Origin of the sequence: Actinocorallia populi, from assembly GCF_002995495.1 — a bacterium.
GTDB classification, from domain to species: domain Bacteria; phylum Actinomycetota; class Actinomycetes; order Streptosporangiales; family Streptosporangiaceae; genus Actinocorallia; species Actinocorallia populi.
In genome coordinates this window covers 57,672-171,883 of sequence record NZ_PVZV01000008.1, presented here as the reverse complement: position 1 = coordinate 171,883, position 114,212 = coordinate 57,672, and the positions used below count along the sequence as shown (strand labels likewise).

104 protein-coding genes and 1 tRNA gene (2 of these 105 cut by a window edge) are annotated in these 114,212 nt (G+C 71.7%); 46 read left to right on the top strand and 59 right to left on the bottom strand.

The window, feature by feature from the left end; translation table 11 throughout:
* The 4 genes in view from C2865_RS30180 to C2865_RS30165 are tightly spaced (at most 14 nt apart) and all read left to right on the top strand, a layout consistent with a single transcriptional unit that may run on beyond the window.
* Positions 1-817, top strand: the 3' portion of a protein-coding gene (locus C2865_RS30180) for an ABC transporter ATP-binding protein (RefSeq protein ID WP_106402012.1). Its footprint begins 89 nt before the window's first position; only the last 817 of its 906 coding nucleotides appear in the window; the start codon falls outside the window, past its left edge; it ends in the stop codon at positions 815-817.
* Between the two features lies 1 nt (position 818).
* Positions 819-1,559 (top strand): ABC transporter permease, encoded by a 741-nt coding sequence (locus C2865_RS30175; RefSeq protein ID WP_106402011.1) that lies wholly within the window; start codon positions 819-821, stop codon positions 1,557-1,559.
* A 14-nt stretch (positions 1,560-1,573) separates the two neighbouring features.
* Positions 1,574-2,743 (top strand): sensor histidine kinase, encoded by a 1,170-nt coding sequence (locus C2865_RS30170; protein ID WP_106402010.1) that lies wholly within the window; start codon positions 1,574-1,576, stop codon positions 2,741-2,743.
* Positions 2,736-3,362 (top strand): response regulator, encoded by a 627-nt coding sequence (locus C2865_RS30165; RefSeq protein WP_106402009.1) that lies wholly within the window; start codon positions 2,736-2,738, stop codon positions 3,360-3,362. The genes C2865_RS30170 and C2865_RS30165 overlap by 8 nt, the downstream gene beginning before the upstream one ends.
* Positions 3,363-3,533: 171 nt before the next feature.
* Here C2865_RS30165 and C2865_RS30160 read toward each other — a convergent pair whose 3' ends face one another.
* From C2865_RS30160 to C2865_RS30150, 3 genes are all read right to left on the bottom strand, one after another.
* Positions 3,534-5,327 carry a hypothetical protein gene (locus tag C2865_RS30160; protein WP_157963957.1) on the bottom strand — a complete coding sequence of 598 codons (1,794 nt, stop codon included), beginning with the start codon at positions 5,325-5,327 and terminating at the stop codon, positions 3,534-3,536.
* Between the two features lie 160 nt (positions 5,328-5,487).
* Entirely contained in the window at positions 5,488-6,108 is a 621-nt protein-coding gene (locus C2865_RS30155) for a TetR/AcrR family transcriptional regulator (protein ID WP_106402007.1), read from the bottom strand.
* A 37-nt stretch (positions 6,109-6,145) separates the two neighbouring features.
* Positions 6,146-6,745 carry a DUF998 domain-containing protein gene (locus C2865_RS30150; protein WP_106402006.1) on the bottom strand — a complete coding sequence of 200 codons (600 nt, stop codon included), beginning with the start codon at positions 6,743-6,745 and terminating at the stop codon, positions 6,146-6,148.
* 224 nt (positions 6,746-6,969) lie between these two features.
* Between C2865_RS30150 and C2865_RS30145 the strand changes: the two genes are divergently transcribed.
* Positions 6,970-7,602: an AAA family ATPase gene (locus tag C2865_RS30145; protein ID WP_106402005.1), complete on the top strand. Its 633-nt coding sequence runs from the start codon at positions 6,970-6,972 to the stop codon at positions 7,600-7,602.
* A 21-nt stretch (positions 7,603-7,623) separates the two neighbouring features.
* Here the strand turns inward: C2865_RS30145 and C2865_RS30140 are convergent, their stop codons facing one another.
* The 6 genes from C2865_RS30140 to C2865_RS30120 all read right to left on the bottom strand — a co-directional run bounded on the left by C2865_RS30140 (position 7,624) and on the right by C2865_RS30120 (position 12,052).
* Positions 7,624-8,613, bottom strand: coding sequence for an NAD(P)-dependent alcohol dehydrogenase (locus tag C2865_RS30140; RefSeq protein ID WP_198653716.1), 990 nt, complete (start codon positions 8,611-8,613; stop codon positions 7,624-7,626).
* A gap of 15 nt (positions 8,614-8,628) precedes the next feature.
* A complete protein-coding gene (locus C2865_RS30135; RefSeq protein WP_106402004.1) occupies positions 8,629-8,853 on the bottom strand; it encodes a helix-turn-helix transcriptional regulator in 225 nt (74 codons plus the stop codon).
* A gap of 2 nt (positions 8,854-8,855) precedes the next feature.
* On the bottom strand, positions 8,856-9,260 hold the full coding sequence (locus C2865_RS30130; RefSeq protein WP_106402003.1) for a hypothetical protein: 405 nt from the start codon (positions 9,258-9,260) through the stop codon (positions 8,856-8,858).
* 124 nt (positions 9,261-9,384) lie between these two features.
* Positions 9,385-10,512, bottom strand: coding sequence for a bifunctional RNase H/acid phosphatase (locus tag C2865_RS41060; RefSeq protein ID WP_232835879.1), 1,128 nt, complete (start codon positions 10,510-10,512; stop codon positions 9,385-9,387).
* On the bottom strand, positions 10,509-11,252 hold the full coding sequence (locus C2865_RS41055; RefSeq protein ID WP_232835878.1) for a zinc ribbon domain-containing protein: 744 nt from the start codon (positions 11,250-11,252) through the stop codon (positions 10,509-10,511). Before C2865_RS41055 ends, C2865_RS41060 begins: the two co-directional genes overlap by 4 nt.
* The gene (locus C2865_RS30120) at positions 11,249-12,052 is read right to left on the bottom strand and encodes a Nif3-like dinuclear metal center hexameric protein (protein WP_106402002.1); all 804 of its coding nucleotides are present in this window, start codon (positions 12,050-12,052) and stop codon (positions 11,249-11,251) included. The genes C2865_RS41055 and C2865_RS30120 overlap by 4 nt, the downstream gene beginning before the upstream one ends.
* Positions 12,053-12,195: 143 nt before the next feature.
* Between C2865_RS30120 and C2865_RS30115 the strand changes: the two genes are divergently transcribed.
* On the top strand, positions 12,196-12,597 hold the full coding sequence (locus C2865_RS30115; protein ID WP_106402001.1) for a DUF6191 domain-containing protein: 402 nt from the start codon (positions 12,196-12,198) through the stop codon (positions 12,595-12,597).
* A 9-nt stretch (positions 12,598-12,606) separates the two neighbouring features.
* On the opposite strand, the gene C2865_RS30110 is transcribed toward C2865_RS30115, so the two are convergent.
* The 7 genes from C2865_RS30110 to hrpA form a co-directional block, all read right to left on the bottom strand.
* On the bottom strand, positions 12,607-13,668 hold the full coding sequence (locus C2865_RS30110; protein ID WP_232835877.1) for an alpha/beta fold hydrolase: 1,062 nt from the start codon (positions 13,666-13,668) through the stop codon (positions 12,607-12,609).
* A 225-nt stretch (positions 13,669-13,893) separates the two neighbouring features.
* A complete protein-coding gene (locus C2865_RS30105) occupies positions 13,894-16,215 on the bottom strand; it encodes a GMC oxidoreductase (protein WP_198653735.1) in 2,322 nt (773 codons plus the stop codon).
* A gap of 14 nt (positions 16,216-16,229) precedes the next feature.
* A complete protein-coding gene (locus tag C2865_RS30100; protein WP_157963956.1) occupies positions 16,230-17,144 on the bottom strand; it encodes an alpha/beta hydrolase in 915 nt (304 codons plus the stop codon).
* Between the two features lie 112 nt (positions 17,145-17,256).
* The gene (locus C2865_RS30095) at positions 17,257-18,345 is read right to left on the bottom strand and encodes an alpha/beta hydrolase family protein (RefSeq protein ID WP_106401998.1); all 1,089 of its coding nucleotides are present in this window, start codon (positions 18,343-18,345) and stop codon (positions 17,257-17,259) included.
* A gap of 96 nt (positions 18,346-18,441) precedes the next feature.
* Entirely contained in the window at positions 18,442-21,363 is a 2,922-nt protein-coding gene (locus tag C2865_RS30090) for a helix-turn-helix transcriptional regulator (protein WP_232835876.1), read from the bottom strand.
* 132 nt (positions 21,364-21,495) lie between these two features.
* A complete protein-coding gene (locus C2865_RS30085; protein WP_106401996.1) occupies positions 21,496-23,085 on the bottom strand; it encodes an ankyrin repeat domain-containing protein in 1,590 nt (529 codons plus the stop codon).
* 7 nt (positions 23,086-23,092) lie between these two features.
* Complete coding sequence (gene hrpA / locus C2865_RS30080) at positions 23,093-27,004, bottom strand: ATP-dependent RNA helicase HrpA (RefSeq protein ID WP_232835875.1); 3,912 nt, start codon at positions 27,002-27,004, stop codon at positions 23,093-23,095.
* A 127-nt stretch (positions 27,005-27,131) separates the two neighbouring features.
* Here hrpA and C2865_RS30075 point away from each other — a divergent pair, with 127 nt between their 5' ends.
* Positions 27,132-27,602, top strand: a complete 471-nt coding sequence (locus tag C2865_RS30075) for a CAP domain-containing protein (protein WP_106401994.1) — start codon at positions 27,132-27,134, stop codon at positions 27,600-27,602.
* A gap of 194 nt (positions 27,603-27,796) precedes the next feature.
* Complete coding sequence (locus C2865_RS30070) at positions 27,797-29,464, top strand: carbohydrate-binding protein (RefSeq protein ID WP_106401993.1); 1,668 nt, start codon at positions 27,797-27,799, stop codon at positions 29,462-29,464.
* Between the two features lie 809 nt (positions 29,465-30,273).
* On the opposite strand, the gene C2865_RS30065 is transcribed toward C2865_RS30070, so the two are convergent.
* The 4 genes from C2865_RS30065 to C2865_RS30050 form a co-directional block, all read right to left on the bottom strand.
* Positions 30,274-31,224 (bottom strand): DUF2637 domain-containing protein, encoded by a 951-nt coding sequence (locus tag C2865_RS30065; protein WP_198653715.1) that lies wholly within the window; start codon positions 31,222-31,224, stop codon positions 30,274-30,276.
* A 650-nt stretch (positions 31,225-31,874) separates the two neighbouring features.
* Positions 31,875-32,276, bottom strand: coding sequence for a VOC family protein (locus C2865_RS30060; protein ID WP_106401991.1), 402 nt, complete (start codon positions 32,274-32,276; stop codon positions 31,875-31,877).
* Positions 32,277-32,280: 4 nt separating this feature from the next.
* Positions 32,281-33,117, bottom strand: coding sequence for a helix-turn-helix domain-containing protein (locus tag C2865_RS30055; RefSeq protein WP_106401990.1), 837 nt, complete (start codon positions 33,115-33,117; stop codon positions 32,281-32,283).
* Positions 33,118-33,205: 88 nt separating this feature from the next.
* Positions 33,206-33,946, bottom strand: a complete 741-nt coding sequence (locus C2865_RS30050; RefSeq protein ID WP_157963955.1) for a hypothetical protein — start codon at positions 33,944-33,946, stop codon at positions 33,206-33,208.
* 215 nt (positions 33,947-34,161) lie between these two features.
* On the opposite strand from C2865_RS30050, the gene C2865_RS30045 reads away from it, so the two are divergent.
* Positions 34,162-34,650, top strand: coding sequence for a hypothetical protein (locus C2865_RS30045; RefSeq protein WP_106401988.1), 489 nt, complete (start codon positions 34,162-34,164; stop codon positions 34,648-34,650).
* 49 nt (positions 34,651-34,699) lie between these two features.
* On the opposite strand, the gene C2865_RS30040 is transcribed toward C2865_RS30045, so the two are convergent.
* Positions 34,700-35,797 (bottom strand): mechanosensitive ion channel family protein, encoded by a 1,098-nt coding sequence (locus tag C2865_RS30040; RefSeq protein ID WP_157963954.1) that lies wholly within the window; start codon positions 35,795-35,797, stop codon positions 34,700-34,702.
* A gap of 351 nt (positions 35,798-36,148) precedes the next feature.
* Complete coding sequence (locus C2865_RS30035) at positions 36,149-36,655, bottom strand: hypothetical protein (protein ID WP_157963953.1); 507 nt, start codon at positions 36,653-36,655, stop codon at positions 36,149-36,151.
* A 310-nt stretch (positions 36,656-36,965) separates the two neighbouring features.
* Here C2865_RS30035 and C2865_RS30030 point away from each other — a divergent pair, with 310 nt between their 5' ends.
* Both C2865_RS30030 and C2865_RS30025 read left to right on the top strand, forming a co-directional pair.
* Positions 36,966-37,352 carry a DUF6193 family natural product biosynthesis protein gene (locus C2865_RS30030; RefSeq protein ID WP_198653714.1) on the top strand — a complete coding sequence of 129 codons (387 nt, stop codon included), beginning with the start codon at positions 36,966-36,968 and terminating at the stop codon, positions 37,350-37,352.
* 253 nt (positions 37,353-37,605) lie between these two features.
* Positions 37,606-38,115: an SMI1/KNR4 family protein gene (locus tag C2865_RS30025; protein ID WP_106401985.1), complete on the top strand. Its 510-nt coding sequence runs from the start codon at positions 37,606-37,608 to the stop codon at positions 38,113-38,115.
* Positions 38,116-39,054: 939 nt separating this feature from the next.
* On the opposite strand, the gene C2865_RS30020 is transcribed toward C2865_RS30025, so the two are convergent.
* Positions 39,055-39,432, bottom strand: coding sequence for a hypothetical protein (locus tag C2865_RS30020; protein WP_106401984.1), 378 nt, complete (start codon positions 39,430-39,432; stop codon positions 39,055-39,057).
* Between the two features lie 45 nt (positions 39,433-39,477).
* The gene (locus C2865_RS39620; protein WP_157963952.1) at positions 39,478-39,804 is read right to left on the bottom strand and encodes a GntR family transcriptional regulator; all 327 of its coding nucleotides are present in this window, start codon (positions 39,802-39,804) and stop codon (positions 39,478-39,480) included.
* Positions 39,805-39,954: 150 nt separating this feature from the next.
* Here C2865_RS39620 and C2865_RS30015 point away from each other — a divergent pair, with 150 nt between their 5' ends.
* A complete protein-coding gene (locus C2865_RS30015; protein ID WP_198653713.1) occupies positions 39,955-40,128 on the top strand; it encodes a hypothetical protein in 174 nt (57 codons plus the stop codon).
* A 57-nt stretch (positions 40,129-40,185) separates the two neighbouring features.
* Here the strand turns inward: C2865_RS30015 and C2865_RS30010 are convergent.
* Positions 40,186-40,257, bottom strand: a tRNA-Val gene (locus tag C2865_RS30010).
* A gap of 123 nt (positions 40,258-40,380) precedes the next feature.
* Here C2865_RS30010 and C2865_RS30005 point away from each other — a divergent pair.
* On the top strand, positions 40,381-40,599 hold the full coding sequence (locus tag C2865_RS30005; RefSeq protein WP_106401983.1) for a hypothetical protein: 219 nt from the start codon (positions 40,381-40,383) through the stop codon (positions 40,597-40,599).
* 50 nt (positions 40,600-40,649) lie between these two features.
* On the opposite strand, the gene C2865_RS30000 is transcribed toward C2865_RS30005, so the two are convergent.
* Complete coding sequence (locus C2865_RS30000) at positions 40,650-41,471, bottom strand: alpha/beta fold hydrolase (RefSeq protein WP_106401982.1); 822 nt, start codon at positions 41,469-41,471, stop codon at positions 40,650-40,652.
* Between the two features lie 124 nt (positions 41,472-41,595).
* On the opposite strand from C2865_RS30000, the gene C2865_RS40275 reads away from it, so the two are divergent.
* Positions 41,596-42,021, top strand: coding sequence for a hypothetical protein (locus C2865_RS40275; protein ID WP_106401981.1), 426 nt, complete (start codon positions 41,596-41,598; stop codon positions 42,019-42,021).
* A gap of 37 nt (positions 42,022-42,058) precedes the next feature.
* Here the strand turns inward: C2865_RS40275 and C2865_RS29990 are convergent, their stop codons facing one another.
* Both C2865_RS29990 and C2865_RS29985 read right to left on the bottom strand, forming a co-directional pair.
* The gene (locus tag C2865_RS29990) at positions 42,059-42,934 is read right to left on the bottom strand and encodes a proteasome assembly chaperone family protein (RefSeq protein ID WP_232835874.1); all 876 of its coding nucleotides are present in this window, start codon (positions 42,932-42,934) and stop codon (positions 42,059-42,061) included.
* A 165-nt stretch (positions 42,935-43,099) separates the two neighbouring features.
* A complete protein-coding gene (locus C2865_RS29985; protein WP_232835873.1) occupies positions 43,100-44,047 on the bottom strand; it encodes a phosphoribulokinase in 948 nt (315 codons plus the stop codon).
* A gap of 139 nt (positions 44,048-44,186) precedes the next feature.
* On the opposite strand from C2865_RS29985, the gene C2865_RS29980 reads away from it, so the two are divergent.
* A complete protein-coding gene (locus C2865_RS29980) occupies positions 44,187-44,843 on the top strand; it encodes a response regulator (RefSeq protein WP_106401979.1) in 657 nt (218 codons plus the stop codon).
* Positions 44,840-45,979: a GAF domain-containing sensor histidine kinase gene (locus C2865_RS29975; RefSeq protein WP_106401978.1), complete on the top strand. Its 1,140-nt coding sequence runs from the start codon at positions 44,840-44,842 to the stop codon at positions 45,977-45,979. The genes C2865_RS29980 and C2865_RS29975 overlap by 4 nt, the downstream gene beginning before the upstream one ends.
* Here C2865_RS29975 and C2865_RS29970 read toward each other — a convergent pair.
* Positions 45,976-46,833 (bottom strand): LysR family transcriptional regulator, encoded by an 858-nt coding sequence (locus C2865_RS29970; RefSeq protein ID WP_106401977.1) that lies wholly within the window; start codon positions 46,831-46,833, stop codon positions 45,976-45,978. The genes C2865_RS29975 and C2865_RS29970 overlap by 4 nt on opposite strands.
* A gap of 95 nt (positions 46,834-46,928) precedes the next feature.
* On the opposite strand from C2865_RS29970, the gene C2865_RS29965 reads away from it, so the two are divergent.
* From C2865_RS29965 to C2865_RS29945, 5 genes are read left to right on the top strand one after another with little or no spacing between them, the layout of a single operon-like run.
* The gene (locus C2865_RS29965) at positions 46,929-48,356 is read left to right on the top strand and encodes a form I ribulose bisphosphate carboxylase large subunit (RefSeq protein ID WP_106401976.1); all 1,428 of its coding nucleotides are present in this window, start codon (positions 46,929-46,931) and stop codon (positions 48,354-48,356) included.
* A complete protein-coding gene (locus C2865_RS29960) occupies positions 48,356-48,772 on the top strand; it encodes a ribulose bisphosphate carboxylase small subunit (protein WP_106401975.1) in 417 nt (138 codons plus the stop codon). The genes C2865_RS29965 and C2865_RS29960 overlap by 1 nt, the downstream gene beginning before the upstream one ends.
* A gap of 18 nt (positions 48,773-48,790) precedes the next feature.
* Complete coding sequence (gene cbbX, locus C2865_RS29955) at positions 48,791-49,723, top strand: CbbX protein (RefSeq protein WP_232835872.1); 933 nt, start codon at positions 48,791-48,793, stop codon at positions 49,721-49,723.
* A gap of 53 nt (positions 49,724-49,776) precedes the next feature.
* A complete protein-coding gene (locus tag C2865_RS29950) occupies positions 49,777-51,084 on the top strand; it encodes an HD-GYP domain-containing protein (protein ID WP_106401973.1) in 1,308 nt (435 codons plus the stop codon).
* 40 nt (positions 51,085-51,124) lie between these two features.
* Positions 51,125-51,730: a TenA family protein gene (locus C2865_RS29945; RefSeq protein WP_106401972.1), complete on the top strand. Its 606-nt coding sequence runs from the start codon at positions 51,125-51,127 to the stop codon at positions 51,728-51,730.
* Between the two features lie 47 nt (positions 51,731-51,777).
* Here the strand turns inward: C2865_RS29945 and C2865_RS29940 are convergent, their stop codons facing one another.
* The 7 genes from C2865_RS29940 to C2865_RS29910 all read right to left on the bottom strand — a co-directional run bounded on the left by C2865_RS29940 (position 51,778) and on the right by C2865_RS29910 (position 58,732).
* Positions 51,778-52,332, bottom strand: a complete 555-nt coding sequence (locus C2865_RS29940) for a hypothetical protein (RefSeq protein ID WP_106401971.1) — start codon at positions 52,330-52,332, stop codon at positions 51,778-51,780.
* Positions 52,333-52,446: 114 nt separating this feature from the next.
* Entirely contained in the window at positions 52,447-53,871 is a 1,425-nt protein-coding gene (locus C2865_RS29935; protein WP_106401970.1) for an acyl-CoA carboxylase subunit beta, read from the bottom strand.
* Positions 53,872-53,888: 17 nt separating this feature from the next.
* Positions 53,889-55,154 (bottom strand): beta-ketoacyl-[acyl-carrier-protein] synthase family protein, encoded by a 1,266-nt coding sequence (locus C2865_RS29930; protein WP_106401969.1) that lies wholly within the window; start codon positions 55,152-55,154, stop codon positions 53,889-53,891.
* A 112-nt stretch (positions 55,155-55,266) separates the two neighbouring features.
* Positions 55,267-55,524 carry an acyl carrier protein gene (locus C2865_RS29925; RefSeq protein WP_106401968.1) on the bottom strand — a complete coding sequence of 86 codons (258 nt, stop codon included), beginning with the start codon at positions 55,522-55,524 and terminating at the stop codon, positions 55,267-55,269.
* Positions 55,525-55,567: 43 nt separating this feature from the next.
* Entirely contained in the window at positions 55,568-56,533 is a 966-nt protein-coding gene (locus C2865_RS29920) for a beta-ketoacyl-ACP synthase III (protein WP_106401967.1), read from the bottom strand.
* Positions 56,530-57,423 carry an ACP S-malonyltransferase gene (locus C2865_RS29915; protein WP_106401966.1) on the bottom strand — a complete coding sequence of 298 codons (894 nt, stop codon included), beginning with the start codon at positions 57,421-57,423 and terminating at the stop codon, positions 56,530-56,532. The genes C2865_RS29920 and C2865_RS29915 overlap by 4 nt, the downstream gene beginning before the upstream one ends.
* A gap of 121 nt (positions 57,424-57,544) precedes the next feature.
* Positions 57,545-58,732 carry a PucR family transcriptional regulator gene (locus tag C2865_RS29910; protein ID WP_232835871.1) on the bottom strand — a complete coding sequence of 396 codons (1,188 nt, stop codon included), beginning with the start codon at positions 58,730-58,732 and terminating at the stop codon, positions 57,545-57,547.
* Between the two features lie 199 nt (positions 58,733-58,931).
* Between C2865_RS29910 and C2865_RS29905 the strand changes: the two genes are divergently transcribed.
* Positions 58,932-59,933: a sulfotransferase family protein gene (locus C2865_RS29905; RefSeq protein WP_106401964.1), complete on the top strand. Its 1,002-nt coding sequence runs from the start codon at positions 58,932-58,934 to the stop codon at positions 59,931-59,933.
* Positions 59,934-60,008: 75 nt separating this feature from the next.
* Here C2865_RS29905 and aceE read toward each other — a convergent pair whose 3' ends face one another.
* Positions 60,009-62,765 (bottom strand): pyruvate dehydrogenase (acetyl-transferring), homodimeric type, encoded by a 2,757-nt coding sequence (gene aceE, locus C2865_RS29900; RefSeq protein WP_106401963.1) that lies wholly within the window; start codon positions 62,763-62,765, stop codon positions 60,009-60,011.
* Between the two features lie 240 nt (positions 62,766-63,005).
* Between aceE and C2865_RS29895 the strand changes: the two genes are divergently transcribed.
* The 5 genes from C2865_RS29895 (at position 63,006) to C2865_RS29875 (ending at position 67,226) form a co-directional block, all read left to right on the top strand.
* The gene (locus C2865_RS29895; RefSeq protein ID WP_106401962.1) at positions 63,006-63,413 is read left to right on the top strand and encodes a YjbQ family protein; all 408 of its coding nucleotides are present in this window, start codon (positions 63,006-63,008) and stop codon (positions 63,411-63,413) included.
* Between the two features lie 152 nt (positions 63,414-63,565).
* Positions 63,566-63,994: a DUF3052 domain-containing protein gene (locus C2865_RS29890; RefSeq protein WP_106401961.1), complete on the top strand. Its 429-nt coding sequence runs from the start codon at positions 63,566-63,568 to the stop codon at positions 63,992-63,994.
* Positions 63,995-64,081: 87 nt separating this feature from the next.
* Entirely contained in the window at positions 64,082-64,543 is a 462-nt protein-coding gene (locus tag C2865_RS29885) for a peroxiredoxin (RefSeq protein WP_106401960.1), read from the top strand.
* Between the two features lie 150 nt (positions 64,544-64,693).
* Positions 64,694-66,244, top strand: coding sequence for a VWA domain-containing protein (locus tag C2865_RS29880; RefSeq protein ID WP_106401959.1), 1,551 nt, complete (start codon positions 64,694-64,696; stop codon positions 66,242-66,244).
* Positions 66,245-66,302: 58 nt separating this feature from the next.
* Complete coding sequence (locus C2865_RS29875; protein ID WP_232835903.1) at positions 66,303-67,226, top strand: NAD-dependent epimerase/dehydratase family protein; 924 nt, start codon at positions 66,303-66,305, stop codon at positions 67,224-67,226.
* Between the two features lie 284 nt (positions 67,227-67,510).
* Here the strand turns inward: C2865_RS29875 and C2865_RS29870 are convergent, their stop codons facing one another.
* Both C2865_RS29870 and C2865_RS29865 read right to left on the bottom strand, forming a co-directional pair.
* On the bottom strand, positions 67,511-68,005 hold the full coding sequence (locus C2865_RS29870) for a DUF3145 domain-containing protein (protein WP_106401957.1): 495 nt from the start codon (positions 68,003-68,005) through the stop codon (positions 67,511-67,513).
* Between the two features lie 187 nt (positions 68,006-68,192).
* A complete protein-coding gene (locus C2865_RS29865) occupies positions 68,193-69,221 on the bottom strand; it encodes an adenosine deaminase (RefSeq protein ID WP_106401956.1) in 1,029 nt (342 codons plus the stop codon).
* Between the two features lie 87 nt (positions 69,222-69,308).
* On the opposite strand from C2865_RS29865, the gene C2865_RS29860 reads away from it, so the two are divergent.
* The 4 genes from C2865_RS29860 (at position 69,309) to C2865_RS29845 (ending at position 73,660) form a co-directional block, all read left to right on the top strand.
* Positions 69,309-70,397, top strand: a complete 1,089-nt coding sequence (locus tag C2865_RS29860) for a S8 family peptidase (protein ID WP_157963951.1) — start codon at positions 69,309-69,311, stop codon at positions 70,395-70,397.
* 83 nt (positions 70,398-70,480) lie between these two features.
* Positions 70,481-71,017 carry an RNA polymerase sigma factor gene (locus tag C2865_RS29855; protein WP_198653712.1) on the top strand — a complete coding sequence of 179 codons (537 nt, stop codon included), beginning with the start codon at positions 70,481-70,483 and terminating at the stop codon, positions 71,015-71,017.
* Positions 71,018-71,027: 10 nt separating this feature from the next.
* Positions 71,028-71,456 carry a hypothetical protein gene (locus C2865_RS29850; RefSeq protein ID WP_106401953.1) on the top strand — a complete coding sequence of 143 codons (429 nt, stop codon included), beginning with the start codon at positions 71,028-71,030 and terminating at the stop codon, positions 71,454-71,456.
* Complete coding sequence (locus C2865_RS29845) at positions 71,453-73,660, top strand: CHAT domain-containing protein (protein WP_106401952.1); 2,208 nt, start codon at positions 71,453-71,455, stop codon at positions 73,658-73,660. The genes C2865_RS29850 and C2865_RS29845 overlap by 4 nt, the downstream gene beginning before the upstream one ends.
* 7 nt (positions 73,661-73,667) lie before the next feature.
* Here the strand turns inward: C2865_RS29845 and C2865_RS29840 are convergent, their stop codons facing one another.
* From C2865_RS29840 to C2865_RS29825, 4 genes are all read right to left on the bottom strand, one after another.
* Complete coding sequence (locus C2865_RS29840) at positions 73,668-74,495, bottom strand: sulfurtransferase (RefSeq protein WP_106401951.1); 828 nt, start codon at positions 74,493-74,495, stop codon at positions 73,668-73,670.
* 53 nt (positions 74,496-74,548) lie between these two features.
* Positions 74,549-75,655 (bottom strand): alkaline phosphatase family protein, encoded by a 1,107-nt coding sequence (locus C2865_RS29835; RefSeq protein WP_106401950.1) that lies wholly within the window; start codon positions 75,653-75,655, stop codon positions 74,549-74,551.
* Positions 75,656-75,717: 62 nt separating this feature from the next.
* On the bottom strand, positions 75,718-76,302 hold the full coding sequence (locus tag C2865_RS29830) for a DUF5998 family protein (protein WP_106401949.1): 585 nt from the start codon (positions 76,300-76,302) through the stop codon (positions 75,718-75,720).
* Between the two features lie 202 nt (positions 76,303-76,504).
* Positions 76,505-78,955, bottom strand: a complete 2,451-nt coding sequence (locus C2865_RS29825) for a bifunctional acetate--CoA ligase family protein/GNAT family N-acetyltransferase (RefSeq protein WP_106401948.1) — start codon at positions 78,953-78,955, stop codon at positions 76,505-76,507.
* Between the two features lie 183 nt (positions 78,956-79,138).
* Here C2865_RS29825 and C2865_RS29820 point away from each other — a divergent pair, with 183 nt between their 5' ends.
* The 6 genes from C2865_RS29820 (at position 79,139) to C2865_RS40270 (ending at position 84,573) form a co-directional block, all read left to right on the top strand.
* The gene (locus C2865_RS29820) at positions 79,139-80,032 is read left to right on the top strand and encodes a carbohydrate kinase family protein (RefSeq protein WP_106401947.1); all 894 of its coding nucleotides are present in this window, start codon (positions 79,139-79,141) and stop codon (positions 80,030-80,032) included.
* Positions 80,033-80,342: 310 nt separating this feature from the next.
* Entirely contained in the window at positions 80,343-81,335 is a 993-nt protein-coding gene (locus C2865_RS29815; RefSeq protein WP_106401946.1) for a methionine ABC transporter ATP-binding protein, read from the top strand.
* On the top strand, positions 81,332-81,988 hold the full coding sequence (locus tag C2865_RS29810) for a methionine ABC transporter permease (protein ID WP_269802754.1): 657 nt from the start codon (positions 81,332-81,334) through the stop codon (positions 81,986-81,988). Before C2865_RS29815 ends, C2865_RS29810 begins: the two co-directional genes overlap by 4 nt.
* A gap of 11 nt (positions 81,989-81,999) precedes the next feature.
* Positions 82,000-82,803, top strand: coding sequence for a MetQ/NlpA family ABC transporter substrate-binding protein (locus C2865_RS29805; RefSeq protein WP_106401945.1), 804 nt, complete (start codon positions 82,000-82,002; stop codon positions 82,801-82,803).
* Positions 82,804-82,948: 145 nt separating this feature from the next.
* The gene (locus tag C2865_RS29800) at positions 82,949-83,275 is read left to right on the top strand and encodes a hypothetical protein (RefSeq protein ID WP_106401944.1); all 327 of its coding nucleotides are present in this window, start codon (positions 82,949-82,951) and stop codon (positions 83,273-83,275) included.
* Positions 83,275-84,573 carry a DUF6745 domain-containing protein gene (locus C2865_RS40270; RefSeq protein WP_198653711.1) on the top strand — a complete coding sequence of 433 codons (1,299 nt, stop codon included), beginning with the start codon at positions 83,275-83,277 and terminating at the stop codon, positions 84,571-84,573. Before C2865_RS29800 ends, C2865_RS40270 begins: the two co-directional genes overlap by 1 nt.
* A 455-nt stretch (positions 84,574-85,028) precedes the next feature.
* Here C2865_RS40270 and C2865_RS29790 read toward each other — a convergent pair whose 3' ends face one another.
* The 5 genes from C2865_RS29790 to C2865_RS29765 form a co-directional block, all read right to left on the bottom strand.
* Complete coding sequence (locus C2865_RS29790) at positions 85,029-85,868, bottom strand: STM4011 family radical SAM protein (RefSeq protein ID WP_106401943.1); 840 nt, start codon at positions 85,866-85,868, stop codon at positions 85,029-85,031.
* A 154-nt stretch (positions 85,869-86,022) separates the two neighbouring features.
* The gene (locus C2865_RS29785; protein WP_232835870.1) at positions 86,023-87,675 is read right to left on the bottom strand and encodes an STM4012 family radical SAM protein; all 1,653 of its coding nucleotides are present in this window, start codon (positions 87,673-87,675) and stop codon (positions 86,023-86,025) included.
* Positions 87,672-88,439, bottom strand: a complete 768-nt coding sequence (locus C2865_RS29775) for an STM4013/SEN3800 family hydrolase (RefSeq protein ID WP_106402193.1) — start codon at positions 88,437-88,439, stop codon at positions 87,672-87,674. The genes C2865_RS29785 and C2865_RS29775 overlap by 4 nt, the downstream gene beginning before the upstream one ends.
* The gene (locus C2865_RS29770) at positions 88,436-89,659 is read right to left on the bottom strand and encodes an STM4014 family protein (protein ID WP_198653710.1); all 1,224 of its coding nucleotides are present in this window, start codon (positions 89,657-89,659) and stop codon (positions 88,436-88,438) included. The genes C2865_RS29775 and C2865_RS29770 overlap by 4 nt, the downstream gene beginning before the upstream one ends.
* A gap of 3 nt (positions 89,660-89,662) precedes the next feature.
* Complete coding sequence (locus C2865_RS29765; protein WP_106401942.1) at positions 89,663-90,601, bottom strand: STM4015 family protein; 939 nt, start codon at positions 90,599-90,601, stop codon at positions 89,663-89,665.
* Positions 90,602-90,790: 189 nt separating this feature from the next.
* On the opposite strand from C2865_RS29765, the gene C2865_RS29760 reads away from it, so the two are divergent.
* Complete coding sequence (locus C2865_RS29760; protein ID WP_106401941.1) at positions 90,791-92,851, top strand: RecQ family ATP-dependent DNA helicase; 2,061 nt, start codon at positions 90,791-90,793, stop codon at positions 92,849-92,851.
* A 289-nt stretch (positions 92,852-93,140) separates the two neighbouring features.
* On the opposite strand, the gene C2865_RS29755 is transcribed toward C2865_RS29760, so the two are convergent.
* The 5 genes from C2865_RS29755 to C2865_RS29735 all read right to left on the bottom strand — a co-directional run bounded on the left by C2865_RS29755 (position 93,141) and on the right by C2865_RS29735 (position 97,849).
* Positions 93,141-93,734, bottom strand: coding sequence for a DUF2238 domain-containing protein (locus tag C2865_RS29755; protein ID WP_106401940.1), 594 nt, complete (start codon positions 93,732-93,734; stop codon positions 93,141-93,143).
* Positions 93,735-94,135: 401 nt separating this feature from the next.
* Positions 94,136-94,747, bottom strand: a complete 612-nt coding sequence (locus C2865_RS29750; protein ID WP_106401939.1) for a response regulator transcription factor — start codon at positions 94,745-94,747, stop codon at positions 94,136-94,138.
* Positions 94,744-95,874 (bottom strand): sensor histidine kinase, encoded by a 1,131-nt coding sequence (locus C2865_RS29745; RefSeq protein WP_106401938.1) that lies wholly within the window; start codon positions 95,872-95,874, stop codon positions 94,744-94,746. Before C2865_RS29745 ends, C2865_RS29750 begins: the two co-directional genes overlap by 4 nt.
* A gap of 139 nt (positions 95,875-96,013) precedes the next feature.
* Positions 96,014-96,580, bottom strand: coding sequence for an ATP-binding cassette domain-containing protein (locus C2865_RS29740; RefSeq protein ID WP_106401937.1), 567 nt, complete (start codon positions 96,578-96,580; stop codon positions 96,014-96,016).
* A gap of 120 nt (positions 96,581-96,700) precedes the next feature.
* Positions 96,701-97,849, bottom strand: coding sequence for an alpha-hydroxy-acid oxidizing protein (locus C2865_RS29735; protein ID WP_106401936.1), 1,149 nt, complete (start codon positions 97,847-97,849; stop codon positions 96,701-96,703).
* Between the two features lie 52 nt (positions 97,850-97,901).
* Between C2865_RS29735 and C2865_RS29730 the strand changes: the two genes are divergently transcribed.
* A complete protein-coding gene (locus C2865_RS29730) occupies positions 97,902-100,370 on the top strand; it encodes a DNA gyrase/topoisomerase IV subunit A (protein ID WP_106402192.1) in 2,469 nt (822 codons plus the stop codon).
* Between the two features lie 120 nt (positions 100,371-100,490).
* Here the strand turns inward: C2865_RS29730 and def are convergent, their stop codons facing one another.
* On the bottom strand, positions 100,491-101,036 hold the full coding sequence (def, locus tag C2865_RS29725; protein ID WP_106401935.1) for a peptide deformylase: 546 nt from the start codon (positions 101,034-101,036) through the stop codon (positions 100,491-100,493).
* Positions 101,037-101,083: 47 nt separating this feature from the next.
* On the opposite strand from def, the gene C2865_RS29720 reads away from it, so the two are divergent.
* The 4 genes from C2865_RS29720 (at position 101,084) to C2865_RS39615 (ending at position 105,050) form a co-directional block, all read left to right on the top strand.
* The gene (locus C2865_RS29720) at positions 101,084-101,614 is read left to right on the top strand and encodes a winged helix-turn-helix domain-containing protein (protein WP_232835869.1); all 531 of its coding nucleotides are present in this window, start codon (positions 101,084-101,086) and stop codon (positions 101,612-101,614) included.
* A 363-nt stretch (positions 101,615-101,977) separates the two neighbouring features.
* A complete protein-coding gene (locus C2865_RS29715; RefSeq protein ID WP_106401933.1) occupies positions 101,978-102,316 on the top strand; it encodes a hypothetical protein in 339 nt (112 codons plus the stop codon).
* Positions 102,317-102,497: 181 nt separating this feature from the next.
* A complete protein-coding gene (locus C2865_RS29710; protein WP_106401932.1) occupies positions 102,498-103,307 on the top strand; it encodes an SDR family oxidoreductase in 810 nt (269 codons plus the stop codon).
* Between the two features lie 93 nt (positions 103,308-103,400).
* Positions 103,401-105,050, top strand: coding sequence for a serine/threonine-protein kinase (locus C2865_RS39615; RefSeq protein WP_157963950.1), 1,650 nt, complete (start codon positions 103,401-103,403; stop codon positions 105,048-105,050).
* A gap of 436 nt (positions 105,051-105,486) precedes the next feature.
* Here C2865_RS39615 and C2865_RS29695 read toward each other — a convergent pair whose 3' ends face one another.
* Positions 105,487-105,849 carry a nuclear transport factor 2 family protein gene (locus tag C2865_RS29695; protein WP_106401930.1) on the bottom strand — a complete coding sequence of 121 codons (363 nt, stop codon included), beginning with the start codon at positions 105,847-105,849 and terminating at the stop codon, positions 105,487-105,489.
* 92 nt (positions 105,850-105,941) lie between these two features.
* Here C2865_RS29695 and C2865_RS29690 point away from each other — a divergent pair, with 92 nt between their 5' ends.
* The gene (locus C2865_RS29690) at positions 105,942-106,508 is read left to right on the top strand and encodes a thioredoxin family protein (RefSeq protein ID WP_106401929.1); all 567 of its coding nucleotides are present in this window, start codon (positions 105,942-105,944) and stop codon (positions 106,506-106,508) included.
* Positions 106,509-106,514: 6 nt separating this feature from the next.
* Here C2865_RS29690 and C2865_RS29685 read toward each other — a convergent pair whose 3' ends face one another.
* A complete protein-coding gene (locus C2865_RS29685) occupies positions 106,515-108,599 on the bottom strand; it encodes a DNA gyrase/topoisomerase IV subunit B (RefSeq protein ID WP_106401928.1) in 2,085 nt (694 codons plus the stop codon).
* Between the two features lie 415 nt (positions 108,600-109,014).
* Between C2865_RS29685 and C2865_RS41050 the strand changes: the two genes are divergently transcribed.
* Both C2865_RS41050 and C2865_RS29675 read left to right on the top strand, forming a co-directional pair.
* On the top strand, positions 109,015-109,242 hold the full coding sequence (locus tag C2865_RS41050; protein WP_106401927.1) for a DUF7455 domain-containing protein: 228 nt from the start codon (positions 109,015-109,017) through the stop codon (positions 109,240-109,242).
* A gap of 166 nt (positions 109,243-109,408) precedes the next feature.
* Positions 109,409-110,149 carry a YaaA family protein gene (locus C2865_RS29675; protein ID WP_106401926.1) on the top strand — a complete coding sequence of 247 codons (741 nt, stop codon included), beginning with the start codon at positions 109,409-109,411 and terminating at the stop codon, positions 110,147-110,149.
* 7 nt (positions 110,150-110,156) lie between these two features.
* Here the strand turns inward: C2865_RS29675 and C2865_RS29670 are convergent, their stop codons facing one another.
* The 3 genes from C2865_RS29670 to C2865_RS29660 form a co-directional block, all read right to left on the bottom strand.
* On the bottom strand, positions 110,157-111,152 hold the full coding sequence (locus C2865_RS29670) for a hypothetical protein (RefSeq protein ID WP_106401925.1): 996 nt from the start codon (positions 111,150-111,152) through the stop codon (positions 110,157-110,159).
* A 140-nt stretch (positions 111,153-111,292) separates the two neighbouring features.
* Positions 111,293-112,933 (bottom strand): RNA polymerase sigma factor, encoded by a 1,641-nt coding sequence (locus C2865_RS29665; protein ID WP_106401924.1) that lies wholly within the window; start codon positions 112,931-112,933, stop codon positions 111,293-111,295.
* Positions 112,934-113,079: 146 nt separating this feature from the next.
* Positions 113,080-114,212, bottom strand: the 3' portion of a protein-coding gene (locus tag C2865_RS29660) for a SpoIIE family protein phosphatase (protein WP_106401923.1). The gene runs 955 nt beyond the window's last position; the window shows 1,133 of its 2,088 coding nt (coding positions 956-2,088); the start codon falls outside the window, past its right edge; its stop codon occupies positions 113,080-113,082.

Genomic DNA, 114,212 nt, shown 5'->3' with positions numbered 1-114,212 from the left:
GATCTTCGGGATCCTCGGGCCGAACGGCGCCGGCAAGACCACGACCGTCGAATGCGTGGAGGGGCTGCGCGAGCCGGACGCAGGCACCGTGCGTGTCGCCGGGCTCGATCCGCGCGCCGACCGCGACGGGCTCACCCGGATCCTCGGCGTCCAGCTCCAGGAGAGCGAACTCCAGGAGAAGCTGACCGTACGGGAGACCCTGGAGCTCTACAGCGCCTTCTATCCGAACCCGGCCGACTGGCGTGGGCTCGCCGAACGCCTCGGTCTCACCGGCAAGCTCACCACCCGTTTCGGCAACCTGTCCGGCGGCCAGAAGCAGCGCCTCTTCATCGCTCTCGCCCTCATCGGCCGCCCCAAGGTCGTCGTCCTGGACGAGCTGACGACCGGCCTCGACCCGCGCGCCCGCCGCGACACCTGGAAGCTGATCGAGGATGTCCGCGACTCCGGCGTCACCGTCCTGCTCGTCACGCACTTCATGGAGGAGGCCCAGCGGCTCTGCGACCGCATCGCGGTGATCAAGCAGGGACGCGTCGCCGCTCTCGACACCCCCGAAGGGCTGATCCGCCGCAGCGCCGGCGGCACGGTGATCTCGTTCTCCCCGTCCCGGCCCCTGCACGACGGCGACCTGGCCGGCCTGCCCGAGACCTCGGCCGTCGAGCGCCGGAACGGCCATCTCACCATCCACGGCACCGACGCGACCGTCAACGCGGTCATCTCCCTGCTCGCCCGCCACCGGATCACCGCCCACCAGCTGCGGGTCGTCGACTCCACGCTGGACGACGCCTTCCTCGAACTCACCGAAGACCTGGAGAACTGACGTGTCCGCGTTCACCGCCGTCCTCAAGGCAGAGTTCCGGCTCTTCCTCCGCGAACCGTTCAGCCTGTTCTGGATCGCCGTCTTCCCCACCGTCCTGCTGACGATCCTGGGCCTGATCCCGTCGTTCCGGGAGCCGGATCCCGGCCTCGGCGGGCTCCGGGTCATCGACCTGTACGTCCCGGTCAACGTGCTGGTCGCCCTGATCATGGCCGGGATCCAGGTGCTGCCGCCCGTCCTGTCCGGATACCGCGAGCGCGGCATCCTGCGCCGCATGTCCAGCACGCCCGTACGGCCGTCCTCGCTGCTGGCCGCGCAGATCGTCCTGCACTTCGCGGCCGCCCTGGTCTCGGCGCTGCTGGTCATCGCCGTCGGCCGCGCCGTCTTCGACGTGGCGCTGCCCGGCCACCTTCCCGGCTACCTGCTGGCGCTCCTCCTCGGCGCCCTCAGCGCGCTCGCGCTGGGCGCCGCGGTCAGCGCGGTCACCCCCACCGTCAAGGCCACCACCGTGGTCGGCATGGTCGTCTTCTTCCCGATGATGTTCTTCGCGGGCGTCTGGATCCCCGTCCGGTCCATGCCCGACCTGATGCGGAGCATCGTCGAGTACTCCCCGTTCGGCGCCGCGTCCCAGGCCCTCGGCCAGGCCGCCGAGGGCGGCTGGCCCGACCTGGCGCACCTCGGCGTCGTCACCGCCTGGGCCGCCGTCCTGATCGCCGCCGCCGTGCGCTGGTTCCGGTGGGAATAGTAAAAAATATCCCGATGGCGACGATCCAGGAGCAGAAGATCCAGGAGCAGTGGGACAGATTCCACCGGTGGGGACCGTTCGGCCTGCTGCTCCTGGCCTCCCTCATGGCCCTGCTCATCCGGGAGGAGGTCATGTCGCCCGCGGAGGAGCGGGCGGCCGTGCCGCTCCTCCTCACCGCCGTGGCCCTCCAGACCCTGCACGCCGCCGGGAAGGTCCACGGCCCCGTCTACTTCTGGATCCGCACCGCCGTCGCGTTCGCCCTCACCTGGCTGAACCCGTTCTTCTGCATCTACGTCGCCCTCGGGTACTTCGATCCCCAGCAGTACCTGTCCGGCCGCTGGGCCGCGGCCGGATCGTTCGTCACGGTGGTCACCATGGCCGGCGCCCAGGCGGGCGGCCTGCCGCCGGGGAACTTCGGCCAGGTGGTCGCGTTCGTCGGCCTCTTCGTCCTGAACGCCGGGCTCGTCTTCATCTTCACCGGCCTCGCCGAGCGGGAACTCGAGCAGTCCCGCGTCCAGGCGGAGACCATCGCCGAACTCGAGCTGACCAACGCCCGCCTGGAGCAGGTCCTCGCCGAGAACGCCGGCCTCCAGGCCCAGCTCCTCGTCCAGGCCCGCGAGGCCGGTGTCGACGACGAGCGCCGCCGCCTGGCCGCCGAGATCCACGACACCATCGCCCAGGGCCTGGTGGGCGTCATCGCCCAGCTCCAGGCCACCGAGGAGAGCGAACACGTCCGGCGCGCCATCGATCTCGCCCGCGAGAGCCTCAACGAGGCGCGCCGCTCCGTGCAGGACCTCGCGCCCGCCCACCTGGAGCACGGCACGCTCCCCGAGGCCCTCGAGAAGATCACCGACGGCAGGGCCCGCCTCACCGTCACCGGAACGGTGGAGCCCCTGCACGACGAACTCGAGGCCGCTCTCCTGCGCATCGCGCAGGAGGCCCTGGCCAACGCCACCCGTCACGCGCACGCGAACCGCGTCGGCGTGACCCTCTCCTACATGGACGACGAAGTGACCCTCGACATCCGCGACGACGGCCGCGGCTTCACCCGCCCCTCCCGGGGCTTCGGCCTGACCGCCATGCGCGAACGCGCCGAACGTGTCGCCGGCACCCTGGAGATCGAGTCCGAACCCGGCCGCGGCACGGCCGTCTCCGCCCGCGTACCGTTGATCCGCCATGGCTGACATCACCCTGCTGATCGTCGACGACCACCCCGTCGTCCGCAACGGGCTGCGCAGCATGTTCGCCGCGGCCCCCGGCTTCGAGGTCCTGGCCGAGGCCGCCGACGGCCGCCAGGCCGTGGCCCTCGCCGAGGACCTCCGCCCCGACGTCGTCCTCATGGACCTCCGGATGCCCGGCGGAGGAGGTGTGGCGGCCATCGCCGAACTCACCCGCCGCGGCCTGCCCTGCAAGGTCCTCGTCCTGACCACCTACGACACCGACACCGACACGATCCCGGCGATCGAGGCCGGCGCCACCGGCTACCTCCTCAAGGACGCCCCCCGCGACGACCTCTTCAACGCCGTCCGCGCCGCCGCCGAGGGCCGCACCGTCCTGTCCCCGGACATCGCCGCCCGCCTGGTCACCCGCGTGCGCGAACCTCGCAGCGGCTCCCTGAGCGCCCGCGAACTGGAGGTCCTGCGCCTGGTGTCCCGCGGCACCGGCAACCGGGAGATCGCCGCCGAACTCTTCATCAGCGAGGCCACGGTCAAGACCCACCTCACCCACATCTACGCGAAACTGAACGTCAAAGACCGGGCCGCGGCGGTGGCCACCGCCTACGACAAGCGCCTACTGCCCTGACGGGTTCCTTCGAGGACGGCGGCCGCGCTCTGCAGGACCCCAACGGGCTCCCGTCCCTGCACCGCGCACTCCGCCTCGCCGGGTGGGCACCGAGCACAAGGGCGCCGACGACACCCGGAACGGCGCGGCCCTGGATTAACGCCCGCTCCGGCCTCGCTTTCCCCCTCCTGATCACGTCCCTCTCCAGGGCTCCCGCGGCGGCAGGGCCAGCCTGTACAGGGCCCCGTCCCTGAGCCTGTCCGTGTAAAGCCACAGCGCGTCGTCGGTGAAGGCATAGTCTCCGGCCAGGACCTCGCCCAGGCCGTCGTACAGGTGCGGGACCGTCCCGTCGTCGAGGCGCCACAGGGCGAGGCGACCTCCGCGGTCCTGCCCGACGGCCCAGCCGCGGACAGTGTCGACGTGCAGATCGCCGAACCAGAGGCCGAGGCCACGGTCGCAGAGCGTCACCAGCGTGGTTTCCGGGGCATCGAGCCGGTAGAGGCTCCATCCCTCCTGGTCCTGCCGGAAGCCGAACCCGTCGTCTGCCTCCCGGGCCGGCCCAGCGCTCGCACGGGCGCCTGCCCGCCACACCTCGGTGAGGGACGCGAGATCGTAACCCCGGGTGCCTTCGGTGTGGGTGACGACGAGGACTCCGTCGTGCACGTCGGCGAGCCGGGGGTAGTCCATCCCGGTAAAATCCAGGGCGCCGGGGACTCTCGCCTCGCCGGTGCCGAGGTCGACCGCGGTCACCGTGCCGTCCGGTGCGACGCCCACCCAGTGCCCGTCCCCGAACGCGTACCCGCCGAACGCGGGGACCGGAACGCGCGCGGTGAGCACGGCGGGCTGGCTGACCGTGCCGTCGCCGTACTCGATCCGCCGGGTCGCGCCGTCGATGACGGTGAGCGTCCCGTCCGCACCGCCCGCCACCGCGTACCGCGCGCCGGGCGCGACCGCGACGGCCGCCGTCGCGGCGTCGGGGACGGGCAGATGCGCCCACCGGGTCACCGTGATCCCGTCGGCGAGCGGCCGGACCGCGACGGGCATGCGGCGGGCCCGCCTGGCGAGCTTGGCGTCAACAGCGGCGTCGTCGAGTTCGGCGTAGAGGACCCTCCGCTCGGCGGCCAGATCCCAGACCAGGACCCCGGATCCGCTCTGCCGCGACGCCACGTACCGGCCGTCCGGGCTCGCGGCGACCGGTGTGCACCAGGTACTCGGCTGCATCCGCAGCCCCGTCCGGCCCTTCACTCTCCGGCCCGACTTGGCGAACCTGGCGAGCTTCTCCACGTCGTGGCTGCGCGAGGCGAACCGGTAGACGTTGTCGGTGACCGGCGAGAACCGCGCGTACACGTCGGTGATGGACTCGACCTCCGACAGTGCCGCCCGGACACCGCCGACCTCCTCTCCCGTCGCCAGGTTCACCACGACCCCCCGGGGCGGCGCTGCCTCGCTCTCGGGCGGCCTGCGCAGGACGACGGCGTGCGCGCCCTTCCGGTCGATGTCGAGGTCGTGGTAGCCCTCCTCCGGCAGCGGGGTGCTCCGTGCGAGGCGCCAGCCGTCCCCGTCCCGCTCCAGCGTGTGGACGGCCGGTCCGGCGACGGCGAAGACCTTCCCCGCCCGCGCGCACAACGCCCCGATCGGAGCGCCGAGCTCCGGCCCCGCGCTGAGAGAGCCGTCCGCGCCGTACCGGACGATCCGCTCCCCCGCCGCGCCGAGTACCTCGCCGTACCCCCATGTGAGCGCGTTCACCGGGACCTCGCTCCGCCACATCGTCCGTGTCCCGTCCAGCAGCGGCCCCGGGCCCTCCGCCACCGGCAGCGCCTCGACCACGCCGTCCTCCCGGGCGACGACGAGCGTCCCGGTGAGCGCCAGCAACGCCGTCACCGGTGCCGTGCAGAGTGCCCCGGACTCCCCGGGCACGGCCCACCGGTACTCCTCCGGGTCCACTGCGGCCTGTTTCTTCCGTACAGCCTTTCCGGTCTCCGTCACGCCCGCCACGCTAACGACGGAGTCCTCCCTGAAACCCTGCCTCGCGTCCTCTCAGGACACCGACAGGACGCCTGTCCTTCCTCTCCCGTGATCCCTGTCCCGGTCCCGTGCGCCCCCGCCTCCCGATCGGCGCTCGACGGCGGTGGTGATGCGCGGCGGGTCACTCCTTCTTGATCGCGTGGTCGATGAAGTCGAGGAGGGCCGCGGTCTGGCCCGGCAGGTCGACGCCTCCGTCGACCGCCCAGGACCCGAGGACGCCGTCGGCGCACCGCAGGATGATGTTCGCGACGCCGCGCGCGTCGAACTCGCGCAGTTCTCCTTCGCGCTGGCCGCGGGCCAGGATCTCGGCGAGCCCGTCCACCTCCTCCGCCATGCCGTCGGCGAAGGCGTGCGAGCCGTCGGGGGCGCGGTGGTTGGTCACGATCTCGCTCATGGCCAGGAACTCGGCGCGGTGCTCGCCGAAGAACTCCATCTGGGATCCGATCCAGGCGCGCACCCGCCCTCTGGCCGTGCCCTCCTTGTCGATCCGGACCCGCATGTACTCCCAGCCCTGTTCGAAGAACCGCGTGACCATCAGCCGCAGGATCTCGTCCTTGCCGCTGAAGTGGTAGGTGATCACGCTCTTGCTGATGTCGGCCTGCTCGGCGATCCGGGCGAGCGAGGCGTGGGCGTAGCCGGCCTCGGCCACCACCTGGGTGGCCGCCTCGATGATCTGGGCGCGGCGCGCCTGTTCGATGAAGGACCTCCGCGGCAGGCCGTCCGGACCGATTTTCTTGGACATGGACTGATTTTAGTTCGATCGAACTGGAATCAGCCGGTCACGGGACCGCGTGCAGGAACAGCAGCCCGAGCCAGGCCCAGCCGCAGATGATCGTCACCCGCTGGATGAGGCCCGCGTACGCGGAGTCGGTCTCCCAGGCGTGCCCGAAGGCGAGAAAACCCGCGGTGAACGCCGCGGAGGTGAGCCCCGAGTACCACTTCCAGGCCGGTTCCTCCAGGGAGAACGCCGCGATGAGCGCTGCCGCCGGCAACGACGTGAAGACGACCATCCCGGCCCAGTCGTGGAGCCGGTGCCGGAGCGACACGTCGTCGGGTGTCCCGTCGGGAGTCCCGGGCGGGTAGCCGCGCATCGCGTCCATCGGGAACACACCCGATGCCACGAGCGAGATCCCGAACACGCCGATCGCGACGGCGAGCAGGGCGCCGCCGCCGGGTCCGGGGATCGCCGCCGCGCCCGCCGTGATCGCCAGGCCGCACACGACGAAGTTCGCCGCCTGGACCCGGCCGCGGGAGCCGAGCGCCAGAGCGCTGACCGGGTGCCGGACCTGCCGGTAGCCCGGACGGGTGGAGCCGTCCAGCAGGAAGACCACGGGGAACAGCCAGGCCCCCGCCGCGCCGCACCACGACAACGCCGTCACGCCGGACGCTCCGCGTCGCGGAGTGCGGTCCTCCCGCGCGGTCCGCCGTCACCCGGCCCCGATCGCCGGACGACCGTACTGATTATCATCCACATATTCGGATTTTAGACCACTCGGACTGTTTTTTTGCCCCGCAGACCGAACCACGTGCCCCCCTTCCGCTCCCGGCCTTCCAGGGTTCGCGTGACCGCTCGGCGGCGGCACCGCGGGCGTAGTGTCGGCTCATGCTGATCTGGATCAATGGCCCTTTCGGAGGCGGTAAGACACAGACGGCGTACGAGTTGCACCGGCGGCTGCCGGGGAGCGTCGTCTGCGATCCCGAAGAGGTCGGTTTCGGGTTGCACCGGATGACGCCTGCACGGCTGAGAGGTGACTTCCAGGACCTTCCGGCCTGGCGGCAGGGCGTGTACGAGGTGCTGGATCTGGTGCTCTCGCGGCATCAGGGCACGGTGATCGCGCCGATGACGGTGGTGGAACCGGACTACTTCCAGGAGACCGTCGGGCGGTTGCGCGAGCGGGGGCATGACGTGCGGCATTTCGCGCTGCTCGCCGAGCGGGAGACCGTGCTGCTTCGGCTGGAGGAGCGGGGACTCGGGCATGCCTTGCGGTTCGTGGCGGGCAAGGAGGCTTCCCTGCGTCTGGAGAGGTTCGCGGTAGCGAAGCTCGACCGGTGTCTGGAGCGGTTGAGCCTTCCGGAGTTCGCCGCTCACATCCAGACCGACCGGCTCACGGTCCCCCAGGTCGCCGAGAGCATCGCCGAATCGGCCGGGGTGGTGCTCGGTTCGAACACCGACGGGAGGCTGCGGGGACGTCTACGCCGGGCCTGGACCGGGGTCAAGCACATACGGTTCTTCTGACGCCCTGGTTCTGCGGCTGCGTCAGGCTGGGTCCTGCTCCATGGTGAGGAGGACGGTGCCCTTCTTGTCGCCGGTGTCGACGCGGTGGTGGGCTTCGACGGCGCGGGACAGCGGGTGGACGGCGTCGATGAAGGGCTTCAGGTGACCGGCCTCTGCGAGCTCGGTGAGGAAGCGGAGGTCTTCGGCCTTGTCGGAGGCCGGGCGGAGGCCGGTGAAGGCGATGGCCGCTCGCCTGCCACTGGATCTCCAGGGCCCGAACGTGCGAAAGAGAATCCCCGGGGACGGGACCGTCGTCAGATAGATCCCGCCTGGCTTCAGCACGCGCTTGCACCGGGAGAAAGAGCTTTTGCCCGCCGCGTCGAAGACGACATCGTAGGTTCGGGAGGTGCGGGTGAAATCCTGAGCCGTGTAATCGATCACCTCATCTGCCCCCAGGGACAACACCAGGTCGATTTTCGAGGTACTGCACACTCCCGTGACGCGGGCCCCGAAGTAGGTGGCGAGCTGGACCGCGGCCTTGCCCACGCCCCCGGAGGCGCCGTTGACGAGGATCTCCTGCCCTTCTCGCAGCGCCGCCTCATCGCGGAGGAAGGGCAGAGCCGTCAGCAGTCCGTCGCAGACGGCTGCGGCCTCGGCGTGGGAGAAGCCGGCCGGAGCCAAGGCCAGCGCTCCGTCCTCCGGCAGGCACACGTATTCGGCGTGGGCGCCGAGTGCGGTACCCGTGTCGGCGATGACGCGGTCCCCTACGGCGAAGCGGGTCACGTCCGGACCGATCGCCGCGACCTCGCCGGAGAAGTCGCAGCCCAGCGTCTTGGTCTTCGGCCCGCGAAGGCCGGTGAACAGGCGGGAGAACAGCGGACGCCCCGCCCGGAAGGTGGCGTCCGCCGCTGAGACCACCGCTGCGTGCGCCCTCACCAGCACCTCCCTGTCGCCGGGGACCGGATCCGCCACTTCCGCGACGCGCAAAACGCCGGGCGGGCCGTACTCGTCGTAGACGATCGCTTGCATCATGTCCTCCTGGAGAGATCAGGGCTGGTCGTCGGGGTACTGGAAAACCTCTTCGAGCGGTACGCCGAACACCCGGGCGATCTGGAACGCCACCTCCAGCGAGGGCGAGTAGCGGCCCTGCTCGATGGCGATGACCGTCTGCCGGGTCACGCCGATACGGGACGCCAGGTCCGCCTGGGTCATCTCCCCTCGGACGAAGCGCAGGTGGCGGATCGTGTTGGTGATCCTGGTGGGCTTGCCCATGGTCAGAAACCCCGGCGGTAGGCGACGATCTTCACGGCGGAGGAGGTGAGCGCGTCGAGGATGAACGCCAGGTAGAGCGCGTTGGCGATCCAGAAGTGCGCCGCCTCGGCCAGGGTCAGGGCGAGCGCTCCGGCCGCTCCGGCCGCGAGGACGAAGTACCCGGCCTGCGTCCCGTACCGGAAGATGCCGACGTCCCGTTCGTCCCTGCGGTCAGGCGTCCCGATCAACATGCCCGCCAGGAAGTTCACGACGATCCCCGCGGCGACGGCGACGAGCAGCGGCCGCACGTAGGAGACCTCCGCCGCCCCGGCGTCCGCCAGCCGCCCGAGCATGATCACGACGTAGACCGCGGGCACCACGGCCGCGACCGCGGCGTAGGCCCAGATCCGCCTCTCCTCGTAGGACATGCCGCCTCCCGATGTAAAAAATCCTTGACATCCCTCAAGGTAAAGAACAGCGGACGCCATGTCAATGATTTTTGACATCACCGGCCGCGAGAAGGCCCGGACGCCGTGCGTCCGGGCCGAAGGGTCAGGGCAGGTAGTGGGTCTCGTTGAAGGAGCGGACGACGCCCGGCCCGTCGGCGTACCAGTCGACGGTGGACAGGGAGGCGGTGTCCAGGTGCAGGCGGTACAGCGCCGAGGTGGGCGCCTCCAGCGCCTGCTGCACCATGATCTTGATGGGCGTCACATGCGAGACGACCAGGACGGTCTTCTCGCGGTGGCGGACCAGGAGCTTGTCGCGGGCCGTGGCGACGCGGCGTGCCACCGAGGCGAAGCTCTCGCCGCCGGGCGGCGCGCAGGACGAGTCGGCCAGCCAGGCCGAGAGCTCGTCGGGCCAGCCGGCCTTGGCCTCGGCGAACGACAGGCCCTCCCAGGCCCCGAAGTCGGCCTCGCGGAAGCCCTCCTCGACGCGGATCTCGGCGCCGGTGACGTCCGCGACGGCGCGGGCGGTGTCCTGGGCGCGGCGGAGCGGCGAGGAGACGATCACGTCGATCCCCCGGTCCGCCAGGGCCTTGGCGGCGGCCGCGGCCTGGAGGTGGCCGTGCTCGGTCAGCGGGGTGTCGCCGACTCCGGCGAACCGCTTCTCGACCGACAGCGGCGTCTGGCCGTGGCGCAGCAGCAGGGTGCGGGTCGGGACGGTGGACGGGGGCACCCACGCCTTGCCCTGCGCGGCCTCCGGCGAAGCCGCCTGGGTCTTGGGCGAGAGCTCCGCGACGTCCCCCGAGGGCGCCCACTCCTCACCGCGGGCCGCGGCGTCCATGGCCTCGTTGGCCAGCCGGTCGGCATGGGAGTTGCTCGCCCGCGGGATCCACTTGTAGGCCACCGACGCGAAGCCCTCCGCGGTGCGGCGGGCCTCCAGCGCCAGGGGCTTCATGTCGGGGTGCTTGATCTGCCAGCGGCCCGACATCTGCTCCACCACCAGCTTGGAGTCCATGCGGACCTCCACCCTGGCCGACGGGTCGAGTTCGCGGGCGGCGCGCAGCCCGGCGATGAGGCCGCGGTACTCGGCGACGTTGTTGGTGGCGCGGCCGATCGCCTCGGCCACCTCGGCCAGCACCTCGCCGGTGAGGGCGTCGCGGACGAGCGCGCCGTAGCCGGCGGGACCCGGGTTGCCCCGGGAGCCCCCGTCCGCCTCGACGGCCAGCCTGCGGCTCACAGCCCCGACTCGGGGGTGCGGACGAGGATCCGGCGGCACTCCTCGCAGCGGACGACGTCGTCGGGGGCCGCGGCGCGGATCCGGTTGAGGTCGGAGGTGTTCAGCGCCAGCATGCAGCCCTGGCACTGGCCGCGGGTCAGCGGGGCGGTGCCCACCCCGCCGAACTGCTCGCGCAGCTTCTCGTGCAGGGCCAGGAGGTCGGCGGGGATGTCCGCGGCGACGCCGGCGCGGGCGGAGCGCGTCAGCTCGGCCTGGCCGTCGATCTCCTGCTCGGCCCTGTCCTTGCGGGCGGTCACCTCGGCCAGGGCGGCCTCGAGCTCGGCCCGCTCGGCCCGCAGGGCGACGACCTTGCCCTCGGCCTCCTCGCGGCGCTCCATGATCTCCAGGACGACCTCCTCGAGGTCGCCCTGCCGGCGCTGCAGCGAGGCCAGCTCCGACTGCAGGCTCGCCAGGTCCTTGGCGGAGGTGACCATGCCGGAGTCCAGGCGCTTGGAGTCCCGCTCGGCGCGGACGCGGACCTGGTCGACGTCCTGCTCGGCCTTGACCTGCTCGCGGTCGAGGTCGCTGACGTCGGTCTCGGCGGTGACGAGGCGGTCGCGCAGCTCGTTCGCCCGCTCCTGCAGGGCGGCGAGCTCGGCGATCTCCGGCAGGGTGCGCCTGCGGTGCGCCAGGCGGTCCAGGCTCGAGTCCAGCTCCTGGAGGTCGAGCAGGCGCTGCTGGTCTCGGGGTGCGGCTTTCACTGAGCTCCTTCAACGGCATGGGACCACGCGTCGGTGACCAGCGTGGAGATACGGGTCTGCACATTCGGGCCGAGCAGGGCGGCCAGGTCGGCCAGCCAGGGCCATTCCGTCGCCCAGTGCGCGGCGTCGACCAGCGCCATCGGGCTCCGCTCCAGCGATTCGGAGGCCGGGTGGTGGCGCAGGTCCGCGGTGAGGTAGACGTCGGCGCCCGCGGCGCGGGCCGCCTCGATCAGGGAGTCGCCCGATCCCCCGCACACCGCCACGGTCCGGACCGGGCGGTCGGGGTCTCCGGCGGCGCGCACGCCCCACGCCGTCCGGGGCAGCCCGGCGGCCGCCCGCGCGGTGAACTCCCGCAGCGGGACCGCCTCGGGCAGCTCGCCGATCCGGCCCAGGCCCCGGCGGGGGTCGGCGGCGGACGGGCTGAGCGGGCGCAGCGGCCCGGTCAGGCCGACGGCGCGGGCCAGGGCGTCCGACACGCCCGGATCGGCGACGTCGGCGTTGGTGTGCGCGGTGTACAGGGCGCATCCCCCGGTGATCAGCCGGTGGACCGTCCTGCCCTTGGGGGTGGTCATCGCCACCGCGTTGACCGGCCGCAGCAGCAGGGGATGGTGGGTGATCAGCAGCTGCGCGCCCGCGGCGAGCGCCTCGTCGACCACTGCGGCCAGCGGGTCGACGGCGAGCAGCACGGAGGTGATCTCGGCGTCCGGATCGCCGCAGACCAGGCCGACCGCATCCCACGACTCCGCCCAGGACGGGTCGAATCGGGCTTCGATCACCTGGATGACTTCGGAGAGACGCACGTCCCGCAGGTTATCGTGGTTTGGCACCGGTCTTCCTGGATCCGGCTCCGGCGAAGCCGGCCCGTGGCTATCGTGCACGGACCGGTGGGAACTCCGGCCGGGCCGGCGGGATCAAACCCGGGCGTCGAATCGTTGGAGAGTTCGTGAAGTCACCGTTCCGCCGCCGCCGCAAGCGGTCGAAGAAGGCCGACGAGCTGGCCCAGAAGGCCAAGCTGGAGGCCAAGATGGCCGTGCCCGAGTGGGCCCAGGAGGGCACGGGGGGCGGCGGTCTGATGAACGCCCTGCGCGGCGACGGCGAGGCCGGGGCCGGGTTCGGCGCGGGCATCTTCGAGGATCTGCACTCCGCGTTCAGCGGCGCGAAGAAGATCCAGCTCCAGGAGCAGGAGGCCGAGAAGCTGCGCCGGGTCGACGACCAGCAGCAGGCCGGCACCGGCGGGAACGACCGCCCCGACCTGGACTCCGGCCGGATCCGCATCCGCGCCGCCAAGCGCCCGGAGCAGCCCGCCGCCCCCGAGGGGGACGACGAGACACCGCCCGAGAGCTGATCCGCCGGATCAGGAGCGGGAGGCCAGCCTCTCCCTGCGCTGGCGGGGCGCGCGCAGCCCGTGCCGTACGCGCCCTTCGGCGAGCCAGGCGTCCAGCCTGGCCCAGGTGGTGGTGCGCGCTCGGCGGCCGGTCAGCACGCCCAGATGCCCGCCGGGCGCGGTGGCGAACCGCACGTCGGGCGAGTGGGGCAGCAGCCGGGTGAGCGGGTGCACCGACCGCCAGGGCGCCGACCGGTCGTCCCGCCCGGCGATCACCAGCACCGGCACCCGCACGTCCGCCAGCGCCACCTGCCGCCCGCCGATCCGCACCTCCCCGCGGGCGAGGGCGTTCCCGGGCAGGAAACGCTCGTACAGCCCCGCGGCCGGATGGTCTGACATTTCCGCGGCGAACGCGTCCTCGGCCTCGGTCTGCGCCAGGAAGTCGGCGTCGTCGAGGTGTGTCAGAACGGCCATCGGACGCGTCAGATATCTGTCGATTCCCGGAAGCCGATATCCGCTTTCGGCCACCGGCCGCGGAATTCCCCCGAAGAATGTGAGCAGTGTCGCCTCGGCGCCTTCGGCGAACCGGGCCAGCTCGTGCAGCGGCCCGCCCCGGCGCGCGGCGTCCCGGTCGACCGGCGCGGCGACCGAGGTGATCGAGGCGACGGGCAGCGCGGGGCGGGCCGCGGCGGCGAGCACGCAGAGGATCCCGCCGAGGCACCAGCCGACCAGTTGCACGGGCTGGCCGTCCACGTCCCGGCTCACCTCGGCGACGGCGCGCGGCAGCACCTCGTCCACCCAGGTCCCCAGGTCCGGGGCGGGCGTACGGCGGCAGCCCGGACCGAGGTCCAGCAGGTAGACGCGGTGGCCGGTGGCGACCAGGTGCTCGGCCAGGCTGCACCCGCGCCGCAGGTCGAAGGCGGCCGCCGCCGCGGGCGCCGGAGGCGGCACGAGCAGCACCGGTGGACCCGTCGGTATCACCTTGCCCGACGGCCGGTAGCGGTAGAGCCGGTGGCCGGGCCCCTGGCCGAACGGCTCGGACGGCGTGGGGCGCAGATCGGCCAGCCCGCCGCTCAGCAATTTGCGAGCCATATGAGAGGCGGCAGCACGGACGCTTCGGGGAGAAGGCAGCAGCATCATTTCATTCATGACCCATCACGAGACGATTGCAAGGGCCGGACCCGGCCATCATCACATCTGTGATGGACCACACTCGCACCGGATCCCGTGCGCGCAATCACGGGATCATGTCCAAAGCGTTAAATCAAGCTCCCCTCACGGAGCGTGAGCACCGGAGCTCCGGGGCGGGCGCCGGGGTCAGGAGGCGGTCCGGCAGCCGTCCGGCCCGTACACGTCCCACAGCTCGCCGAGGAAGAACCGCCCGAAGCGGTGCAGGGCGGACGCCCCGTCGGGGCCCTCGGTGCGGAAGGTGGTGAGCTGCTCCAGGAAGTCGGCCAGCCGGATGTGCAGGGTGCCGGCGCCCAGCGCCGCCCCCTCCGGGTCGCCTTCGCCCAGGTGCCCGGCGTGGATGCGGTAGTACAGCGTCGTCGTGTCCGGCCAGACGTGGGTGGGCGGCCCGTCGCTGAGGTTCTTCCAGCCCGCCAGGGTGCGCGGCTCGCCCCGCACGTCGGTGAAGTGCAGCCGGTAGCGCATCTCCTTGTGCCCGGCCCCGCCGTCGTCCGGAACGAACAGGTGGAACATCCCCCGCTCGACCCGGCGGCGCCCTCCCCCGCCCGGCCAGTCGATCCAGCCCTCGGCGCGGGCCTGCCGCTCCGGGTCGCCCAGGAAGCGGTCCACGTCGTCGAGGGTGATGGTGAGCCGGAACGCCAGCCGCTCGCCCGGCTCGTCGGTGCACGGCTCGGCGGCCCCCGCGACGTACCGTCCCTTCATCTCCTCGGTGAACGACAGCGACGTGCTCCCCTCGGCACGCCCGCCGCCGTCCACCGCCCCTTGTGACGGGGCGGATCCTCCGACCGCCCCGGCCCCCGGTCCCAGGTCCCCGTGGATCAGCTGCCTGCACATCCGCTCGGCCAGCGCCGCGATGGTCAGCGCCGGGTTGGCCCCGACCGGCCCCGGCAGCGCCGCGCCGTCGGCGATGTAGAGGCCGGGCAGGCCGAAGACCTCGCCGAACCGGTCGCAGACGCCCTCGCCCTGATGCCGCCCGAGGGGCGCGCCGCCCAGCGGGTGCACGCTGATGACGCGCTTGCGCAGCCACAGCGGGTTGTCCTCGTAGTCCGCGCCGAGGACGTCGCCGATGCGCTGCATGGTGGTGCGCAACCGGTCGAAGTAGGCGCGGCTGGTCCCCACCGTCCAGTCGGTGGTGAGCCTGCCCTCGCCGTCGAGGCGGAGCACCCCGTCGGGGATGTCGCGGCCCATGCCCAGCAGCGGCAGCGTGCCGACCGCGTGGGAACCGCCGGCGAGCCCGGCCAGCTCCGCCGACAGGTTGGTGTCGGAGTCGCCGGAGAGGAACCGCAGGAAGCGCTCCCAGAGGAACTCCGCGGCCCTGGTGACCTGCCCCGGGACGTCCAGGCCCTGGAGCACCCAGTCGACGAACGCCGGATACCCGCCGTCCTCGATGTAGGCGCCGCGGCCCTGCCCGCCGTCCAGCTCGTCCGGGATGCGGATCGCGCTGGTGATGACGGGCGCCCCGCCCGGGTCGAGCGGCTTCCTGTCCCGGCCCGTGGCCTTGAACAGGAACGTCAGCAGGTCGCCGTTGCCGGAGAAGCGGGTGCCGAGCGCGCCGCTCATGCCCGGCAGCCGCGAGCCCAGCAGGAGGCGGGTCGTCCCGTACGTCCCGGCCGCCATGACGAGCCGGGCGCAGCCGATGGTCCCCTGCCGCCGGCCGCCTGTCTCCGGGTCGTGCCGGACGTAGTCGACCAGGTAGCCTCCGCCCTCGCGGAGCCGGATCCCCTTGACCTCCGTCAGCGCCCGCAGGTCGGCCCCCAGGTGGGCCGCGGCCGACAGATACGTGTGGTCGAGGCTGTTCTTGGACCCGTCGTTGCAGCCGATGTCGCACTCGCCGCACAGCCTGCACGTGGTGCGCAGCACGCCGTGCAGGTTGGGGTACGGCCGCTCGGCGAGCGGCTCGCGCGGCCTCGGCACGGCCCCCGCGTGCGCGGCGAAGCTGATGGCGAGCGGCGGACGGAACCATTCGAGCCCGAGCTGGGCCGCCGCGTCCTGCATCGCCTGCGTCTTGCCCGTCTCGGAGTACGGCGTGTGCTCGACGGGGTAGCGCTGGACGCCGATCATCCTCTCGACGTCGTCGTAGTGCGTCTCGAGGTCGGCCCTGGTCACCGGCCAGTGCTCGTACCCGCCGCCGGGCAGCGCCTGCTCGTGGACGAACCACTTCTCGTCCTTGCGCAGCAGGACGTTGGCGTAGATGAGCGAGCCGCCGCCGAGCCCCGAGGACACGACGGCGTCGCAGCCCTTGAAGCTCCAGACGTCGAACATGCCGTACAGGTGCTCGGACGGGTCCCAGAAGGCCTTGGCCATCTCGGCCGGGGACCGGGGGAAGTCGCCGGGCGCGTAGGTGCGCCCCCGTTCCAGCACGACCGTGGCCAGCCCCGCCTCGGCGAGCCGGTAGGCGGCCACCGCGCCGCCGAATCCGGACCCGACGATCACCGCGTCCACGTGCTCCATGCTCTCCAAGGCCCTCAGACTGCTTTCTCGTGCAGGAAACCGACGATGTGCGGGAACACCTCGAGGTGGGCGTTGCGGCCGATGAACGGATCGGCGTGCCCGTAACCGGGCAGGACCCGCAGCGCGTGCCGTCCGGGCGCCACCCGCTCCAGCTCCCGGTAGGTGACGATGTTGGAGTCGGTGAACACCCTGTTCTCCGACCCCGTGAGGAAGAGGACGGGCGTGCGGACGTCCTCGAGCCCGGTGAGGGCGTCCGGCAGCCGGATGTCCGTCTCATCCCACTTAACGACCCGTTCCGCGGCCGCCATCCGGCGGATGTGCCTGCCGTAGCCGCTGCCGCCCCCGCCGATGACCCGCGTGGCGTGCGGGGACGGCCTGGCCATGCCCATCACCTGCGGGGCGAGCGCGGGGCTGAACCGCAGCCGGGCACGGGCGCGGCGGGACAGCCGCGGGTGCAGCGAGACGCTGTTGGACACCACGCTCGCCACCCGGTCCGCCAGCCCCGCGAAGAGCGAGGTGAGGAAGGTGACCGAGCCGAGGCAGTGGGCGACCACGTGCACCCTGCGCTCCCCCACCGCCTCGCGCAGGCACTCCAGCGCCGCCGGATGGTCGTAGGCCGCCACGTCGTCGAGGGTGAAGCTGTGCTCCTCGGCGTCGTAGGGCAGGCGGCTGCTCATCCGGTGGTCCAGCGTCCACACGTCGGTGAACCCGGCGTCGAGCAGGGCGGAGACCAGGTTGGGATGGCCGGGCCGGGTGAACATCTCCCGCGAGCCGGCGAGCCCGTGGACGAGCAGCACCACGTCGGCGCAGTCCGCCCGGTGGAAACGGGTCAGGCTGAGGCCCAGGCCGTCCGCGGTGGCGAAGAGCCGTTCGGAGACGACCACGTCGGTCACCCCCTCGAAGGCGGGGCGCCTCGTTTCCGTCGCCATCCGACGACCTCCTCTCCACGTCACCAGAACCCTCCCGCATCCGCCGGGGCGGGGCATCGTGGCCACCACTGATTCCGACCCGTAGGTGCCGCCCGGGACCCGTAGGCGACGCTCAGCCCGTGTTCCTGCGCAGGTGCCGCAGGATGTGCGGGAACACGTCCACGTGGACGTTCTTGCCGATGAACGGGTCCACGTGCCCGTACCCGGGGAGGATGACCAGCTCGTGCAGGCCGGGGCCCGCCTTGTCCAGCTCGCGGTGGCACACGATGTTGGAGTCCTCGAACACCCGGTTGTGGTCGCCGGTCAGCAGCAGCATCGGCGTGGTGATCTTGGCCGCCGCCTCCAGGTAGTCCGACGGCAGCCCGGGGTGCTCGTCGTCGTAGGTGACGGCGTGCCCCGCCTCGACCATCTTGCGCATGTGCCGGTAGTAGTGCAGGCCGTTGGCGCCGAAGAGGTCGGCGACCCGGTGGTGGGTGACCGGGTCGAGGTTCTCGTGCCGCCACAGGCCCGGCCTGCCCGCCCCCCACATGAAGCTGATCATGTGGCAGGCGCGCACGTCGCACTCGGGGTGGAACAGCGACACCAGCCGGGAGAACGCCCCGCCCCTGCTCAGCGGCGAGGCCTCGCCGTACCGGGAGTCCAGGACCGACAGGCCCCAGACGTACTCGGTGAGCGGGACGCCGAACCGCAGCTTGAAGCGGGACCAGGCGGGCACCCTGGTGACCAGGGAGACGCTGTTGGAGGTGAAGCTGGCGATGTCGCCGGTGAGCCCGGCGGCCATGCTCATCGAGAACGACACCGCGCCCAGGCACTGCGCCACCACGTGGACGCGCTTTCCCTCACCGACCCGGCGGCGCAGCTCGGCGAGCCCCGCGGGGTGGTCGTACCGCGCGATGTCGTCCAGGGTGTGCCGGTTGGTCTCGGCGCAGTACGGCAGGCGGTTGCTCATCCGGAAGTCCAGCGACCACACGTCGGTGAACCCGTTGTCGAGCAGGTAGGACACCAGGTTGGTGTGCTCGGGCATGATGAACATGTCGGTGGAGGCCGGCAGCCCGTGCAGCAGCAGCACCACGTCGTCGCAGTCGGCCCGGTGGAACCGGGAGAGCTTCAGGCCCAGGCCGTCCCCGGTGGTCACCGGGTACTCGGTGATCTCGGCGCCGGTCACGCCCTCGGTGGTGAACCTGGCGATATGTCCACTCATGCGGATGTCCCTTCTCGTGGCCTCTCGGTCGCGCGCGCTCCGACTATCGGGCAGGGACCGCGGCACGGGCATCGGGGTGAACCCCGATCTTGCCTCCTACGAGTCCGCGGACGTGCGGGCGGTTCCGTGCCGCCCGCCCTCCTCGCCGTCCCGGGCGTCGGCGAGGTCGTGCATCGCGGCCACCACGCCCACCCGGGACGCGACACCGAGCTTGGTGAAGATGTTGGACAGGTGCGTCTCCACGGTGCGGACGCTGATGACGAGCCGGTCGGCGATCTGCTGGTTGCTCAGGTCCTCGGCGACCAGCCGGGCCACCTCCAGCTCCCGGCGGGACAACCGGGACGGCCCGCCGCCCCTGCCGCCCGGCGCGGGCACCCGCTCCCCGGCCCGGCGCTGCTCGCGCACGGTCAGCGCGTGCAGGCCGTGGGCGCCCGCCGCGCCGAGGATCTCGGCGGCGGCCGCGAGCTGCTCGCGCGCCCACGTCCGGTCCCCGGCCTCCAGGGCGGCGGCCCCGGCCACCAGCCGGGCCCTGCCCTCGTCCAGCCGCTGGCCCGCCCCGGCCAGCAGCGCCGCGGCCCCGGCCGCCAGCTTCGCCGCCGCCGCCGGGTCGCCGGCCCGCAGCGCGTGGGCGCGGGCGAGCGCGGCCGTCCCGCGGTTGCCGTCGATCCGGGGATGCGCCTGCTCCTCGGCCCGGTCGGCCCACAACGCCGCCTCCGCGCCCCTGCCGCGCCCCGCCTCGGCCGAGGCCATCGCCTCGGCGCAGCGCAGCAGGCTGGCCTGGTCGAGCAGCGCGAACTCGCTGCCCTCCCACAACTCGTACGCGTCGCGCAGGGCCTCCTCCGTCCGGCCGCAGGCCAGCTGGGCCATCAGGTGCGCGAACCTGGCCTGCACGCGCGGCCACTCCCGCTCCACCCCGCCCGCGCTCCTGGCCTCGGCGGCCAGCCGCAGGGCCTGCTCGGCGTCCCCGGACCAGTTCGCCACGAGGCTCTGCTGGGCCAGCGCGACCACCTTGGCGTGCCCGGAGTGCAGCAGCCGCGCGACCTCGGCGGACTCCTCGGCCGCCAGCGCCGCCTCGCCGAGCCTGCCGCGCACCGCCAGGGTGCGGGCCAGCCCGGCCAGCAGGTTGGTGACGATGAAACTCTGCCCGGTGGCACGGGTGATGGCCACGGCCCGCTCGAACCTGTCCTGGGCGTCCTCGGGACGGCCCAGCCACAACTCCGCCCAGCACAACCAGGCGACGGTGTCCATCCATTCGACGAGGTCGACGTCGGAGACCCCGTCCATCAGCTCGGCCGCGGCCTCCACCAGCCGCAGCGCCTCGTCCACCTCTCCGGCGATGTAGGCGGCCATGGGACGCAGCGCGGCGATCCCGGTGGTCATGCCCGGATTGTCGCGACGACGCTGCTCGGTGGTCTCGGGCATGAAGTCCAGCACGGCCCGCGCGGCCCGGTGGTCGCCGCGCATCAGGCTCTCGGCCACCAGCCGCATCCGCAGCGGCACCGCGGTGGCGGCCTGCGGGTCGGGCAGCTCGCGCAGCTCGGCCAGCAGCAGCGCCCTGCCCTGCGCGGAGCGGTCCAGCAGCCGCTCGACCAGGGCGCCGAAGCGGGCGGCGAACGCCCGCCGGGCGTAGTCGGTGCGCGGCAGCAGCCGCAGCACCTCCTGCGCGCTCTCGCGCCCGTCGACCAGGTGGCCGCTGACGGTCTGCGCGCGGGCCAGTTCCAGCAGCAGGTCGGCCCGGGACGCCCCGCCGGGGGCGGTGTCGCCGGGGATGAGCCGCAGCGCCGTGCCCAGCCACCGGGCGGCGGCGGCCGGGGCGCGCGCCGCCTCGGCCCGCGCGGCCTCGATCAGCGTGGTGATCGCGGACTCGTCGCCGAGTCCCGCCGCACGCTCCACGTGGTGGACGCGCACCGTGGCGGGCGCCCCGACCGCGCTCAGATGGGCGGCGACGCGGGCGTGCGCGCCCAGCCGCCAGCCCGCCGCGGCCGAACCGTAGGCGGCGCTGCGCACCAGCGGGTGCCGGAAGCGGAACCTGCCGTGCGTCGAGGGCCGTACGACGTCGCGCTGCACCAGTTCGTCCAGGGCCAGCAGCGCGGCGGGCCGGTCCACCCCGGCCGCCGCGGCGGCCAGCAGCGCGTCGAACTCGTCGGCCGCCACGGCGGCGCCCTGCGCCACCTGCCTGGCCTGGTCGCTCAGCCGGCCGAGCTCGGCCTGCAGCGCGGCGCCGACCAGCGGCGGCAGGTCGTCGTGCGGGTGCTCGCCGTCGGTCGGCAGCGTCTCCATGCGGGTCAGCGCGTCGAGGTAGAAGGGGTTGCCGCCGCTCATCTCGTGCAGCCTGACCCGCCGCTCGGGATCGACCCGGTCGCCGAGGAACTCCGCGACCTCCTCGGCGGTGAAGGGCGCCACCGGCACCCGGCGCACCCCGGCGCCGGAGACCAGCGCGGCCATCCGCGGCGACAACTGCGCCGGACGGTAGGCCAGCGCGATGACGAACCGGGCGCGCGGCGGATGCCGGATGAGGTGGTCGAGCAGCTCCACCGAGGCGTCGTCGGCCCAGTGGATGTCGTCGACCACCAGCACCAGGCCCGACTCCCCGGCCAGCTCCCCCAGCAGCTGGCGCACCGCGCGGTAAAGGCGGTAGCGGGCGCTGGCGCCGCTGCCCGGCGCGGGCCCCTCCGGAACGATCTCCTCCAGCGCGGGGAACACCGAGGCCAGCTGGCGCAGGACGGGCTCGCCCAGCCGCGACGGCAGGTCGTCCCGGGTCTCCAGATGGTCGTCCAGGGCGTCGATCATCGCCCCGAACGGCATGTCCTCCTCGAACTCCGCAGCCCGGCCGGTGAGCGCGAGGTATCCGGCGTCCCGCGCCGAGTCCACCAGCTCGGCCAGCAGCCGCGTCTTGCCGGCGCCGGGCTCCCCGACCATCGCCACGCAGGCGAAGCCGTCGTTGTCCAGGGACATCGAGATCTCGCGCAGGGCGTCGCGGCGGCCGACGAGCCGTGCGGCGTCACGCCGGTCGTCCACGTGACCACCCATACGCACCTCGAAAGATCAACAAGCTTCGAGAACGAAGATAGCGCGCTCCCACGCCTATGTAACGGCATGTCCAGTACCACCATGTGTACTGCATGACACACTTGAGACGGTGGGGATCGCTTAGATTCGTCCACCCGAGGTGGAGCGCAGCGCCTCCTGCCACTCGTCGTGCAGCCCGTGGGACTCCGCGAGCGGGCGGCACGCCAGCACGTCCCGGCGCAGCAGCGGGTCGCCGAGCCGGACGACGGCCTCCAGGGTCACGTCCAGGGGGTAGTTCTCCAGCGTCGGATCGGTGAGGAGATGCCGGATGCCGGTGACGGCGCGCCGGTCCCCGCGCTCGGCCAGCCCCCGCACGGCCTCGGCCACCACGACCGGCGACGGGTCGTCCATGCGGCGCGCCAGCGCGTCCCGCAGCTCCGCGGTGTCGGCGTCCATCAGGCTCAGCGACATCGTCGCCCAGTCCCGCACGTACTCGTGCTCGTCCCCGGTGAGGCGGATCAGCTCGCCGGCGTCCATCGGCTGCTCCGGCGGCAGCACCTTCACCAGCGCCCTGGCCACCGCGTTGCGGACCCGCTCGTCGGGGTGGCGGGCGTGCCGCAGCAGCTCGGGCAGCGCGGCGGCGTCCCCGTGGTCGCTGAGCGCCCGCACCAGCGAGCGCAGCAGGATCGGATCGTTCTCCAGGCGCGCCATGCGGCGCAGCCTGGGCAGGGTGCGCAGGTGCGGGCCCAGCCGCGCCAGGACGTCCACGCCCAGCGTGCGGTACAGCGGGTCGGGGTGCTCGGCGAGGTCGAGCACCTCCCGCAGGCTCTCCTCGTCGTCCCGTTCCGCCAGGGTGCGGACGGTCTCCTCCCAGGCGGGGCGTTCGGTGACGTGGCGGCGCGCCTCGGCGGCGGTGGGGCGCAGGTAGCGGAACTCCATCGCCCGCGCGACCAGCTCCTCGATCGGGGTGGGGATGTCCAGGACCCGCTCCAGGAGCGTGGCGATCGCGCCGTGCCCGGTCTGCAGCTCGCTCCCCGTGACGCCGAACTCGCCCTCCCGCCCGGCCAGCGCGGTGATCAGCTCGGTGCCGTCGTCCTCCTCCCGGCGGGTGACGACGACCTCGTAGCCGGGTTCGGCGTAGGCCTCCTTCTTCTGGGCGCGCAGCTCGCCCTCGATGTCCACGCCCGTCCAGCGCAGCGCGGCCTCCAGCGCGGTCTCGCCGTCGCCCCTGCCCTCCGCCGCCCCCACCGGGTCGGCCCCGTGGCGCAGCAGCAGCCGGACGATGCCCACCGCGCCCCGGCTCGCCGCCAGGTAGAGCGGCGGGGTGCGGACCTCGCGGTTCGGGTCGGCGCCGGCCTCCAGCAGCCGCACGACGGTGCCGGTGTGGCCGCCCGAGGCCGCCCACTTCAGCGCCGTCCAGCCCCGGTCCTCGGCCTTGTCGACGTCGGCGCCGGCCTCCAGCAGCGCGGCGACCGTCTCCTCGTGCCCCCAGCAGGCCGCGCCGCACAGGGGCAGCCCGTCGCTGTCGCCGAGGCTGGGCCGGTCGGGGTCGGCGCCCGCGGCCAGCAGGGCGCGCACCACGTCGGTGCGGCCTCCCACGGAGGCCGCGTACAGCGCCGTGGTGCCCTCCCCGTCGGGGCGGTCCACCTCGACCCCCCCGGCGAGCAGGGCGTTCACCCGGTCGAGCTTGCCCTCCCGGGACGCCTCGACCAGCGGTAGCTCCCCCGACATGCCTCACTCATATCCGGGGACGCCCCTCGGTAATCGCCTTCCTGATCCGTTTGTCGGAAACGGGGTAGCGGGTGCCCACGGACTGGGCGAACAGGCTGACCCGGTACTCCTCGATCATCCAGCGGACCTCGGGCGGCCGCCCCGCGCGCTCCCATTCCTGGCGGACCCCGGCGACCTGCGCCATGAGCTGCCGGTCCCGGTTGGGGTTGTCGGGCAGCCTGTCCAGCCGGTGGTCGACGGCCCGCAGGTAGCGCAGCACGTCCGGGAGGCGGGCGAACCCCGTCTCGGTCACGAAGCCCGGATGGACGAGCTCGTCCAGCTGGCCGCGGACGTCGGTGAGCGAGGGCACGAGCACCAGGCTGCCCGTGCTCTTCAGCTTGCGCTGGATCCCCTGGTAGGCGGCGAGGATGCGCTCCGTCCAGCCGAGGATCTGCGCGGCGGTGTCGGCCAGGTCCGCCCGGACGGCGTCGTACAGCCGCCCGTAGGACTCCCGGTCCCAGGAGGGGCCGCCGTGGTCGGCCATGAGCTTGTCGGCGGCGGCCTCGATGACGTCGGTGAACAACTTCTGGATGCTGCCGTGCGGGCCGGCCGCCAGGGCGAGCTTCGCCTGGTTGCCCAGCCCGTTCTGCAGCTGCTTGGCCGGGGACGGGGCGTTGAGGAGGATCATCCGCCGCACGCCGAGCCACATGGCGCGGCGCTGCTCCTCCTCGGTGCCGAACGTCCGGATCGCCACGCTGCCGCCCTGGTCGACCAGGGCCGGGTACGCCTTGAGGCGGCCCTGCTCGTGCAGCCGGGGAAGGCCGTCGAAGTCCCAGTCCGTCAGGCCCTCGCGTTCGATGCCGGTGGACTTGGCCAGGGTCTCCCGCTGCCGCGGCGCCAGCCTGCGCTTCAGCTCGGCCAGGTCCTTGCCCTCGGCCACCCGTTTGCGGCGCTTGTCGCCCCGGCCCGAACGGCGGGAGCCGTGCGGGGACCGGCCGGGCCGGTCCCCGGGGGCCTGGGGGTCGCCCCCCTGAACGATCCGGAAGCTCATCCGCAGGTGGTCGGGGATCTGGGCGGGCTGCCAGGCCTCGCGCGGCACCGTGACGCCGGTGAGCGTCCGCAGCTCCGCCTCCAGGCGGTCCAGCAGGGCGCCCTCGCCCGGGTGGACCAGCGCCAGGACGCGGCGGGCGAAGTCGGGCGCGGGCACGAAGTTGACGCGCAGCTGCTTGGGCAGCGAGCGGATGAGCGCGGTGACCAGCTCGTGGCGCAGGCCGGGGACCATCCAGTCGAAGCCGTCCTCCTCCACCTGGTTGAGGACGTGCAGCGGGATGTGGACGGTGACGCCGTCGGCGTCCGCGCCGGGCTCGAACTGGTAGGTGAGGTCGAAGACGAGGTCGCCCTGCCGCCAGACGTCGGGGTAGTCCTGCTCCGTCACCTCCTGCGCCGTCTCGTGGACCAGCATCGACTTCTCGAAGTTCAGCAGGTCCGGCTCGGTGTGCTGCGCCTTCTTCCACCAGGTGTCGAAGTGCGCGCCCGAGACGACGTCCGCGGGCAGGCGCCGGTCGTAGAAGTCGACGAGGGTCTCGTCGTCCACCACGATGTCGCGGCGGCGGGCCCGCTCCTCCAGCTCGCCGACCTCCGCCAGGAGCCTTCGGTTGGCGTGGAAGAACTTGTGGTGGGTCTGCCAGTCGCCCTCGACCAGGGCGTGCCGGATGAAGAGGTCACGGCACAGCTCCGGGTCGATCCGGCCGTAGTTGACCTTGCGGTTGGTGACGATCGGGACGCCGTAGAGGGTGACCCTCTCCAGGGCCATGACGGCGGCCTGGTCCTTCTCCCAGTGCGGCTCGCTGTAGTTGCGCTTGACCAGGTGCTGGGCCAGCGGCTCGACCCAGTCCGGCTCGATCTTGGCGTTGACCCTCGCCCACAACCGGGACGTCTCGACCAGTTCCGCCGACATCACCCAGCGGGGGTTCTTCTTGAACAGGCCGGAACCGGGGAAGATCGCGAACTTGGCGTTGCGGGCGCCGACGTACTCGCGCTTCTCGGAGTCGAACAGGCCGATGTGGGAGAGCAGGCCGCTCAGCAGCGAGACGTGGATCTTGTACGGGTCGCCGGGGGTGGTGTTGACCGTGATCCCGAGGTCGCGGCAGATCTGCTTGAGCTGGCCGACGAGGTCCTGCCACTCGCGGATGCGCAGGTAGTGCAGGAACTCGTTCTTCATGGTGCGGCGGAACTGGCTCCCCGACAGCTCGCGCTGGGCCTCCCGCACGTGGTTCCACAGGTTGAGGAAGGCCAGGAAGTCGCTCGCCGGGTCCTTGAACCTGGCGTGCTTCTCGTCGCTGGCCTGCTGCTTGTCCGACGGGCGCTCGCGCGGGTCCTGGATGGACAGGGCCGCGGCGATGACCATGACCTCGTTGACGCAGCCGTTCCTGTCGGCCTCCAGGATCATGCGGCCCATGCGCGGGTCGACCGGGAGCCTGGCCAGCTTGCGGCCGATCTCGGTGAGCCCGCGCTCGGCGTCCAGGGCGTGCAGCTCGTGCAGGAGGTCGACGCCGTCCTTGATGTTGCGGCGGTCCGGCGGGTCGATGAACGGGAACTTCGCCACGTCGCCCAGGCCCAGGCTGGTCATCTGGAGGATGACGGACGCCAGGTTGGTGCGCAGGATCTCCGGGTCGGTGAACTCCGGCCGGGAGACGAAGTCCTCCTCGCTGTAGAGGCGGATGCACACGCCGTCGGAGGTGCGGCCGCAGCGGCCCTTGCGCTGGTTGGCGCTGGCCTGCGAGACCGGCTCGATCGGCAGGCGCTGCACCTTCAGGCGGCTGCTGTAGCGGGAGACGCGCGCGGTGCCGGGGTCGATGACGTACTTGATGCCGGGGACCGTCAGGGAGGTCTCGGCGACGTTGGTGGCCAGCACGATCCGGCGGCCGCGGTGGGCCTGGAAGACCTTGTGCTGCTCGGCCGTCGACAGCCTGGCGTACAGCGGGAGGATCTCGGTGTCGCGGTACTGCTTCTTGGTCAGCGCGTCGGCGGCGTCGCGGATCTCCCGCTCGCCGGAGAGGAAGACGAGGATGTCGCCCGGGGGCTCCAGGCGGAGCTCGTCCACGGCGTCGCAGATCGCCCCGTAGAGGTCGGACTGGTCGTCGTCGGCGTCCTCGACCGGGCGGTAGCGCACCTCCACCGGGTAGGTGCGGCCGGAGACCTCCACGATCGGGGCGTCGCCGAAGTGCCGGGAGAAGCGCTCCGGGTCGATCGTCGCGGAGGTGATGATCACCTTGAGGTCGGGGCGGCGGGGCAGGATCTGGCGGAGGTAGCCGAGCAGGAAGTCGATGTTGAGGCTGCGCTCGTGCGCCTCGTCGATGATCAGCGTGTCGTAGGCCTCCAGCAGGCGGTCGTGCTGGAGCTCGGCCAGCAGGATGCCGTCGGTCATCAGCCGCACGAGGGTGTCGTCGCCGGTGTGGTCGGTGAAGCGCACCTTGTAGCCGACGGTCCGGCCGAAGGGCGTCTCCAGCTCCTCGGCGATGCGCTCGGCGACGGTGCGGGCGGCCAGCCGGCGCGGCTGGGTGTGGCCGATCAGGCCCCGCACGCCCCGGCCCAGCTCCAGGCAGATCTTGGGCAGCTGGGTGGTCTTGCCCGAGCCGGTCTCGCCCGCGACGATCACCACCTGGTGGTCGCGGATCGCCTCGAGGATCTCGTCCTTCTTCTGGCTGACCGGGAGCTGTTCGGGATAGGCGATCTTCGGGACGGACGCGGCCCGGCTCGCGACCCGCAGCTCGGCCTGCTCCACCTGGCGGAGCAGGTCCTGCTGGGTCTTCTTGCGGCGGGCGACGTCGCGGATCTTGCGCGTGCCCTCCCAGCGGCGGCGCAGGCGGGAGCCGTCGCGCAGCATCAGGCCGTCCAGGCGTTGGCGCAGGTCGGCGGGGTGATCAGGAGGGGAACTCACAACCGCCAAGAATATGCGGCGCTCCGGGGGGCTGCGCAAAGCAATATCTACGGGGATTGCCCCAAAAGTGGCGAACCATCGCATAGGTCACACTAGTATGTGACCTCTTCGTTACTTTGGAGATGGTATGACCCCCAAGTCGCTGGTCGTTCCGGCCTGCACGCTCGCCCTGATCGCCGGACTCGGCATCGGCCCCGCCACCGCCGCCTCGGCCGCCCCCGCCCCGGCCATGTCCAAGGCCGAGAAGAAGGTGCTGACCCTCACCAACGCCGCCCGCAAGAAGGCGGGCTGCAAGCCGCTGAAGGGCAACAGGAAGCTCGCCCTGGCCGCCCGCCGCCATTCCAAGGACATGGCGCTCAACGACTACTTCTCGCACACCTCCAAGGACGGCTCCTCCCCGTGGGACCGGATCAAGCGGACCGGCTACCGCAATCCCGGAGCCGAGAACATCGCCTACGGCTACCCCAGCGCCAAGGCCGTCGTGTCGGGCTGGATGAAGAGCCCCGGCCACCGCGCCAACATCCTCAACTGCGGGCTCAAGTCGCTGGGCGTCGGCAAGTACCGGACCCACTGGACCCAGGACTTCGGCTGGTCCTGAACGACCGGTGAATGACACTCCCTGACTTCTGTCAGGGAGTGTCATGGTCCTGTTGATTTCGGACCGCACTGAATACAGGAAGTTTGTTTCAGGGTGTTTTGTCCGCGTGTCGCTCCCGAGTGACCGGGCATGATGAGCGCGACTCACGGGAACTCCCGTGCCGCCCCTGTCAACGATTTCCTGGAGAGCCGCCCGTGAAAGGACTCCTCGCCCTCTTCGCCGGCCGGGACCGCTACCACTACATGATCGCTTCGGGGCTCGCCTTCGGGCTGCTCGCCGGAGTGCTGGGCGTCTGGGGGGTGTTCACCAGGGACGACGGCATCCTCCAGTTCAAGTTCCGCACGGTCGCCGCCCCGGACGACGGGTGGAAGGTGCTGTTCGAGGACGGCTTCGACGGCGAGGCGAACGCCGACCCCGGCGACCACTGGCTGCCCGACATCGGGCACCACACCGTCTCGCCGCTCGGCGGGCAGGGGCCGATGAACTTCGGCACCACCGAGATCGCCCGGATGACCGACGACCGCGCCAACTACGCGCTCGACGGCGAGGGCAACCTGGCGATCACCCCGCGGCGCAGTGAGGCGGGCGAGTGGACGTCCGCGCGGATCAACAGCGAGCAGGTGTTCAAGACCGCCGACGGCGGGCAGCTCGCCTTCGAGGCCAGGATCCAGATGCCGCAGGTCACCGGCGAGAAGGCACTGGGGTACTGGCCCGCGTTCTGGCTGCTCAACCAGGAGCAGCGGCTGCACCCCGAGGGCGAGAACTGGCCGTCCGGCGGCGAGATCGACATCGTGGAGGGCGTCAACGGGCTCAACCTCGCCCACACCACGCTGCACTGCGGCGTCAAGGGCGGCGGCGACCAGGGCGGCCCGTGCAACGAGCACACCGGGCGCGGCGTGGCCACCGCGTGCACGCCGGTGTCCTGCCAGGACGGCCCGCACGTCTACCGGCTGGAGTTCGACCGGCGCACCGACGCCGAGGAGCTGCGCTGGTACCTCGACGGCAAGCTCGTCCACCGGCTGTCCCGCGAGGAGGCGCCCGACGGCGCCGACGGCGACCAGTGGCGCCAGGCCTGGGACAACCTGAACGCCGGTGAGGGGTTCTTCATGATCCTCAACATCGCGATCGGCGGCGACATGCCCCGCGGCAACGGCGGCGACGTCTCCCCCGCCACCGAGCCGGGCCACCCCATGCTCATCGACTACGTGAAGGTGATGGCCCGCGGCGCGGGCGCGCCCGAGACGGACGTGGACGCCGCCGACCCCGACGGGGGCGAGCCGACGGCCTCGCCGTCCGCACCGGCCTCGCCCTCCGCCTCGCCCTCGGACGCGCCGTCCGCCTCGCCCTCGGACTCGCCCTCCGCCTCGCCTTCGGACTCGCCCGAACCCGCCGGCTCGCCGACGGAGTCCGCCGCGCCCACGCCGTCCCCTTCCGCCGGCAAACCCGACAAGTCGGCGGCGCCCTGGTCGCCCGTGCTCACCCAGGCCGAGGGCTACTCCGACCAGTCCGGCGTCAAGGTCGACACGGCCGAGGACATCGGCGGCACCGAGTACATCGGCTGGCTCGCCGACGGTGACCGCGTCAGCTACGACGAGGTCGACTTCGGACCGGCCGGGCCCAAGAAGCTCATCGCCCGCGTCGCCTCCGACAGCGGCGAGGGCAAGATCGAGGTCCGCCTTGGCTCCCCCGACACCGCCCCCCTGGCCACCGTCGCCGTCCCCGACACCGGCGGCTGGCAGGACTGGGAGGACGTCATCGTCCCCCTCCCCGACACCGCTGGACGCCACACCGTCCACCTGAAGTTCGTCTCACCCCAGGAAGAGGAGTTCCTGAACATCAACTGGTTCATCCTCCTCCCCTGACCCGCGACGCCCACCGAGGGCCGTGGCTCTCCGGAGCCCCGGCCCTCGTCCCTGCGCCGCACTCCCCGCCGACCGCATTTCCGGCCTTCCCGAAATCCAGCGCGCCCGCCTCCACCCCCGCGGAGGCATCGCCCGCCCTCAGAGCTCCGCAGGTTTCCGGATCGAGCGCTCCCGCCTTCACGATCACTGGACTTCCCGCCTTCGCGGCCGCCCACCTTCACGACCGCAGAAGGTTCCCCGACCGCTTTGTCGAGCCTCACGACCGCCGGACTTCACGCATCGCGCGCGCCCACCTTCACGACCGCAGAAGGGCCTCCGGCCGCTTTGCCGAGCCTCACGACCGCTGGATTTCACGCACGCGCGCGCCCGCATTCGCGACCGCGGAAGGGCCTCCGGCCGCTTTGCCGAGCTTCAGGACTCCAGAGTGGAGGGCATCCGCTGCCTCCAAAGATCCGCAGGTTTCCGGATCGAGCGCTCCCGCCTTCGCGACCGCCGGACTTCCCGCCTTCGCGGCCGCCCACCTTCACGACCGCAGAAGGTTCTCCGGTCGCTTTGCCGAGCTTCGGGACTCCAGATACGGACGTGTTCGCGGCCGCCCTCGGGGAGAGGCTCCATGACCGCGCTGCCAGGCTCCGGAGCTTCTGGACGCGTTCGCCTTCGCGACCGCGGAAAGGCCCCGCTCGCTTGGCTTCAGGCCTTCCTTGGCCGCGGGGGGCGGTTCGTCCGGCTCACCGGGGCCACGGGCTACGGCGGGGAAAGGGAACGGCCCCGCGCTCGGGTCGAGGCGGGGCCGGTGTGCGCGTACGGGGTCAGGCGCGCCAGCTGCGGACGAGGTCGCGCAGGGCGACCTTGTCGAACTCGACGCCGAGGTCGGTCAGCTCCTGGGCGACGAGCTTGCCGTCGGGGCCGTGCTTGGCGACGAGGCGGTAGGCGAAGTAGGGGAACCAGTGGTTCTCGCGGATCTTGGCGACCTCGGACTTGTCGATGGCGTAGCCCTCGGCGGCCAGGTCCTCGCAGGCCTTGACGATGTCGCCGGTGTGGCGGTTGAGCGCGTCGGTGACGATGCTGCGCATGCTGGTCGGGTCCGGCTGCGGCTTGAGGTCGGCGGCGGCCGTCTCCTTGCCCTCCTCCTCGACGGTGGGCAGCAGGTCGACGAAGGTCTGCTCGGCGGGGGTCTCCGGCGCGGTGGCGGGAACCTCCTCGGCGACGCGCTCGGGCTGCTTCTCGGCGGCCTTGGCGGCGTCCACGATCGGGTCGGCCAGCTTCTCGGCGGGCGCCTCGAGCTCGGCGACGCGCACGGCGCTCGCCGTGATCTGGCGCGGCTCGGGCGGGGGCTCCAGCGCCGCCCGCTCCTCCTCCTGCTGCTCGGGCGGCTGCACGACGTAGCGGTGCAGCGTGCGCAGCAGCACGAAGAGGCCGAGCATCGACACGATCGGGGGCACCGCCGCGGTCGCCTGGTAGGAGAACTCCCTGTTCAGCACGTGGCCGACGTTGAACACCAGCGAGGCCGTCCAGCCGGCGAGCGCGATGAACAGGGGCAGCATGAAGTCCATCCAGCTGAGCAGGCTCTTGCGGATGGCGTACGCGTCCAGGGCGAGCAGGAAGAGGCCCAGCTCGCCGACGATGATGAACAGGTCGACCAGCAGCGGGAAGGAGGCTGCCTTCCAGCCGCTGAGACCGTGCTCCAGTGCCCACTCGTACAGTCCGGAGTAGGACTGGGCGAACCCTCCGCCCGTCGCGATGAGGACCGCGGCGGCCATCAGGCCCACCGCAGCCCATCGAGTTACGGTTTTGGCCCTTACGGCGGCGCTCATGCGGATGCTCCACTCGACTCTTGAAATGACCTTGGAGGAGGATATCCCTCCCCTTGGGGATCAGGAGTCAACTTCAACTTCTTTGTCCGACTCGTTGCTCGACCGACCCAACGGAGGGGGATGCAGCGCATCGAAGCACAACTCCCCGTCCCGCGGGGCCCTCTTACACACACCGGTCCACTTCGCCCCGGTCGAACAGGCAGGACACGAACCCCGCCACGACCCACGCACCGGCCGGGCCCGGCCGACCCGCAGGCGGACCCGCGCACCACGAAAGCCCGCGCACCGCAGAAGCCCGCACGCCGCGAAAGCCCTCGCACCTCGAAAACCCGCCAGGGCACGGTCAGCCCGCGGGCGGCGGCCCGCGGGCGGCGGGCCGCGCACCACGAAGCCTCCGCACTGCGAAAGCCCGCGCACCACAGAAGCCCTCGCACCTCGGAAACCCGCCAGGGCACGGTCAGCCCGCGGGCGGCGGCCCGCGCACCACGAAGCCTCCGCACTGCGAAAGCACACGCATTGCGAAGACCGCTGCACCGCGAGGACCACCGCACCGCGAAAGTCGGCGCGTCTCGTGGAGAAGGGCGGAGGCCGTGGTGTCAGGGGCGGGGTGCGCCGCGGTAGGTGCCGAAGGACCAGAGGTTGCCCTCCGGGTCGCGGACGATGAAGTCGCGGGAGCCGTAGTCGGTGTCGCCGAGTTCCCGGACGACCGTCGCGCCCGCCTTGAGAGCGCGTTCGTAGAGGGCGTCCGGCTCGTCGGTGACGGCGTAGGCGCCGAAGGTCCCTGGCGGCAGCGTGAAGACGGCCGAGGCGTCGTCCCGTACCGAGCCGAGCATGATCCCGCCGCCCGGCGGCCAGGCGAGCTCGGCGTGGTGGACGATGTCGCCCTCCGCGTGCACGACGGTCTCCTCGAACCCGAAGGCCTCGACGAGAAAAGCGATCAGCCTGCGCGCGTCCCTGGCCTCGAGCGTGGGCCAGACCTGCGGTTGCGGTGTGTTCATGCGCTCACCCTCTCCTTGTGACCTCCTCCCCGTCTTGAACGAAGCGGAACTCCCGGCCGAACTCGTTCTCCAGATACCGCAGCGGGGAGAGCCCCGTCAGCGCGCGGAACTCCCGGGTGAGGTGGGCCTGGTCGGCGTAGCCGCAACCGTGCGCGACCTCCGCCAGGCGCAGCTCCCGGCCGGCTCCGAGCCTGCTCCGCAGCTCCGTCCGCGCCCGGTCGAACCGGATCACCCGTCCCGCGGCCTTGGGCGGCAGCCCCACCTGCTCGCGGAACCGGCGGCGCAGGTAGCGGGCGCTCCACCCGACCTCCCCGGCCAGTTCCTCGACGCTCACCGTGCCGCCCGTCCCGTGCAGCCGCCGCCATCCCCGGGCGACCTCGTCGTCCGCGTCCGGGACCGGCCGCGCCCGCCGCAGCAGGAACTCCTCGACGAGCCGGAACCGCTCGGCCCAGCCCCCGGCCTCGACCAGGCGCTCCCGCAGCTCGCCCGCGCCCGCGAGCACCTCCTCGCCCGCCAGGACCTCGCCCGTCAGCTCGCCCGCGGGCATCCCCAGCAGCGAGCGCGCCCCCAGCGGGCTGAGCCCGATCTGGATCCCGGCCTGGCGTCCCCCGTGCGCGAGCAGCACCGGCTCGGTGTGCAGCCCGCCCAGGACCACCCCCAGCTCCCGGACGCCCGCCCCCTCCACGACCCGGACCGGCTCCTCGAAGGACACGACCACCGTCAACCACGGCGAAGGCACGCCGCGGTGCGTCCGCGGCGCCCCCGTCTCCTGGCGGTAGCCGTAGAACCTCTCCACCCGGCCCCGGAGCGCTTCCCCGGGGATGCGGGACACCATCTCCATTCCTCCACGCTAGACACCGCCACCGACAGTTCGCGCGAACGGGCCGGCCGGGCCCGTGGACGGCCCGGCCGGCCCGGCGTCAGGCGGGTCAGCGCACCCTCTTGCGCACTCCGGAACGTTCGAAGTCGAAGAGGACGTCGTTGATCTGGAGCCCGTCGACGGCGCCCCTGAAGGCGTCGTCGGTGCCCTTCTGGATCGCCACGCTGAGGCTGACCACCGCGTCGGGCATCTTCTCCTTGATGTCCTTGAACGAGCAGGGGCTGGCCAGGGTGCAGCCGGTGACCCCTGGAAGGGGCCGCGACGACCCCCACCTGTTGCCGGGCGCGGTGGCGTCGTACTTCTGCCACGCGTGGCGGAGCTGGGTCGGGGGCCGCGACGGGCTGACGGACTTGTCCGGCAGGTAGACCAGGGTCGTGTAGGACAGACCGGGCAGTCCGGGGTCGACCTCCATCGAGAAGGAGGGCAGGACCGTGCCGATCCCGTAGTCGACCCCGGTGAAGATCCAGTACTTCACCGACCTGATCCGCCGCAGCCGCGTCCCCGCGAAGTCCGTCTCGTTGCCGTAGGCGACCTTCTCCCCGCCGTCGACCGTCAGTCCCAGGCTGCCCTGCCCGTAAGGCGGGGGCTGCAGGGCCGGATACTCCAGGAAGGTGCGCCCGTACGGCCCCATCCGCAGTTCCGCGACCGGCGACCCCGACGAGTTGCGTCCGATGACCCCCCACCGGTCGGCGGGCCGCGCACCGGCCGCTCCCGGGGCCTGCACCACCGCGACCAGCCCGGCGGCCATCACCCCCGGCAGCGCCCACGCCAGACGTCTGGTAATTCTCACGAATTCTCCTCGAATGACGAACGATTCGAAGCCTCGAACCCGTGGCACCCATCCCCGCCGGAGGAAGGGGCAAATCAGCGGCCTCTCTCATTGACCATTGATTTACTCGACAAAATGCCATAGAAAAGGGATCGCTCCCCTTCTCTCCCCTTCCACCCTCCCCGGTATCCTTGAGGCTTCCCACCCGCCACACCCTTTCTACTGAAAGGACGGACGTGTTCCGCCGACTCCCGCGCCTCCTCACCGCCGCGGCACTGGGCGCGACCCTGGTCGCCGCCCCCGCCGCCGCCCTTCCCGGCGAGCGCGCCGCCTTCCTGGGCCCCCAGGGCTACGGTCCCCTCAAACTGGGCATGAGCCTCAAAGCCGCCCGCAAGGCAGGGCTCGTCACCAAGCTCACCAAAGCCGACGGCCAGGCCTGCGGCTCCTTCACCATGAAGAAGACCGGGGCGAGCGTCTACTACGAAAAGAAAAGAGGCGTCACCGCCATCTTCGCCGCGAAATCCACGAGGACCCCGCGCGGCATCAAGATCGGCGACAGGCTCAAGAAGGTGAAGCAGGCATATCCGGGCCTCAAGGCCGGACCCAACGCCCATGACGTCCGCGTACCGGGGAATCGCGGCGCCCGGTACATCTTCCTCTTCGACTCCTCCGACAGGGTCTACGAACTGACCCTGGCCCGCACCCCCGTCCGCTGCTTCGGCTGACGTCCCGCCGGCCGCGGCACCGTCCGGTGCCGCGGCCGGCGAGGCGGGATCAGACGGGTTCGGGGAGGAGGTCGGTGCGGACGCGGGGCAGGCTGTCGGGATGGTGCTCGCGGATCCACGCGATGAGGTCCTCGCGGACGTCGCAGCGCAGGTCGAAGGCTGCGGAGCCGTCCGCGGCGCTCATGAGGGCGCGGACCTCGACGAGGCCGTTCTCCTGGACGTCGGTGACGGCCAGGTTCCACACCTCACCGTCCCACAGCGGATGGGCCCGGATGAAGTCCGACAGGCGGTTGCGCAGGTCGGCGACCGGCACGGTCCAGTCGACCCGCAGGAGGACCGCCCCGATGATGGACTCGTTGCGGATCGTCCAGTTCTCGTAGGGCCGCTCGGTGAAGTAGGACACCGGCAGGACCAGCCGTCGGCCGTCCCAGACCTGCAGGACGACGGTGTTCAGGGTCAGGTCCTCCACCTTGCCCCAGTAGCCGTCGACGACGATCACGTCGTCGACGTGCAGGGCGTCGCCGAAGGCGAGGATGACTCCGGAGAACAGGTTCCCGATGGCCTTCTGCGCCGCGACGCCGGCGATGATGCCGAAGAGTCCCGCGGAGGCCAGCACTCCGGCGCCGATGCCGCGCACCGCGTCGAAGGTGAACAGCATCCAGCCGATGGCGATGACGACGGCCAGGGCCGTCACCACCCGGTTGACCAGCATCACCTGGGTGCGGGCCCGCTTGGCGCGGGTACTGCCCGCCCCGCGCGACCCCGTCACCCCCTTGACGACCGCCCGGGTGACAACGTGCACCACGCGGATGACGAGCCAGGTCATGGAGGCGATGAGCACCAGCACGAGCAGGTGGTCCACGGTGCCCGCGAGGCCGCCGAAGAGTTGTTCGTCCAGGCGCACCGCGCCGTCCTCGGTGTCGACGCGGATCGTCTTCAGCGTCGCCCGGGTGACGAGGGAGCCGACGACGACCGCACCCGGCACGGTCGTCCGGCCCACCAGATCCGACATCTGCGGCAGTCTTCGGCTCAGCCTGCGGGCGAGCAGTTTCCCCGTCAGAAGGACCAGTCCGATCGCCACGAGGACGATCGCCAGCCCCAGAGGCGGTCCGATCACGGTCGAGGTGGGGTCATCGGAGGGCTTCATACCCATCCACACTAGGCGGATACGCCCCATATCCACCAAACAGCGACAAAGACCACTCTCCGCCGGACCCGGGACCGCTGCGGAGACCCGGGCCCGACCGGGCAGAACGGCGGAAGCCCGATCCGGAATGCTCGGATCGGGCTTCTGTGCCGAGTGGGCGTAACTGGGTTCGAACCAGTGACCCCTCGCTTATAAGGGGACCTCAAGAGTCGATCGACCAGGCCAACCACCTGCATGCCCGGCCTGCGGCCGTCCACGGTTGTCCCCCAGGATCCGCTGCCCTCCGCCTCGATCGTCAGGCAGTACGTCAGGCAGCCGCCCCCTGATGCAGCGCGGTGCAGGGTGGTGCTGCTACTGGCCGTTGCGATCCGTCTCAGGGGTCATGCTGATGAATTCTGCGGTGATCGTGTGGGTGGCTTCCGACGAGATGCCGATTGTGCCCAGATCGGTGGTGCGAACGTAGAGAAGCTCGCTGCTCTCCAGCGAGGACTCGCTGCGTTGAGCAGAGGTGGGCCGAGTCCAAGATCCTCGGGTGAGGCCGTCCAAGGCATGTGACGTCGGGGTGTTGAAGGTGATGATCAGCTGGGGGTTGTCGAAGAGGATCTCGGCGCATTCGCTCTTGGAGCGGGTGACCTTGCTGATCTGGGAGGTGTCCAGATGGGGAAGGGTGTTCTGCTTGAGGTGGGCGAACTCCCGGTCGCCTTCACGGGAGCAGTCTCTTGTCGGATCGAGAGCGGTGGCCAGGAAGAAACCGGCCGCGGCTACAAAGCAGACGAGGACGAGCGCCGGAATACCGACTGCCACCCATAGGGGGAGGCGGCGGAATGAGGCGGAGGGCGGCGAGGTGTTTTCAGTCACGTGGATCGCATTCTGGAAGGGCATGGCGGGTGGGGCCTGTAAGTCAACCGTGTGCGTAGGGTGACACGGAAGGCCGTGAGCCCTAGTGGACGATCAGCCTGCCGTGATGTGGCTGGGGTGCCCCGGAGATGGTGAAGATCTTCTCCCTGCCGAACCGCGACCTGCACGAGAGCCGCGCACCAACGCTCCGACCTGCAGGAAGGCTTTCCTCGACCGCAGTCGTCTTCCAACGTCTTTCCGGGCCTCACGGAACAATGACGGAGCAGACCCCTGCCTTGCTCCTGCCTCTCAGGCCCATCCTCATAAGGGCATGATGGCGGCCATGACGGCAGATACACCCGGGCAAGCCATCGTCGAAGCAGCCTGGAAGGACGTCCGGGACGACGGGCGGGTGCCTACCGAACTGATCGACGCCGCATATGCCGAGCCTCGGCTTCGCGAACTCTTCCCCTGGACAGGCATGGGAGAACTCCACTTCAGCCGCTGCACCGGCAAGCGTTGGACCTGGGACATCCCTTACATCGGACCTGCAAAGGACGGCTACCGGGTAGAGGGCCTTCTGCGCACCGAGACGATAGGACCAGCAGCAGACGCTGCTCAAGCCGTCGCCATGGTGGTCGAACGGCTCCCAGCGAACTGCGGCCCCGCATTCATCGGTACTCCAGAAGAGCTCGCCGCTCACGAGGCGAAGAGGTGAGCGACAAGCTCAGAGCCATGCCTCATGGCCAGCAAACAGGGCTCGAACTTGTAGACGGTTCCCCGTTGGCTGACCTGGGGCAAGGTCAACGATCAACCGGATGAGCTGCCGAGATACCTCTCGACAGCTCTTGTCGTTTCGCACCGTCTTCCACGGTCATGTGCCCTGGGCGTGCCCTTGAAGCGGAGACCTGTCAGGACGGCTGGGCTCTCGATCTGGGCTGATTGTCGGCGGAATGCGGTATCCATGGCGGGTGAACGAGGATCAGCTCATCCGCAGGCTCAAAGACGCGGTCTCGTGGTCGGGCATAAGAGGGGCGTCGGCGGAAGACGTCGCCGAGGTCGAGGCCGCAGTGGGGTATCCGATGCCTCCGCTGCTCAAGCGGATCTATCTCGAAGTCGCCGACGGCGGTGAAGGGGGCTGCCTGCTGGTCCTGTCCCTTACGGAGCCGGAATACTGCTGTGATGGCGATCAAGGCGAGCATGCCGAGCCTCTGCTCAGCGAGTGCCTGTCTTGGGTGGAAAGCTTCCCTCGTCATCGCTTGGACCGCTCACCCGCCCTGGTGCCTTTGACCGGGGGATGTGACACGTGGACCCTCATCGACTACAGCACCCCGCAGGGAAATATCTGGAGCCGGAAGTCCTCCCGGCTGTCGGACGAGGGCCTCACCTTTGCCGAGTGGCTGGTCGCGGAGCTGGATGAGTGGGACGCCAGTGCCAAGAGGATGAGTGAGCCTGTCGACATGACGAATCTCCCTTGGTAGCTCTCTCGGCAGGGAGAACGAGTCGGCCGGCCGTTCTCTGCCATTGGGCGATTGTGGGCCTTTCGATGCGGGGCCGTGGCCGCTCCGGTGTGCTCATCCGCGCGAACGACGAGACGTTGCGATGGGGGGATTCGCGCGGATGAGTGCTCCGGCCCGCGGGGGGATGGGGGCCGCGAGGCCCCCGCTTCGAGCTCGACCAACCCCCAAAGTCTTTCCCCGCCACGCTCCCCGAGGTCTTCCCGTCTGCCGTCGTCCCACGCTGCGCGGTAGTCCTCTGGATGGGACGTCGATAGACGGGAAGATCTCCCCACCTCAATCACCCTCCCTGCTCAGCTCTTGTGCTTCTTCCACTCATCCCGGAGCCGGAGTTCCCCGCCGGAGGCATCTGCTCCTTCTCAGAGCCAAGGCCCCTGATGCGTCGGACAGGTGTCGCCCTGCTTTCCGAAGGTCTGGGCTGTGACGGTGCAGGAGTTCCTCTGCGAGCTCCTGGAGGTGGGCGACGGACAGGGTTCTCCCTCTTGGTGGGAGGCAGGATCGAAGGCACGAGGAGCCCTACCGTTCCGCGCCATCGGCGCGGGCCGCCGCCCCCGACGGGTGGGCCCGAAGAGGCCAAGCCCGGCGGGGAGCGAGCGGCGGCAACCCTCCCCAGGTTTGCCACGGATCACGTAGCACTCGAACGGGTCGGCCTCGCTCCGCCCGATCCCACCGACCCTCGGAAGAGAACCCCTTTGTCGGCGCCTGCCCCCTCCAACTCTCCGCGGAGTTCTTCCTCCTGCGCGTCACGGCAGGACGTGGAAAGCGGGTGTCACCTCCGACGAAGGGGCCCGGCTCCCCACCCGCCGCACGTCAGCGGGGCGGGCTTGATGACGTGAAGAAACTTGGAACACCGCCGGTCTTTGGCTTGAGCATCCGGTTCTTAGTCTCTGCTCGCGACGTGGATCAAGGCCAGGCGAACTGGCCAGGGCCAGTCGGCCGACCGTATAGCAGCGGGACCCCAAAGGCGAAGCCGCACAAGAGCGCAAACATCGCAATCAATATCGCGTATCTATACAGTAGGGCTCTGCCGGTCAAGTAACCGACGATAGCCGAGATCACTGAACCGAGCAGGTACGCCACTGCCCAGATCATTATGGCAGGCCCCAGTCTCGCAACGAAAAGCTGGGCCACGCCGATGAAAATCGGAGACCCTCCGAGGAAGATGGCGAACATCCGAGTGACGTCGGCATCTTCCTTTTTGGGGTCCAGTTTCTGCACTACAAGCATGAGCAATAGGGTCGAGATGCCTATACCGATTGCCACGAACCCTGAGAAGTGCACATGCGGATCATGCCAGACCTTAGGGAACCACAGGACTTAACAGCCTCAGACGGTTACCGAGCCGAAAGAGGCTCGGTCTTGAGGCGACCGGGCCGCTAGACGTTCCCTGCAGGCGGGATCGGCACCTTGTAGGCCAGGGTGTACCGATGCGACCCCGGCAGGGATTCGCAGGTTCTCGGTCTTGTAGGGGCGCGGGGCCCGGGTGGTGACTTCCTCGGTGACGTGGGTGAGGGTGACGCCGATGGCGTCCATCCGGGGGATGACGCCTGTGACGGGTCCGGCCTCGGGCTGCTCGATGGGAGTGCCCTCGGTGACGGCCGGCGGCTCATAGGACGTCGAAAGCATCACCGGATCGCATGCGGCGATGTCCAAGCGGGTGGCGATCGCCTTCGGGGCCGTCGACGTTCTCGACCGACATTCCCGCTCAGGGGCCTGGCCCGCGGTCTTGGAGGCTCGGGCGAACGGGAAGCCGGTGGACGGGATCCGTAGAAGTCTCCGATGATCCTTCGCTGCGAGGCTTCAGTGTCCGGACGAAGGGTGCCGCTGGAGAACATCTCCCGCCTGGTCGGCCACAAGGGCACCGCGGTGACCGAGCTGGTCTACCGGCACCAGATCCGACCGGTGATCGAGGACGGCGCGACGGCCATGGACCGGATCTTCCCGCGCAAGATCGAAGAGCCCTGGTCAGGCAGATAGTCAGGCAGAACGGCGGAAGCCCGATCCGGAATGCTCGGATCGGGCTTCTGTGCCGAGTGGGCGTAACTGGGTTCGAACCAGTGACCCCTCGCTTGTAAGGCGAGTGCTCTACCGCTGAGCTATACGCCCCTGGGGACCGGGAAAGTCTACCCCGCCGAGGGGGTGGTCCGCTCCGGGGCGGCGGGGGGCGCGCTTCGCGAACCGGGAAGGGGCAGGAGGCGTCTTATCGGGCATCTGGAGAAAGGGCGGCTGATGGACGTTTTTCTGATCTGCCTGGGCGGAGGGCTGCTGGTGGCGGTCCTGGTGGTGTCGGCCAAGAGGAGGCGGTCGGCTCCGGCCGCGTCCCCGCGGCGGCGGGCGGCCCGGTCGTCCCGGTCGTCGGACGGGGGCTTCGGCGGGTTCTTCGACTTCGGGTCGGGGTCCGACTCCGGCTCCTCGGGTTGCGGCGGGGGTGGGGGCGGGGGCGACTGACGCCGAAAAGGGGCGCGCGTCGGGCGGCGCGTCCCTTCCCGGTGGCCGGGTCACCGGCGGATGAAGGCCAGGAGGTCCTGGTCGAAGGCCTTCTGGTAGTCGCCGGTCAGGCCGTGCGGGGCGCCCGGGTAGAGCTTGAGGGTGGCGTCCGCGAGCAGGCGGGCGGTCTTCGGCGCGGCGGCCCGGACGGGGACGATCTGGTCGTCCTCCCCGTGGGCGACGAGGACGGGGATGTCGATCTTCTTGAGGTCCTCGGTGAAGTCGGTCTCGGAGAACTGGGCGATGCAGTCCAGTGCCGGTTTGAGGCCGGCCTGCATGCCCATCAGCCAGAACGCGTCACGTGTGCCGTCGGAGACGTCCGAGCCGGGGCGGTTCGCGCCGTAGAAGGGGGCGCCGAGGTCCCGGTAGTACTGGGAGCGGTCGCCGCGCACCCCTTCCCTGATCCGGTCGAACACCTCGACGGGCAGGCCTTCCGGGTTGTCGGCGGTGCGCAGCATCAGCGGCGGGACCGCCCCGACCAGCACGGCCCTGGACGCCCGCGCAGTCCCGTGCCTCCCGAGGTGGCGGACGACCTCGCCGCCTCCGGTCGAGTGCCCGACATGGACGACGTCCTGGAGATCCAGTTCCGTCACGAGGTGCGCCAGATCATCGGCGTAGGTGTCCATGTCATTGCCCGTCCACGTCTGGGTGGAGCGCCCGTGCCCGCGACGGTCGTGAGCGATCGCCCGGAACCCGTGCTCGGCGACGAGGCACATCTGGACGTCCCAGGCGTCGGAGTTGAGCGGCCACCCGTGGCTGAAGACCACCGGCTGCCCGCTGCCCCAGTCCTTGTAGTGGATGTGGCAACCGTCCGAAGTCGTGATGTAGCTCATGGTGATAAGTCTAGTTCGGCCGCTTTCCGGGACTTCACACCGGAACACCGGTCAGAACCGAACGGTCCGCGCGGGCATCCCAGCAAGCAGAGAAGCCGCCCCCGCGAGAGAACGGCGCAAGGCCATGAACGATCTCACCCTGCTCTTCGTCCTGATCCCCGGCCTGATGCTGCTCGGCATCTCCATCGCCCTGTGGCTGGTGGTGCGCCAGCAGCGGCAGATCCAACGCGACATCTTCGGGGAGCAGGGCGTACCGCTGTTCGCCGCGCTCTTCCCCACCTCACGGGCCGGTATGCGCTACCACGCGAGCCGGCACGGGACGGACGGCTCCCACCACCGAGGCGGTCACCACGCATCGCCGCACTACTCCCACGACTCCTGGGACCAGGGCGACGGCCCCCACTCCGAGTACTCGGGCCACGGCCCGAGCCACGACCACGGCTACAGCGACTCCGGCTCCAGCAGCTCGTCGGGCTCCGACTCGGGCTCCAGCAGCAGCTCCAGCGACTCGAGCTCCAGCTCCAGCGACTCGGGTTCCAGCAGCTGGTGAGCCGGGCCCGTCCCGGCGCCCCGCAGGACGGCGGCGCTCAGGCGTCGCCGTCCTGCTCGGCCAGGAACTGCTCGAACTGCGCGGCCAGCTCCTCGGCGGTCGGCATCTCAGCGTCCTCGGCCAGCAGGGACTCCCGTTCGGAGGCGCCGGCGAACGCGTCGTACTGCTGCTCCAGGGCGCGGACGACCTTCTGCACCTCGTCGGAGCCCTCGACCTGGGCGGCGATCTCCTTGTCGGTCTCGGCGGCGGCCTCGCGCAGGGCGTCGCCGGGGATCGCCAGGCCCGTCGCGTTGATCACCGTCTCCAGGGCGGTGACGGCCGCGGTCGGATAGGCCGACTGCGCCAGGTAGTGCGGCACGTGGACGGCGAAACCGAGCGCGTCGCGTCCGGCCTCGCCCAGCCGCAGCTCCAGCAGCGCCGCGGCGCTGCCGGGCACCTGGACCTTGCCGAACGGCGACTTGGGCCAGCTCAGCAGCTCCGGACGGGTGCCGTGCGCGGTCAGCCCGATCGGACGGGTGTGCGGCACCCCCATCGGGATGCCGTGCACGGTCACGCTGAGCCGGACGTCGAACCGCTCGATCAGCGACTGCACGGAGGCGGTGAAGCGGTCCCACGCACGGTCGGGCTCGGGCCCGTCCAGCAGCAGGAACGGCTGGCCCACCATGTCGTGGACCAGGTGCAGCAGCAGTTCCGGCTTGTCGTAGGACTCCCAGTGGTCGCCGTCGAAGCTCATCGTCGGCCGACGCGCCCGGTAGTCGATCAGCTCGTCCAGCTCGAAGGTCGCGACCACCCGGTGCTCCAGCGTCTCCAGGATGTGATCGCGTACCAGCCTGCCCGCCGATCCGGCGTCCATGAAGCCTTCCAGGCGGTGCAGCAGTACCGGTCGGTCGAGCTCGGACGGCTCTTCCTCCAACCGGTACAGATCCTCGGGGCGCAGCGGACCCACCTCCCAGTCGACGTATGTCGTGGCTTTTCAGGGACCAACATAGTGCAGGGAGCGTTTCATCCCGTGTGGCGAGCCCGCTTCAGAAAAACGGCCCCGTGCGGCGGGTGGCGCGCACGGGGCCGCGGGAGGCGGTCAGGACGCCGGCCGCACCCGGTCGGCGTTGATCAGGTGGTACAGCAGCAGGAGCTGGGTGATGGCCACCGGGTCGCTGCGGTTGCCGTCGGCGAGCCCGCCGAGCCCGCCGGGGAGGGGCGTGTCCACGTCGAGCCGTTCCCAGACGGCCTTCTTGACGATCTCGGCCTCCTCCGGCGAGACGTCTCCGTGCACGTGCAGGGAGTCGACCGGGCGGCCGTCGGTGTCGCGCAGCAGTCTCAGGTGCAGCGCGTCCGCGCCGCGCACGACCTCGTCCAGTTCCGGGTGGTCGATGGTCGGCCGCAGCAGCAGCTCGGCCGACAGCGGGCCGCCGGGCGGCTCCTCGCGTCCGGCGAGCGGTCCGAAGCGCACGACGATGTCGGCGTGCCTGCGCTGCGGGCGGATGAACGCGGCGCTCTCCAGTTCGCGGCGCCGCAGCTCCTCGCGCACCTGCTCGGCGGTGTAGCCGCGCCTGGTGGTGTCGCGCTGGATCTTCCAGGCGTACCGCTGCTCCTCGGGCGGGTCGAGGTAGACGGTGATGTCGAAGCAGGCGCGCGCCATCTTGCTGTAGAGCGGCAGCAGCCCCTCGACGATGACGAAGTCCCTCGGCTCGACCAGTTCCGGCCGCACGAGCCTGCCGCTGCCGTGGTCGTAGACGGGTTTGAGGATGGGTTCGCCCATGGCGAGCAGCTGCAGGTGCTGCTCCATCACCTCGATGTGGTTGCAGTCGGGGTGCAGGGCGGTGAACGGCTTGTTCCTGCGTTCCTCCCGGTCGTAGCGGTGGTAGTCGTCGACGCAGACCGCGGTCATGCGGTCCTCGCCGAGACACTCGACCAGCCCCCTGGTCAGCGTCGTCTTGCCGGCGGCACTGTCCCCCGCTATCGCCAGCATGACCGGACGGCGGCCCGTGCCACGGGCACGCAGCATGTGCACGATCCGATGGGGCACCCTGTCTCCTTCTCGGTCCGGGTCTCACCGCGAAGGTAGGCCGGGTGTGAGGAGGGCGCCTCACCCGCGCGTGGGAAGCCGGGGGTGAAGGCCGCCCCCCTTACTACTCGCCGGTAGCAAACCTTGTTATGTTGCGGGGATGGCCGCCCCCGTAAGGGTCGTGCTCGTCGACGACCATGAAATGATCCTGGCCGGGCTGCAGGCGATGCTCTCCGGTTTCACCGGCAGAGTGCGCGTCGTCGGCCAGGCCGCCGAGCCCGCCGAGGCCAACCGGCTGGTCACGTCGCTGAGACCCGACATCGTCCTGCTGGACGTCCGGCTCGGCCCGCACAGCGGCCTCGACCTGTGCCGGTCGTTGTCGGCGACGGCGCCGGGGACCCGCGTCGTCTTCCTGTCGGTGTACGACGACGAGCAGTACGTCTTCGAGGCGCTGCGGGCCGGCGCGGTCGGCTACCTACTCAAAAGGGTCGACGGGCTGGAGCTGGTGCGCCGCCTGGAGGAGGTCGCCGGCGGCGAGACGGTCGTCGATCCCACCCTGGCCGGGCGGATGGCCGCCAGCGTCGCCCGGCTCAACCGCGGCGAGTTCTGGCCGGGCGCCAACCGCGGCCTGACCCAGCGGGAGAGCGAGGTGCTCTCCCTGCTGGTCGGCGGGCTGTCCAACCGGGCGATCGCGGCCCGGCTGCACCTGTCGGAGGAGACCGTGAAGAGCCACCTTCGCACCCTGTACCGCAAGCTCGAGGTGACCGACCGCTCCGCCGCCATCGCCGTCGCACTGCGCGAGGGGCTCTTCCGGTGACCGCGCGGGCCCGCGCCCTGGACCTGCTCGCCGGACGGGAGACGGCGCTGCTCGCCCGCGTCGCCGGCGTGGCGTGCGCCGACCGGGAACTGGACGGCCTGGCCGCGAGCCTGACGGAGCTGGTGCTCTCCGCCACCGGCTTCGCCTCGTGCGAGCTGTACGTCCTGGACGACGAGGAGCGGACGCTGGAACGGGCGGGCGCCACTCCCCTCACGGACGGGCCGCCCGCTCCCGTGCTGCTCGGAGAGGGCTTCGTCGGCTGGTGCGCCGCACACGGCATGCCCCGCGCGTACGAGGGGGGCATGGTCTTCCCCGTCCAGGACGGGCGGGACCGCACCCTCGCGGTCGTCCGGGCCCGGACGACCGGCGGTGCCCCCTGCTCCGAGGACGACATCTCCATGGTCGACGCCCTGGCGGCGCTGTTCGCCCCGGTCGTGTGCTCGGCGCGGCGGCTGCGCACGGCCAGGGAGCGCGAGCATTCGGCCGAGGAGTTCGCCGAACGGGCCGTGGAGGCGCAGGAGGCCGAGCGGGGACGGCTCGCCCGCGAGATCCACGACGGCATCGCCCAGCGGCTGGCCAGCCTGGGCTTCCACCTGTCGGCGGCGCTGCGCGTCCTGCCCCCGGCCGAGCCCTCCCTGGCCGAGGCCCGCCGCCAGATCCTCGTCGCCCGCCGCCTGTGCGATCTGGCCTCGGCCGAGACCCGCGCCGCGATCGGCGGCCTGCGCCCGCCCGTCCTGGACGACCTGGGCCTGCCGGCCGCGCTGGCCGGGCTCGCCCGCGAGGCCGACGCCCGCCAGTCGTCCCTGGACGTCACCGTCACCGTGACGGGCGAGCTGGACGCGCCCCTGCCCGACCACCTGCAGACCGCCCTCTACCGCATCGCGCAGGAGGCCGTCGGCAACATCCTGCGCCACGCCGAGGCGTCGACGGCCGGCATCCTCCTGGAGTACGAGCGCGACAGGGTGCGCCTGACCGTCGGTGACGACGGCGGCGGCTTCCACCCCCACCGGCCCGCTCCCGGGTCCTACGGGCTGCGCGGCATGGCCGAACGCGCCGAACTCCTGGGCGGGCGGATGACCCTGCAGTCCCGCCCAGGCGAGGGCACCACCGTCCGCGCCGTCCTGCCGCTGCGTTAGCCGGGCGTCCAGCCCGAGCCGACCAGGTGGCTGACGAACAGCCTGGTCGTGGCGGTGGGCGCCGGGCCGGCCGCGGCGTGCCAGGGACGCAGCAGGGGGGTGCCGGGGGCGTCCACCACGTGCAGCCGTCCGGAGGACAGGTCCCGGCGGACGGCGTCACGGTGGACGAGGGCCACGCCCAGTCCCGCGGCGGCGCCCGCGATCACCGCCCCGTTCGAACCGAGGACGAGGACGGGCGGGGCGGCGCCGTGCTCGGCGAGATAGGCCTCGGCCGCGACGCGGGTGCCCGAGCCTGGCTCGCGCATCACCCAGGGGGTGGCGGGCGGGTCGAACTCCACTCCGGGGGCGGCCACGAGGACCAGTTCGTTGGCGCGGGTGGCCAGGATCGTCGCCCGCGCCCCCGCCGGAGGCCGTCCGCCGAGCACCAGGTCGGCCTCGTGCGCCGCCAGCGCCGCCCAGATCCGGCGGCTGGGGCCCACCTCCAGGGCGAGTTCCACCCGGGGCCAGGCGCGCCGGAAGCCGGCGAGCAGTTCGGGCAGCACCTGGTCGGCCGCGGTCGTGACCGCGGCCAGCCGCAGCCTCCCCGCTCCCGGATCGTGCTCTCCGCGCGCGGCGGCGCGGGCCTCCTCGTGCAGGCCGAGCAGTTTCCTGGCATAACCGGCGTAGACCCGTCCGGCCGGGGTGAGCACGACACCGCGCCCCGCCCGCTCCACCAGCGGGACGCCCAGCTCACGCGAGAGCGCCGTGACCGACGCGGAGACCGCGGACTCCGTCACGTAGAGGCGCTCGGCCGCGGCGCGGACCGAACCGGTGTCGGCGAGAGCGACGAACGTCCGCAATCTGGATTCAGTCATCGCTTGATATTCATCCCGAAACACTTGATGGACATCGAAAGTGTCGCGCCCGCATGCTTGCCTCGTCAATGCGCGTCGAAGAGATGGAGCCACCGATGGGCAGATGGTCCGCGGGCGTGATCCCCTACGCGGAGATGGGTTACTGGCGGCCCGACTACGTGCCGAAGGACAGCGACATCCTGGCGGCCTTCCGCATCACCCCGCAGCCCGGGGTGCCGCCGGAGGAGGCCGGAGCGGCGGTGGCCGGCGAGTCCTCCACCGCGACGTGGACGGTCGTGTGGACCGACCGGCTCACCTCGTACGAGAACTACCAGGCCAAGTGCTACCGGGTGGAGCCCGTCCCCGGCGCCGACGACCAGTTCATCGCCTACATCGCCTACGACCTGGACCTGTTCGAGGAAGGCTCCATCGCCAACCTCACCTCGTCCATCATCGGCAACGTCTTCGGCTTCAAGGCGCTCAAAGCGCTCCGCCTGGAGGACATGCGCATCCCCACGCACTACGTGAAGACGTTCCAGGGACCCGCGCACGGCATCGTCATGGAGCGCGAATACCTGGCGAAGTTCGGCCGTCCGCTGCTCGGCGCGACCGTCAAGCCCAAGCTGGGACTCAGCGCGCGCAACTACGGGCGGGTCGTCTATGAAGCGCTCCGGGGCGGCCTGGACTTCACGAAGGACGACGAGAACATCAATTCCCAGCCGTTCATGCGCTGGCGCGACCGCTTCCTGTACTGCATGGAAGGCGTCACCAAGGCGCAAGCCGCCTCGGGCGAGATCAAAGGCCACTACCTGAACGTGACGGCCGGAACCATGGAGGACATGTACGAGCGGGCGGAATTCGCCAAGCAGCTCGGCAGCGTCGTCATCATGATCGACCTCACCATCGGGTACACGGCCATCCAGTCGATGGCCAAGTGGGCGCGCGCCAACGGCGTACTGCTGCACCTGCACCGCGCGGGCCACTCCACGTACACGCGGCAGAAGAGCCATGGCGTGAGCTTCCGCGTCATCGCCAAGTGGATGCGCCTCGCCGGAATCGACCACCTCCACGCCGGAACGGTCGTCGGCAAGCTCGAAGGCGACCCGTACACCGTCGCCGGGTTCTACGACACCCTGCGCAAGGACAAGATCGAGGCCGACCCCCGCAAGGGCCTGTACTTCGACCAGGAGTGGGCGTCCATGCCGGGCGTCATGCCGGTGGCGTCCGGCGGCATCCACGCCGGACAGATGCACCAGCTCCTGCACTACCTCGACGAGGACGTCATCCTCCAGTTCGGCGGCGGCACCATCGGCCACCCGATGGGCATCGCGGCCGGCGCGGCCGCCAACCGCGTCGCCCTGGAAGCGATGATCAAGGCGCGCAACGAGGGCCGCGACTTCCTCCAGGAGGGCCCCGACATCCTGCGCGCCGCCGCCAAGCACAGCCGCGAACTCGACGTGGCCCTCGCGACCTGGGGCGACATCACTTTCACGTACGCGTCGACCGACACTCCCGACGTTCTGGAAACCCCGGTGGTGAGCTGATGAGGATCACACAAGGCACCTTCTCGTACCTCCCCGATCTCACGGACGAGGAGATCACCCTGCAGATCGCGTACGCGCTGGACAACGGCTGGCCGTGCTCGATCGAGTACACCGACGACCCGCACCCCCGCAACAGCTACTGGGAGATGTGGGGACTGCCGATGTTCGACCTGAAGGACCCCGCCGGGGTGCTGATGGAGCTGAACGAGTGCCGCCGCACCTTCCCGAACCACTACGTGCGGCTCAACACGTACGACGCCCGTTACGGACGCCAGACGACCGCGCTCCAGTTCATCGTCCAGCGGCCCGCGAACGAGCCCGGCTTCCGGCTCACCCGCCAGGAGACCGCCGACCGCCAGGTCCGCTACACCATGCACGCCTACGCCACCGACCGCCCCGAGGGCGAGCGGTACTGAAGACGAGGAGTTCCGGCAGTGACCGCTTTCGGTATGCGCCCTCCCGCCCCTGGAGAAGAGTCACCGCCGGAACTCCTCTCCCCCGACACGGTCGTCGACCTGGCGCGGGAGCGCGCGGAGTCGCAGGTCGACGAGGTCCTGGACGCCCTGGACACCGAACTCGTCGGCCTCGCCCCGGTCAAGACCCGCATCCGGCAGATCGCCGCGCTGCTGCTCGTCGACCGGGTACGGGCACGGTTCGGGCTGGAGGCGGCGCGGCCCAGCCTGCACATGTGCTTCACCGGCAGCCCCGGCACCGGCAAGACGACGGTGGCCGTCCGGCTGGCCGAACTGCTGCACCGCCTGGGCTACCTGCGCAAGGGGCACCTGGTCAGCGTCACGCGCGACGACCTCGTCGGGCAGTACGTCGGGCACACCGCGCCCAAGACCAAAGAGGTGCTGAAGCGGGCGATGGGCGGCGTCCTCTTCATCGACGAGGCCTACTACCTGTACCGGGCGGAGAACGAGCGCGACTACGGCCAGGAGGCCATCGAGATCCTGCTGCAGGTGATGGAGAACCAGCGCGACGACGTGGTGGTCGTGCTGGCCGGCTACGCCGACCGGATGGACTCCTTCTTCTCCTCCAATCCGGGGATGAGCTCCCGCATCGCCCACCACATCGACTTCCCCGACTACGACACCGCCGAACTGGAGGAGATCGGGCTGCTCATGCTGGCCCGCGAGGGTTACGGGCTCGCCGACGAGACCGGACCCGTGTTCCGCTCCTACATCGAGCTCCGGCGCGAGCAGCCCCGGTTCGCCAACGCCCGCTCCATCCGCAACGCCATCGAACGGGCGCGGCTGCGCCACGCCAGCCGGCTCATGGCCACCGCCGCGAAGGTCGACCTCGCCGCGCTGACGACGCTGCGGCCCGAGGACTTCCGTGCCTCCCGCGTCTTCGCCGGGGGATGAACGATTCGGCGGCTTTCCCTCGCCACCCGAGAGGACCCGGCTAACCTCCCGTCATGCGAGAGCTACCTGCGGCGGCGCGCGGCTACGTGACCATGGTGATCGTCTGCGCGGGGGTGCTCCTGACGACGGCGCGCGAGGTGGACTGGGGCGTCTACGCCGTGCTGGCCGCCCTCTTCCTGGTGTGCGACGCGATGTCCGCGCGGTTGTGGGTCAAGAGCGCCAGGGTCTCGATGAGCTACGCGGCGACGCTCGCCGCGGTGGTCCTGCTCGGGCCGGACGGGGCCGCGCTGGTCGGGTTGTGCGCCCTGGCCAGCCCGCAGCGCATCCCCGCGGTCAAACGCGTCTTCAACGCCGCGCAGTTCACGCTCTGCGGCTGGATCGCCGGGGTCGTCTTCCACTGGCTGCAGCCCTCCTACGGCGAGATGCCGTTCGCCCGGCTGATCTGGCCGTTCGCGCTGGTCCTCGTCCTCTTCGTGGTGGTCAACCTGCTGCTCGTCGGCGGGGTGCTGCTGCTGGCCGAGGCGGCCACCGTGCGGGAGCTGCTGCGCGACGCCGGGCCGCTGAGCGCGGGCTGCCTGGGTTTCGGCTGGTTCGGGCTGCTCATCGCCGGGGGCTGGGAGGCCCTCAACGTGGCGGCGCCCGTCCTGGTGCTGCTGCCGCTGTTCACCGCGACGTGGGCGATGGCCCAGGTCTCGGAGCAGAAGGCGGCGCAGGAGGCCACGCTCGCCGTCCTGTGCCAGGCGGTGGAGACCAAGGACCTCTACACCCGCGGGCACAGCGAGCGGGTGTCCCGCGGCTCGGTGATGATCGCCGAGGAGCTCGGCATCACCGGCGCCCGCCTGGAGGCCATCCGCTTCGCCGGGATGCTGCACGACGTCGGCAAGCTCGGCGTCTCCACCCGCGTCCTGCAGAAGGACGGCAAGCCCACCGACCTGGAGTTCGCCGAGATCCAGCTGCACCCGATGCGCGGCCTGGAGATCGTCGGCCAGATCGGCTTCCTGGAGGAGGCGCTCGGCGGCATCCTGCACCACCACGAGAAGCTCGACGGCCGCGGCTACCCGCTGGGCCTCGTCGGCTCCGAGATCCCCGAGTTCGCCCGCATCATCGGCGTCGCCGACACCTTCGACGCCATCACCTCCACCCGCTCCTACCGCCGCGCCCGCACCGTCGAGGAGGGCGCGGCCGAGCTCAGGCGCTGCTCCGGCACCGAGTTCGACCCCCGCATGGTCGACGCCTTCCTGCGCGCCCTGGCCGCCAAGGGCTGGCAGCCCCCGGCCGACCCGCCCCCCGTGCCCCTGGCCGCCCCCGTCCCCGCCGACGTCCTGCGCGACCACGACGACCCCGATCCCCACGACCCGTGAGAAGCGCCTCCCGTCTTCGGCGCCATGGCAGGATGACGGAATGGGCATCGCACACGAACTGGAAGAAATCGGCCGAGAACTGCTCCCCGCGCAGCTGGAGCACCCGACGGTGCGCGGCATCGCGGACGGCACCCTCGACGAGCGGGTCTTCCGGTCGTGGCTGGAGCAGGACTACCTCTACCTGCTCGACTACGTCCGCGTCTTCTCCCGGCTGGCGTGGCAGGCGCCCGCCGCCCACCTCGGCGACCTGGTCGACCTGGCCCACTCGACGTTCCACGAGGAGCTGAGCCTGCACCGGAGCCTGGCCGCCGAGTTCGGCGCCGACCTGGACAACGCCGTCAAGGGCGCCCCCTGCACCGCCTACACCTCCTTCCTCCTGGCGGCGGCCGCCGACTACTCCGACGGCCTCGCCGCCCTCTACCCCTGCATGTGGGGTTACTCCGAGATCGGCCGCGTCCTCGCCGAGAACCCCCCGGCCGACCCCCGCTACAAGCGCTGGGTCGACTCCTACGCCGACCCCGCCTTCGCCGCCCTCGCCCGCCGCTGCGCCACCATGCTCGACGAGGCCGCCCCCGACCCCGCCCGCGCCCGCACCCTCTTCACCGAGGCCATGCACCACGAACTGGCCTTCTGGTCCGTCCCGTGACCTCTGCCGCCGACCGATCCGCAACGGCGTGAAGGGCGGGACGCCGCCTAACCGGCGAGGCCCTGCGCCAACCCCGCCAACCGCGCTTCCGCCCGGCCCGACGAGACCCAGCCGTAGATCCCCATGACCGCGAACCAGAGCCCTAGCAGCAGAGCCCAGGGACCGATGGTCAACGTGTTCACCGCCGCCACCAGCAACAGAACCCCGTAGGCGACCGGCAGGACACGACGGCTTTTCCGCCCCTGTTCGAGGTGGTAGGCGACCGGACGCCGCAGAACGGGGTGAAAGGACGGATCCTCAGGCAGCCGCCCGGTACGCAATGCCCGGACGACCACCAGCCGAGCATGCTGGTCCAGCTCCGCGAAGCCCGACTTCTTCCGCGTCCAGTGCTGCGCCCAGGTCATGAACGCTCCGAGGAAAAGACCGAAGAACGCTCCTATAAGGGCCGCAACGTACGGTTCACGCATCTCTTCATCAGGAGCGGCCAGCCATGTCCACAACCCGAACGACCCGCCGCTCAGCACCGCGACGAAAAGGAACGTGAACCACCACGGCTGGACGGCCCACCTGTCCCCCCACGAGAACTCCGTCCGGTCCGGCATCCCCTCATCAAAGCAGAATCCGCCGCATCGACCCGATCGGCGAAGGAGTCCGGCTTCTCTTCGTCCGCAACCGGCCGACCGCGGGAGCGGTCGGCCGGTTGCGGAGTGCGCGGGTTACAGCGGGATGTTGTTGTGGCGGCCTCGGGCCGGGGTGGCTTCGGCTATGGCCCGGGCCAGGGCGGCGCGGGTGGCGGTCGGCGGGATGATCTCGTCGACGACGCCGAGGTCCATGGCGCGGGGGAGGCCGCCGGCGATCTCGGCGTGCTCGGCGGCGAGCCGCTGCTCGAGGGCGGGGCGCTCCTCCTCCGGGACGGCGGCGAGCTTCTTGCGGTGCAGGACGCGGACGGCGGCCAGGGCGCCCATGACGGCGATCTCGGCGGTGGGCCAGGCGAAGACCCTGGTGGCGCCGAGGGAGCGGGAGTTCATGGCGATGTAGGCGCCGCCGTAGGCCTTGCGGGTGACCAGGGTGATGCGCGGGACCGTGGCCTCGGCGAAGGCGTGCAGGAGCTTGGCGCCGCGGCGCACGACGCCGCCGTGTTCCTGGCCGACGCCCGGGAGATAGCCGGGGACGTCCACCAGGACGACCAGCGGCACGCCGAAGGCGTCGCACAGGCGGACGAAGCGGGAGCACTTCTCGGCCGAGGGGCTGTCGAGGCAGCCGCCGAGGCGCAGCGGGTTGTTGGCGATGATGCCGACCGTGCGGCCGCCGAGCCGGCCGAACGCCGTGACGATGTTCGGCGCCCACTTGGCCTGCAGCTCGATGACCTCGTCGTCGGCGATGCCCTTGACCAGCGGCAGCACGCTGTAGGCGCGGCGCACGTTCTCGGGGAGGATGTCGGAGAAGTCGCGCTCCTCGACCTCCTCGTGGCGGATCCGGCCCTGGTGGCCGAGCAGGACGGCGAGCCTGCGCGCGGTCGTGATCGCGGACGTGTCGTCCGGGGTGGTGATGTGCGCGACGCCCGACTTCTTGCCGTGCGCGACCGCCCCGCCGAGACCGACCATGTCGATCTCCTCGCCGGTGACCGACCTGACCACGTCCGGGCCGGTCACGAAGATCCGGCCGTTCTCCGAGAGGATGACGATGTCGGTCAGCGCCGGGCCGTAGGCCGCGCCGCCGGCCGCCGGGCCGAGCACCACCGAGATCTGCGGGACGACGCCCGAGGCCCGGGTCTGCTGGGCGAAGATCTGGCCGACGGCGTGCAGCGACTCCACGCCCTCGGCCAGCCGCGCCCCGCCGGAGTGCCACAGCCCGATGATCGGCAGCCGTTCGCGCATCGCCAGGTCGTAGGCGGCGACGATGGCCTGGCAGCCCGCCATGCCCATCGCGCCGCCCATGACCCGCGGGTCGCTGGCGAAGGCCACCACCGGCAGCCCTTCGATCCGTCCCTGACCGGCGAGTTTGCCGCTGCCGTCACCGCCGAAGAGGGGGCGGAAGCTCCCCTCGTCGAAGAGGGCCTCGAGCCGGACCCGCGGGTCGCGCGGGTCGGCTGCCGCCACATCCTCGGAAACGGCCTCGGCGGAAGTGTCAAGGACGGTCACGCGGGCTCCTTAGGGCTTCATAGTGCCCGTTCGAACGCCAGGGTCACGTTGTGACCGCCGAAGCCGAACGAGTTGTTGAGAGCGGCGGCCGGGCCGTCAGGCAGCTTGCGCGGCTCGCCCATGACGATGTCGAGATCGACCTGGTCATCCAGGTTCTCCAGGTTCGCCACGGCCGGCACCAGGCCCTCCCGCAGCGACAGAACGGTGATCAGCGACTCCAGCGCGCCCGCGCCGCCCAGAAGGTGGCCGGTCATCGACTTGGTCGCGGTGATGTTGATCTTGCGGGCGTGCTCGCCGAGCGCGCCCTTGATGCCGTTGAGCTCGGCCACGTCGCCCAGCGGCGTGGACGTGCCGTGCGCGTTGATGTGGACGATCTGCTCGGGCTCGAGCTCGGCGTCCTTCAGGCAGCGCTGCATCGCCTTGGCGGCGCCGCGGCCGTCCTCGGGCGGCTGCACCATGTCGTGGCCGTCGGCGGAGTAGCCGACGCCGGAGGCGTAGGCGTGGATCCGGGCGCCGCGCGCACGCGCGTACTCCTCGGACTCCAGGATCAGGACCGCCGAGCCCTCGCCGAGCACGAAGCCGTCACGCGCCTTGTCGTAGGGGCGCGAGGCGAGCTCGGGGGCGTCGTTGCGGGTGGACATGGCGCGCATCGCGCCGAAGGAGGCCATCTGCAGCGGGTGGATGCACGCCTCGGTGCCGCCGGCGATGACGACGTCGGCGCGGCCGCTGCGGATCATGTCGATGGCGTAGCCGACGGCCTCGGCGCTGGAGGAGCAGGCGGAGACCAGCGCGTGGATGCCGGCGGTGGCGTTGAACTCCAGGCCCACGTGCGCGGCCGAGCCGTTGGGCATCAGCATCGGCACGGTGAACGGGGAGACGCGGCGCCAGCCCTTCTCACGGAAGACGTCGTAGCTGTCGAGGGCGGAGTGCAGGCCGCCGATGCCCGAGGACAGCACGACGCCGAGGCGGTCGGGGTCCACGGTCTCGCCGGGGGTGTCCTTGTGCGCGTAGCCGGCGTGCTTCATCGCCTCGATGGCGGCGATCAGGGCGAACTGCTGGCAGCGGTCCATCCGGCGCATCTGGGGCTTGGCCAGCAGGCCGGTGTCGGCGGGCTCGACCGCGGCCTGTGCGGCGAACTGCACGGGGAACGCGTCGAGGTTGTCCCAGGGCAGGGTACGGATACCGGACTTGCCAGCCAGCAGCCCGTCCCACGTGGACGCGACGTCGCCCCCCAGCGGGGTCGACGCGCCCAGACCGGTCACGACAACACGAGTCTTGCCCATTGCACTTGCTCCTCATTACCTGGGGGGTAGGTATTCCGCGACGCGCGGGCCTCTGCAGCGGCCCGCGCGTCGCAAGAGCTCCGGTTCCGGAGACCGGGGCCCGGAAGGAAGGTCAGGCCTTGGCGGCCAGGCCCTGGACGTAGTCCACGACGTCCTGGACGGTGCGCAGGTTCTTCAGCTCGTCGTCGGGGATCTCGACGCCGAACTTGTCCTGGGCGGCGACGGCGATCTCGACCATCGACAGGGAGTCGATGTCGAGGTCGTCGATGAAGTTCTTCTCGGGGGTGACGTCGGCCGCCGGGATGCCGACGATCTCCTCGACGATCTCGCCGAGGCCGTCGAGGATCGTCTGGGTGCTGACTTCAGCCATGCTGGATTACTCCTGTATAGATTTCGGATGTTGTGCCCAGACCCTAGGGGATCTGGATGACCTGGGCAGCGTAGGTGAGACCTGCGCCGAACCCGATGATCAGGGCCGGTTCACCCGAGGGTATGTCGCCGCGCTCGATCATGCGGGACAGGGCCATCGGGATGGACGCGGCCGAGGTGTTCCCGGCGTTGACGATGTCCTCGGCGATCACCGCGTTGGGTGCGTTCAGCTTCTTCGCTATGCCGCGGATGATCCGGAGGTTCGCCTGGTGTGGCACGAAAGCCGCCAGCTCCGACGGGGCGACGCCGGCCCGTCGGCAGGCTTCCAGAGCCACCGGGTGCAGCGCGGTGGTCGCCCACCGGAAGACGGCCTGGCCGTCCTGGTGGAGGAAGGAGTTGCGGTCCTCCACCTTGATCTTGTCGGCGTTCTCGCCGTCGCTCCCCCACACCACCGGGCCGATCTCCGGCACGTCCGCGCCGGTCACCACCGCCGCACCCGCGCCGTCGGCGAAGATGATGCAGGTGGTGCGGTCGGTCCAGTCGATCCAGGGGGAGAACTTCTCCGAGCCGACCACCAGCACGTTGCGCGCCGAGCCGGCCCGGATCGCGTCGCTGGCGGCCGAGAGGGCGTAGGCGAAGCCCGCGCAGGCGGCGTTCACGTCGAACGCGCCGGGCGCCTTGATGCCCAGCCGGAAGGCCACCGTCGCCGAGGCGTTGGGCACCTGGGTCTCGGCCGTGCAGGTCGCCACGATCACCAGGTCGATCTCGTCGGCGGCCAGGCCGCTGGCCGCCAGCGCCTTGCCGCCCGCCGCGACCGCGAGGTCCTCCATGGACTCGTCGGCCGAGGCCAGGCGCCGCTCGGCGATGCCCACCCGGGAGCGGATCCACTCGTCGTTGGTCTCCACCCCCCGGGCGGCCAGGTCGTCGTTGGTGACCACGTTGTCCGGCTGGTAGTGGCCGAACGCCAGGATGCGGGCGCCGGGACGGCCCGCCGCGAGCTGAATGCTCATGCCAGCTCCCGCGCCTTCTCGAGGTCCTCGGGGGTCTTCAGGCCGAGCAGCCGCACGCCCTTGAGCTCCCGGCGGGCCAGGCCCACCAGGGTGCCGGACGGGGCCAGCTCGATCATCGCGGTGACGCCCAGCTCGGCGAACGCGCCCATGCACAGGTCCCAGCGGACCGGGGCGCTGACCTGGCCGACCAGCCGGCGCACGAACTCCGCGCCGGAGGTGACGACCGCGCCGTCCTTGTTGGACACCAGCTTGACCGTCGGGTCCTTGGGCTCGACCGAGGCCGCGGCCGCGTCCAGGGCGGCGACGGCGGGCGCCATGTGCTCGGTGTGGAAGGCGCCCGCGACGGCCAGGGGCCGCAGCCTCGCCTTGGCGGGGGGCTCCTCGGCGAACTCCGCCAGCTGCGCCAGCGTGCCGGCGGCGACGATCTGGCCCGCGCCGTTGATGTTGGCGGGGGTCAGCCCGTGCTTGTCGATCGAGGCGAGCACCTCGTCCTTGTCGCCGCCCAGGACCGCCGTCATGCCGGTCTCGGTGACCGCGGCGGCCTCGGCCATGCCCCGGCCGCGCACCGCGACCAGGCGCATCGCGTCCTCGGGCGTGAGAACCCCGGCCATCGCGGCGGCGCCGAGCTCGCCGACGCTGTGGCCGGCGACCGCGCCGGGGGTCGCCCCGAGCGCCTCGAACGTCACCAGCGCGGCGGCGACCAGCAGCGGCTGGGCGACGGCGGTGTCCTTGATCTCGTCCGCGTCCGCGGTGGTCCCGTAGCGGATCAGGTCCAGCCCGGCGAGGTCGGACCAGGCGGTGAGCCGGTCGCGCACGCCTGGGACCTCGAGCCACGGGGCGAGGAAGCCTGGAGTCTGGGCACCTTGGCCGGGAGCTGTGATGAGAAGCACGGTCTAACCATGCCGCCCGCACCCCCGCCCGAGGCATGCCGAGAGGGACGAAGTTTGATCGCTCCCCTTTGTAGGTCTCTCACAACAGCGACGCGCCCCGCCCCGGGTCAGGAGCGCGCCGTCACGCCGAGCGGGGCCGCTCGGCGTACCTCCCGAGCACCAGGGCGATGCGGAGCGTGAACGCGCCCCGCCCGTCCGTGGGCAGCAGGCCGGTCAGCTCCGACACCCTCCGCAGCCGGTAGCGCACGGTGTTGGGGTGGACGTACAGCAGGCGGGCCGTGGCCTCCAGCGAGGACCCCTGCTCCAGGTAGGTGGTGAGGGTGTCCAGCAGCGGCGCGCCCGCCGCCTGGATGGGCCCGTAGACCTCGCTCACCAGGTACTCGCGGGCGACGTTGTCGCCGTCCAGCGCGCGTTCGGGCAGCAGCTCCGCGGCCAGGACGGGGCGGGGCGCGTCCGGCCAGCCCACCGCCGCGCGCAGCCCGGCCAGCGCGGCGCGGGCCGAGGCGGTGGCGCCGTACAGGTCAGGGGCCTCGGGGCCGACGACCACCGGCCCGGGGCCGAACTTGGCGGACAGGAGCTGGGCGGCGGCCAGCGGGTCCTCGGCCCCGCCGGCGATGACGATCAGGCGGTGCCCCTGCACCCCGGACAGGACGTCCACGCGCAGCCGCCGCGCCGACAGGCGGATCTGGTCGGCGATCGCCTCCGGGTCCTCCTCGGGTGCGTGCCCGGCCAGCACGAAGACCGGCTTGGTGGTCCAGCCGAGCGCCGCGGCCCAGGAGTGCAGTCCGTCGTCGCCGTCGCCGCGCAGCAGCGAGTCGACGACCAGCGCCTCCAGCCGGGCGTCCCAGGCGCCCCTGGTCTCGGCCGCCCGCGCGTAGACCTGGGCGGCGCTGAAGGCGACCTCGCGGGTGTAGCGCAGGATCGCCTCGCGCAGCTGGGCCTCGCCGCCGGGGGCGGCCAGGTCGTGCAGCCTGGTCTCCACCACCTCGCTGATCACCCGGACCATGTCCACGGTGTGCTGCAGCCGGATGGTGCGCATCATCTCGCGCGGCGCGGTGGCGAAGACCTCGCCGCCGAGCGCGACCCTGGTCTTCTCCCCGTTGCGGAACCAGTCGACGAACGCGGCGATGGACGTCTGGGCGACCAGGCCGATCCACGAGCGCTGCTCGGCGGGCATGCGCCGGAACCACGGCAGGCGCTCCTCCATGCGCGCGAGGGCGGCGTTGCCGAAGGTGCTCAGCGCGGTCTCCAGCCGCCGGGTCGTCTGCTCGCGCAGGTCCCGGTTCCCGCCCACGGCGTCGTTGCTCACGGAACAAGAGTGCCATCCCCGGCCCATGCCCGGAACATCCCACGGCGACCGGCCGTGCGGTGTCGTCCGCTCATGCCGCCTTCACGAAGGACTCATCCGGTCAAGACAGGGTCAATTCTTCACCATCCCCTGTCACGCGACACACCCGGATGGTGACGCTCCGCCATCTTGGTGAGGCGCGATCGAGAAGGGAACCGCAATGGAACGGCCGATCTTCGTCGTCGGATGCCCTCGTTCGGGCACCACCCTGCTGCAGTTGATGCTGCACGCCCATCCCAGGATCGCCATCCCTCCCGAGACCCGGTTCCTGCTGCCCGCCTACTACCGGCGCGCGCGGTTCGGGGACCTGCGGGTGCCCGCCAACCGGCGCGCGCTCGGCGAGTGGATCACCGGCACCCGCGGCCACAAGTTCCCGGACCTGGGCCTGGACGCCGCCGAGACGGTGCGGCGGATCGAGGAGGCGCCGCCCACCCTCGGCTCGGCCCTGGGCACCGTCCTGCGGGAGTACGCGCGGCGGCACGGCAAGCAGCGCTGGGGGGACAAGCGGCCCGCCTACATCCAGTACCTGCCCGAGCTCTTCCGGCTCTTCCCCGACGCCCAGGTGGTGCACCTGATCCGGGACGGGCGGGACTGCGTCGGCTCGCTCAAGGGCATGAAGTGGTGGGAGCACGACAGCCACCACGCCGTCGTCACCTGGGCCAACGCCATCGACGCCGGCCACGAGGCCGCCCGGCACTGCCCCGACGGCTCCTACTACGCGCTGCAGTACGAGCACCTCGTCGCCGACCCGGCCCCGCAGCTCTCGGCCCTGTGCGAGTTCCTGGGCGAGCGCTACGACCCGGCCATGCTCCACCCGGAGGCCGTCGCCTCGGTCAACCCCCGGCGCAAGAAGCACCACGCCCGGACGCACAAGGACGTGGACGCCGCGGCCATCCGGGCCTGGGAGGAGCGGCTGGAGCCCTGGGAGGTGCAGCTGTGCGAGTACGTGCTGGGCGACCGGCTGCGCGCCTACGGCTACGAGCTGTCGGGGCTGGGGCGCCCGCCCGCCGCCGTCCTGGCCCGGTACGCGCGCACCCTGGCCTGGCGCAGGCAGGCGGCGCTGCGCCGCGGGTTCCGGGACGGCTGGCACCGGATCGTGTCCGACGACGACCTGGCCTGCCGGCTGGGCGGCAGCGACCAGGACCTCCAGCCCGCGCCCTGAACCGCGGGAGCCCTCGGCATGGAAAGGGGCCGGTGACCGCAAGCGGTCACCGGCCCCTTCGCCCGGCGGCGGGCCTCAGGCGGCTCCGCCGGACTCCTCCGGGGCGTTCTCGCCGGAGACGGCGGCGACGCCCTGGTCGAGGCCGTAGCGGGTGAGGGCCTGCTGCAGCACCTCGTGCTTGAGCTCCCCGCGCCGGACCAGCCGGGTGAGCACCGCCATCACGATGGACTGGGCGTCCACGTGGAAGAAGCGGCGCGCGGCGGCGCGGGTGTCGGAGAAGCCGAACCCGTCGGTGCCCAGCGAGGTGTAGTCGCCCGGCACCCACGGCGCGATCTGGTCCTGGACCGCGCGCATGAAGTCGCTGACCGCCACGATCGGCCCCTGGACGTCCGCGAGGCGGCGCGTCACGTACGGGACCATCTGCTCCTTCTCCGGGTTGAGCAGGTTGAAGTTGTCGCAGTTCATCGCCTCGCGGCGCAGCTCCGTCCAGGAGGTCGCCGACCAGACGTCGGCCGACACGCCCCAGTCCTCGGCGAGGAGGCGCTGCGCCTCCACGGCCCAGGGGCCCGCCACGCCGGAGGCGAGGATCTGGGCGCGCGGGGCGTCCTCCTCCAGGGAGGGGCCGTCGGAGAACTTGTAGAGGCCCTTCAGCAGGCCCTTGACGTCCAGGTCCGCCGGCTCGGCGGGCTGGGTGTAGGGCTCGTTGTAGACGGTGAGGTAGTAGTAGATGTCCTCGGAGTCGGGCCCGTACATGCGGTGCAGGGCGTCCTTGACGATGTGCGAGAGCTCGAAGGCCCACGAGGCGTCGTAGGCCACGCACGCGGGGTTGGTGGAGGCCAGCAGCGGGGAGTGCCCGTCGGCGTGCTGCAGGCCCTCACCGGTGAGCGTGGTGCGTCCCGCGGTGGCCCCCAGCAGGAAGCCGCGGCCCATCTGGTCGCCCAGCGCCCACATCTGGTCGCCGGTCCGCTGGAACCCGAACATCGAGTAGAAGATGTAGATCGGGATCATGTGCTCGCCGTGCGTGGCGTACGCGGTGCCCGAGGCGATCATCGAGGCCATGGAGCCGGCCTCGGTGATGCCCTCGTGCAGGATCTGGCCCTGCTCGGACTCCTTGTAGCTGAGCATGAGCTTGCGGTCGGCCGCCTCGTACGTCTGCCCGTGCGGCGAGTAGATCTTCGCCGTCGGGAACATGGCGTCCATGCCGAAGGTGCGGGCCTCGTCGGGGACGATCGGCGTGAAGCGGTGGCCGATCTCCTTGTCCTTCATGAGGTCCTTGAGCAGCCGCACGAAGGCCATGGTGGTGGCGACCTTCTGCTTGCCCGAACCCTTGCGGAGCTCCTTGTAGGCCTCGTCGCCGGGCAGCTTCAGCGCCTTGGCGCGGTTGACGCGCTTGGGCAGGAAGCCGCCCAGGGCCGCACGGCGCTCGCGCATGTACTGGATCTCCTCCGACCCCTCGCCCGGGTGGTAGTAGGGCGGCAGGTCGCCCTCCAGGGCCGAGTCGGGGATCTCCAGGAAGAGCCGGTCGCGGAACTCCTTGAGCTCGTTCTTAGACAGCTTCTTCATCTGGTGGCTGGACATGCGGGCCTCGAAGTCCGGCCCCAGCGTCCAGCCCTTGATGGTGTGGGCCAGGATCACGGTCGGCTGGCCGGTGTGCTCGCGGGCGGCCTTGAAGGCCGCGTACAGCTTGCGGTAGTCGTGGCCGCCGCGGGAGAGCTTGGTGAGGTCGTCGTCGCTCAGATGCTCGACGATCTTGCGCAGCCGGGGGTCGTCGCCGAAGAAGTGCTCGCGGACGTAGGAGCCGGGCTCGACGGAGAAGGTCTGCATCTGGCCGTCGGGCATGGTGTTCATCTTGTTGACCAGCACGCCGTCGACGTCCTTGGCCAGCAGCGGGTCCCAGTCGCGGCCCCAGATGACCTTGATGACGTTCCAGCCGGCGCCGCGGAAGTACGACTCCAGCTCCTGGATGATCTTGCCGTTGCCGCGCACGGGGCCGTCGAGCCGCTGCAGGTTGCAGTTGATCACGAAGGTGAGGTTGTCGAGCTCCTCGCGCGCGGCCAGGCCGATGGCGCCGAGCGACTCGGGCTCGTCCATCTCGCCGTCGCCCAGGAAGGCCCACACGTGCGAGCGGGAGGTGTCCTTGACCTCGCGGGACAGCAGGTAGCGGTTGAACCGGGCCTGGTAGATCGAGTCGATGGCGGCCAAACCCATCGAAACTGTCGGGAATTCCCAGAAGTCCGGCATGAGCCGAGGGTGGGGGTAGGACGACAGGCCGCCGCCGGGGTGGGAGACCTCCTGGCGGAAGCCGTCCAGCTGGCTCTCGGTCAGCCGCCCCTCCAGGAAGGCGCGGGCGTAGATGCCGGGCGTGGCGTGGCCCTGGATGAAGACCTGGTCGCCGGACTCGCCGTGGTCCTTGCCCCGGAAGAAGTGGTTGAAGCCCACCTCGTACAGGGAGGCGGCCGAGGCGTAGGTGGCGATGTGGCCGCCCACGCTCAGCTCCGGCCGGTTGGCGCGGGAGACCATGATCGCCGCATTCCACCGGATGTAGGCCCGGATGCGGCGCTCGATGTGCTCGTCGCCGGGGAACCAGGGCTCCCTCTCCGGCGGAATCGTGTTGATGTAGTCGGTGCTGCGCAGGCCGGGCACCCCGACCTGCTGCTCACGGGCTCGTTCCAGCAGGCGGAGCATCACGTAGCGGGCCCTGGTCCGGCCCTCGGTCTTGATGACCGTGTCCAGTGATTCGAGCCATTCCCGAGTTTCGTCGGGGTTGATGTCCGGGAGCTGGCTCGGCAGGCCGTCGCTAATGATCGAGAAGCGTTGGCGTCCGGAAGGCACTGGGGTCCCCTTGTCACGCGCGGTGTTTCATCGGCTGTTTGCCGATGCTCGTTTCCATCCTGCTCCTCAACGGGCGCGATCGCATCTCTACCGCTGAGTAACTCATCGCAGGTCACAGCGGGATTCACTGTGTCCTTCCACACTGCCACACCCCGGTGGACGCCCGTCCAGAGCGGTTCGGGCGACCCGCCGCCGGGCCCGCCGGTGGCCGAAGTGGTCCAGACCTGTGATGATCCTCTCATGAAGAGCACGGTGATCCCCGTCTCGACGGGCCGCGAGGAGGCCGTCCTCGACCTCACCCGGCACTGCGCCGCGTTCGTCGAGGGCGAGGGGGACGGGCTGCTGCACGTCTTCGTCCCCCACGCCACCGCGGGAGTGGCGATCCTCGAACTGGGGGCGGGCAGCGACCGGGACCTCCTGAACGCGCTGCGGGACCTGCTGCCGGCCGACGACCGGTGGATCCACGCGCACGGATCGCGCGGACACGGGCGTTCCCACGTGCTTCCCGCGATCATCCCGCCCTATGCTTCGGTGCCCGTCCTGGACGGCCGGCTCGCCCTCGGCACCTGGCAGTCGGTCGCCCTGGTGGACCTCAACCTCGACAATCCCGACAGGCAGGTGCGGTTGACCTTTCTTCGGGGAACGTGAAAAAGCATGTGGGCCGTACCGCGGATCATGCGGATGGGGTATGGGCACTTGCGCAGGGGGCCGTCCTTTGTGTGGACTGTCCCGCAATACCTTGGGGTACGCCGGAAAGACAGTACGGTGCATTCCATGAAGACGACACAGGGAGGACGTCAGTGAGCGCGACCGCGGGTCAGGCGCAGACAGAGCGCAGCCTGGCCGAACGGCTCGGTTTCAAGCCGGGTCAGGTGGTGCAGGAGCTCGGCTGGGACGAGGACGTGTCCGAGGAGCTGCGGGCCTCGATCGAGACGGTCACCGGCAGTGAGCTGGTGGACGAGGAGTACGAAGACTATGCCGACGTCGTGCTGCTGTGGTGGCGCGAGGACGACGGCGACCTGGTCGACGGCCTGGTCGACGCCCTCACCTCGATCACCGGCGGCGGGCACATCTGGCTGCTGACCCCCAAGGCCGGCCGCGAGGGCCACGTGGAACCGAGTGACATCGGCGAGGCGGCCCCGACCGCCGGGCTCTCCCAGACGAGCAGCGTCAGCGCCGCGCCCGAATGGTCGGGCACCCGGCTGGTCGCACCCAAGGGCCTCAAGTAACCGCGCCCGCGGCGTCGGGCCGCACCCCGCCGGGTGGCAGACTGGGGGCTCGCGAGGTTTTCAGTCTCCTCCGGAAGGGAATAAGACATGGCCGTTGAGGTGGGCGACAAGGCTCCCGATTTCGAGCTGAAGGACCAGCACGGCACGCCCGTCAAGCTGTCGGACTTCGCGGGGAAGAAGGACGTCGTCCTGGTGTTCTACCCGCTGGCCTTCAGCGGGATCTGCACCGGGGAGCTCTGCGCGATCCGCGACGAGCTGCCCACGCTCGGCGGTGACGACGTCCAGGTCCTGGCGGTCTCCGTCGACTCCGTCTTCGCCCTGCGGGCGTGGACGGAGCAGGAGAAGTACCAGTTCCCGCTGCTCTCGGACTTCTGGCCGCACGGCGGCGTCGCCCAGTCCTACGGCGTCTTCGACGCCGAGAAGGGTCTGGCCCGGCGCGGCACCTTCATCATCGACAAGGCGGGCGTCGTCCGCTGGAAGGTGGACAACGCCATCCCCGAGGCCCGCGACCTCGAGGCCTACCGCAAGGCGCTGACCGAGCTGTCCTGACACACCGCTCCCCGGCCGGGCCCCCTCCTCCAGGAGGGGGCCCGGCCCTCGGCGTTCCCGTATACCGGGGCGGCCGGACGATCCCCCTTCTTCATCTGAAGATCACCTTTTGTTCTCCTCCGCCGGGTGGGCGCCGGCGTCTGAGTGGTCATGAGAAAAGCGCTCATCACGGCTCTGGCCGCCCTGCTGCTGGCGGGCGGCTGCTCCACCCCCGACTCCTCCGGCGGCGAGGGCGCGCTGCGGATCCTGGCCGGCAGCGAACTGGCCGACCTCGCGCCGATCCTGCGGGAGGCGCGCGCGGAGACCGGGGTGTCCGTCGAGCTCGACTACACGGGCACCATCGAAGGCGTCGAGCAGGTGGTCTCGGGCCAGGCCGCCCGCGGCCACGACGCGGTCTGGTTCTCCTCCAACCGCTACCTGGAACTGCACCAGAACGTCCGGACCGGCACCGCCACCCCGGTCATGTCCTCGCCGGTCGTGCTGGGCGTGCGGCCCGAGGCCGCCCGGCGGCTCGGCTGGGACTCCGCCCGCCCGACCTGGAAGCAGGTCGCCGAGGCGGCGGCCCGGCGCGAGTTCACCTACGGCATGACCGACCCCGCCTCGTCCAACTCGGGCTTCTCCGCGCTCGTGGGCGTGTCCATCGCGCTCAACGGCGGCAGCGACCTCGACCCCGCCGGGATCGAGAAGATCTCCGGGGACCTCCGGAAGTTCTTCTCCGCCCAGCTGCTCACCGCAGGCTCCTCCGGCTGGTTGTCGGAGTCCTTCGTCCGCAACGGCGCCGAGGTCGACGGGCTGGTGAACTACGAGTCGGTGCTGCGGTCGCTCAACGCCTCCGGGCAGCTCGCCGAACCCCTCGTCCTCGTCTACCCCGCCGACGGGGTGGCGACCGCCGACTACCCCCTCACCCTGCTGGGGTCGGCCTCGCAGGAGGCCCGGGAGAGGTACGGCAAGCTCACCGCCTACCTGCTCAAGCCCGAGGTGCAGCAGCGGATCGCCCAGGTCACCCATCGCCGCCCGGTGACCGCCGGGACCGGCGGCGCCGGCCCCTCGGACCTGAAGGAGCTCCCGTTCCCCGGCGCCCCGGACACCGTCGACCGGCTGGTCGCGGCGTTCTTCGACCGGCTGCGCCGACCGTCCCGCACCGTGTACGTGCTGGACGTGTCGGGCTCCATGCGCGGCAACCGGCTCGACGACCTGAAGACCGCGCTGGTCTCCCTGACCGGCGCCGACGACGGCTTCCACCGCTTCCACAACCGGGAGGAGGTCACGATGCTGCCGTTCAGCGGCAAACCGCAGCAGCCCCGGCGCTTCACGGTGCCCGACGACATGCCCGGCCCCGTCCTCCAGCAGATCCAGCAGTTCTCCGAAGGGCTGAACGCGGGCGGCGGCACCGCCATCTACGACAGCCTCGCCGCGGCCTACGAGGCGACGAAGCAGCAGGTCGCCGACGACCCCGACCGGTTCACCTCGATCGTCTTGATGTCCGACGGGGAGAACACCCAGGGCATGGACTACTCCGACTTCGTGAGTCGCTACCGGGACGGGCTGGCCGTTCCCGGCGTGCCGGTCTTCCCCGTCCTGTTCGGCGAGGCCGAGGAGGACGAGATGAACGACCTCGCCTCGCTCACCGGCGGCCGGGCGTTCGACGCGCGGAAGCAGTCTCTCGCGACGGTCTTCAAGGAGATACGCGGATACCAGTAGCCGATACGACAGAATGTGAGACAGCCGACACCTCACGTAAGGGGAGCTGTTGAACATCGTGGTGACCGGCGGGGCGGGGTTCATCGGCGCTCATCTGTGCCGGACCCTGGCCGCCCGGGGAGACAGGGTGACCGCGTACGACGACCTGACCGGCGGGTTCGCGGTCAGCCTCTCCGGATCCGGCGTCTCGCTGGTGGCCGGGTCGACGGCGGACCGGGAGCTGCTCGGCGAGACCGTCGCCCTGGCCGACACGATCGTCCACCTGGCGTCGCTGCCGTCGGTTCCCCGCTCCGCGGAGGACCCGGCGGCGGCGCACGAGGTGAACGTCACGGGCACGCTGAACGTGCTGGAGGCGGCGCGGCACTGCGGGGCGCACGTCGTCCTCGTGGGGTCGGCCGCCGTCTACGGCGAGCAGGACGCCCCGTCGCACGAGGACCTGCCGGCGCGGCCGCTCAGCCCGTACGGCGCGAGCGAGCTGGCCGCGGAGGCGTACGCGCTGGCGTACGGCCACAGTTTCGGCGTGCCCGTCCTGCCGTTGCGCGTCTTCAACGTCTACGGCCCGCTCCAGACGGTCGGGCGCGCGCACAGCGCGATCGTCCCGGCGTTCATCGACGCGGCGCTGCGAGGGCTGCCGCTGCAGGTGCACGGCGACGGCCGGCAGGTACGCGACCTCACCCATGTGAGCACGGTCGTGGCGGCGATCCGCGACGCGATCGACCGCCAGGTCACCAGCCACGTCCCCGTCAATCTCGCCCTGGGTGCCGCCTGCACCCCGCTGAGGCTCGTCTCGCTGCTCGAGTCCCTGCTGGACCGCCGCCTGGAGGTCGTCCACACCCAGCCCCGCCGCGGCGACCAGCGCGTCTGCCTGGCCGACCCGGCCCGCTTCCGCGCCCTGTTCCCCGCCCTGGCGCCCGTCCCCCTGGAGCAGGGCCTGTCCGACACCCTCGCCTGGTTCCGCTCCGAGGAGTCCATCCCCGTCTGAGCCGCCCGCCCCGGCCCCCGCCCACCGGACCACGACCCGTCCGGACGGAAGGATCGCGGACGCCTGGCCGGAACGGCGCTCACCCGAGACGGCACCCCCGCGGGCCCCGGTCCGGGGCGCCGTGAACGTGTCGCCGGAACGGCGTCTGAGACGGCGCTTCGCCGGGTGCTCGTCCGGACGGGCGCCGGTACGGACGGCGGGGGCCGTAAAGCGTTCCGCCCTCCGGAGGTGATCCGGAGGGCGGAGGGTCGGGGTCGCAAGGGGGTTCCGTGCGGGCCGCACCGTCAGACGGCTGCGTGCAGCCAGCGGACGGGGGCGCCGTCGCCGGCGCGGCGGAACGGCTCGAGCTCGTGGTCCCAGGGGGTGCCCAGCAGGGTGTCGATCTCGTGTTCCAGGGTGGTCTTGCCGGAGGCCGCGTTGGCCATCACGTGCCGCAACCGGTCCTCGGGGATCATGATGTCGCCGTTGGCGCCGATCGTGGCGGAGAAGACGCCCAGGGTCGGGGTGAAGCAGTAGCGGATGCCGTCCGCGCCGGGCGACGCCTCTTCGGTGACCTCGAATCTCGCCAGTTTCCAGGCGCGCAACGACGAAGTGAGGGCAGCGGCGATGCCTGGCTTGCCCTCCCAGCACAATTCGGCCCGCTGGCTGCCGGGAGCAGCGGGCTGATCGGTCCACACCAGCTTGACGGGTACGCCAAGCACACCCGCGGCCGCCCACTCGATATGCGGGCACAGCGCAGGTGGCGCGGAGTGGACGTAGAACACACCACGTACGGTCACTCGGTCCTCCTGGTAGTGCTGGTCGAGGCGCGTCTTCCCCTACGGCCTCTCGCCAACGCTCTCAGTAGGTCCGTGCGCCCCTCATTGTGCCCGATGGGCACCCTCCGCACCAGCGTGATTGACGAACAGAAACGTCCTGGCGACAATGCGCGACCTGTCCGTCCTGCGGTAGAGACCATGGTCGCGCTCATGAAACGAAAGTGTGCTCCCCCATGTAGGCGTCCATCTCGGCGGTCAGACGGCTCTTGTCCGCATCCCCCATGAAAGATCCACGAACGGCGGCCTTCGCGAGTTCCCCGACTCCGGCGGCACCGAGGCCGAGGAGCCGCGCGGCGACGAGGTACTCGCGGTTGAGGTCGGTGCCGAACATCGGCGGATCGTCGCTGTTGACGGTGACCGGCACGCCCGCCTCGACCAGCCGCGGCAGCGGGTGCTCGGCCAGGCTCGCGACGGCGCCGGTGGCGAGGTTGGACGTCGGGCAGACCTCCAGCACGATCCCGTGCTCGGCGAGGTGCTCCAGCAGCCGCGGGTCGTGCACGGACCGGATGCCGTGCCCGATGCGTTCGGCGCCCAGTTCGCGCAGCGCGTCCCAGACCGTCTGCGGGCCCGTCGTCTCACCCGCGTGCGGCACGCTGTGCAGCCCGGCGGCGCGCGCCTCGTCGAAGAACGGCTTGAACAGCGGGCGCGGCCAGCCCACCTCGGGACCGCCCAGGCCGAAGCTCACCAGGCCGTCGGGCGCCTGGTCGACGGCGATCCGCACCGTCCGCTCCCCCGCCGCCGGACCGGCCTCGCTCGGGATGTCGAAGCACCAGCGCAGCATGACGCCGAGGTCGCGCTCGGCGCTGTGGCGCGCGTCCTCGAGCGCTTCGACGAACGCCTCGTCGGCGACGCCCTTGAGCAGCGTGAAGTACGGCGTGACCGTCAGTTCCGCGTAGCGGATGTTCTGCCGCGCCATGTCCTCGGCGATGCCGTAGGTGAGCATCCGCACGTCCTCGGCGTCGCGGACCAGCTCGACGACCGAGACGTAGACCTCGATGAAGTGGTCGAAGTCCCGGAAGGTGAAGTACTCGGCGAGCAGCTCCGGGTCCGCGGGGACCGCGGTGGTGCCCTCGTGCCGGGCGGCCAGTTCGGCCACGATCCGGGGGGAGGCCGAGCCCACGTGGTGGACGTGCAGTTCGGCCTTGGGCAGTCCGGCGATGAAATTCTCAAGCGACATTCTGCTCCCCCTTGGTCATGTTCAAGATCCTATGTGTTCGGCGCGACCCGCGGCCCGGGGATGTGGACGGGCGCGCACACTGGGCCCATGTCCGATCGAGGTGCCCGGCTGGAGCGGCTGCTGGCCCGCCACCGGGACGCCCGGCTCGTCGCGCCGGGCACGCTGCTGCGGCGCGACCAGCTGCTGGTCGCCGACCGCGACCTGCCCCGCGTCGAGGAGCTGCTGCGCCGCTGGTGGGACTCCCGCGAGGAGGGTCACGGCGTGACCCGGCTGCGGCTGGCCCCGTCGGCGGGCGTCGACGTGTGCGAGGTGAGCCTGCTGGCACGCGCGCAGGGACTGGACGTCGGGCCCAACCACCTGGTGTACGGGCAGCCGATGTGGTGGGCGGGACCCGCCGACCGGCCCCGGCCGGCGCGGCCCGTCCCGCTGCCCGCGTGCGGGCCGGTCCGGCGTGACGTGACGGTCGCGGTCCTGGACACGGGACTCGACCCGCACCCCTGGTACGCCGCCGCCGACTGGTTCGCCGGGCAGCGCGACCTGGTCGCCGAGGCGCTGGACACCGATTCCGACCACGCGCTCGACGCGCAGGCGGGGCACGGCACGTTCGTCGCGGGCGTGGTGCTGCAGTACGCGCCGTCCGCGCGGATCACGGCTCGGCGGGTCATCGGCGGCGACGGCATCGGGGACGAGCTCACCCTCATCCGCGCACTGCGCGGGCTCGGCCGCGTGGACGTCGTGAACATCTCCCTGGGGTGCCACACCTTCGACGACCGCCCCTCCCCCGTGATGTCGCAGGCCGTCGCGGCGCTCGGGCCGGGCACCGTCGTGGTGGCCTGCGCGGGCAACACCGCCTCCGACCGCCCGTTCTGGCCCGCCGCGCTGCCCGGTGTCATCGCGGTGGCCGCGCTGGACGGGACGGAGCGCGCCTGGTTCAGCAACCACGGACCGTGGGTGGACGCCTGCGCGCAGGGGGTCGCCGTCCACAGCAGTTTCGTATGGTTCGGAAAGTTCGACGGCTACGCGCTCTGGTCGGGCACCTCGTTCGCCGCGCCCGCCGTCGCGGGGGCGGTCGCCGCCCGCGTCACCGCCGGGTCCGGCGGTCCCGCGGCCGCCGCGGCGGTCCTGTCCTCCGGTCCCGCACGTTCCGGGCTGGGGACGATCATCGCGATCGGGTAACTCTCAGCGACTTCACGCTCACTTTCAGCGCACGCCCCTCTAGCGTCTCCGCAAGCGGCACGCAGGGCACGGGAGGGCGCAAGGTGAGAAGTGAGGTCGACGTCACCGCCGGGGAACTGGTGGTGCGCGCGCGGAAGGGAGAGGCCGCGGCCTGGGACGCGCTGGTCAGGCGGTACACGCCGATGCTCTGGTCGGTCGCCCGGTCCCGCGGTCTGGCCGGCCCCGCCGCCGAGGACGCCGTCCAGGCGACCTGGCTGCGGCTGGTCCAGCGGATCGACACCCTCTGGGAGCCCGAGAGCGTGGGCGGATGGCTGGCCACCGTCTGCCGCAACGAGTGCCACGCCCTCTTCGACGCCCCCTTCGCCCCGCCGCCGCGACCACCTGGGGACGACGCCGATCCCGCTCCCGGCCCGGAGTCCCGGTCGGTCGACCGCGACCGCCTGGAACGGCTGGCCGCCGCGCTGCGCGCGATGCCCGAACGCTGCCGCACGATGTTGCGGATGCTGGCCTCTTCGGCCACCTACACCGAGGTCTCGGCCGCGCTGGACCTGCCCGTGGGCAGCGTCGGCCCGATCCGGGCCCGATGTCTGAGACGTTTGCGGGGTTCCCTCGATGAATGAGGCGAATGAAGTGGATGAACTGCTGGATGAACTGCGGCGCGCGTTCGAACTGCTCGATCCGCCGCCGCCGGCGTTGTTCGAGGCCGCGCGGGCCGCGTTCGCCTTCCGCGACCCGGACGCCTCGCTGGCCGAGCTGACCCGCGACTCCACCCCGGCCGGCGCGGGACTGCGCGGCACGTCCCGGCTGCTCACCTTCACGGGCGAGAACGTCACGGTGGAGCTCCAGGTCTCCTCCGCCGGGCCCGTCCGGGTGCTCACCGGACGGCTGACGCCGGCGCGGCCCGCCACCCTGTGCGTCCGCCACAGCCGTGGCGAGACCCGCGCCCAAGTGGACGAGAGCGGCCACTTCGTCACCGGCGGCATCCCCTCCGGGCAGGTGATGCTGCACTTCACCCTGCCCGACGCCACCACCGTCGTCACCAGCTGGAGCCGTCTGTGATCGACACCCTGCTCGCCGACGCGCTGGCCGCCAAGGAGTCCGGCGAGCTCGCCCGCGGCCTGGCCGTCCTGGAGCGGGCCCTGCGGCTGAGCCGGGACGACGCGCGCGGTGCCGCCCGGGTGCGGGCCACCATGATCCCGCTGCTCACCGCGCAGGGCCGCACCGCCCAGGCGCTGCACATGGCCGAACTGGCCGAGCCCCACCTGGACGGGGCCGACCTGGAGCGGTTGCGGATCAACCTCAGCTACGCCCGCGCCAGCCGCGGCAGGCTGGAGAAGCCCGCGCCGCCCCGCCGGGGGGATCCGGCCGCCCGCACCGGACGGCTGATCGCCAACGGGCTGACCCACGCCTACGCCGGCCGGTTCGAGGCGGCAGGCAGCGCCCTGCACGCCGCGGCGGCCCTCGCCGCCCGGTGCGGGCCGCGCGTCCTGGAGCTGATGGTCGCCAACAACCAGGCGTTCCTGGCCGCGCGCCGCGGCGACCTGCCGTGGGCGCTGGGCCTGTTCGCCGAGATCGAGCCGGAGCTGGGCGGCGAACGGCTCACCCAGTGCCGGCTGGACCGCGCCGAGGCGCTGCTCGCCGCGGGGTTCGCCGGGGACGCCAGGGAGCTGCTGGCCGAGGCCGCCGTCGCCGCCGCGGCCATGGGGTTCGCCGCCGACGCGGCCAACGCCGTCTACCTGCGCTCCCTGGCGGAGCTGGCCTGCGGCGACGCCCGCGCCGCCGCGGAGTCGGCCGTCCTCGCCCGGATCGACTTCGCCGCGCAGGACCGTCCCGGCTGGGTGGTCAAGGCCGAGCACGCCCTGGTGCGGGCCCGCGCCGCGGGAGGCGACCGCTCCCCCGCGCTGCTGGCCTCGGCGCGCCGCACCGCCGAGGAGCTGGAACTGCTCGGCTGGCCCGAGCCCGCCGCCCGCACCCTGCTGGCCGCCGCCCTGGCCTTCCCCCGGGAGGCGCCGGAGCTGCTGCCCCGCCCGTCGGCCCGCACGCCCGCCTCGTTGCGCCTGGCCCTTGACCTGGCCGCCGCGCAGGTCCACGCCGCGCGGGGCGAGAACGCGCCCGCCCTGCGCGCGGTCCGCGCCGCGCTGGAGACCGCCGACCGGCTCACGCGGGGATACCTCTCCCTGGAGCTGCGCGCCCGCACCGACCGCACCTGCCGGGAGCTGATGGCGCTGGCCGTCGAGCTGACGCGAACGCCCCGCGAGCTGCTGGCCTTCGAGGAGCTGCGCCGCCGGATCCTGCGTCCGCCGTCGCCCGCCCGGCCCCCTCGGACGGGAGCCGAAGACGAGCGGGAGCGGCGGGAACTGGCCAGGACCGCCGCCCTGACCGCGCCGCGGCCGCACGTCACCATGCCGGACCTGCTGTCCGCCCTGGACGAGGCGGTGCTCGTGGAACTCGTCCGGGCGGGCGACGGGCTCCACGCCGTCGTCGCCCGCGACGGGCGCTGCCGGAGGCTGGATCTGGGCTCCTACACGGAGGCCGTCAAAGAGGCGCGGATCCTGCGGTTCTCCCTGACCCGGGCGATGCTGGACGGCGGCACGCCCGGACCGCCGCCCGCCCGGTTCGCCGACGCCCTGGCCCTGGCCGCGGGCAGGGAGCTGGTCCTGGCCCCCACGGGCGCCCTCTACGGCATGCCGTGGGCGGCGCTCACCGGTGTGCCGTTCACCGTCGTCCCGTCGGCGACCGCCTGGCTGGCGGCCCAGCGGCGCGAGGCCGTCCGCGGTCACGTCGCCCTGCTCCACGGGCCCGGCCTCGACCACGCGCGGGAGGAGCTCGCCGCCCTGGCGCCCCGGTACCCCGGAGCCCGGACGGGGACGTCCGCACGGCTGCTGGCCGGGGCGCGGCTGGCACACCTCGCCGCGCACGGGACCTTCCGGGAGGACGACCCGCTGCTGTCGGCGATCCTGCTGCAGGACGGGCCCCTGACGGGCTACGACCTGGCGGAGCTCGGGCCGCCGCCCGAACTGGTCGTCCTGTCCGCCTGCGACGCCGGCCAGGGCCACGACCTGCTGGGGCTGCCCGGCGTCCTGCTGTCGCTGGGCGTGCGCACGGTGATCGCCTCGGTCACCCCGCTGCCCGACGCGTCCTCGCCCGCCCTCATGCGGGAGCTGCACCGGCTGCTGGCCGAGGGCCTGGCGCCCGCCGCCGCCCTGGCGGCGCTCCCCCGGGACGCCGCGGCCCTGGGCCTGCAGTGCTTCGGCGCGGGCTGACCGGGGCTCACAGGCCGGTGGCCACCGGGTTCATCGGGTCGGCCACCCAGTTCGACCAGGAGCCGACGTACAGGGCGGCGGGGACGCCGGCCAGGTTCAGGGACAGGACCTCGTGGGCGGCCGTGACGCCCGAACCGCAGTACACGCCCACCTCGGCGGCGTCGGTGGCGCCCAGGGCCGCGAACCGCTCGCGCAGCAGCCGGCCGGGCAGGAACCGCCCGTCCACCCCGACGTTGCCCCAGGTCGGGGCGTTGACCGCGCCGGGGATGTGGCCCGCCACCGGGTCGACGGGTTCGGTCTCGCCCCGGAAGCGCTCGGCGGCCCGGGCGTCCAGCAGGACGCCGGACTTGGCCAGGACCGCGGCGCCGCCGGCGTCCAGGACGGGCAGGCCACCGGGGCGGGCCGTGAAGTCGCCGGGCACCGGGTCCGGCTCCCGCTCGGTGAGCGGCAGCCCCTCCTCCCGCCAGGCGCGCAGGCCGCCGTCCAGGACCCGGACCCGCTCGTGCCGGAAGTAGCGCAGGCACCACCAGGCGCGGCCCGCGGCGGTGGCGTCGGCGTCGTCGTACACCACGACCGTGGAGTCGGAGCGCACGCCCGCCCGGCGCATCGCCGCCTGGAACACCTCGGTCGGGGGCAGCGGATGGCGGCCCAGCGGGCCGGGCTCGCCGGCCAGCTCCCGGTCGAGGTCGACGAAGACCGCGCCGGGCAGGTGCCCGGCGCGGTATGCCTCGATCCCGGGCGGACCGGCCAGCCGCCAGCGCACGTCGAGGATCACGAGGCCGTCGTTCTCGCTGACGGCACGGGCCAGGGTCAGCGCGTCGATGAGAGGGTGCACACCGCCAGTGTGACCCTCGGCATCCCTTTCGGGGAGGGGCAGATGTCCCGGGCTCACCGTGTCATCTCCAGCAGCGGCACCAGCTGCTCCTCGGGCACCAGCGACCCGTGCATGCCCACCATGAGCGCCTCGACCGGGTGCGCCGCGGCGTCGGTCACCGCCAGGTCGCCGTACGGGACGGCGATCACGTCGCCGATGCGGGGCAGCAGCGCCGGGTCGACCGCGCCGAAGACGCCCTCCTCGATCGCCTGCTCCCGGCCCATGACCCAGGCCCGCCCGGCCAGGATCCCGCTCCAGCGGGCGAGCACGTCCGCGGCGGCGCCCGGCTCGGCGTAGACGTGCCGGGCCCTGGGCTCGCCGCCGAGCAGGGCGACGCCCTCGGCCAGCTCGGGGACGTCGCCGACGTCGATCTTCTCGGACGGGTTGCTCATGCCGTGGTCGGCGGTGACGTACAGGGCCGTCCCGGCCGGAAGGATCCCGGCGACGCGCTCGGCCAGCAGGTCCACGAACCGCAGCTGGTGCCGCCAGGTGGGCGAGCCGGCGCCGTACATGTGGCCGTTGGTGTCGAGGTCGGAGTGGTAGACGGTGACGTGCGCGCGGTCGTCGGCCTTCAGCGCCTCCTCGGCGCGGGCCACCAGCTGGCCCATGCCGTCGGCCGGGACGTACCGGGAGCCGCGGGTGATCGCCTGGTTGAACCCGGTGCCCGCGTAGACGCCCGAGGCCAGGTAGCTGGAGGCCACCCCGGCCGCCTCGGCCCTGGCGTAGACCGTCTCGCGGGACTGCCAGGCCTGCGGGTCCGTGCGGCCCCCGTCCCAGCGCAGGCAGTTGAGCAGGCGGCCCTCGCCGGGGACCGACACCAGGGTGCCGACCATGCCGTGCGCGCCCGGCGGCAGGCCCGTCGACAACGAGCTGAGGCTGGTGACCGTGGTGGCGGGGAAGCCCGCGGTGAGCGGGCGGCCCGCCAGCGAGCTGAGGAACGGAGCGTCCTCGGCGTGCTCGCGCAGCAGCTCCCAGCCCATGCCGTCGATCAGCAGGATGCAGGCCCGGGGCAGCTCGGGCAGCCCCAGCGTGTCGGTCTCGCCGGGCACGCCCAGCGAGGCCAGGACGGAGGAGGACAGATCGGCGAGCGTCGCCTCGCCGTAACGCGGTGCGGGGATCATGTCCCGATCATGCCCGGACGCGGTCCCGGCCGCCCGGTCCCCGTGTCCCGGCTCCGCCCGGATCATGTCGTGGTCATCGCCGAGAGCGCGCGGGCGAAGGCCAGCACCTGGACGACCGCCTCGGCGCCGTCGGCGGCCTCGCTGACCCGCAGGGACAGGTCGTCCGCGGTGACCGCCCCGGTGTAGCCGTGGTCGGCGTCGCAGTTCTCGTCGCCGCAGCCGGCCGGCTCCAGGTCGATCCGGGAGTTGACGCCCCAGGCCAGGGTCAGCACGACCTCGGTGGGCGGGTTGCCGGAGACGTACTTCTCCGGGCGGGGCACCACCCGGGTGATCGCGACGGAGCTGATCCTGTCCAGCCGGACCGTCTCGGTGGTGGTGGAGCAGTGCGGCTGGGGCACGAGATCGCTCGGTGGATGCTCGTCGGTGTGGCAGAACAGCAGCCTGGTCGGCGACAGCACCAGGACGGTCACATGCCGCCGCACCTCCATACCGGGATCGAACGCCGCTTCGTGGTGGACGACGTAGGCCAGCACCTCCTCCGCGCCCAGCGCGGACTCGACGGCGTCGGCGACCAGTTCAGGGTAGTAGCCGCTGCGTTCGATGGCCGTGCGCAGCTCCTGATCGCCCTTCGCTCGGGTTTCCCTCATTCCCCCATCCTGCCCTGTCCCGCGCACCCGGCGCACCCCGGGCGGGCACGCTTGTGGATCGTTCGGCGCGCGCGGCGCGCATTCGGTCACGAACAGGGCACCGCCAGGCGTCCGCCTCTCTGTGGATCATGCGGCACGCATAACGCGCGTTCGGCCACGAACAGGCGTCCGTCCCCCCGTGGACCGTTCGGCGTCCGCGTCCTCACAACCGTCTCGGCTCCAGTTCCGGCCGGTGGCCGGCGGGTTCGGCCAGCCTGAGCCGGGCGCTCGCGACGGTCACGCCGGTGGCGTCGGCCAGCACGGGCTCCAGTTCCAGCAGCGCCGTCTCCGGCAGGTCCGCGGCGAGCAGCGAGACCCTGATCAGGAGTTCCTCCAGGGCGGGCAGCGCGATCGGCTCCGAGCCCCGGTGGCCGAACAGCAGCGGGGCCATCCGGATGGAGCGGACCATGTCGGCCGCCTCCAGGTCGGTGAGCGGCGCGAGCCGGTAGGCGCGGTCGTCGAGCAGCTCGGCGGCCACGTCCGACAGGCGGAAGGAGATCACCGCGCCGAAGGAGGTGTCCTCCCGGGTGGCGATGCGCAGGGCGAGGCCCTCGCGAGAGCCCCCGACCTTCACGCCGTAGCAGGAGAGCAGCTCGGCGGCGTCACCTTCCCGGCCGGCCGCCCTCCACCCGGCCACCAGGTCCTTGGCGCGTTCGCGGTCCAGGCCGTCCAGCTCGGGGATCCGGCCGCGGGGGCGGCGGCGCCAGGAGGCGTACCAGGTGGCGTTGGCCAGGGCGCGCATGGCGTCCTCGGGGCCGAGGTAGGACGGGACGGAGCCGGGCCCCGGCTCGCCGTCGGCGGTGGGGGCGCGCAGCGCGCGCGGCATGCCCTTGGCGCCCAGGTAGGTGGCCAGTACCGGCTTCCCGGCGTCGCGGGCCAGCCGGACGATCGTCTCGGCCACCGGGTCGGAGTGCCGGTCCGGGCCCAGGAGGAGCTCGGCGCCGCCGATCACGGGCGGGGTGTAGAGGACGGCCACCGAGTCCACCGCCGGGTCGGCGAGCGCCTCGGCGAGGGCCCTCTCGTAGTCCTGCGCTCCGGCGAAGGGGCCGAGGCCCGCCGGGGGGCGCACCACCAGGCCGAGCGCGGCGGCGGCGTCCTGGGCCAGCAGGCCCAGGGAGTCGGCGTTGTGGATGATCGCGACCCTGTTGCCGGTCGGGAGCGGCTGGTAGGCCAGGAGCTGGGCGACGTCGAACAGCTCCGAGAGGCTCTCCACCCTCAGCACCCCGGCCTGCTCGAACAGGGAGCTGACGGCGTGGTCGGGGAGTTCGATCTTGCGGACGGCGTGGCCGAGGGGCACGCCCTGCAGGGTGCGGCCGGTCTTCACCGCGACGATCGGCTTGATTCGCGACAGCCTTCGGGCCAGCCGGGTGAACTTGCGGGGGTTGCCGATGGACTCCAGGTGGAGCATGACGGCCTTGGTGGACGGGTCCTCCTCCCAGTACTGCAGGAGGTCGTTGCCCGACACGTCGGCCCTGTTGCCCGCCGAGACGAAGGTCGACAGGCCGAGGCCGCGCTCGGCCGTGCGCTGCAGGATCGCGATGCCCAGCGCGCCGGACTGGGAGAAGAAGCCCACGGGGCCGCGTCCTGGCATCACGGGTGCCAGGGTGGCGTTGAGCCGGACGTCGGGGTCGGTGTTGGCGATGCCGAGGCAGTTGGGTCCCACGACCCGCATGCCGTTGGCCCTGGCCAGGCTGACGAGCTCCTGCTGGCGTTCACGCCCCTCCTGGCCGGTCTCGCCGAAGCCGGAGGAGACGACGATCAGGCCGTGCACGCCCTTGGCGGCGCACTGGTCGAGCACTTCCTTGACCTTGGCCGCGGGGACGGCGACCACCGCCAGGTCGACCTCGTCGGGGATGTCGAGGACCTGGGCGTAGGCGCGGACGCCCGCCACGGCCTTGGCGGTGGGGTGCACCGGGTAGACGGGGCCGGTGAAGTCGCCGCCGAGGAGGTTGCGCAGGACCGTCTGGCCGACGCTGTGGGCGACCCGGCTGGCGCCGATCACCGCCACCGAGCCGGGGAAGAGCAGCCGTTCGATGGAGCGGGCCTCGGCGCGGTGCTCGCGGGCGGCCATGACCTCGCGGGACGTCTCGGTCGGCGACAGGTCGAGGGTGAGCTGGATGATGCCGTCCTCGAAGCGCTGCTTCGCCGCGTACCCGGCGTCCCGGAAGACCTTGGTCATCTTCCGGTTGTCGGGCAGGACGTGGGCGACGAACCGCTCCACGCCCCGTTCGCGCGCGGCGGCGGCGATGTGCTCGAGCATGACCGAGCCGACTCCGCGGCCCTGGTGGGCGTCCTCGATAAGGAAGGCCACCTCCGCCTCGTCACGGGTATTTGTACGGTCATAGCGAACGATTCCCACCATTTTCGTACCAATCGTGGCGATCAACGCGACACGATCGGCATAATCCACGGTCGTGAAATGGTGGATCTCCCGCTCGCTCAGCCGGGGCCGGGGCGAGAAGAACCGATAGTAGATCGACTCCGCGGAGACCCTCGCGTAGAAAGTCCGCAGCAGTTCGGCGTCCTGCGACCGGATCGGGCGCAGGTGGGCGGTCCCGCCGTCGGAGAGGACGACGTCGGCCTCCCAGTGGTCGGGGTAAGGGTGATCGGTCACGCTCCCGAGCGTAAGCGACGGCGAAAGGGTGGTCACGGGAGGGTCACGAGCACCCGGGCTCCCGTCCGTTACCGGTTTCGCTGCGCGTTCGAGACCAAATCCGAGGGTTGAAGCTGTTACGGTCAACGACACGCCCAGGCAGAATGGTGCGGACCAGTCAGGTACGAGCGAGGTGACAACGTCATGACACGCGTGGTCGTGGTCGGCGATCTGATGACCGACGCCGTGGCCCGAGCCGCGTACCCCCTGGCCAAGGGGAGCGACACCCCGGCCAGCGTGACGATGCACGGCGGGGGATCGGGGGCCAACGTGGCGGCCTGGCTGTCCGTCGAGGGGGTCGAGGTCGCGTTCGTGGGCCGGCGCGGCTCGGACGTCGCGGGCCGCAACAGGGACATGGAACTGATGGGCTACGGCGTGGACGCCCGGCTCGTCATGGACCCCGAACGCCCCACCGGCACCTGTGTGGTGCTGGTCACCCACAAGGGCGACCGGACCATGATGTCCGATCCCGGCGCCAACGCCGCGCTGCTGCCCGACGACATCCCCGCCGACCTCTTCACCGCCGGGGCGCACCTGCACCTGTCGGGGTACTCGCTGCTGAACGAGGGCTCCCGCAAGGCCGCGCTGCACGCGCTGCGCATCGCCCGCAACGCCGGCATGTCGATCTCGGTGGACGGCGCCTCGTCGTCCCCGCTCAAGCGCGCCGGCGCCGAGCCGTTCTTCGAGTGGACCCAGGGCACCAAGCTCCTGCTGGTCAGCTCCAGCGAGGCCGAGGCCCTCACCGGCCGCGAGGAGCCCGAGCTCGCCGCCAAGGTGCTGACCGCCTGGTACCCCCAGGTCGTCATCAAGATGGGCGACGACGGCGCCCTGTGGTACACCAACGGCCGCCCCGAGCCGGTCGTGGTGCCCGCCGAGCCCGTCGAGAAGGTCATCGACGGCACCGGCGCGGGCGACGCCTTCGCCGCCGGCTTCCTCCCCGCCTGGCTGGAGGGCAAGCCGCCCGCCGAGGCCCTCACCGCGGGCTGCCGCCTCGCGGCCAAGGCCGTCGGCCACCTCGGGGCCCGCCCCGAACTCTGACGCGAACGTTCCGATCGAAAAGGCGGGGCCGTCGGCCCCGCCTTTTCGTCGCGTGACGTAGCTAACACTCCGTCATGATCCGTAACTTAGTGGTTTGTCAGACATGAACCATTTGTGGTTAGCTCATGTCCATGACCGTGCCCAGGGCGCCCCTGACCCCCCGGCCGCCGTTCACGCGCCGGCCGCGTGACGGGGTGTGTCGCCGCACGCGCGGCTGAGGAACCCCGAGGCGTCTCGCCCCCCTTTCCCGCCCTCTCGGTGCCCGCGCCACGCGCGGTCCAGCGGACGGCACACCTCTGGACTAAAACCCATGATTCATATCGAAAATATCCGGAAGGTCTACCGCGCCCGCGGCCGCACCGTCACGGCGCTGGACGACGTCAGCCTCCATGTGGCCCCCGGTGAGGTGTACGGGGTCATCGGCCGCAGCGGCGCGGGCAAGAGCACCCTGCTGCGCAGCGTCACCATGCTGGAACGGCCCGACCGCGGCCGCGTGGTCGTCGACGGCGCCGACCTGTCCGCACTCTCCGAACGGGAGCTGCGCGCGGCCCGCCAGCGCATCGGCATGATCCACCAGCACTTCGGCCTGCTGTCCTCGCGGGACGTCGCGGGCAACGTCGCGTTCCCGCTGGAGGTGACCGGCACCCCGCGCCGGGAACGGCTGAAGCGCGTCGCCGAACTGCTCGACCTGGTCGGCCTCGGCGGCCTCGGCGGCGCCTACCCCGCCCAGCTGTCCGGCGGCCAGAAGCAGCGCGTCGGCATCGCCCGCGCGCTGGCGGGCTCGCCGTCCGTGCTGCTGTCGGACGAGGCGACCTCGGCCCTCGACCCGGAGACCACCGGCTCCATCCTGGCCCTGCTGCGCCGGCTCAACCGGGAGCTGGGCCTGACCGTCCTGCTCATCACCCACGAGATGGACGTGGTCAAGAACATCTGCGACTCCGCCGCCATCATGCACGACGGACGGATCACCGAGGCGGGCGGCGTCCGGGAACTCCTGGCCCGGCCCGGCTCGGAACTCGCACGCGGGCTGTTCCCCCTGCCGCCGCCCTCCGCCCGTCCCGGGACCACGGTCGTCGACGTGACGTTCACCGGAGAGGCCGCCGAGGAGTCCCCCACACGGTTCGTCGCCGCGCTCGCCCGGACCTACTCCATCGACGTCGACATCCTCGCCGGCTCCATCGAGGACGTCGCCGGAGGACGGGCCGGCCGGCTGCGGATCGAACTGCCCGGCTCCCCCGCCGACAACACGGCCCCGCTCGCCCACCTGCGCGAGCGCGGGCTGACACTGGAGGTCGCGGCGTGAACGGGCTCGACGAGATCCTCGTCCAGGCGCTGCGGGAGACCTTCCAGATGGTCTGGGTCTCCGCCCTCCTCACCGCCGCCGGCGGCCTGCTCCTGGGCGTCCTGCTCATCCTCACCGGCCGGGGCGGGCTGCTGCCCTGCCTCCCGGTCAACCGGGTGCTCGGGCTGGTCGTCAACGTCGGGCGCTCGCTGCCGTTCATCATCCTGATGGTCGCGATCCTGCCGTTCACCCGGATGGTCGTCGGCACCACGATCGGCACCACCGCGGCGATCGTGCCGCTGACCGTCGGAGCCATCCCCTTCTACGCCAGGCTCGCCGAGACCTCCCTGCGCGAGGTCGACCCCGCGGTGGTCTCGGCCGCCCGGGCGATGGGCGCCTCCCGGTGGCAGATCGTCCGCAAGGTCCTGCTGCGCGAGGCCATGCCGGGGCTGGTGGCGGGCCTGACCATCACCGTCATCACCCTCGTCGGCTACTCGGCCATGGCCGGGGCGGTCGGCGGCGGGGGACTGGGCGACCTGGCCATCCGCTACGGCTACCAGCGGTTCGAGACCGACGTCATGATCGCGTGCGTGGTCGTCCTGGTCGTCCTGGTGCAGCTCGTCCAGATGCTGGGCGACCTCCTCGTCCGGCGGCTCTCGCACAGACAACCCTGAAAGGCACCACCTTGCTCAAGAAGATCACCGTCGTCCTGTCCGCCGCGGCCCTGGCGCTCACCGCGGCCTGCGGCGGCGGCTCGGAGTCGCCGGACGCGCTCGTCGTCGGCGCCACCCCCTCCCCGCACGGCGAGATCCTGACCTACGTCAAGGACAACCTCGCCGAGAAGGCCGGGCTCGAGCTGGAGATCAAGGAGTTCTCCGACTACGTCCAGCCGAACGTCGCGCTGGGCGACGGCCAGCTCGGCGCCAACTACTTCCAGCACAAGCCCTACCTGGAGGACTTCGCGGCCGAGAAGGGCCTCAAGCTCTCCTGGGTCGGCAACGTGCACCTGGAGCCGCTCGGCGTCTACTCCGAGAAGACCGAGTCGCTGGACGGGCTGGCCTCCGGCGCCACCATCGCCATCCCGAACGACGCCACCAACGGCGCCCGCGCCCTGCACCTGCTCGCCGACAACGGCGTCATCACCCTGAAGGAGGGGGCGGGCACCGCGGCGACCGAGCGGGACATCACCGGCAACCCGCGGAACCTGAAGTTCACGGCGCTGGAAGCCGCCCAGCTCCCCCGTTCCCTGCAGGACGTCGACGCCGCCGTCATCAACGGCAACTACGCCCTCGAGGGCGGCCTGACCCCCGCCGACGACGCGCTCGCCCTGGAGAAGGCCGACGGCAACCCCTACGCCAACGGGCTGGTCGTGAAGGCGGGCGACGAGTCCGACGCGAACGTCAAGAAGCTCCTCGAACTCCTGCAGTCCGAGGAGACCAAGAAGTTCATCACCGACAAGTACCAGGGATCGGTCCTTCCCGCGGCCTGATCCACAGGTCGTCCCACGGCTCCCGGCGGTCTCCCGCCGGGAGCCTTCCCGTCCCGGGCGCCGCCGCGCCGGAGCCCTTCCCCGCGGCGATGCGGCCGGCGCCGGACGGCCGGGTTCTGTCAGTGGCGATCGATAGTTTCGTGGCATGTTCCGACAAGGAGACATCCTCATCCAGCCGGTCGCCGACGAGGCGGTACCCGACTCGACGCGGACCCTGCCGACCGCGCCGCGCGACGGCCGCGGCCGCATGGTCCTGGCGCTGGGCGAGGCCACCGGGCACGCCCACGCCGTCCACGCGCCCGGCGCCCTGCACCGCTCCGGCCACCCCTTCGTGCCGGACTACCTCCACCTTCCGTCGGGCGGCCGCCTGGTCCACGAGGAGCACGCGCCCATCGCGCTCCCCACCGGCTGGTACCGCGTCATCCGCCAGCGCGAGTACACCCCCGGCGCCGTCCGGATGGTCTCGGACTGATGCCGTTCACCGCCCTCCCCGCCGACCGCGCCCGCGCCGAGGCCGGCGTCCGCGCCGCCTACGCCGCCGCAGGCCTCGCCCCGCCCGCCTCCTTCCTGTGGGTCGCCTCCCCCGCCGCCGGCGCCCTCCTGTCCGTCCTGCTGCGCCCCGGCCTCCCGCCCGGCACCCGGACCGCCCTGTTCGACGCCCCCTCGCTCCGCTCCCTCCTCGCCGGCCTCCGGGACCACGGCGTCGCCCCGGCCAGGACGCCCGCCTCAGCCGACGGCCCCGCTTCGGACGACGTTCCCGCCCGGGGGGACGCTCCCGGTGCCGACGGCGTTTCGGACACGAGCGGGGCCCGCGGTCTCGAGGCGTCCGGTGCCCGTGCCCCGGTCCTGGCGGATGTCCCTTCCGGTGGGAGCGGTCCCGAGACCGCCGGTCCGGAGGGCGGGCAGGCCGCGCGGCGGGTGTTCGAAGAACTGTTCGCGGGCGTCGAGACAGGCGCCTGCGTGCGGGAGCGGGTGCGGACGGCCCCGTGGGAGCGGGAACGGGCCGCCGCGCGTGCCGAGCTGGGTCCGCACGGCTGGGTCGAGGCCTGGGCCCGGACCGGGGCGTTCACCTGGGAACGGGTGAACGAGCTGGTCACCCGGATCAGGCGCGCCATCGGCGAGCTCGACGAGGAGCACGGCCCCCTGCTGCGCGCCGCCACGCTCGACGCGGTGCTCGGCCAGCACGACGCCCCCTGGCTGGAGCTCTTCGCCTCCCTCGACCGGCTGGCGCCCCTGCACGGGCCGGCCGAGGTCGCCGCCTCCGCGGGCTGGTGGTGGCCCTACGAGAACCTCGTCATCCTCAGCGAACGCCCCGTCGAGCTCCACCGCGACGAGCCCGGCCGCCTCCACAACGGCGACGGCCCCGCCCTCTCCTACTCCGACGGCTTCGCCCTCCACGCCTGGCGCGGCATGCCCATCCCCCCGGGCTTCCTCGACACCCTCTCCGGCCTGACCGCGCACCGCATCCTCGCCGAGGAGAACGCCGAACTCCGCCGCGTCATGCTGGAGCGCTTCGGCTACGACCGCTACCTCGCCGAAGCCGGCGCCCAGCCCCTCCACCGGGACGAGACAGGCGTCCTCTGGCGCATCGACCTCCCCGACGACGAACCCGTCGTCATGGTCGAGGTCGTCAACTCCACCCCCGAACCCGACGGCACCCGTCGCACCTACTACCTCCGCGTCCCGCCCGACACCCGCACCGCCCGCGCCGGCGTCGCCTGGACCTTCGGCCTCACCGAGGCCGAATACCGCCCCCTCCAGGAGACCTGACCCTCTCCGTCCCGGACGGGGGCGGGGCCTCCATCGAGTTCTCGAGCAGGCCGAAGGGGTCCCCCGGCTACGGCGAAGCCTTCTCCAGGCTCCTCGGGTGAGGGTGGAAGCCTCTCCTGGCTCCTCAGGTGAGGCGAAGCCACCTCCGGCCCCTCGGACGAGAGCGGAGCCCTCTCCGAGTTCCTCGGACGAGGCGAAGCCTTCTCCGGATTCTTCGGGTGAGGGCGGAGTCCTCTCCGGACTCCTCAGACGAAGCGAAGCCACCTCCGACTCCTCAGACGAGAGCGGAGCCCTTTCTGAATTCCCCGGACGAGGCGAAGCCTTCTCCGGGCTCTTTGGGTGAGGGCGGAGCCCTCTCCGAGTTCCTCGGACGAAGCGAAGCCATCTCCGGCTCCTCGGGTGAGGGTGGAGGCCTCTCGTCGGGTGGTCTGCGGGACGTGGTCGGGGAGGGGTGGTCAGGGCAGGATCGGGATGCGTTCCAGGAGTCCGTCGGTGAAGACGTCGTAGAGGCGCAGGGGCTCGAAGTGGACGTAACCGATGTGGCAGTCGCACGAGGTGTTGGGGCAGGCGGACGGTTTCGGGGTGGGGTGGAAGGTGCCGTCGTAGAGGTTGCCCAGGGGGGTCTTGATGAAGTGGCAGCGGGTGACGGTGCCGTCGCCCGCGACGGAGACGACGTCGTGACCGGTGCGGCAGGGCAGGCCGCGGGTGCGGTGGGGGTGGCGGCTGTAGGGGAAGAGCGGGTCGAGTTCCGTCCAGCGGTCGGCTTCCTCGTCGGTGTAGGTGTGGCCTTCGGCGGCGTTCACCCAGAGGTAGACCGGGGACGGCAGCTCCCTCCGCAGCCGGCGAGCGGCGTCGAGGTGCTCGGGGAGGCCGACCACGCCCACGCTGTGCCGCACTCCCCGCTCGGCCAGCGCACGGGATTTCGCGAGGAACCGCTCGTGCGTCACCTGGCCGGGGTGGAACGTCGTCCACAGCGCCAGTTTCGTCAGGTCGGCCCGAGCGGTCCACTCCGTCCGGCCGCTGAGGTTGGTCTGGATGGCGGCCCTGCGGACGTGCGGCATCAGGCTCAGCTCCACCAGGGCCTCCCGGTACCAGGAACGCACCAGCCCCTCCCCCCAGGGGGTGAACAGCACGGAGAGCTCCTCCTCCCGGGCGGCCGCCCAGGACATGAACCGCGCGAGCGCCGACCGGTCCGCCCGCAGCTGCTCAGGCGTGTCCCGCCGCTTGGCGAACGGGCAGTACGGGCAGTCGTAGTCGCAGCTGGCCAGCGGCCCCCGGTACAGCACGGTCAGCATCCGGCCGCCTCGCAGCGGTCCGGCCACGTCTTCCCGCCGTCCGGAACGCCGCTTCGTCCGTTCGATGAGGGGAGATGGCCGGTGAGTGAGAATGCGGGGAAAAGAGGCGGCCTTGACATAGTAAGGCGGGAAATGAAAGGGCGGAAGGTCGGCATCAGCGGGCTCGGTAGGTGTCCATGAGGGCGCGGACGTGCGGGGAGAAGAGGGCGGGACCCAGGGCGTCGGAATGGGCGAGGCCCTCGGGCGTGAGGACCAGGGTGCCGGGGGTCTCCTCCAGCCAGCCGCGGCGGGCGAACGGGGCCAGATCGAAGTCGGCGAGGACATCAGTGCCGAAACGGGCGCGGTAGGCGAGGCGGTCCAGGCCCTCGGCCTGGAGGAGGGACTGCAGGAGGTGGCGGCGGCGATGCTCGTCGCCGGTCATGGCGAAGCCGACACGGGCCCGGGTGAAGTCCTCGGTGCGGACGTAGTCGTCGATGATGGCGCGGACCTCGGTGGCATGGACGGCGTACTCGAAGGAGTAGTGGAGGTTCGCGGTGTAGGAGCGGGCACCGCAGCCCAGACCGACCATCCCGTCCTCCTGGCAGGAGTACTCGGTTCCGCCGGCCCGCGTCCCCGGGAGGCGGAACATCCGCATCGAGACCTGCTCGTACCCGTGGGACAGCAGGTGGTCCCGTCCCAGCCGGTAGAGGCGCAGCCGCTGGTCGTCCCAGTCTCCCCCGAGCCTCCCCAGACCCGTCAGCGGCCGGATGTACAGGGGGTACAGGTAGAGCTCCTCGGGCCTCCACTCCAGCGCCCGGTCGATCGACCGCGTCCACGACTCGGCCGTCTGCCCGTCGATCCCGTAGATGAGGTCGATGTTCAGCACCGGGAACCCGACGTCCCGGATCGTGTCGAGCGCCCCGACCACCTCCTCTGCCTTCTGCGGCCGCACCGCCGCCCGCGCCTCGGCCTCCACGAAGCTCTGCACCCCGATCGAGACCCGCCTGGTCCCGTACGCCCGCAACACCTCCAGTCTGTCCTTCGTCGCCGTCCCCGGCGACGTCTCCACCGCCAGCGGCACCCCCGGACGCCCTCCACCGGCCACGGATGCCGAACCCGGACCAGAAGCGAGAAGTCCGTCCGCCCGAGCAGAGCTCGGTGGCCCCGCCGGACGCGCGGAACTCGAACGAAGGGTGCGGCCGTCCGGCCGAGCGGAACCCGTGGGCCCCGCCAGGTGCGCGGAACCTGGACGGGAGATGCGGAGGCCGTCCGGACGGGCGGAGCCCGAGAACCCCACCGGATCCGCGGCACCCGAACCGAGGCCGTCCTGCCGAGAGCTCAAGGAATCCACCGGATGGGAGGTGCGGAGGCCGTCCGAACGGGCGGAATCCGAGAACCCCACCGGATCCGCGGCACCCGGACGGAGACCGTCCTGCTGGGCGGAACTCGAAGGTTCCGCCGGGTGGGTGAGGATGCGGGTGGTGAGGTCGCAGAGGCGGGCCAGTTCGGGGGCCGTGAGGTAGGTGGGGGTGCCGCCGCCGAAGGCGGCCTGGGTGAAGCGGGCGGCGGGGCCCAGGGCGTCCAGGGTCGCTTCCGCCTGGCGCTCCAGGGCGTCGAGGTAGGCGGTGGTGAGGGACTCGGGGGCGCCGGTGCGGGTGAAGAGGTTGCAGAAGCCGCAGCGGATCTCGCAGAAGGGGATGTGGAGGTAGAGGAAGAGCCGGGAGGTGTCCTCATCGCGCCACACGTCGCGGAGGGCGGGGGCGGGGTCGAGGGGGCGGTAGGCGGTCTTGTGGGGATAGGCGTAGACGTATCCCTGGTAAGGCTTCATTCGAGGACGAACTCCGCGTATGGCACGGTCCAGACGACCTCATGGCCGAGACGGTGGCCGGTGTGGCCGCCCTCGCCATAAGCGGTGCCGTGGTCCGAGCAGATGATGACGAAGGTGGGGCGGCGCAGTGCGGTGAAGAGCCGGCCCATCCGCGAGTCGACGTACTCCAGCGCCGCCGCGTGGGTCTCCAGGGTGTCACCGGACGCGCCGGGCAGGTAGTGGTGGTTGGGCTGGTGCAGCGCCGAGACGTTCAGCAGCAGGAACAGACGCTGCCGCGTCCTCGCGACGATCTCAGCGATCCTGTTCACCTGGTGGTCGAGGCTGTCCGGGCAGGTCACCCCGAACTCGGGCGCCCAGTGGGACTCGGCGAACATGCCCGGCAGCACCGACCCGAGGGCGGTCTGCCCGTTGAAGAAGCCCACTCCCCCGACGCACGCCGTGTGGTACCCGGCCTGAGCCAGACCCGAAGGCAGGTCCGGCGCGTCGTACTTCCAGGTCAGCGGGCTCGTCGTCTCGCTTCCGGGGAACGCCGAGGCGAACAGGCGGGGATGCGGCCCCGGCGCCGCGGGCGTCGGCAGGAAGCCCGCCAGCATCGCCATGTGCGACGCGAAGGTGAAGTTCCCCGGCGCGTGCCGCTCCTCCCACACGAACCGCCGCGAGAACTCGGGCGTCCGTCCCGCCGTGGCCGACTCCACCGCCACGTCGTAGCGCAGCGTGTCCAACGTCACCAGCACCACATCATGCGTGCCGATAATCTCGTTCATGTCCCGCACCGGACGTCTCCTCCCTCCACGATGGACGCGGCCTCTCCACCGACCGCAGGTACGACCTCCTCCTCCGGGACACGCACGACGCCCTCTCCGCCCTTGCGCGGGGTGCCCATGCCGTCCGCCGGGGCGGGGCGTTCTGTCGGGGTGGGATGCGGCCCCAGGGCGGGCGGGGTGTTTCGGCGGGAGCCGTGCAGGGCGGCGCGGACCTGGGCGGTGTAGGTGTCCAGGCCTTCGGCCGGGGTGCCGGGGAGGCCGGTCAGGGCGGGGAGGAGGTCGCCGAAGGCGTTGACCTCGGCGACGGTCGGGCGGCGCCAGCCGAGGCCGATCATGAGGTCGACGGCGACCATGAGGCTGCGGGGGAAGCAGGCGGCGGCGCGGGCGCACACGGACATCGCCTCGTCCCAGTCGACGCGGGCGCGGACGGCTTCCAGATCGCCCCGGGCGCCGCCCAGGTGGAGGTTGGTCATGGGCGCGGTGCTGGTGCGCACCACCGCGTGGGCGGGCTCCCCGGCGATCACCACGACGCGCAGGTCCAGGAGGCGGCCGTCCAGCGCGGCCTTGGGGAACCACTTCTCGACGTGCAGGCCGTCGGGGGCCAGGGCGTCGACCAGGCGGGCCACCTCCCGCTCGGACGTGTACGCCCGCACGCGCAGCGAGTTGCGCCAGCCGTCCCCCGCCGGGACCGCGGAGCTGACGGCCTTGACACGGCCGGGCGCCGTCCGCAGGGCGACGACGCCCGAGGCCGAGGAGCCGTGGGCGGGTTTCACGAACACGCGGTGGACACGCCGCTCGGCCATCCGCTCGCGCAGCTCCTGATACCCGCTGATCGGGCCGAGCGAGGCCGGGACGGGCACGCCCGCCTCCAGCAGCCGGGCGTGGCATGCCCGTTTGTCGAACATGACCGCGATCTCGTCGACGTCGCTGACCGACGGGAGACCGCGGAGCCGCTCCAGGCCTCGCGACAGGGTGCGGTACCAGCGGGCGCCGCCGCCGACCCGCGCCGGGTCTCCGGGGCCGCGCAGCAGCGCGTCGGCCGCGGCGTCCTCGCCCGGGGAGTCGATCCGCAGCAGCCCGTCCACCTCCAGCGGCGCGCCGCTCAGCACGTCCGTCCAGGGCAGGAGTCTGGGCCGGGGCACGCCGGACGACGCGCAGGCGGCGGCGAACGCCTCGACCCTGCGGTCTCCCCGTGTCCCGACGACCGTGAAACCCGTCATCGGCTACTCGGCCACTGCCACGTAGCGCCACTCGTCCCGCTGCTTGTCGCCGAGATCGACGTCGACGCCGGGCAGCGCGGCGCGGACCCGTTCGATCATCTCGTCGGACAGGTAGTGGTGGTGGAGGTCGAGATGCTTCAGGTGGCTGAGCGGCTGGCCGGAGAGCAGCGCCTCGGCTCCCTCATCGGTGAGCATCCCCATCGACAGGCTGAGGGACTCCAGCTGCGCCACGACGGGGGCTCCGGCGACGGCGGCGGCGATCTCGTCCTGGATCTCGGCGTCCTGGAGTCCGAGGTGGCGCAGTCCGGGGAACCGCTCTCCGCTCAGCAGCGGGCCGAGGTCGGCGAGGGCGGTGTCCCCGCCGTACTCGTCCACGCCGAGCCACAACTCCAGCGACCGCAGCGCCGGGAGGCCGGACGCGCCCAGCGCGCGCACCACCGAGCCGGGCAGGCCGCCGGTCTCCAGGCGCAGCTCGCTCAGGACGGAGCTGGTGAGCGGGGACAGCGCCATCCCGCTGCCGCCCCTGATGACGACGGTCTCCAGGCCGGGGAACGCGGTGAACAGCGGGGTGACGTCCCCCTGCTCGATCCAGGAGATCTCCGTCTCCTGCTGCAGCCACTCCCCGAAGAACAGCGCCTTGAGCGCGGGGAACCGCTCCGCCTCATCGGTCAGCAGCCTCAAGGGCCGGTCCGCGGAGACCTCGTGGGTGGCGCCCCAGTTGCCGATGATCAGCGCGGTCACGGACGCGGTGTCGACGGACTCGAGGAAGCGGGAGAACAACTCCTGGAAGGGGGCGAAGTCCTCGATGAAGTCGTCGAGGCGCACCCGCCAGGCGACCTGGGCGGATCCGGGCAGCCCCTCCGGCCCGGTCTCCGGGGTGAAGTCGAACACGGGCAGCCCCGCGAAGGATTCCACGTACTCGTAGTGGGACGTCTTCGTCATCTCAGTGGCCGTTCTCGGTGGTCTGCTGCTGACGTGACTGTCCTATCACCGCCCGACGACAGATCCGACGTCGTCCACAGCCCTTCCCGGCTCCGGGCCGCTCGTCCACAGGGACGGCGGCGCGCTGAACCGTCCACAGGCCGGCCCGAACCGGACCGGGACGTCCGTGACCGGTGATAGTGATGGGGCATGGACTTGCGGACGGAAGCCGAACGGTGCCTGCGGGCGCTGGCGGGAGAGCACGCCCGGTTGCGGGAGGACCAGTGGACGGCGATCGCCGCCCTGGTGGAGGAGCGGCGCCGTGCCCTGGTCGTGCAGCGCACCGGCTGGGGCAAGTCCGCGGTCTACTTCGTCGCCACCGCGCTGCTGCGGGCGCGCGGCGCGGGCCCGACGGTGATCGTCTCGCCGCTGCTGGCGCTGATGCGCAACCAGATCGACGCCGCGGCCCGTGCGGGCATCGCCGCCCGGACGATCAACTCGGCCAACCCGGAGGACTGGCGGCAGGTCTACGCCGAGGTCTCGGCGGGCGCCGTCGACGTCCTGCTGGTGAGCCCCGAACGGCTGAACAACCCGGAGTTCCGCGATCAGGTGCTGCCGGAGCTGTCCGCCACGGCGGGGCTGGTCGTGGTCGACGAGGCGCACTGCATCTCCGACTGGGGCCACGACTTCCGGCCGGACTACCGGCGGCTGCGCACCCTGTTCGGCGAGCTGCCCCGGGGCGTGCCGGTGCTGGCGACGACGGCCACCGCCAACTCCCGGGTCACCACCGACGTGGCCGAGCAGCTCGGCGAGGGCACCCTGGTGCTGCGCGGCACGCTGGAGCGCGATTCGCTGCGGCTGGCCGCGGTCCGGCTGAGGACCGCGGAGGAGCGGCTCGCCTGGCTGTGCGAGCGGCTGGAGGAGCTGCCGGGCTCGGGGATCGTCTACACCCTGACGGTCGCCGCCGCCCATGAGGTCGCCGCGATGTTGCGGGACAGGGGTTTCGCGGTCGCGGCGTACTCGGGCCAGACGGAGCCCGCCGAACGGCTGCAGGCCGAACGTGACCTGCTGGACAACAAGCTCAAGGCGCTGGTGGCGACCAGCGCCCTGGGCATGGGGTTCGACAAGCCGGATCTGGGGTTCATCGTCCATCTGGGCGCGCCGTCCTCGCCGGTCGCCTACTACCAGCAGATCGGCCGGGCGGGCCGCGGTGTCGAACGGGCCGAGGTGATCCTGCTGCCCGGCCCGGAGGACCGCGACATCTGGTCCTATTTCGCCTCGCTGGCCTTTCCGCCCGAGCCCGTCGTGCGCAACGTGCTGGCGGCGCTCGGCGAACGCCCCCTGTCGACGGCCGCCCTCGAACCGCGTGTCGACCTGTCCCGCAACCGCCTGGAGATGATGCTCAAGGTCCTGGACGTGGACGGCGCGGTCCGCCGGGTCAAGGGGGGCTGGGTCGCCACCGGCGAGCCCTGGGCGTACGACGCCGACCGCTACGCCCGGGTCCAGGCCGCCCGCGACCACGAGCAGCAGGCGATGCTCGACTACCAGGGCACCTCCGAGTGCCGGATGCTCTTCCTCCGCCGCTGCCTGGACGATCTCGCGGCCGAGCCCTGCGGCCGCTGCGACAACTGCACCGGCGAGCACTGGCCGTCCGAGCTCTCCGAAAGGGCCGTCACCCGGGCCAGGGACCGGCTGGCCCGTCCCGGCGTCGAGCTCTCCCCGCGCCGCATGTGGCCGACCGGGCTCAAGGACGAACTCGGCCTGTCCGGCCGGATCCCGGCCGCCCTGCAGGCCGAGCCGGGCCGCGCCCTGGGCCGCCTCACCGACATCGGCTGGGGCCCGCGCCTGCGCGCCCTGCTGGCCGACGGCTCCCCCGACCAGCCCGTCCCCGACGAGATCGCCGCGGCCATCGTGCAGGTCCTCGCCGCCTGGGACTGGTCCGAACGTCCCGTCGCGGTGGCCTCGATCGCCTCCCGCACCCGCCCCCTGCTCGTCTCCAGCCTCGCCGAGCACCTCTCCCGCGTGGGCCGCCTCCCCTACCTCGGCGCCCTCGCCTCCCAGGGCCCGCCCGCCCCGCCCCAGCACAACAGCGCCCAGCGCCTGCGCACCGTCCTGCACTCCCTCACCCTCGACCTCCCCGTCCCACAGGGCCCCGTCCTCCTCGTCGACGACCACTCCGACTCCGGCTGGACCCTCACCGTCGCCGCCAGACTCCTCCGCGAAGCCGGAGCCACCGCCGTCCTCCCCCTGGTCCTCGCCACCCCCTCCTGACCCCGCCCGAAGAGCACCGGACCGTCCGGCGACGCGCCACCCGAACCCGTCCAGCCGCCCCGGCAGGACGGGTTCGGGTGGCGGACGGCCGCCCCCACGACCACGACGGCCCCATCGCCTCTTCCTTCCCGGATCTCCGCACGACCCCGGAAACCCCGAGAGCTCGTCGCACGATGTCCACGACCGGCCGCCCGACGTCCAGGATCAGCCGCGCAATGCCCACGACCAGCCAGCCCGACACCCGGGATCAGCCGCGCAACATCCACGACCGGCCGCGCGACGTCCAGGGTCATCGTGCGGTCGGCGGGCGACGGCGGAAGGCCGTGAGGAGGCCGGCGGTGGTGGCGCCCAGGAGGCCGAGTGCCTCGTCTCCGAGGGTGTCGCGGTAGATACCGATGGATTCGGGGGTGTCGAGGATGAACGCGCCGTATTCGGCGAGCTCCCAGGCGATGGCGGCTATGGCGCCTGCTCCTGCCACCAGGAGGACGGTCACCCAGCGGGGCAGGCCGGGTCCGCGGAGGAGCGCCGCTCCCGCGGCGCCGCCGAGCAGCGCCCAGTTGCCGAAGTGGCACGCGTCGTCGAACCAGCCCACCGAGTCGTACAGGTCGAGGGCGTTGCCCGCGACGTCGATGACGAAGGGGGCGGTGAGCAGGGCGTCGACGTCCCAGGGGAAGAGGCCCGGACGGCCGAGCCGACGCCGGACCAGCCAGATCGCGGGCACCAGCAGCGCGGCCAGCGGATAGGCGACGGCACGCGCCCCCATGGCCTTGTCGGCGAAACGGTCCCATTCGGGGAAGGCCAGCGCCAGCGCCAGCAGCACGGCCAGCACGGCCTTCAGGAGGAGCGCCGCATGACGCCAGGGGGTGCGGTGTACCGGTTCCATTCGGCACAGCCTGCGCCATCGCCCCCCTGCGGCCAAGGGCGCGCCTACTCAATCCGGAGAGGACGAATACCTGGTTCCCCGCAGCAGGCCCCGGCAGGCGACCCCGACGACCGGCCCCCGCCGACCAGTGGATCACGATCCAGGCGAAGACGCAGCCGGCGGCCCTCCAGACGATTCACCGGTCCGCCCGACCACGATCCGGGCGAAGGCGTGATGAGCGGATCTCCAGACGGCTTGGCGGTCCGCCCTCACCGGCCGGCGGACCGCATCCGGACGGAGACATGACCGACGGCCCTACGGGCGGCGACGTCCCCGCCTCGGCAAGAGCGGACCACGATCCGGGCCAGGACGTGGTGAGCGGATCTTCAGGCGGACGGGTGGCCTGCGTTCGGCGGGCGGAGTCAGAGCCAGCCGCGGTCGCGGGCGGACTGGACGGCGGCGTGGCGGTTGTCGACGCCGAGTTTGGTGACGGCGGAGGAGAGGTAGTTGCGGACGGTGCCTTCGGAGAGGCTGAGGGCGCGGGCGATGCGGCTGACGGGGGAGCCTCCGGCGGCGGCGCGCAGGGCGTCGAGCTCGCGCGGGGTGAGGGGGCACTCCTCTGCGGCGAGGGCGTCGGCGGCGAGTTGCGGGTCGATGTAGCGGGCGCCGCCGTGGACCTGGCGGATGACCTCGGCGAGGCGGGAGCCGGGGGTGTCCTTGCCGAGGAAGCCGCGGACGCCGGCGGCCATGGCGCGGCGGAGGTTGCCGGGGCGGCCGTGGCCGGTGACGATGACGACGCGGCAGGACGGCAGGGCGGCGGCGAGGCGCTCGGCGGCGGACAGGCCGTCCAGGCCCGGCATGTCGATGTCGAGGACCGCCACGTCCGGGCGGTGGTCCAGGGCCCGGTCGACCGCCTCGTCGCCGCGCCCCACGTCGGCGACGACCTCGATCCCGTCCTCGGTGCCCAGCAGCAGCGCCAGTGCCTCCCGGACGAGGTGGTGGTCGTCGGCGAGCAACACCCTGATCGCGGTCAACGCCCCTCCTTCTGTCCCGCCGCACCCTCGGCCAGCGGGACGGTCGCCAGCACCTGGAAGGTACCGTCCGCGATCAGCCCGGACTGCAGCCGCCCTCCCACCGCGGCGAGCCGTTCGCGCAGCCCGGCCAGCCCGCTGCCGGCCCCCTCGGAGCGGCGGGCCCCGTCGTTCACGATCTCCAGCCGGGCATCCGGGCCGTCGGCGCGCAGGGTCATGCGGCACAGGGTGGCGCCGCTGTGCCGCAGCACGTTCGTGACCGCCTCCCGCGCGACCCAGCCCAGCGTCTCGTGCACGTGCTGGGGCAGCTCGTCGGGCAGGAGCGGCGTCTCGCAGGAGATCCCCGCCGCGCGCAGCACGGCCGTCGCCCCGTCCAGCTCCGTGCGCAGCGACGTGACGCGGTAGCCCCGCACCACGTCGCGCACCTCCTGGACGGCGCCTCGCGCCATCTTCTGGATCTCGGCCAGCTCCCCGGCCACGCGTTCCGGGTCGCGGGCGAGCAGCCGTTCGGCCAGTTCGGCCCGCAGCGCCACGGCCTGCAGGCTGTGGCCAAGGACGTCGTGCAGGTCGCGGGCGAAGCGCATCCGCTCCTCCCCCACGGCGCGGCGCGCCAGTTCGGCTCGGGCGTCACGCAGTTCCTTCACCGCCAGGCTCAGCCACACCGTCGCGTACGCCGACAGCGCCACGACGGGGAAGCTCACCGCCAGCAGCACCGCCTGCGGTCCGCTCGCCCCCGCCAGCAGCGCCACCCCGGACGCCAGCAGCGCCGCGCCCCCGACCAGCGGCACCGACCAGTTCTCCGGCAGCGTCACCGCGATCATCCCGGCCACCGCGAACATCGCGGAGAACCAGGCGGGACCGAGCAGCAGCGGCAGGGGGAAGCACACCAGCGCGATCACCCCGAGCATGATCCGGCTGCCCGACGTGACCTCCCGCCGCGCCGACTGCCACATCAGCCGCCCCTGCAGGGCCGCGACGAGCAGCGCCGCCATCGTCCCGACGACGAACCGCCACGGCTCGCGTCCGGCGGCCTCGATGACCGCCTGCGAGAAGAGCCCGCACGTGGCCAGGGTCGACAGGACCACCACGAACGTGACGATCGACATCTCGCCGGGAAGCCTGGGCTGCATCGACCACCTCCTCGTCCGGGATTCCACAGCGTATGCGCTGCCCCGGCGGAGGAAGGCCGTTGTCCACAGGCGGCGTACGCCCGACGGCGTCCCGCCCGCGGCCGGACGCGCGCCGGCGCGCACCGAGTGGTCCACCGGCTCAGGCGGCCAGGAGGTCGACCGGCGAGTCCAGCAGCACCACCCGGTCGGCCTTCAGCGCCTCGGCGGGGCACCGGGCCGCGACGAGCACGGGGATGCCGAGCGACTTGACGAGCCGCCACACCTCCCGCGCCTCCTGCGGGTCGAGCCCGGTGGCGGGCTCGTCGATCACCAGCGCGTCCGGCTGGGAGACCAGCACGAGCGCCAGGTCGAACCTGCGCCGCTCCCCGGAGGTCAGCCGGGAGTAGGGGACGCACTCGCGTCCCTCCAGCGCCGCCAGGGCCGTGACGGTGTCCCGGTCCAGGGGCCGGGACGCCCAGCGCCGCCACGCCCCGATGATCTCCTCCAGGGCGAGGTCGCCGTAGAGCCCGCCGTCTGCCCACAGCGCCCCGACGCTCACCCCCGCCCGCTGCCGGTAGGGGTCGGACCCGCCGACCGCGACCCGTCCGCGGGCGGGGAGCCGGTCCCCGCTGACGGCCTCCAGCAGGGCGGTCGTCCCCCTGCCGCACACCGCGACCACCTCACCGGCCCGGACGGTGAACGCGACCGGTCCCGAAACCTCGATCATCCCGACCTCCTCGGCAGCACTCCGAACCTGCTCCAAGGGTGCCGCGGACGGGGGCGGGGCGGTCAGTGCCGGGCGTCAGGAACCGGCGCTGAGACTTTCACCCCGGTGCAGTGACAAATGTCATGCCAGCAGGTCGCGCCCCAGTTCCCGGACGCTCCCCGCGCCGCAGAGCGCCAGCGTCAGCTCCAGTTCGGCCAGCAGGCAGCGCAGGACGTGCCGCACCCCCGCCTCACCGCCGAGTCCCAGCCCGTAGGCGTACGGGCGGCCCACCAGCACGGCCTCGGCCCCCAGCGCCAGCGCCTTGGCGGCGTCGGCGCCGGTGCGCACGCCGCTGTCGAACAGCACGCTCAGCCTGTCCCCGACCGTGTCGACGATCTTGGGGAGCTGGTCGAGCGCCGCGACGGCCCCGTCCACCTGCCGCCCGCCGTGGTTGGAGACGACGATCCCGTCCATTCCGGCGTACGCGGCGCGGCGGGCGTCGTCGAGGTGCTGGATGCCCTTGAGGACGATCGGCCCGTCCCAGCGTCCGCGCAGCCACGCCAGGTCGTCCCAGGTCAGCGTCGGGTCCCCGAAGTTGGCGACCCAGTGCAGGATCGCGCCGGTCTGGTTCTCCTCGGTGACCTCCCCGCCCACGGCCGCGCGGAAGACGGGGTCGCTGAAGTAGTTCTGCACGCCGATGCCGCGCAGGAACGGAAGGTAGGCGGTGTCGAGGTCGCGCGGGCGCCACGCCAGCTTGAAGGTGTCCAGGGTGACGACGAGCACCTCGTACCCGCCGGCCTCGGCACGCCGCAGGAAGCTCTCCGCGAGGTCCCTGTCCTTGGGCCAGTACAGCTGGTACCAGCGCGGCCCTGCCGCCTCCGCGACCTCCTCCATGGTGCGCGACGCCGCGGTGCTGAGGAGCATGGGGACGCCCAGGGCGGCGGCCGCCCGCGCGACCGCGGCCTCCCCCTCGGGGTGCAGGATCGACAGGACGCCGATGGGGGCGAGCAGCACGGGGGCGGGCATCGGCGTCCCCAGGACGTTCACCGACAGGTCGATCCCCGAGACGTCGCGCAGCATCCGGGGCACCAGCCTCCACCGGTCGAAGGCCTCCCGGTTGGCCCGGGCCGTGGCGCCGCTCCCCGCGGCTCCGGCGACGTAGCCGAACGCCTGGGGATCCAGCCGTTCTTCGGCCACTGCCTCCAGTGTGGAGAGGTCGGTGGGAAATTCCGGTCGTACGTCCCCCAATCCCCCCAGGTAGATCTCGTGCTGGAAGTCCGAGAGGCCCATGGCACCCCCTCCTGGTACGAAACTGTCGTCAGGACCCGCGAGAATGGCGAGCATGGCACGTCGGACTGGTCAGACTCCACCCCCGGAAGACTTCGAAGAGAACATCATCGACATCGATGTCGCCGAGGAGATGCGGGGCAGCTTCCTCGAGTACGCGTACTCGGTGATCTACTCTCGCGCTCTTCCGGACGCGCGTGACGGCCTCAAGCCGGTACAGCGCCGCATCCTCTACTCGATGAGCGCGATGGGGCTGCGGCCTGACCGCGGGCACGTCAAGTGCGCGCGGGTCGTCGGCGAGGTGATGGGCAAGCTGCACCCGCACGGCGACACCGCCATCTACGACACCATGGTCCGGATGGCCCAGCCGTGGGCGATGCGGATGCGCATGATCGACGGGCACGGCAACTTCGGCTCCCTCGGCGGCGACGACGCGCCCGCCGCCATGCGCTACACCGAGGCCCGCATGTCGCCCGAGGCGCTGCTCATGGTCACCGGTCTGGACGAGGAGACCGTCGACTTCCGGCCCAACTACGACGGCCAGGAGACGGAGCCGGAGGTCCTGCCGGCCGCCTTCCCCAACCTGCTGGTCAACGGCGCGACGGGCATCGCGGTCGGCATGGCCACCAACATGGCCCCGCACAACCTCGGCGAGGTCGTCGCCGCCGCACGGCACCTGGTGACCCACCCGGACGCCACCCTGGACGACCTGATGAAGTTCGTCCCGGGCCCCGACCTGCCCACCGGCGGCAAGATCGTCGGCCTGAACGGCGTCCGCGACGCCTACGCGGCCGGCCGCGGCACGTTCAAGACCCGCGCCACCGTGCACATCGAGAACGTCACGCCGCGCCGCAAGGGCCTGGTCGTCACCGAGCTGCCCTACAACGTCGGTCCCGAACGGGTCGTCGCCAAGATCAAGGACATGGTCCAGGCGAAGAAGATCCAGGGCATCGCCGACCTGAAGGACCTCACCGACCGCACCGTCGGGCTGCGCCTGGTCATCGAGATCAAGAACGGCTTCCACCCCGAGGCGGTGCTGGAGGAGCTCTACCGGCTCACGCCGATGGAGGAGACCTTCGGCATCAACAACGTCGCCCTCGTCGACGGCCAGCCCAAGACGCTCGGCCTGCGCGAGCTGCTGCAGGTCTACGTCGACCACCGCATCGACGTGGTGCGCCGCCGCTCGCTGTACCGGCGCCGCCGCCGCGAGGAGCGCCTGCACCTGGTCGAGGGCCTCATGACGGCCCTGATCAACATCGACGAGATCATCCAGGTGATCCGCAGCTCCGACGACTCCGCGCAGGCCAAGTCCCGGCTGATGCAGGTCTTCCAGCTGTCGGAGATCCAGGCCCAGTACATCCTGGACACGCCGCTGCGCCGGCTCACCCGCTACGACCGGCTGGAGCTGGAGAAGGAGCAGGAGACCCTCCGCAAGGAGATCGCCGCCCTCACCGAGATCCTGGAGTCGGAGAAGAAGCTGCGCTCCCTGGTCTCCAAGGAGCTGGGCGAGGTCAGCAAGAAGTTCGCCACGCCGCGGCGCACCGTGCTGCTGGAGGCCGACGGCGCGCCCCGGCCGGTGGTCCCGCTGGAGGTCGAGGACGACCCGTGCCTGGTGCTGATGTCCTCCACCGGCCTGCTGGCCCGCACCACCGACGTCGCCCCCCTGGCGGACGACGGCCCCCGCGCCCCGCACGACGTGCTCCAGTCGGTGATCTTCACCTCGGTGCGGTCGGAGTTCGGCGTCGTCACCTCGGCGGGCCGGCTCCTGAAGGTCGAGGTGGTCGACCTCCCGCTGCTGCAGCCCTCCGACGCCCCGCCCTCGCTGGCGGGCGGCGCGCCGCTGGAGGAGTACGTCACCCTCACCGAGGACGAGCGGGCCGTGGGCCTGGCAAGCCTGGCCGAGGACGGCCCCGGCCTGGCCCTGGGCACCGAGCAGGGCGTGGTCAAGCGCGTCGCCAACGACTACCCGGCCAACCGCGAGGAGTACGAGGTCATCACCCTCAAGGAGGGCGACCGGGTCGTGAGCGCGGTCCAGCTGGAGTCCGAGGAGCAGGACCTCGTCTTCATCACCGACGACACCCAGCTGCTGCGCTACCCCGCCTCCAACGTGCGCCCGCAGGGCCGCCCCGCGGGCGGCATGACCGGCATCAAGCTCGGCGCCGACGCCAGGGTCATCTGGTTCGGCGCGGTCGACGCGTCCCGCCCCTCGGTGGTGATCACCGTCTCGGGCTCCGCCACCGCGCTGCCCGGCACCCAGACGGGCAACGTCAAGGTCAGCGACTACGCCGACTACCCGCCGAAGGGCCGGGCCACCGGCGGTGTGCGCTCCCACCGCTTCCTCAAGGGCGAGGACGTCCTCATCGCCGCCTGGGCCGGCCCCGCTCCCGCCAGCGCCACCGACATCGCGGGCGAGCCCGTCGACCTCCCGGCCGACCTGGGCCGCCGGGACGGCTCCGGCGTGCCCCTGCCCGCTCCCATCGGCGCCCTGGGCGGCTCCATCGGTCCCCGCACCGACGAGTCCTGACCGGCACCGGCGACACGCCCCGGCGCCCTTCGGAGAAGGGCACCGGGGCGTTGCCATGCGTGCTCCGGCCGGTCGGCGGGATCGTCAAGGGTGCCTCCGGCCGTCCGGGTCGCCCGGATCTCAGCGGAAGAGGCCCGCTGGCCCGTGGGGATCGATCTTCACACGGGGCGGGGCGGCGAACCAGGGGGCCTCGCGGATGGCGCGCAGGGCGGCCTTGCGGCGGGCGGTGTCCATGCGGTCGAGGAAGAGGACGCCGTCCAGGTGGTCGGTCTCGTGCTGGAGGCAGCGGGCGAGGTGGCCCCGGCCGACGACCTGCAGGGGACGGCCGTGCAGGTCGTAGCCCTTGGCCACGACGTTCTGGCGTCGTCTGGTGTCGAAGTACAGGCCGGGCATGGACAGGCAGCCTTCGGGGCCGTCCTGCTCCTCTTCGTCGGGGAAGTGCAGGACGGGGTTCACCAGGTGCCCCGAGGCGTCGTCGTCGTGGAAGACGAACACCCGGAGGCCGATGCCGAGCTGGGGCGCGGCCAGACCGGAGCCCTGCTGCTCGGTGAGGGTGTCGTCCAGGTCCCTGACGAGCTTGCGCAGCTGGGCGTCGAAGTCGACGACCTCGGCCGCGGGGGTGGTGAGCACGGGGTCGCCGAACAGGCGGACCGGCATGACGGTCATCTGCGGACTCCTCTCATGGCATGTTTGCAAAGAGTACACTTTGCAAAGTGAGTGAAGCACACCGTCCGCTGAGCGCCCACCCCGTCCGCGCGGCCCTGCTGGAGCTGATCGGCCGCGAAGGCGCCGTCACGGCCACCGACGCCGCCCGCGAACTCGGCGGCAACACCGGCCTCTACTCGTTCCACCTGCGCCGGCTCGCCGAAGCGGGACTCGTCGAGGAGGTCCCCACCTCCGGCGGCCGCGCCAAACCGTGGCGCCTGGCCGGCGACACGCCCCCCGAGGCCCCGCCGGAGGTCCCGCGGGCGCCCTCCGACGCCGAACTGGCCTTCATCGCACGCGGCCTGGAGGACGAGAGCTACCGGCAGTGGCTCGAGCGCCGCGACGAAGCGCCCGCGGAGTGGCGGCACGACGAGGCGTTCAGCCAGGCCGCCTACCTGACGCCCGAGGAGATGGCGGGCGTGGCGGACGTGGTCCGCGCCGTCATCGCGCAATTCCGACACCGCGATACCGACCCGTCATCCCGCCCTGCGGACGCCAAACCGGTAGCCATCATGGCCCGGTTGTTCCCGCTGCTCTGAAATGTTTTCGGACGCCGCTCACCGGATAAGCAACCACTGGAAAGATCTACCGTTTCACTATCGGGAATATTCTCCAAACCAGACAATCGCCACATAGCTCAATGCCCACCAAAAATCACACCATTCCCAAAACGGATTAGCAGAAACAGCACCGCCACCACGGGAGCGAAACGCCCGACTTGACGGAAAAGTAAGATGTTTACCATCTCAAAGCCCTTCTCTTTTCCAATTCTTCATGCTTCTTGACTCCAACTTTGCCCCATCCAGAGGCAACCGGGAGTGACTAAGCACATCTGCTTAACTACGGTACGTGATAGCCGGATGTCGATCACGGCATCCGAATACGCAACGGGAGGACACTCAATGCGGCTCGCCACCCAAGCGCTCGGCGCCCTCGCCACTGCCGGAATTCTCGCAACCCTCGTCCCCGGAGTCGTCCACGCCGAGGCGGCGAACAGCGCCGCCAGTTCGATCGCGAGGAGGGTGGACGGGATCATCTACGTGGGCAAGAAGAGGTACGTACGCCCGGCCGCGGGCCGGTGCTACTTCTACAAGGGCGCCCCCATCAAAAACGGCACCGGCAGGGTTCTTCGGATATTCAAGGACGACGAGTGCTCCACCAGCCTTTTCCAATACGTTGACGTCTGGCCGGGCGCGGCCGTCCTGCGTGCGACCGGCAAGAGCTTTATGCTGCTGCCTTAGCACAAAGCCAATGCACGAGCTCCGATAAAGTATGCATTCAGTACCCTCGGAGCGAAGAACGAAAGAAGATGGAGCCTGCCGCCGGTGCACTGCGCCGCCTCTGAGGGGACCGGGGCAGGCTCCTCGGCCCGGGCCGGAAAACAAGTTGAGCCCCGGTACGCCTTCCGGTTATCAAGAACTCATGGAGCAGGCGTTGCACGGCCGGGTCGCGCTCATCACCGGCGTCAGCAGGCGGCAGGGCATCGGATATGCCATCGCACGCAGGCTCGCCATGATGGGCGCCGACCTGTTCCTCACCCATTTCCAGCCGCACGACCGGCTGCAGCCCTGGGGCGCGGACGAGATTCCGGAGCTCCTCGCCGAGCTCCGGAACGCCGCGCCCGGGGCATCCGTCGCGGAGATGAGCGCCGATCTCGGTGAGGCCGAGGCGAGCCGGGCGGTCGTGGACGCGGCGGTCGAGCGGTTCGGGCATGTGGACGTCCTGGTGTGCAACCAGGCGCGCAGCGGGGGCGACGGCCGGCTGCTGGAGCTCGACGCGGACCGGCTGGACGAGCACTGGCGGGTCAACACGCGTGCCACGCTGCTGCTCACGCGGGCCTTCGCCCGGCAGCACGACGGGCGGCCGGGCGGGCGGGTCGTCTGGATGACCTCCGGGCAGCAGCTCGGCCCGATGCGGGGCGAGGTCGCCTACGCGACGTCCAAGGCCGCGCTCGCGGGAGTGCTCGCCACCGTCTCCGACGAGCTCATCGAGCGGGGCATCCTGCTCAACGCCGTCAATCCCGGCCCGGTGAACACCGGTTATCTCCGCCCCGAGACCGCCGACCGCGACCGGCGCGTCCTGGACGAGGTCCTGGCCGCGTTCCCGCAGGGCCGGTACGGCGAGCCCGACGACCCCGCGCGCCTCATCGCCTGGCTGGTCTCCGACGAGGGCCGCTGGGTCGCCGGACAGGTGATCGACTCCGAAGGTGGATTCCGACGTTCCCGCTGGTAGTGGCCGGAAGCGGACGGGGTGACGGAAGGGTGAGACCTGCCTTCCACCCGAATCCGTCGCCGCCCGCCTGGTTACGCTCGAGGAGTCAACGGGGTGCTCGAGAAGGGCCGCGGCGTGGTCTCGTCATCGCTTCCGGAACCGCCCGAACGGCTGCGTGCCGACGATCCCCGCCTCCTGGGCCGCTACCGGCTGCTGGGACGGCTCGGCACGGGCGGCATGGGAGTGGTCTACCTGGCCTGCGACCCGGCCGCCGCGATGCCGCGGCCCGTGGCGGTCAAGGTGATCATGCCGGAGCTGACCGAGGACCCGACGTTCAGCGCCCGGTTCCGGCGCGAGGTCGCGGCGGCCCGCCGCGTCCGCCCGTTCTGCACCGCCCCCGTCCTGGACGCCCGGCTCGACCACCCCCCGCTGTTCGTGGTCACCGAGTACGTGCCCGGCCCGACCGTCCGGCAGGTCGTGGCCGAACGCGGCGCGCTGCGCGGAGCGGACCTGGACGCGCTGGCCGTCGGGGTCGCCACCGCGCTGACCGCGATCCACGCCGAGGGCATCGTCCACCGCGACCTCAAGCCCGCGAACGTGCTCCTCTCCCCCATCGGACCCCGCGTCATCGACTTCGGCATCGCCCGCAACACCGACTCCTCCACCCGGCTGACCGCCGCCGAGGGCTCCGTCGGCACCCCGTCGTTCATGCCCCCGGAGACGTTCCGGCACCAGCCCGTGGGGCCGCCCGGCGACGTCTTCGGCTGGGGCGCGCTGATCGCCTACGCGGCTTCGGGCCACCCGCCGTTCGGCTCCGGCACCCTCGCCGAGATCGCCTACCGGGTCGTCCACCTGGACCCCTCCCTGGACGGGTTGCAAGGCCCGCTGCACGACCTCGTGGCACGCGCCCTCGACAAGGATCCCGAACGCAGGCCCACCGCCCAGGCACTGCTCGACGAACTGGTCAGCCGGCGCGCCCCCGGTGTCCGCGGCGTGCCGACGGAGCCCGGCGGCCTCCGGCAGCGCCCCCGGCCGCGATCGTTGCCGTCCCTGCACGCGCACAGGCCGCTGGTCGCCGCCGCGGCGGCCGTCCTGCTGGCGATCGCCGCCACGGCGGGCCTGACCCGCGGCCTCCTGGACGGCCTGGAACGGCCGTCCGTCCGGGAGGTGGCGGCCGGGGAGGACCTCGACATCCCGCCGCGGCCGCTCGAGCAGGTCCTCCCCGCCACGGCCTTCCCGCAAAAGGAGTACGGCTGGACCCAGGGCGAGCAGAGCAGGTCCGAGGACGGCACCTACACCGTCTCCACCACCTCGGGCTACCTGGTCTTCTTCTCCGGCCCCACGGTCGGCGTCCTGCCCGAGCGCCTGCTGGTGACGGCCCGCGCCCGTTTCGCCAGCACGCGGGAGTCCGGCCAGGTCGGCGTCTACTGCCTGGGCCGGGGCTTCGACGGCGGCTACGCGTTCACGGTCCGCCGGGACGGCGCCGTCACCCTCTACAAGGCCGATGGCGGCAGCCGCTTCCCCCTGGCCACCGGCATCTCTCCCGGCCTCGGCGAGACCTACCACACCATCCAGGGCCTGTGCTGGGTCTCCCCCGGCGCCACCCGCCTCATCATGTGGGTCGACGGCCGCAAGGTCGCCGACGTCACCGACACCGACGCCCCCCACGCCTCGGGCGCCGTGGGAGTCCTCGTCGGCCACGACCCGCCCGACTCCCCCGACACCGTCGCCGTCTTCAGCGAGTTCTCCCTCACCCGCGCCTGAGCCCGCCCGAGCACCGAAGCCATCCGCTCGGACCCCGTCCACAGGGCCACCGGGCGCCGAGGAGCCGCCGGTCCCTCCCCGTGGAGGGCGGGAAACGCGGGCGTCCGGCGGGCGAAGGGGCCCGCTCGGAGGCGGTCGCCGCCCGCCCGCGACCCACCGGGCCGGGGGAATCGCCGAAAAGCGCGGCCCGCGAAGAGCCGGAGAGCATTCCGGCACCTCAAAAGGCGGAGATCACCGGCTCGAAGATCTCCGCCGTCCTGTTCCCCGGCACACCCGGCACACCCGGCACACCCGGCACACCCGGCACCGAAGGGATCGTCGGGCTCTGCCGGGCGGGGCGGGCGGCCGCCCCTGGTCCCGTAGCCGGATCGAGGTGTCCATGGTGTGAGCCGGAGACCGGGCTCACCGCAGAGGGCTGTGGGCGGCCCCTTCCCGGTCAGGACTGGGTGATGTCCTCGGGGCCCCAGTAGGCGCGCATGCTGGTGACCTTTCCGGCGTCGTCGAAGGTGAAGACGTCGATGACGGCGATCTTCATGCCGGGCATGTCGACGGTGAAGGCCATGGCCGCGGCGGAGCCGTGCGAGCCGCGGACGGGGGCTTCGAGGGTCAGCTTGGCGCCGCTGCCCACGGCGTTGCGGTAGAACTCGGCGATCTCCTCGCCGCGCTTCTCGGGGGTTCCGACGGGGTCCTCCACGACGGCGTCCGCGGCGAAGAGGGCGATGACGGACTCGGGGTCGCCCTTGGCGAAACCGTCGACGTAGGACTGCAGGGCTGCCTTCATCTGTTCCTGGCTGGGCATGGGGAACCTCCTCCGGGGGTGGGCCTGCAGGCTACCAAGCGTTAGCACGGGCGCCGGAGAGGGGGATGCCCCGGCGGTGACACGATGGAGCCATGGCCATTTCCTCGTTCCTCGTCCCGCTGGGGACGCCCGCACCGGACTTCACGCTGCCCGCGACCGACGGAACGCCGGTCACGCCGGGTGACTTCGCCGGCGCCCCGGCGCTGCTCGTGGTCTTCCTGTCCAACCACTGCCCCTACGTCAGGCGCATCGAGAAGGGCCTGGGGACGTTGACGGCCGAGTACGCGGCCAGGGGGCTGGCGGCCGTGGGGATCTGCTCCAACGACATCCGCACCTACCCGGACGACTCCCCTTCCAACCTGGCCCGGCAGGCCGAACGCGCCGGTTTCGCCTTCCCGTACCTGTACGACGACTCCCAGGACGTCGCCCGCGCCTACCGGGCGGCGTGCACGCCCGACTTCTTCCTGTACGACGCGGGCCGCAGGCTCGCCTACCGGGGCGAGTTCGACGGGGCCCGACCGTCCAACGACGTGCCGGCGGACGGCGCGAGCCTGCGCGCCGCCCTCGACCTCGTCCTGGCCGGAGAACCCGTGCCCGAGCCGCACCGGCCGAGCCTGGGCTGCGGCATCAAGTGGCGCCCCGAGGAGTTCGAGGACTGAGCCGGCTCAGGTGTCGATGCGGCTCTCGTCGATCTCCGAGGCGCCCGCGATGATGAACTGGCGGCGCGGAGGCACCTCGCTGCCCATGAGGAGGTCGAACATGCGGTCGGCCTCGGCGGCGTCCTCGATGCGGATGCGGCGCAGCGTGCGGTGGCGGGGGTCCATGGTCGTCTCGGCCAGCTGGTCGGCGTCCATCTCGCCCAGGCCCTTGTAGCGCTGGGGGGGCTCCTTCCAGCGCACGCCCTTGCGCTCGAGCTCCACCAGCTTGCGGCGCATCTCGGCGTCGGAGTAGCAGTAGATGTACTTCTCCTGGCCCCGCTTGGGGTTGATCAGCTGGATGCGGTGCAGGGGCGGGACGGCGGCGTAGACCCGGCCCGCCTCGATCATCGGCCGCATGTAGCGGTGCAGCAGGGTCAGCAGCAGGCAGCGGATGTGCGCGCCGTCGACGTCGGCGTCCGCCATCAGGATGATCTTGCCGTAGCGGGCGGAGTCCACGTCGAAGGAGCGGCCCGAGCCCGCCCCGACCACCTGGATGATCGCCGCGCACTCGGTGTTCTTCAGCATGTCGGCGACCGACGACTTCTGCACGTTGAGGATCTTGCCCCGGATCGGCAGCAGCGCCTGGAACTCGGAGTTGCGCGCCAGTTTGGCGGTGCCCAGCGCCGAGTCCCCCTCGACGATGAACAGCTCGCTGCGGTCGTCGGTGGTGCGGCAGTCCACCAGTTTGGCCGGCAGCGCCGAGGACTCCAGGGCGGTCTTGCGCCGCTGGGTGTCGCGCTGGGTGCGGGCGGCGATCCGCGCCTTGGCCGCCGCGACGATCTTCTCCAGGACGGTGCGCAGCTGCTGCTTCTGCGCCTTGCCGGGGTTGTCGAAGATCTCCTTGAGCTGCCTGCCGACGACCTGGTTGACGATGCGGGTGGCGTCGGAGGTGCCCAGGATCTCCTTGGTCTGGCCCTCGAACTGCGGTTCGGGCAGCCGGACGGTGACCACGGCCGTCATGCCCTCGAGGATGTCGTCCTTGAAGACGTTGTCGTCGCTGTTGCGCAGCAGCTTGACGGCCCGCAGCTGCTCGTTGACCACCCGCACCAGCGCCTTGTCGAAGCCCTGCACGTGGGTGCCGTGCTTGGGGGTGGCGATGACGTTGACGAAGCTGCGGACCACGGTGTCGTAGCCCGTCCCCCAGCGCAGCGCGACGTCGACCTCCAGGTCGCGCTCGACGTCGGTGGGCACCAGGTGGCCCAGGTCGTCCAGGACCGGCACGGTCTCGGTGAAGTGGCCGCGGCCCTGGATGCGCAGCACGTCGCAGATCGGCGGGTCGGATGCCAGGAAGGTGGTGAACTCGCTGATGCCGCCGTCGAACCGGAACTTCTCGTGCAGCGTCCCCTCGACGCGCTCGTCGGTGACGGTGATCTCCAGGCCCGGCACCAGGAACGCCGTCTGGCGCATGCGGTCGAGCACCAGATCGGTGGAGATCGTGGCGTCCTTGAGGAAGATCTGGAAGTCCGGCCAGAACCGCACCCGGGTGCCGGTGCGGGTGCGGGGGATCTTCTCCCCCTCGCGGACGCCGGACTTCTTGCGGAACGAGGCGGTGGGGCCGTCGGCGGAGAAGACGCCGGGCAGGCCGCGCCGGAAGGAGATGTGGTGGGTGTACCCGGAGCGGTCGACCTCGACGTCCAGCCGCGCCGACAGCGCGTTCACCACCGAGGCGCCCACGCCGTGCAGGCCGCCCGAGGCGGTGTAGGAGACGCCGCCGAACTTGCCGCCCGCGTGCAGCCGCGTCATGACCAGCTCGACGCCGGGCAGCTTGGTCTTGGGCTCCAGGTCCACCGGGATGCCGCGCCCGTTGTCGGCCACCGAGCAGGAGCCGTCGGCGTGCAGCACCACGGAGATCTTCGAGCAGTGGCCCGCGAGCGCCTCGTCCACGCAGTTGTCGACGATCTCCCAGAGGCAGTGGATCAGGCCCCTGCTGTCGGTGGACCCGATGTACATGCCGGGCCGCTTGCGCACGGCCTCCAGCCCCTCCAGCACCGACAGGTGCCGGGCGGAGTACCCGGTGGTGTCCACGTTTTCCTCGACAGCGGCGGTGGTCAACGGTGCTCCTCAACACATTCGAACATGCTTTGCAGTGTTCGTCGCAAGACTGTACCCCTTAGGACGGACACAGGAGCGTCCTGACGGATCGCGCTGCGCACCCGCGGGCTCCGAAGATTTCGTCCTCGACTGCACCCTATGACCATCCTCCGCCTCAAGGACGCGTGTTCCGGGGCGCGGAGGTCACCACCTTCGGGGGGCCGCGGCCCTATTCTCGGATACGCCCGCCGGACGGGGGATCCGGGCCGCTTCAGCACCGCGCAAAGCGCCGGGCACGGGATGATCATCCACGGGTGTGACCCGGGTCACGTTGTGGGGCGTTCTGCTGTCGGCGTAGCGGAAGAGGTTTTGGGAACGCCCAGGTCGGGTTAGATGTTCTCCTAAGTACCGACCCCCGAGTACAGAGGAAGGTGCCGTGACTGGAACCCTTGCCCCGACCAAGCCGCTCACCGCGCAGGACCGCTGCGATCGTTGTGGGGCCCAGGCCTACGTCCGCGCGACTCTTGCGGGTGGCGCCGATCTCTTGTTCTGCGCTCACCACGGCCGCAAGTACGGAGAGACCCTCCGTGCTTCGGGGGCGGAAATCCACGACGAGACCGACAAGCTGATCGAGAACCGACTCCGCGGCGAGGACCACTCCTAAGGACGCCGGCCTCACGAAACACTGGTGACGACGGAGGACCGCTCCACACGGGCGGTCCTCCGTCGTCGGAGGACCGCTCCACACGGGCGGTCCTCCGTCGCCGCATTCCGGGGCCCCCGGGACGCCGCCGGGACGCCCCGGGACGAAGGACCGGCATAATCACCGCGTGCTCATCCTGCTTCCGCCCTCCGAGGGCAAGGCCGCCGCGGGCGACGGCCCCGAGCTGGCCCTGGAGGCCCTCTCCCGTCCCGCCCTGACGCCCGTACGGGAGCGCGTGCTCTCCGCCCTCATCGGCCTCTGCCAGGGCCCCGAGAAGGCGGCTCTGGAGACTCTGGGCCTCTCCGAGGGGCAGAAGGACTCCCTGGCCCGCAACAGGCAGCTGCGCGAAGCCCCCGCCCTGCCCGCCCGCGCGCTCTACACGGGCGTCCTGTACGACCACTTGCGCCTGGACGAGCTGGACGACGCGGCACGCGCCAAGGTGGTGATCTTCTCGGGGCTGTGGGGGGCGCTGGGCGCGGACGACCGCGTGCCGCCCTACCGGCTGGCCATGGGGGTGAGGCTGCCGCCCCTGGGGGCGCTGGCCGGCGTGTGGCGCCCCGCGCTGACCGACGCGCTCCGTCCGGACGGCCTGGTGGTCGACATGCGCTCCGCCCCGTACGCGGCCGCCTGGAGAAGGCCCTCCGTGGGCGTACGGGTGCTGCGGGAGCGGATCGTCGACGGCGTCGTCAGGCGCTCGGTGGTGAGCCACATGGCCAAGGCCACCCGGGGGGTGATCGCCCGCGACCTGCTGCTGCACGGGGTCGAGGCCGCGGACCAGGAGGAGCTGGCCAAGGCCCTGGGTGAACTCGGCCACACGGTGGAGTCCCACCGCGCTGGAACGATCGAAGTGATCGTCGGCGACGGGTGACCGGCGGTCAGTGACCGATGATGTTGAGGTGCTTGCACGCCTTGACGTACTGCTCGACCTCGCCGCCGCCCAGGTAGCTCCACGGCAGTGACGACGGCCGGCCCAGCGTGCGCAGCAGGTGGTTGCGCGCGGGGCGGCGGGCGTCGCCCAGGTGGAAGGCCGCGCCGAAGAGGTTGTGCGCCTCCAGGGTCCGTGGATGGGGGCGGTGGCCCTCGTGCCAGCCGCGGGCCGCGGCCTCGACGTCCCGGATCTCCGCCTCGCTGAACCACGAGGACGAGCCCTTGATCAGCCCCGAGCGCTCCTGGACGAAGTACTCGAAGTAGGCGAGCGGGATCAGCGCGGCCCTGGGGTCCTCCCGGGACGACATGCTCATCGCCACCCGGGCGAAGTCGAACATCTCCTCGGCGACACCGCCCCACTGGGGCGAGAGGCTGATGATCCGGGCCACGTGCGCCCCGTACAGGGTCGGCCAGCGCTCGACCGCCCGCCGCCACAGGGCCTCCTTGTCGGCGGCGTCGGTCTCCAGGCCGAGGGCCAGCCACTGCATGGACTCCCAGGGCACGGGGTCGTCCGGGCACAGCTCCGCCGCGGTCTTCAACGGCTCCCGGGCGCCCTGCAGCGCCCGGGCGAAGGCCTGGTACCCCCAGGCCTGCTGCGACCGCGAGCGCGCGGTCGGGCGGATGCGCCACGCCTCCTCGATCAGGGTGCGGCCCAGCCAGAGGTGCAGGTCGGGGTTGTAGGGGTCGTGGGCGAGCAGCGCCTCGATGCCCCGGCTCAGGCCGGCCGCGGCCTTGGCCAGGTACTCGACGCGCAACGAGCGCAGTTCGGCGTCGGTTCGGGTCTCCCGCAGGGCGGAGACCGCGACTCTCAGGTAGCGTTCGCGGACGGCGTCGCAGGCCCGGTCCAGCACCGGATCCCGCCAGGGGCGCCCGCCGATCACACGGGCCGCGCGGGGCCGGTGGCCCCCCGTCGTCAGCGCCCGGTCAGCCTCCGTCACTCCCATGTTCTGGAGGGTAGGGAAGGACGGCGCAATGGTAGGTACCTGTAGGTAAATACCGTGTTAAGCAGCAACGCGCCGCCTACCAAAGCGGTCAAAGCACAACGGACCGCCCAGAAAGACGGCCCGTTGCGTTCGCACGTGTTCTAGTCGAGGTAGTCGCGCAGCACCTGGGAGCGCGACGGGTGGCGCAGCTTCGACATGGTCTTGGACTCGATCTGCCGGATCCGCTCCCGGGTGACCCCGTAGACCTTGCCGATCTCGTCCAGCGTCTTGGGCTGGCCGTCGGTCAGGCCGAACCGCATCGACACCACGCCGGCCTCGCGCTCCGACAGCGTGTCGAGCACCGAGTGCAGCTGCTCCTGCAGGAGGGTGAAGCTGACCGCGTCGGCCGGGACGATCGCCTCGGAGTCCTCGATCAGGTCGCCGAACTCGCTGTCGCCGTCCTCGCCCAGCGGGGTGTGCAGGGAGATCGGCTCGCGGCCGTACTTCTGGACCTCGACCACCTTCTCGGGCGTCATGTCGAGTTCCTTGGCCAGCTCCTCCGGGGTGGGCTCGCGGCCCAGGTCCTGGAGCATCTGGCGCTGCACGCGGGCGAGCTTGTTGATCACCTCGACCATGTGGACCGGGATGCGGATGGTCCGCGCCTGGTCGGCCATGGCCCGGGTGATCGCCTGCCGGATCCACCAGGTGGCGTACGTGGAGAACTTGTAGCCCTTGGTGTAGTCGAACTTCTCGACCGCGCGGATCAGACCGAGGTTGCCCTCCTGGATCAGGTCCAGGAAGAGCATGCCGCGGCCGGTGTAGCGCTTGGCCAGCGAGACCACGAGCCGGAGGTTGGCCTCCAGCAGGTGGTTCTTGGCGCGGCGGCCGTCCTCGGCGATCCACTCGAGGTCTTCCAGGTCCTCCTCCGACAGGCGGCCGGCCTCGTTGGCCAGCCGCTCCTCGGCGAACAGGCCGGCCTCGATGCGCTTGGCGAGCTCGACCTCCTGCTCGGCGTTGAGCAGCGGGACCTTGCCGATCTGCTTGAGGTAGTCCTTGACCGGGTCGGCGGTGGCGCCGGCCGCGACGATCTGCTGGACGGGGGCGTCCTCGTCGTCGTCGGTGTCGGTGAGGACGAAGCCCTCCTCCTCGGATGCGGCGGCGGCCGCGGGGGCCTCCCCGGCGGCGCGGGGCTTGGGCACCTCGGCCTGGGGCTCGTCCTCGTCGTCGGCGTCGACCTCGACGACGACCTCGTCCTCGACCTCCAGGTCCTCCAGCTCGATGTCCTCGAGCTCCTCGAGGTCCTCGACCTCGTCGTCCGCCCCGGCCTTCTTCGAGGACGCCACGGCCTTGGCGGCGGGAGCGGCCTTTCTGGAGCCGGGGGCGGCGGCGGTCTTCTTGGCGGCGGGCTTGGCCGCGGTGGCGGCCTTCGGCTTACGGGCGGCGGCGCGGGCGGGCTTGGCGGGCGCCTCCTCGGCGCCCTCGTCCACCACCGCGGTCACCGTCTCCGGCTTCTCCTTCGCGGCGGCCGCGGTCTTGGTCTTGGAACGGCGCGGGGTGGCGGCGGTCTTCCGCGGGCGTTTGGGCGCCGCGGAATCAGCAGCTGTCACCATGACGGTCACACCCTCCTTGCTGAGGCTCCGCAGGATGGCGGGGGCCTTCGACACCGGAATGTCGGCCTCCTCGAAGGTCCGGCGTACATCATCGGCCTCGATGTAGCCCTGCGTCCTGGCACGTTCGAGGAGCTGCTCGATAACAAGGTCGTGCAGCTCGGACGGCTTCGAGGTAGAACTGGCAGGCGACACAAATACCTCTCGAACGAACGTGTGGCTTCTACGGCCCGACTCCCGGGGCAGGGAGTGCGAACCTCAGGCCCGTAAGGGAAGGAGCATCGTACCCGGAGCCCGATAACACACCACCTTAGGGGGAGTCCAGTGGTCCTTCGTACGGACTACGCCGAGTTTCTGGGTGGAACATGGAGCGCGAGAACCGTGACGTCGTCGTCCTGGTCGTACCCCGCGAGCATCTGATCGACCAGGTAGTCGACCAGAATCTCCGGATCCCGCACTACTTCGGATGGGGCGTTCCCGGCTACCGCGACCAATTCGTCGAGGCCCGCGTCCACCCCGCGACGACGGTTCTCCACCAGTCCATCGGAATAGAAGACCACAGTGTTGCCGGGTTCCACGGAAAAACTTGACTGTTGTCGCTGACTGGGCCATCCCAGCGGGGTTCCGGGCTCGGCCAGGCCGAGCACCGGAGGCCCGTCGGTACGCACCACCAGGGCGGGCGGATGGCCGGCGTTGGACACCACGGCGGCGCCGGTGTCGGGGTTGATCACCGCGTAGGCGAGGGTGGTGAACTGCTCCTCGTCCTCGGTGGCGCTGAAGACCCGGTCGAGCCCGGCCAGCACCGCGGCCGGGCGGGGGTCGTTCAGGGCCAGGGCGCGCAGGGCGTTGCGGACCCGCCCCATCACCGAGGCGGCCAGCACCCCCTTGCCCATGACGTCCCCGACCGCCACCGCGAGCCGGTCGTCGGCGAGCTTGAAGGCGTCGTACCAGTCCCCGCCGACCTGCACGTGCCGGGTGGCCGGGTGGTAGCGGGCCGCCAGCTGCATGCCGGCGAGCTGGGGCAGGCTGTCGGGAAGCAGGCTGCGCTGGAGCTGCTCGGCGGTGTTGTGCTCCTGCTCGTACAGCGTGGCGCGGCCCACCGCCAGGGCGCACTGGCCCGCGAGGGCCTCCAGGAAGACCCGCTCCTCCTCGGTGATCTCCCGGGGGCGGGTGAAGGCGAAGCGCAGCGCGCCGATCGCCGAGCCGGCCATGAGCAGCGGCAGGCCCACCCAGGCGCGTTCGTCGGTGCGTTCCAGGTAGCGCTCGAGGTCGTCCTCGCCGCCGAGCTGGCGGCGCAGGCTGTCGGGCGTTCCGGCCAGGAACGGGCGGCTCTCGCGCACCGCCACCGACATCGCGGTCGCCGCGCTGACCGGGACGACCTGGGAGTTCTCCCCCTCCTGCTCGGTCCCCGGCGTGATCACGGTGAGCTTGAGGCGGTTGTGGTCCAGCAGCGCGACCGCCGAACGGTCGGCGC

Coding starts and splice junctions, on each gene's coding strand:
- C2865_RS30170 (WP_106402010.1), top strand. CDS start 1,574: ATGGCGACGATCCAGGAGCAGAAGATCCAGGAGCAGTGGGACAGATTC.
- C2865_RS30165 (WP_106402009.1), top strand. CDS start 2,736: ATGGCTGACATCACCCTGCTGATCGTCGACGACCACCCCGTCGTCCGC.
- C2865_RS30155 (WP_106402007.1), bottom strand. CDS start 6,108: ATGTCCAAGAAAATCGGTCCGGACGGCCTGCCGCGGAGGTCCTTCATC.
- C2865_RS30145 (WP_106402005.1), top strand. CDS start 6,970: ATGCTGATCTGGATCAATGGCCCTTTCGGAGGCGGTAAGACACAGACG.
- C2865_RS30140 (WP_198653716.1), bottom strand. CDS start 8,613: ATGATGCAAGCGATCGTCTACGACGAGTACGGCCCGCCCGGCGTTTTG.
- C2865_RS30135 (WP_106402004.1), bottom strand. CDS start 8,853: ATGGGCAAGCCCACCAGGATCACCAACACGATCCGCCACCTGCGCTTC.
- C2865_RS30130 (WP_106402003.1), bottom strand. CDS start 9,260: ATGTCCTACGAGGAGAGGCGGATCTGGGCCTACGCCGCGGTCGCGGCC.
- C2865_RS30110 (WP_232835877.1), bottom strand. CDS start 13,668: ATGGCTCGCAAATTGCTGAGCGGCGGGCTGGCCGATCTGCGCCCCACG.
- C2865_RS30105 (WP_198653735.1), bottom strand. CDS start 16,215: ATGGAGCACGTGGACGCGGTGATCGTCGGGTCCGGATTCGGCGGCGCG.
- C2865_RS30100 (WP_157963956.1), bottom strand. CDS start 17,144: ATGGCGACGGAAACGAGGCGCCCCGCCTTCGAGGGGGTGACCGACGTG.
- C2865_RS30095 (WP_106401998.1), bottom strand. CDS start 18,345: ATGAGTGGACATATCGCCAGGTTCACCACCGAGGGCGTGACCGGCGCC.
- C2865_RS30085 (WP_106401996.1), bottom strand. CDS start 23,085: ATGTCGGGGGAGCTACCGCTGGTCGAGGCGTCCCGGGAGGGCAAGCTC.
- C2865_RS30075 (WP_106401994.1), top strand. CDS start 27,132: ATGACCCCCAAGTCGCTGGTCGTTCCGGCCTGCACGCTCGCCCTGATC.
- C2865_RS30065 (WP_198653715.1), bottom strand. CDS start 31,224: ATGGCCGCCGCGGTCCTCATCGCGACGGGCGGAGGGTTCGCCCAGTCC.
- C2865_RS30060 (WP_106401991.1), bottom strand. CDS start 32,276: ATGAACACACCGCAACCGCAGGTCTGGCCCACGCTCGAGGCCAGGGAC.
- C2865_RS30055 (WP_106401990.1), bottom strand. CDS start 33,117: ATGGAGATGGTGTCCCGCATCCCCGGGGAAGCGCTCCGGGGCCGGGTG.
- C2865_RS30040 (WP_157963954.1), bottom strand. CDS start 35,797: ATGAAGCCCTCCGATGACCCCACCTCGACCGTGATCGGACCGCCTCTG.
- C2865_RS30030 (WP_198653714.1), top strand. CDS start 36,966: ATGATGGCGGCCATGACGGCAGATACACCCGGGCAAGCCATCGTCGAA.
- C2865_RS30005 (WP_106401983.1), top strand. CDS start 40,381: ATGGACGTTTTTCTGATCTGCCTGGGCGGAGGGCTGCTGGTGGCGGTC.
- C2865_RS30000 (WP_106401982.1), bottom strand. CDS start 41,471: ATGAGCTACATCACGACTTCGGACGGTTGCCACATCCACTACAAGGAC.
- C2865_RS40275 (WP_106401981.1), top strand. CDS start 41,596: ATGAACGATCTCACCCTGCTCTTCGTCCTGATCCCCGGCCTGATGCTG.
- C2865_RS29980 (WP_106401979.1), top strand. CDS start 44,187: ATGGCCGCCCCCGTAAGGGTCGTGCTCGTCGACGACCATGAAATGATC.
- C2865_RS29970 (WP_106401977.1), bottom strand. CDS start 46,833: ATGACTGAATCCAGATTGCGGACGTTCGTCGCTCTCGCCGACACCGGT.
- C2865_RS29965 (WP_106401976.1), top strand. CDS start 46,929: ATGGGCAGATGGTCCGCGGGCGTGATCCCCTACGCGGAGATGGGTTAC.
- C2865_RS29960 (WP_106401975.1), top strand. CDS start 48,356: ATGAGGATCACACAAGGCACCTTCTCGTACCTCCCCGATCTCACGGAC.
- C2865_RS29950 (WP_106401973.1), top strand. CDS start 49,777: ATGCGAGAGCTACCTGCGGCGGCGCGCGGCTACGTGACCATGGTGATC.
- C2865_RS29945 (WP_106401972.1), top strand. CDS start 51,125: ATGGGCATCGCACACGAACTGGAAGAAATCGGCCGAGAACTGCTCCCC.
- C2865_RS29940 (WP_106401971.1), bottom strand. CDS start 52,332: ATGCCGGACCGGACGGAGTTCTCGTGGGGGGACAGGTGGGCCGTCCAG.
- C2865_RS29930 (WP_106401969.1), bottom strand. CDS start 55,154: ATGGGCAAGACTCGTGTTGTCGTGACCGGTCTGGGCGCGTCGACCCCG.
- C2865_RS29925 (WP_106401968.1), bottom strand. CDS start 55,524: ATGGCTGAAGTCAGCACCCAGACGATCCTCGACGGCCTCGGCGAGATC.
- C2865_RS29920 (WP_106401967.1), bottom strand. CDS start 56,533: ATGAGCATTCAGCTCGCGGCGGGCCGTCCCGGCGCCCGCATCCTGGCG.
- C2865_RS29905 (WP_106401964.1), top strand. CDS start 58,932: ATGGAACGGCCGATCTTCGTCGTCGGATGCCCTCGTTCGGGCACCACC.
- C2865_RS29895 (WP_106401962.1), top strand. CDS start 63,006: ATGAAGAGCACGGTGATCCCCGTCTCGACGGGCCGCGAGGAGGCCGTC.
- C2865_RS29885 (WP_106401960.1), top strand. CDS start 64,082: ATGGCCGTTGAGGTGGGCGACAAGGCTCCCGATTTCGAGCTGAAGGAC.
- C2865_RS29880 (WP_106401959.1), top strand. CDS start 64,694: ATGAGAAAAGCGCTCATCACGGCTCTGGCCGCCCTGCTGCTGGCGGGC.
- C2865_RS29865 (WP_106401956.1), bottom strand. CDS start 69,221: ATGTCGCTTGAGAATTTCATCGCCGGACTGCCCAAGGCCGAACTGCAC.
- C2865_RS29860 (WP_157963951.1), top strand. CDS start 69,309: ATGTCCGATCGAGGTGCCCGGCTGGAGCGGCTGCTGGCCCGCCACCGG.
- C2865_RS29835 (WP_106401950.1), bottom strand. CDS start 75,655: ATGATCCCCGCACCGCGTTACGGCGAGGCGACGCTCGCCGATCTGTCC.
- C2865_RS29830 (WP_106401949.1), bottom strand. CDS start 76,302: ATGAGGGAAACCCGAGCGAAGGGCGATCAGGAGCTGCGCACGGCCATC.
- C2865_RS29820 (WP_106401947.1), top strand. CDS start 79,139: ATGACACGCGTGGTCGTGGTCGGCGATCTGATGACCGACGCCGTGGCC.
- C2865_RS29815 (WP_106401946.1), top strand. CDS start 80,343: ATGATTCATATCGAAAATATCCGGAAGGTCTACCGCGCCCGCGGCCGC.
- C2865_RS29800 (WP_106401944.1), top strand. CDS start 82,949: ATGTTCCGACAAGGAGACATCCTCATCCAGCCGGTCGCCGACGAGGCG.
- C2865_RS40270 (WP_198653711.1), top strand. CDS start 83,275: ATGCCGTTCACCGCCCTCCCCGCCGACCGCGCCCGCGCCGAGGCCGGC.
- C2865_RS29790 (WP_106401943.1), bottom strand. CDS start 85,868: ATGCTGACCGTGCTGTACCGGGGGCCGCTGGCCAGCTGCGACTACGAC.
- C2865_RS29785 (WP_232835870.1), bottom strand. CDS start 87,675: ATGAAGCCTTACCAGGGATACGTCTACGCCTATCCCCACAAGACCGCC.
- C2865_RS29775 (WP_106402193.1), bottom strand. CDS start 88,439: ATGAACGAGATTATCGGCACGCATGATGTGGTGCTGGTGACGTTGGAC.
- C2865_RS29770 (WP_198653710.1), bottom strand. CDS start 89,659: ATGACGGGTTTCACGGTCGTCGGGACACGGGGAGACCGCAGGGTCGAG.
- C2865_RS29765 (WP_106401942.1), bottom strand. CDS start 90,601: ATGACGAAGACGTCCCACTACGAGTACGTGGAATCCTTCGCGGGGCTG.
- C2865_RS29760 (WP_106401941.1), top strand. CDS start 90,791: ATGGACTTGCGGACGGAAGCCGAACGGTGCCTGCGGGCGCTGGCGGGA.
- C2865_RS29755 (WP_106401940.1), bottom strand. CDS start 93,734: ATGGAACCGGTACACCGCACCCCCTGGCGTCATGCGGCGCTCCTCCTG.
- C2865_RS29745 (WP_106401938.1), bottom strand. CDS start 95,874: ATGCAGCCCAGGCTTCCCGGCGAGATGTCGATCGTCACGTTCGTGGTG.
- C2865_RS29740 (WP_106401937.1), bottom strand. CDS start 96,580: ATGATCGAGGTTTCGGGACCGGTCGCGTTCACCGTCCGGGCCGGTGAG.
- C2865_RS29735 (WP_106401936.1), bottom strand. CDS start 97,849: ATGGGCCTCTCGGACTTCCAGCACGAGATCTACCTGGGGGGATTGGGG.
- C2865_RS29730 (WP_106402192.1), top strand. CDS start 97,902: ATGGCACGTCGGACTGGTCAGACTCCACCCCCGGAAGACTTCGAAGAG.
- def (WP_106401935.1), bottom strand. CDS start 101,036: ATGACCGTCATGCCGGTCCGCCTGTTCGGCGACCCCGTGCTCACCACC.
- C2865_RS29715 (WP_106401933.1), top strand. CDS start 101,978: ATGCGGCTCGCCACCCAAGCGCTCGGCGCCCTCGCCACTGCCGGAATT.
- C2865_RS29710 (WP_106401932.1), top strand. CDS start 102,498: ATGGAGCAGGCGTTGCACGGCCGGGTCGCGCTCATCACCGGCGTCAGC.
- C2865_RS29695 (WP_106401930.1), bottom strand. CDS start 105,849: ATGCCCAGCCAGGAACAGATGAAGGCAGCCCTGCAGTCCTACGTCGAC.
- C2865_RS29690 (WP_106401929.1), top strand. CDS start 105,942: ATGGCCATTTCCTCGTTCCTCGTCCCGCTGGGGACGCCCGCACCGGAC.
- C2865_RS29670 (WP_106401925.1), bottom strand. CDS start 111,152: ATGGGAGTGACGGAGGCTGACCGGGCGCTGACGACGGGGGGCCACCGG.